Origin of the sequence: Psychroserpens mesophilus, assembly GCF_000826645.1 — a bacterium.
Lineage (GTDB): Bacteria > Bacteroidota > Bacteroidia > Flavobacteriales > Flavobacteriaceae > Psychroserpens > Psychroserpens mesophilus.
Map to the genome: position 1 here is coordinate 346,030 of NZ_JXJP01000008.1, position 115,343 is coordinate 461,372.

The 115,343-nt window shown below is 33.5% G+C and carries 109 protein-coding genes, 5 tRNA genes and 1 other RNA gene (2 of these 115 only partly in view); 44 read left to right on the forward strand and 71 right to left on the reverse strand.

Translation table 11 applies throughout. The features are described from left to right. Positions 1-2,504 carry the 5' portion of an Ig-like domain-containing protein gene (locus TD18_RS08885; protein ID WP_152611345.1) on the reverse strand. The gene continues 1,537 nt to the left of window position 1, outside the view, so 2,504 of the gene's 4,041 nt are visible here — the first part of the coding sequence; the start codon lies at positions 2,502-2,504; its stop codon lies off the left edge, out of view. A 486-nt stretch (positions 2,505-2,990) separates the two neighbouring features. Here TD18_RS08885 and TD18_RS08890 point away from each other — a divergent pair, with 486 nt between their 5' ends. After that, positions 2,991-4,580, forward strand: a complete 1,590-nt coding sequence (locus TD18_RS08890) for a peptide chain release factor 3 (protein WP_040251392.1) — start codon at positions 2,991-2,993, stop codon at positions 4,578-4,580. A 138-nt stretch (positions 4,581-4,718) separates the two neighbouring features. Further along, a complete protein-coding gene (locus TD18_RS08895) occupies positions 4,719-4,949 on the forward strand; it encodes a (4Fe-4S)-binding protein (RefSeq protein ID WP_040251395.1) in 231 nt (76 codons plus the stop codon). Positions 4,950-5,222: 273 nt separating this feature from the next. Here TD18_RS08895 and TD18_RS08900 read toward each other — a convergent pair whose 3' ends face one another. From TD18_RS08900 to TD18_RS09020, 25 genes are all read right to left on the reverse strand, one after another. Then, entirely contained in the window at positions 5,223-5,537 is a 315-nt protein-coding gene (locus TD18_RS08900) for a DUF3467 domain-containing protein (protein WP_040251397.1), read from the reverse strand. 146 nt (positions 5,538-5,683) lie between these two features. Further along, positions 5,684-9,985, reverse strand: a complete 4,302-nt coding sequence (gene rpoC / locus TD18_RS08905; RefSeq protein ID WP_040251983.1) for a DNA-directed RNA polymerase subunit beta' — start codon at positions 9,983-9,985, stop codon at positions 5,684-5,686. A 74-nt stretch (positions 9,986-10,059) separates the two neighbouring features. Beyond that, on the reverse strand, positions 10,060-13,872 hold the full coding sequence (gene rpoB, locus TD18_RS08910; RefSeq protein ID WP_040251399.1) for a DNA-directed RNA polymerase subunit beta: 3,813 nt from the start codon (positions 13,870-13,872) through the stop codon (positions 10,060-10,062). Between the two features lie 124 nt (positions 13,873-13,996). After that, the gene (rplL, locus tag TD18_RS08915) at positions 13,997-14,374 is read right to left on the reverse strand and encodes a 50S ribosomal protein L7/L12 (protein ID WP_040251401.1); all 378 of its coding nucleotides are present in this window, start codon (positions 14,372-14,374) and stop codon (positions 13,997-13,999) included. A gap of 58 nt (positions 14,375-14,432) precedes the next feature. After that, positions 14,433-14,954 (reverse strand): 50S ribosomal protein L10, encoded by a 522-nt coding sequence (rplJ, locus tag TD18_RS08920; protein ID WP_040251404.1) that lies wholly within the window; start codon positions 14,952-14,954, stop codon positions 14,433-14,435. Positions 14,955-14,974: 20 nt separating this feature from the next. Then, on the reverse strand, positions 14,975-15,664 hold the full coding sequence (gene rplA, locus TD18_RS08925) for a 50S ribosomal protein L1 (protein WP_040251407.1): 690 nt from the start codon (positions 15,662-15,664) through the stop codon (positions 14,975-14,977). An 11-nt stretch (positions 15,665-15,675) separates the two neighbouring features. Beyond that, positions 15,676-16,116: a 50S ribosomal protein L11 gene (rplK, locus tag TD18_RS08930; protein WP_040251409.1), complete on the reverse strand. Its 441-nt coding sequence runs from the start codon at positions 16,114-16,116 to the stop codon at positions 15,676-15,678. A 76-nt stretch (positions 16,117-16,192) separates the two neighbouring features. Beyond that, entirely contained in the window at positions 16,193-16,750 is a 558-nt protein-coding gene (gene nusG / locus TD18_RS08935; RefSeq protein WP_040251412.1) for a transcription termination/antitermination protein NusG, read from the reverse strand. Positions 16,751-16,772: 22 nt separating this feature from the next. After that, on the reverse strand, positions 16,773-16,964 hold the full coding sequence (gene secE, locus TD18_RS08940; RefSeq protein ID WP_040251416.1) for a preprotein translocase subunit SecE: 192 nt from the start codon (positions 16,962-16,964) through the stop codon (positions 16,773-16,775). A gap of 90 nt (positions 16,965-17,054) precedes the next feature. Further along, positions 17,055-17,127 (reverse strand) — tRNA-Trp (locus tag TD18_RS08945). A 63-nt stretch (positions 17,128-17,190) separates the two neighbouring features. Next, positions 17,191-18,378 carry an elongation factor Tu gene (gene tuf, locus TD18_RS08950; protein WP_040251419.1) on the reverse strand — a complete coding sequence of 396 codons (1,188 nt, stop codon included), beginning with the start codon at positions 18,376-18,378 and terminating at the stop codon, positions 17,191-17,193. Between the two features lie 60 nt (positions 18,379-18,438). Then, positions 18,439-18,510, reverse strand: a tRNA-Thr gene (locus TD18_RS08955). Positions 18,511-18,567: 57 nt separating this feature from the next. Next, positions 18,568-18,640, reverse strand: a tRNA-Gly gene (locus tag TD18_RS08960). Positions 18,641-18,675: 35 nt separating this feature from the next. Continuing rightward, positions 18,676-18,757 (reverse strand) — tRNA-Tyr (locus TD18_RS08965). Between the two features lie 54 nt (positions 18,758-18,811). Further along, positions 18,812-18,885, reverse strand: a tRNA-Thr gene (locus tag TD18_RS08970). A 101-nt stretch (positions 18,886-18,986) separates the two neighbouring features. Continuing rightward, positions 18,987-19,289, reverse strand: coding sequence for a ribosome hibernation-promoting factor, HPF/YfiA family (gene hpf / locus TD18_RS08975; protein ID WP_040251424.1), 303 nt, complete (start codon positions 19,287-19,289; stop codon positions 18,987-18,989). A 28-nt stretch (positions 19,290-19,317) separates the two neighbouring features. Next, entirely contained in the window at positions 19,318-20,208 is an 891-nt protein-coding gene (locus TD18_RS08980; RefSeq protein ID WP_040251426.1) for a tyrosine-type recombinase/integrase, read from the reverse strand. A 109-nt stretch (positions 20,209-20,317) separates the two neighbouring features. Next, positions 20,318-20,512 carry a 30S ribosomal protein S21 gene (gene rpsU / locus TD18_RS08985; protein ID WP_040251429.1) on the reverse strand — a complete coding sequence of 65 codons (195 nt, stop codon included), beginning with the start codon at positions 20,510-20,512 and terminating at the stop codon, positions 20,318-20,320. 111 nt (positions 20,513-20,623) lie between these two features. Next, a complete protein-coding gene (locus TD18_RS08990; RefSeq protein WP_040251434.1) occupies positions 20,624-22,051 on the reverse strand; it encodes a carboxypeptidase-like regulatory domain-containing protein in 1,428 nt (475 codons plus the stop codon). 16 nt (positions 22,052-22,067) lie between these two features. Beyond that, the gene (locus tag TD18_RS08995; protein ID WP_040251437.1) at positions 22,068-23,234 is read right to left on the reverse strand and encodes an acyl-CoA dehydrogenase family protein; all 1,167 of its coding nucleotides are present in this window, start codon (positions 23,232-23,234) and stop codon (positions 22,068-22,070) included. Between the two features lie 86 nt (positions 23,235-23,320). Next, positions 23,321-24,199, reverse strand: coding sequence for a ComEA family DNA-binding protein (locus TD18_RS09000; RefSeq protein WP_040251441.1), 879 nt, complete (start codon positions 24,197-24,199; stop codon positions 23,321-23,323). An 11-nt stretch (positions 24,200-24,210) separates the two neighbouring features. Next, entirely contained in the window at positions 24,211-25,833 is a 1,623-nt protein-coding gene (locus TD18_RS09005; RefSeq protein WP_040251443.1) for an alanine/glycine:cation symporter family protein, read from the reverse strand. Between the two features lie 97 nt (positions 25,834-25,930). Beyond that, entirely contained in the window at positions 25,931-26,950 is a 1,020-nt protein-coding gene (locus TD18_RS09010; RefSeq protein ID WP_040251446.1) for a potassium channel family protein, read from the reverse strand. A gap of 3 nt (positions 26,951-26,953) precedes the next feature. Continuing rightward, positions 26,954-27,181: a PspC domain-containing protein gene (locus TD18_RS09015; protein WP_040251450.1), complete on the reverse strand. Its 228-nt coding sequence runs from the start codon at positions 27,179-27,181 to the stop codon at positions 26,954-26,956. Between the two features lie 66 nt (positions 27,182-27,247). After that, the gene (locus TD18_RS09020; RefSeq protein WP_040251453.1) at positions 27,248-28,519 is read right to left on the reverse strand and encodes a DUF2851 family protein; all 1,272 of its coding nucleotides are present in this window, start codon (positions 28,517-28,519) and stop codon (positions 27,248-27,250) included. Between the two features lie 92 nt (positions 28,520-28,611). On the opposite strand from TD18_RS09020, the gene TD18_RS09025 reads away from it, so the two are divergent. Continuing rightward, a complete protein-coding gene (locus tag TD18_RS09025; RefSeq protein WP_241480660.1) occupies positions 28,612-29,136 on the forward strand; it encodes a CIA30 family protein in 525 nt (174 codons plus the stop codon). A gap of 50 nt (positions 29,137-29,186) precedes the next feature. Here the strand turns inward: TD18_RS09025 and TD18_RS09030 are convergent, their stop codons facing one another. Both TD18_RS09030 and TD18_RS09040 read right to left on the reverse strand, forming a co-directional pair. Continuing rightward, on the reverse strand, positions 29,187-30,167 hold the full coding sequence (locus TD18_RS09030; protein ID WP_040251455.1) for a PLP-dependent cysteine synthase family protein: 981 nt from the start codon (positions 30,165-30,167) through the stop codon (positions 29,187-29,189). A gap of 299 nt (positions 30,168-30,466) precedes the next feature. Then, entirely contained in the window at positions 30,467-31,705 is a 1,239-nt protein-coding gene (locus tag TD18_RS09040; protein ID WP_040251460.1) for an ABC transporter permease, read from the reverse strand. A gap of 9 nt (positions 31,706-31,714) precedes the next feature. On the opposite strand from TD18_RS09040, the gene TD18_RS09045 reads away from it, so the two are divergent. Then, complete coding sequence (locus TD18_RS09045) at positions 31,715-32,977, forward strand: exo-beta-N-acetylmuramidase NamZ family protein (protein ID WP_052461107.1); 1,263 nt, start codon at positions 31,715-31,717, stop codon at positions 32,975-32,977. Positions 32,978-32,985: 8 nt separating this feature from the next. Here the strand turns inward: TD18_RS09045 and TD18_RS09050 are convergent, their stop codons facing one another. The 5 genes from TD18_RS09050 to TD18_RS09070 all read right to left on the reverse strand — a co-directional run bounded on the left by TD18_RS09050 (position 32,986) and on the right by TD18_RS09070 (position 36,731). Continuing rightward, on the reverse strand, positions 32,986-33,381 hold the full coding sequence (locus TD18_RS09050; protein WP_040251466.1) for a hypothetical protein: 396 nt from the start codon (positions 33,379-33,381) through the stop codon (positions 32,986-32,988). A 159-nt stretch (positions 33,382-33,540) separates the two neighbouring features. Then, positions 33,541-34,218, reverse strand: coding sequence for a hypothetical protein (locus tag TD18_RS09055; protein WP_040251469.1), 678 nt, complete (start codon positions 34,216-34,218; stop codon positions 33,541-33,543). A 273-nt stretch (positions 34,219-34,491) separates the two neighbouring features. Then, positions 34,492-35,331 (reverse strand): sterol desaturase family protein, encoded by an 840-nt coding sequence (locus TD18_RS09060; RefSeq protein ID WP_040251472.1) that lies wholly within the window; start codon positions 35,329-35,331, stop codon positions 34,492-34,494. Positions 35,332-35,336: 5 nt separating this feature from the next. Next, positions 35,337-36,224 carry a hypothetical protein gene (locus TD18_RS09065; RefSeq protein WP_152611346.1) on the reverse strand — a complete coding sequence of 296 codons (888 nt, stop codon included), beginning with the start codon at positions 36,222-36,224 and terminating at the stop codon, positions 35,337-35,339. A 12-nt stretch (positions 36,225-36,236) separates the two neighbouring features. After that, positions 36,237-36,731 (reverse strand): YkgJ family cysteine cluster protein, encoded by a 495-nt coding sequence (locus TD18_RS09070; RefSeq protein WP_040251478.1) that lies wholly within the window; start codon positions 36,729-36,731, stop codon positions 36,237-36,239. A gap of 96 nt (positions 36,732-36,827) precedes the next feature. Here TD18_RS09070 and TD18_RS09075 point away from each other — a divergent pair, with 96 nt between their 5' ends. Continuing rightward, positions 36,828-37,526, forward strand: a complete 699-nt coding sequence (locus tag TD18_RS09075; RefSeq protein WP_040251481.1) for a class I SAM-dependent methyltransferase — start codon at positions 36,828-36,830, stop codon at positions 37,524-37,526. An 85-nt stretch (positions 37,527-37,611) separates the two neighbouring features. Here TD18_RS09075 and TD18_RS09080 read toward each other — a convergent pair whose 3' ends face one another. The 4 genes from TD18_RS09080 to TD18_RS09095 all read right to left on the reverse strand — a co-directional run bounded on the left by TD18_RS09080 (position 37,612) and on the right by TD18_RS09095 (position 46,045). Beyond that, entirely contained in the window at positions 37,612-39,231 is a 1,620-nt protein-coding gene (locus TD18_RS09080; RefSeq protein WP_040251482.1) for an amidohydrolase, read from the reverse strand. Positions 39,232-39,239: 8 nt separating this feature from the next. Then, positions 39,240-41,003 carry a T9SS type A sorting domain-containing protein gene (locus TD18_RS09085; protein WP_040251485.1) on the reverse strand — a complete coding sequence of 588 codons (1,764 nt, stop codon included), beginning with the start codon at positions 41,001-41,003 and terminating at the stop codon, positions 39,240-39,242. A gap of 208 nt (positions 41,004-41,211) precedes the next feature. Continuing rightward, entirely contained in the window at positions 41,212-42,930 is a 1,719-nt protein-coding gene (locus TD18_RS09090) for a TonB-dependent receptor domain-containing protein (RefSeq protein ID WP_040251488.1), read from the reverse strand. 91 nt (positions 42,931-43,021) lie between these two features. Then, a complete protein-coding gene (locus TD18_RS09095) occupies positions 43,022-46,045 on the reverse strand; it encodes a tetratricopeptide repeat protein (RefSeq protein WP_040251491.1) in 3,024 nt (1,007 codons plus the stop codon). 229 nt (positions 46,046-46,274) lie between these two features. Here TD18_RS09095 and TD18_RS09100 point away from each other — a divergent pair, with 229 nt between their 5' ends. Beyond that, positions 46,275-46,958, forward strand: a complete 684-nt coding sequence (locus TD18_RS09100; RefSeq protein WP_040251987.1) for a cell division ATP-binding protein FtsE — start codon at positions 46,275-46,277, stop codon at positions 46,956-46,958. Here the strand turns inward: TD18_RS09100 and TD18_RS09105 are convergent. Further along, entirely contained in the window at positions 46,955-48,577 is a 1,623-nt protein-coding gene (locus tag TD18_RS09105) for a right-handed parallel beta-helix repeat-containing protein (RefSeq protein ID WP_152611347.1), read from the reverse strand. The genes TD18_RS09100 and TD18_RS09105 overlap by 4 nt on opposite strands. Positions 48,578-48,685: 108 nt before the next feature. On the opposite strand from TD18_RS09105, the gene TD18_RS09110 reads away from it, so the two are divergent. Next, on the forward strand, positions 48,686-49,579 hold the full coding sequence (locus tag TD18_RS09110; protein WP_052461108.1) for a hypothetical protein: 894 nt from the start codon (positions 48,686-48,688) through the stop codon (positions 49,577-49,579). A gap of 64 nt (positions 49,580-49,643) precedes the next feature. Here the strand turns inward: TD18_RS09110 and TD18_RS09115 are convergent, their stop codons facing one another. After that, positions 49,644-50,471: a 2OG-Fe(II) oxygenase gene (locus TD18_RS09115; RefSeq protein ID WP_040251499.1), complete on the reverse strand. Its 828-nt coding sequence runs from the start codon at positions 50,469-50,471 to the stop codon at positions 49,644-49,646. 55 nt (positions 50,472-50,526) lie between these two features. On the opposite strand from TD18_RS09115, the gene TD18_RS09120 reads away from it, so the two are divergent. Together TD18_RS09120 and TD18_RS16685 are read left to right on the forward strand one after the other, a co-directional pair. Beyond that, on the forward strand, positions 50,527-51,420 hold the full coding sequence (locus tag TD18_RS09120) for a glycosyltransferase family 2 protein (RefSeq protein ID WP_160289461.1): 894 nt from the start codon (positions 50,527-50,529) through the stop codon (positions 51,418-51,420). Further along, positions 51,417-52,358 carry a glycosyltransferase family 2 protein gene (locus TD18_RS16685; RefSeq protein ID WP_052461109.1) on the forward strand — a complete coding sequence of 314 codons (942 nt, stop codon included), beginning with the start codon at positions 51,417-51,419 and terminating at the stop codon, positions 52,356-52,358. Before TD18_RS09120 ends, TD18_RS16685 begins: the two co-directional genes overlap by 4 nt. Here TD18_RS16685 and TD18_RS09130 read toward each other — a convergent pair. Both TD18_RS09130 and TD18_RS09135 read right to left on the reverse strand, forming a co-directional pair. After that, complete coding sequence (locus TD18_RS09130) at positions 52,341-52,736, reverse strand: sugar 3,4-ketoisomerase (RefSeq protein WP_040251506.1); 396 nt, start codon at positions 52,734-52,736, stop codon at positions 52,341-52,343. The genes TD18_RS16685 and TD18_RS09130 overlap by 18 nt on opposite strands. Before the next feature lie 11 nt (positions 52,737-52,747). Next, on the reverse strand, positions 52,748-53,566 hold the full coding sequence (locus TD18_RS09135; protein ID WP_040251508.1) for a glycosyltransferase family A protein: 819 nt from the start codon (positions 53,564-53,566) through the stop codon (positions 52,748-52,750). 57 nt (positions 53,567-53,623) lie between these two features. Between TD18_RS09135 and TD18_RS09140 the strand changes: the two genes are divergently transcribed. Next, positions 53,624-54,769, forward strand: a complete 1,146-nt coding sequence (locus TD18_RS09140; RefSeq protein WP_040251511.1) for a glycosyltransferase — start codon at positions 53,624-53,626, stop codon at positions 54,767-54,769. Here the strand turns inward: TD18_RS09140 and TD18_RS09145 are convergent. Beyond that, positions 54,766-55,596 carry a phytanoyl-CoA dioxygenase family protein gene (locus TD18_RS09145; protein WP_040251514.1) on the reverse strand — a complete coding sequence of 277 codons (831 nt, stop codon included), beginning with the start codon at positions 55,594-55,596 and terminating at the stop codon, positions 54,766-54,768. The two genes, TD18_RS09140 and TD18_RS09145, sit on opposite strands and share 4 nt — an antisense overlap. Before the next feature lie 149 nt (positions 55,597-55,745). On the opposite strand from TD18_RS09145, the gene TD18_RS09150 reads away from it, so the two are divergent. Continuing rightward, entirely contained in the window at positions 55,746-56,690 is a 945-nt protein-coding gene (locus TD18_RS09150) for a sulfotransferase family protein (protein ID WP_040251518.1), read from the forward strand. Beyond that, the gene (locus TD18_RS09155) at positions 56,687-57,943 is read left to right on the forward strand and encodes an O-antigen translocase (protein ID WP_040251521.1); all 1,257 of its coding nucleotides are present in this window, start codon (positions 56,687-56,689) and stop codon (positions 57,941-57,943) included. The genes TD18_RS09150 and TD18_RS09155 overlap by 4 nt, the downstream gene beginning before the upstream one ends. Positions 57,944-57,945: 2 nt before the next feature. Here TD18_RS09155 and TD18_RS09160 read toward each other — a convergent pair whose 3' ends face one another. From TD18_RS09160 to TD18_RS09170, 3 genes are read right to left on the reverse strand one after another with little or no spacing between them, the layout of a single operon-like run. After that, positions 57,946-59,247 (reverse strand): O-antigen translocase, encoded by a 1,302-nt coding sequence (locus TD18_RS09160; protein ID WP_040251524.1) that lies wholly within the window; start codon positions 59,245-59,247, stop codon positions 57,946-57,948. Further along, the gene (locus tag TD18_RS09165) at positions 59,248-60,351 is read right to left on the reverse strand and encodes a DegT/DnrJ/EryC1/StrS family aminotransferase (protein WP_040251527.1); all 1,104 of its coding nucleotides are present in this window, start codon (positions 60,349-60,351) and stop codon (positions 59,248-59,250) included. After that, positions 60,348-61,328, reverse strand: coding sequence for a hypothetical protein (locus tag TD18_RS09170; protein ID WP_040251528.1), 981 nt, complete (start codon positions 61,326-61,328; stop codon positions 60,348-60,350). Before TD18_RS09170 ends, TD18_RS09165 begins: the two co-directional genes overlap by 4 nt. 121 nt (positions 61,329-61,449) lie before the next feature. On the opposite strand from TD18_RS09170, the gene TD18_RS09175 reads away from it, so the two are divergent. Beyond that, on the forward strand, positions 61,450-62,772 hold the full coding sequence (locus tag TD18_RS09175; protein WP_160289462.1) for a hypothetical protein: 1,323 nt from the start codon (positions 61,450-61,452) through the stop codon (positions 62,770-62,772). 24 nt (positions 62,773-62,796) lie between these two features. Here TD18_RS09175 and TD18_RS09180 read toward each other — a convergent pair whose 3' ends face one another. Both TD18_RS09180 and typA read right to left on the reverse strand, forming a co-directional pair. Then, the gene (locus TD18_RS09180; RefSeq protein ID WP_040251533.1) at positions 62,797-63,516 is read right to left on the reverse strand and encodes a glycosyltransferase family 2 protein; all 720 of its coding nucleotides are present in this window, start codon (positions 63,514-63,516) and stop codon (positions 62,797-62,799) included. Positions 63,517-63,639: 123 nt separating this feature from the next. Beyond that, positions 63,640-65,439: a translational GTPase TypA gene (typA, locus tag TD18_RS09185; RefSeq protein ID WP_040251536.1), complete on the reverse strand. Its 1,800-nt coding sequence runs from the start codon at positions 65,437-65,439 to the stop codon at positions 63,640-63,642. A gap of 329 nt (positions 65,440-65,768) precedes the next feature. Here typA and TD18_RS17015 point away from each other — a divergent pair, with 329 nt between their 5' ends. From TD18_RS17015 to TD18_RS09200, 3 genes are all read left to right on the forward strand, one after another. Further along, positions 65,769-66,128 (forward strand): hypothetical protein, encoded by a 360-nt coding sequence (locus tag TD18_RS17015; RefSeq protein ID WP_084205889.1) that lies wholly within the window; start codon positions 65,769-65,771, stop codon positions 66,126-66,128. Between the two features lie 90 nt (positions 66,129-66,218). Beyond that, a complete protein-coding gene (kdsA, locus tag TD18_RS09195; protein ID WP_040251542.1) occupies positions 66,219-67,037 on the forward strand; it encodes a 3-deoxy-8-phosphooctulonate synthase in 819 nt (272 codons plus the stop codon). Positions 67,038-67,040: 3 nt separating this feature from the next. Continuing rightward, the gene (locus tag TD18_RS09200) at positions 67,041-67,514 is read left to right on the forward strand and encodes a GNAT family N-acetyltransferase (RefSeq protein WP_052461110.1); all 474 of its coding nucleotides are present in this window, start codon (positions 67,041-67,043) and stop codon (positions 67,512-67,514) included. A gap of 82 nt (positions 67,515-67,596) precedes the next feature. Here TD18_RS09200 and TD18_RS09205 read toward each other — a convergent pair whose 3' ends face one another. Then, complete coding sequence (locus TD18_RS09205) at positions 67,597-67,956, reverse strand: DUF1801 domain-containing protein (protein ID WP_040251993.1); 360 nt, start codon at positions 67,954-67,956, stop codon at positions 67,597-67,599. Between the two features lie 93 nt (positions 67,957-68,049). On the opposite strand from TD18_RS09205, the gene TD18_RS09210 reads away from it, so the two are divergent. Genes TD18_RS09210 through TD18_RS09245 form a run of 8 tightly spaced genes read left to right on the forward strand, consistent with a single transcriptional unit; the run spans position 68,050 to position 72,971 of the window. Continuing rightward, complete coding sequence (locus TD18_RS09210; RefSeq protein WP_040251545.1) at positions 68,050-68,658, forward strand: hypothetical protein; 609 nt, start codon at positions 68,050-68,052, stop codon at positions 68,656-68,658. A 49-nt stretch (positions 68,659-68,707) separates the two neighbouring features. After that, the gene (locus TD18_RS09215; protein ID WP_040251548.1) at positions 68,708-69,001 is read left to right on the forward strand and encodes a winged helix-turn-helix domain-containing protein; all 294 of its coding nucleotides are present in this window, start codon (positions 68,708-68,710) and stop codon (positions 68,999-69,001) included. 55 nt (positions 69,002-69,056) lie between these two features. Next, positions 69,057-70,454, forward strand: coding sequence for a DUF4153 domain-containing protein (locus tag TD18_RS09220; protein ID WP_084205890.1), 1,398 nt, complete (start codon positions 69,057-69,059; stop codon positions 70,452-70,454). Between the two features lie 2 nt (positions 70,455-70,456). Continuing rightward, entirely contained in the window at positions 70,457-70,846 is a 390-nt protein-coding gene (locus TD18_RS09225) for a hypothetical protein (protein ID WP_040251554.1), read from the forward strand. Then, positions 70,833-71,327, forward strand: coding sequence for a ubiquinone biosynthesis protein COQ4 (locus TD18_RS09230; RefSeq protein ID WP_241480661.1), 495 nt, complete (start codon positions 70,833-70,835; stop codon positions 71,325-71,327). Before TD18_RS09225 ends, TD18_RS09230 begins: the two co-directional genes overlap by 14 nt. After that, complete coding sequence (locus TD18_RS09235; RefSeq protein ID WP_040251558.1) at positions 71,324-71,953, forward strand: SanA/YdcF family protein; 630 nt, start codon at positions 71,324-71,326, stop codon at positions 71,951-71,953. The genes TD18_RS09230 and TD18_RS09235 overlap by 4 nt, the downstream gene beginning before the upstream one ends. Beyond that, positions 71,950-72,330, forward strand: a complete 381-nt coding sequence (locus TD18_RS09240) for a ribosomal maturation YjgA family protein (protein ID WP_040251560.1) — start codon at positions 71,950-71,952, stop codon at positions 72,328-72,330. The genes TD18_RS09235 and TD18_RS09240 overlap by 4 nt, the downstream gene beginning before the upstream one ends. Further along, positions 72,318-72,971, forward strand: a complete 654-nt coding sequence (locus TD18_RS09245; RefSeq protein ID WP_084205891.1) for a DUF1361 domain-containing protein — start codon at positions 72,318-72,320, stop codon at positions 72,969-72,971. The genes TD18_RS09240 and TD18_RS09245 overlap by 13 nt, the downstream gene beginning before the upstream one ends. A 57-nt stretch (positions 72,972-73,028) precedes the next feature. Here TD18_RS09245 and TD18_RS09250 read toward each other — a convergent pair whose 3' ends face one another. From TD18_RS09250 to TD18_RS09260, 3 genes are all read right to left on the reverse strand, one after another. Continuing rightward, positions 73,029-75,431, reverse strand: a complete 2,403-nt coding sequence (locus TD18_RS09250) for a hypothetical protein (protein ID WP_040251562.1) — start codon at positions 75,429-75,431, stop codon at positions 73,029-73,031. An 82-nt stretch (positions 75,432-75,513) separates the two neighbouring features. After that, positions 75,514-76,719 (reverse strand): NAD(P)-dependent oxidoreductase, encoded by a 1,206-nt coding sequence (locus tag TD18_RS09255; protein WP_040251564.1) that lies wholly within the window; start codon positions 76,717-76,719, stop codon positions 75,514-75,516. A 67-nt stretch (positions 76,720-76,786) separates the two neighbouring features. After that, on the reverse strand, positions 76,787-76,999 hold the full coding sequence (locus tag TD18_RS09260; RefSeq protein ID WP_040251565.1) for a hypervirulence associated TUDOR domain-containing protein: 213 nt from the start codon (positions 76,997-76,999) through the stop codon (positions 76,787-76,789). Between the two features lie 345 nt (positions 77,000-77,344). Between TD18_RS09260 and ssrA the strand changes: the two genes are divergently transcribed. After that, positions 77,345-77,740: a transfer-messenger RNA gene (gene ssrA, locus TD18_RS17020) on the forward strand. A gap of 48 nt (positions 77,741-77,788) precedes the next feature. On the opposite strand, the gene TD18_RS16690 is transcribed toward ssrA, so the two are convergent. Beyond that, positions 77,789-78,553, reverse strand: coding sequence for a hypothetical protein (locus TD18_RS16690; RefSeq protein WP_152611349.1), 765 nt, complete (start codon positions 78,551-78,553; stop codon positions 77,789-77,791). Between the two features lie 373 nt (positions 78,554-78,926). Here TD18_RS16690 and TD18_RS09270 point away from each other — a divergent pair, with 373 nt between their 5' ends. Beyond that, positions 78,927-80,012: a glycosyltransferase family 9 protein gene (locus tag TD18_RS09270; RefSeq protein WP_152611350.1), complete on the forward strand. Its 1,086-nt coding sequence runs from the start codon at positions 78,927-78,929 to the stop codon at positions 80,010-80,012. A 111-nt stretch (positions 80,013-80,123) separates the two neighbouring features. Here the strand turns inward: TD18_RS09270 and TD18_RS09275 are convergent, their stop codons facing one another. After that, complete coding sequence (locus TD18_RS09275; protein WP_040251567.1) at positions 80,124-82,193, reverse strand: T9SS type A sorting domain-containing protein; 2,070 nt, start codon at positions 82,191-82,193, stop codon at positions 80,124-80,126. A gap of 106 nt (positions 82,194-82,299) precedes the next feature. Further along, positions 82,300-84,612: a transglycosylase domain-containing protein gene (locus TD18_RS09280; protein WP_040251569.1), complete on the reverse strand. Its 2,313-nt coding sequence runs from the start codon at positions 84,610-84,612 to the stop codon at positions 82,300-82,302. A gap of 110 nt (positions 84,613-84,722) precedes the next feature. Here TD18_RS09280 and TD18_RS09285 point away from each other — a divergent pair, with 110 nt between their 5' ends. After that, entirely contained in the window at positions 84,723-84,965 is a 243-nt protein-coding gene (locus TD18_RS09285) for a DUF7672 family protein (RefSeq protein ID WP_040251573.1), read from the forward strand. 24 nt (positions 84,966-84,989) lie between these two features. Continuing rightward, on the forward strand, positions 84,990-85,718 hold the full coding sequence (locus TD18_RS09290) for a nitroreductase family protein (RefSeq protein WP_040251575.1): 729 nt from the start codon (positions 84,990-84,992) through the stop codon (positions 85,716-85,718). On the opposite strand, the gene TD18_RS09295 is transcribed toward TD18_RS09290, so the two are convergent. From TD18_RS09295 to TD18_RS17120, 5 genes are all read right to left on the reverse strand, one after another. Then, on the reverse strand, positions 85,719-88,121 hold the full coding sequence (locus TD18_RS09295; protein WP_084205892.1) for a protein-disulfide reductase DsbD family protein: 2,403 nt from the start codon (positions 88,119-88,121) through the stop codon (positions 85,719-85,721). Positions 88,122-88,267: 146 nt separating this feature from the next. Continuing rightward, a complete protein-coding gene (locus tag TD18_RS09300) occupies positions 88,268-88,666 on the reverse strand; it encodes a rhodanese-like domain-containing protein (protein ID WP_040251577.1) in 399 nt (132 codons plus the stop codon). Between the two features lie 11 nt (positions 88,667-88,677). Beyond that, positions 88,678-88,992 carry a rhodanese-like domain-containing protein gene (locus TD18_RS09305; RefSeq protein ID WP_040251578.1) on the reverse strand — a complete coding sequence of 105 codons (315 nt, stop codon included), beginning with the start codon at positions 88,990-88,992 and terminating at the stop codon, positions 88,678-88,680. A 120-nt stretch (positions 88,993-89,112) separates the two neighbouring features. Further along, positions 89,113-89,727, reverse strand: a complete 615-nt coding sequence (locus TD18_RS17115) for a thioredoxin family protein (protein ID WP_040251581.1) — start codon at positions 89,725-89,727, stop codon at positions 89,113-89,115. A 9-nt stretch (positions 89,728-89,736) separates the two neighbouring features. After that, positions 89,737-90,252, reverse strand: coding sequence for a TlpA family protein disulfide reductase (locus TD18_RS17120; protein ID WP_040251583.1), 516 nt, complete (start codon positions 90,250-90,252; stop codon positions 89,737-89,739). Positions 90,253-90,354: 102 nt separating this feature from the next. On the opposite strand from TD18_RS17120, the gene TD18_RS09320 reads away from it, so the two are divergent. From TD18_RS09320 to TD18_RS09390, 16 genes are all read left to right on the forward strand, one after another. Then, positions 90,355-90,810, forward strand: coding sequence for a MarR family winged helix-turn-helix transcriptional regulator (locus TD18_RS09320; RefSeq protein ID WP_040251584.1), 456 nt, complete (start codon positions 90,355-90,357; stop codon positions 90,808-90,810). 48 nt (positions 90,811-90,858) lie between these two features. After that, positions 90,859-91,491 carry an NAD(P)H-dependent oxidoreductase gene (locus tag TD18_RS09325; RefSeq protein ID WP_040251586.1) on the forward strand — a complete coding sequence of 211 codons (633 nt, stop codon included), beginning with the start codon at positions 90,859-90,861 and terminating at the stop codon, positions 91,489-91,491. Between the two features lie 13 nt (positions 91,492-91,504). After that, entirely contained in the window at positions 91,505-92,080 is a 576-nt protein-coding gene (locus TD18_RS09330; protein ID WP_040251588.1) for a YceI family protein, read from the forward strand. Positions 92,081-92,343: 263 nt separating this feature from the next. Continuing rightward, entirely contained in the window at positions 92,344-93,744 is a 1,401-nt protein-coding gene (locus TD18_RS09335) for an anthranilate synthase component I family protein (protein ID WP_040251590.1), read from the forward strand. 194 nt (positions 93,745-93,938) lie between these two features. Then, positions 93,939-94,505 (forward strand): anthranilate synthase component II, encoded by a 567-nt coding sequence (locus TD18_RS09340; protein WP_040251593.1) that lies wholly within the window; start codon positions 93,939-93,941, stop codon positions 94,503-94,505. Positions 94,506-94,585: 80 nt separating this feature from the next. Next, the gene (trpD, locus tag TD18_RS09345; RefSeq protein WP_040251597.1) at positions 94,586-95,578 is read left to right on the forward strand and encodes an anthranilate phosphoribosyltransferase; all 993 of its coding nucleotides are present in this window, start codon (positions 94,586-94,588) and stop codon (positions 95,576-95,578) included. A gap of 121 nt (positions 95,579-95,699) precedes the next feature. Beyond that, the gene (gene trpC / locus TD18_RS09350) at positions 95,700-96,485 is read left to right on the forward strand and encodes an indole-3-glycerol phosphate synthase TrpC (protein ID WP_040251600.1); all 786 of its coding nucleotides are present in this window, start codon (positions 95,700-95,702) and stop codon (positions 96,483-96,485) included. Further along, positions 96,482-97,204 carry a phosphoribosylanthranilate isomerase gene (locus tag TD18_RS09355; RefSeq protein WP_040251604.1) on the forward strand — a complete coding sequence of 241 codons (723 nt, stop codon included), beginning with the start codon at positions 96,482-96,484 and terminating at the stop codon, positions 97,202-97,204. The genes trpC and TD18_RS09355 overlap by 4 nt, the downstream gene beginning before the upstream one ends. Before the next feature lie 96 nt (positions 97,205-97,300). Continuing rightward, positions 97,301-98,488: a tryptophan synthase subunit beta gene (gene trpB, locus TD18_RS09360; protein WP_040251607.1), complete on the forward strand. Its 1,188-nt coding sequence runs from the start codon at positions 97,301-97,303 to the stop codon at positions 98,486-98,488. Between the two features lie 136 nt (positions 98,489-98,624). Further along, complete coding sequence (gene trpA, locus TD18_RS09365) at positions 98,625-99,389, forward strand: tryptophan synthase subunit alpha (protein ID WP_040251610.1); 765 nt, start codon at positions 98,625-98,627, stop codon at positions 99,387-99,389. 101 nt (positions 99,390-99,490) lie between these two features. After that, positions 99,491-99,634 carry a hypothetical protein gene (locus TD18_RS17330; protein ID WP_162483191.1) on the forward strand — a complete coding sequence of 48 codons (144 nt, stop codon included), beginning with the start codon at positions 99,491-99,493 and terminating at the stop codon, positions 99,632-99,634. A gap of 58 nt (positions 99,635-99,692) precedes the next feature. Next, positions 99,693-99,917, forward strand: coding sequence for a hypothetical protein (locus TD18_RS09370; protein WP_040251613.1), 225 nt, complete (start codon positions 99,693-99,695; stop codon positions 99,915-99,917). After that, the gene (locus TD18_RS09375) at positions 99,907-100,374 is read left to right on the forward strand and encodes a tRNA (cytidine(34)-2'-O)-methyltransferase (RefSeq protein WP_040251616.1); all 468 of its coding nucleotides are present in this window, start codon (positions 99,907-99,909) and stop codon (positions 100,372-100,374) included. Before TD18_RS09370 ends, TD18_RS09375 begins: the two co-directional genes overlap by 11 nt. Beyond that, positions 100,371-101,228, forward strand: coding sequence for a class I SAM-dependent methyltransferase (locus TD18_RS09380; RefSeq protein WP_040251619.1), 858 nt, complete (start codon positions 100,371-100,373; stop codon positions 101,226-101,228). Before TD18_RS09375 ends, TD18_RS09380 begins: the two co-directional genes overlap by 4 nt. 58 nt (positions 101,229-101,286) lie before the next feature. Next, positions 101,287-102,159, forward strand: coding sequence for an alpha/beta hydrolase (locus tag TD18_RS09385; protein ID WP_040251623.1), 873 nt, complete (start codon positions 101,287-101,289; stop codon positions 102,157-102,159). A gap of 13 nt (positions 102,160-102,172) precedes the next feature. Next, the gene (locus tag TD18_RS09390; protein ID WP_040251626.1) at positions 102,173-103,087 is read left to right on the forward strand and encodes a YitT family protein; all 915 of its coding nucleotides are present in this window, start codon (positions 102,173-102,175) and stop codon (positions 103,085-103,087) included. On the opposite strand, the gene TD18_RS09395 is transcribed toward TD18_RS09390, so the two are convergent. The 12 genes from TD18_RS09395 to TD18_RS09455 all read right to left on the reverse strand — a co-directional run. Further along, entirely contained in the window at positions 103,088-103,312 is a 225-nt protein-coding gene (locus TD18_RS09395; protein ID WP_040251629.1) for a VF530 family protein, read from the reverse strand. Then, on the reverse strand, positions 103,312-103,596 hold the full coding sequence (locus TD18_RS09400) for a DUF6500 family protein (RefSeq protein ID WP_241480662.1): 285 nt from the start codon (positions 103,594-103,596) through the stop codon (positions 103,312-103,314). The genes TD18_RS09395 and TD18_RS09400 overlap by 1 nt, the downstream gene beginning before the upstream one ends. Next, positions 103,529-104,818, reverse strand: a complete 1,290-nt coding sequence (locus TD18_RS09405) for a DEAD/DEAH box helicase (protein ID WP_040252006.1) — start codon at positions 104,816-104,818, stop codon at positions 103,529-103,531. The genes TD18_RS09400 and TD18_RS09405 overlap by 68 nt, the downstream gene beginning before the upstream one ends. 115 nt (positions 104,819-104,933) lie before the next feature. Then, a complete protein-coding gene (locus TD18_RS09410; protein ID WP_040251634.1) occupies positions 104,934-105,731 on the reverse strand; it encodes a hypothetical protein in 798 nt (265 codons plus the stop codon). Positions 105,732-105,743: 12 nt separating this feature from the next. Continuing rightward, on the reverse strand, positions 105,744-106,880 hold the full coding sequence (bshA, locus tag TD18_RS09415) for an N-acetyl-alpha-D-glucosaminyl L-malate synthase BshA (RefSeq protein WP_040251637.1): 1,137 nt from the start codon (positions 106,878-106,880) through the stop codon (positions 105,744-105,746). Positions 106,881-107,014: 134 nt separating this feature from the next. Continuing rightward, the gene (locus TD18_RS09420; RefSeq protein WP_040251640.1) at positions 107,015-109,972 is read right to left on the reverse strand and encodes a glycoside hydrolase family 3 N-terminal domain-containing protein; all 2,958 of its coding nucleotides are present in this window, start codon (positions 109,970-109,972) and stop codon (positions 107,015-107,017) included. A gap of 129 nt (positions 109,973-110,101) precedes the next feature. Next, positions 110,102-111,325, reverse strand: a complete 1,224-nt coding sequence (gene serB / locus TD18_RS09425; protein WP_040251642.1) for a phosphoserine phosphatase SerB — start codon at positions 111,323-111,325, stop codon at positions 110,102-110,104. Between the two features lie 18 nt (positions 111,326-111,343). Continuing rightward, positions 111,344-111,829 carry a hypothetical protein gene (locus TD18_RS09430; RefSeq protein WP_040251645.1) on the reverse strand — a complete coding sequence of 162 codons (486 nt, stop codon included), beginning with the start codon at positions 111,827-111,829 and terminating at the stop codon, positions 111,344-111,346. Between the two features lie 208 nt (positions 111,830-112,037). Then, a complete protein-coding gene (locus TD18_RS09440; RefSeq protein ID WP_040251652.1) occupies positions 112,038-112,829 on the reverse strand; it encodes a (Fe-S)-binding protein in 792 nt (263 codons plus the stop codon). A gap of 133 nt (positions 112,830-112,962) precedes the next feature. Beyond that, positions 112,963-114,276, reverse strand: coding sequence for a 4Fe-4S dicluster domain-containing protein (locus TD18_RS09445; protein WP_040251655.1), 1,314 nt, complete (start codon positions 114,274-114,276; stop codon positions 112,963-112,965). A gap of 8 nt (positions 114,277-114,284) precedes the next feature. Continuing rightward, a complete protein-coding gene (locus tag TD18_RS09450) occupies positions 114,285-115,238 on the reverse strand; it encodes an MlaD family protein (RefSeq protein WP_040251658.1) in 954 nt (317 codons plus the stop codon). Positions 115,239-115,292: 54 nt separating this feature from the next. Continuing rightward, positions 115,293-115,343, reverse strand: the final stretch of a protein-coding gene (locus TD18_RS09455) for an N-acetylmuramoyl-L-alanine amidase family protein (RefSeq protein WP_040251661.1). 1,071 nt of this gene lie beyond the right edge of the window; 51 of the gene's 1,122 nt are visible here — the last part of the coding sequence; its start codon lies off the right edge, out of view — the gene reads right to left on this strand; its stop codon occupies positions 115,293-115,295.

The following is a 115,343-nucleotide window of genomic DNA, read 5'->3' on the forward strand; positions in this document are numbered from 1 at the left end:
TGATCATTCAAATTACTAACACCATCCTTATCGTCATCACACTCTAAAGAAGTTACAAGTGGATTAATTGCGCTAACATCATTTTGCAGAGCTGAAAAACCTCCAACTAAAGGAATACCATTAGCGTCAACGACATCTCCTAAACTATCTTCATCATCCAAATCTGCCAAAGTAAAACCACCATCACCTTCAAGAGCATCAGCACATCCATCATTATCGCTATCTGCATCAAGAAAATCTGGAACTCCTCCGCCATCTGTGTCCTGACAAAGTTCTACAACTAGATTGTCTAATCTTAGATCATCAGAAACTCCTGGACCGTTAGAAAATGCTCTTATGCTTATTACAGAAGAACCCGTTGGAGAAACGAAGTAAACTGTTTGTGTAGAAAAAACATTGACACCGCCATTATCGGCTTGAATTTGTGCAGCCGTTTTACTATATAATACAGTTCCATCAACAGAAATTTCTAAAGTAGTATTAACTGCACTACTGGCATCTGCGCCATCCTGAAATGTAAATGCAGTTAAGACATTTTGATACACTGTTACAGTTTGTTCGAAAGTTGAATCGGAATCATCAGCAATAAATCTTGCAATTCCACCTCCTATTCCAGACCTAAACCAATCTAAATCACCAGATTCAGTCCAACCTGTAACCAGATTTGAATTAAAATCACCATTTATCAATGCATTTGATGCATTACATTCTACTGAATCTAAAAGACCATCATTATCATCATCTAAGTCACATCCATCAGGTACTGAATCTCCATCAGTATCTGCAAAATCATTAAAACCTTCACATATATCAGAAGCATTCAAGACTCCATCATTATCGCAATCGTTTGTTGGAAAATCTAGACAATTCCCAATAACTACAGATACATTTGCTGTATCACATATTGAATTATCAACATCTAAGCATATTGAATATTCAACAGTATAAATTCCGGGTGCACTATCAGCAGGAATATTAATTGTTCCATCTGTATTTATTGTCACACCTGTTAATCCATCATCATTACTGATACTGATATTATTATCTATGTTAGCATCTGTTGCTGGTGATCCATCTGCTAAATCCGTACCGTTTCCATTATTAGAAAACACGCTTGTTGTTGTTCCACCTGTAATTGGATTAAATGGCGTGCCACTAAAATCATCGTTTTCTGCTACTATGGTCGGTGTTGCCAACACTTCTATTGAAACATCTGCCGTTGTACAAATGGAATCATCTGGTGCATTCAAGCATATCTCATAGGTTACTGTATAACTACCTGGTGTACTAGCTGCTGGAATATCTATCGTACCATCTGAATTGATTGAAACACCTGTTAAACCATCATCATTAGTTATGCTAATATTGTCATTAATGTTTCCATCTGTTGCTGGTGATCCATCTGATAAATCTGTGCCGTTTCCGTTATCGCCAAACACACTTGCTGTCGTTCCTCCGGATGTGGCATCAATTGGCGTACCACTAAAATCATCATTTTCTGCTACTACAGTCGGAGCTAATACATCAACAGTTAAGGTAGCGATATTTGAAGTTGCTGGTTGAGGAAACCCATCAAGAACGTAGTCGTCTTGTACTGTATAATCTAGAGTAGCAATTCCTGTAAAACCTAGTATTGGATCAAATGTAACATCACCTGTAGCATCAACACTCCAAGTGCCATTAGCATTAGTAATCGAATTTTGAATACCAGGTGTTGATGGATCTAAATCAACTGTAGAGTCAACAATATTACCATCGAAATCAACATCTGTGGTGGTCACATTAAAGGTTGTACTTGTATTATATGGTGTGGTATCTGAATTGTTATCAGCTGCTGGGGCTGTATTTATAGCATTTAATGTTATGGACAACTGGATAGTCTCATAAACTATTCTAGACCCACCTCCTCTTGGTGTAGAATCGTTTCCAGGAAAAAAAGAAAAATTCATACTTGTAGCAGTTGCGGTAAATCGTATTGCTACTGTATTCCATTGATTCCGATCAGCAACATCTACAATAATAGTTTGTCTTGGATTTGCACCTATTTGATAATCGAAATCCTCAATAAATGTTCCTGCATAATAATCTGGTCCTTGTCCATCATTATTTGATATTGGCGCAAACCAGTATAAAATTAATTCATAAGTTCGACCAACAACCAAACCAGACATTGTTGTAATAACAGTTTCTTCAGTACTGTTTATATCTCTTAAAGATATCCAGTCTGCATGTCCATTTGGTGGCAAAGGTAAAACATCACCATTTGCAGGAAAATCCCAAGTAGCTCCACCTCCACCTACTCCGATAGCCGCAGCAACGGTTGAGCTAGACACATCTGGCGTTCCACCATTATCTGTCCAACCTGGAGGAGCACAGTTTTGACATGGACTTGTCCCATCTGTGGCAGAAATGGTTTGTGATAAAACATCTTGAAAAGAAAAAACTAAACAGACTACCATACATGTAATCATATTAGCAAAAGAGAATCGCGTAGAGATTTTCATAAAATCTTATATAAATTGTTTATTCTTAGTTTTATATAACACCTTAGATCGTCTACTTTAAAAACAAAAAAACCTTCCTTATACATATGAATGTATAAGACAGGCTGTCTATTGTAACTGTAGGTTCAAAATAAGTGCTATTAATCTGGTTCAAATGTAATAATTTTGTAAAAAAAATACTATCAATATTAACATTCATTTTATCGATTAAGTGTTGTGTTTAATCGATTAAAAGCAAATGTAAAGTATTTTTCTATAAATCAAAGCTTTTTTATGACTAAATTCTATTTTTGGATTAACATATGTTAATTGTTAATCATCACCAGTGTTTTCTATTATGGTTTATCACTTGATCATTAAACATATTCAATTTAATTGTCATACTATTTTGCATCTTTTAATTCCTCAATAACATCTACGATAAAATCTTATTTTGAGTTTTTAATAGTATAATAAAATTTATATTTGCACCTACTATAAATACATATGAGTTTTTTAAAAGAAATCAATAGACGTCGTACTTTCGGGATAATCTCCCATCCAGATGCAGGTAAAACAACATTAACTGAAAAACTCTTACTTTTTGGTGGAGCGATTCAAGAAGCAGGAGCAGTTAAGAGTAATAAGATAAAAAAAGGGGCCACCAGTGATTTTATGGAAATTGAACGCCAAAGAGGAATTTCTGTAGCCACCTCTGTTTTAGCATTTGAATATGATGGCATCAAAATTAACATTCTTGATACGCCTGGTCACAAGGATTTTGCAGAAGACACTTTCAGAACGTTGACAGCTGTTGATAGTGTCATTGTTGTTATTGATGTTGCAAAGGGAGTTGAAGAGCAAACTGAAAAACTTGTAGAAGTTTGTAGAATGCGTAACATACCTATGATTGTATTTATCAATAAGATGGATCGTGAAGGTAAAGATGCATTTGATTTACTTGATGAAATTGAGCAAAAGTTAGGCCTTACAGTTGTTCCACTTAGTTTTCCTATAGGAATGGGCTACGATTTTAAAGGCATATATAATATCTGGGAAAAAAATGTCAATTTATTTAGTGGTGATAGTCGTAAAGATATTGAAGATACCATTGAAATTGATAACTTATCATCTTCAGAATTAGATAAACTTGTTGGCGAAAAGGCAGCACAAACCCTTAGAGATGAAATAGAACTTGTTGACGGTATTTATCCGCAATTTGATAAAGCAGCGTATTTAAACGGAGAATTACAGCCTGTATTTTTTGGATCTGCACTCAACAATTTTGGTGTTCGAGAACTATTAGATTGCTTTGTTGAAATTGCTCCAAAACCAAGACCAAAGCAAAGTGAAGAGCGCTTAGTAAAACCTGATGAAGATAAGTTTTCTGGTTTTGTTTTTAAAATTCACGCTAATATGGATCCAAACCATAGAAACAGGTTAGCTTTTATAAAAATTGTTTCCGGTGAGTTTAAAAGAAATGCTCCTTATCTGCATGTAAGACATAACAAAAAAATGAAGTTTTCTAGTCCGAATGCTTTCTTTGCTGAAAAAAAGGAAATCGTAGATATCTCTTATCCTGGTGATATTGTAGGCCTTCAGGATACCGGAAACTTTAAAATTGGAGATACTTTAACTGAAGGTGAAACGCTAAACTATAAAGGTGTTCCAAGCTTTTCACCTGAGCATTTTAGATACATCAATAATGCTGATCCTTTAAAATCTAAACAGCTTAGTAAAGGTATTGACCAGTTAATGGATGAAGGTGTTGCTCAATTATTTACTCTAGAACTGAACGGTCGTAAAGTAATTGGAACTGTTGGAGCATTACAATATGAAGTTATTCAATACAGATTAGAACACGAATATGGTGCAAAGTGCACCTATGAAAATCTTAACGTACACAAAGCCTGCTGGGTTGAACCGAAAGATAAAAAGAGCGAGGAATTTAAAGAATTTAAGCGAGTTAAACAGCGCTATTTAGCTAAAGATAAAAGAGGGCAGCTTGTATTTTTAGCAGATTCTTCATTTTCTTTGCAAATGACGCAGCAGAAATATCCTAATATTATATTCCATTTAACTTCAGAATTTGATTAATTACCACGTCGTTCGTCGATAGTTAATTTCAAAATGTGTATTTCAACGATAAATAAATACATTTCATCGATTTTATTATTACTAAAACGTTATAGAGCATACATTTCTTTAAGATTAAACCCCAAAATTGATCTACTTATGAAAACTACACCACATGTTTTCAGTAATAATGATATTACTGTTACCTACAATCCTTGTCAATGTATAAACGCCGAGCGTTGTGCTAAAGAACTTTCAAATGTATTTCGTCAATCTGTTATTCCTTGGATAGATTTAGATGGAGAATCTACAGACAAAATCATTCAACAAGTAAAAAAATGTCCTTCTGGCGCGTTAAAATTTCATATTAACCAGAAAGAAGTCGCCTAATTAGATACTGAACCATAAAAAAATCCCTTTGACATTGTATCAAAGGGATTTTTTATTTGTTATTTCTAACCAGTTGGTCCAAAATTCAATGCAATAGGAGGTTGCTCAAGAAAGTATGTTGAGCACCGCTTAGAAATAGCATCAAATTATTAAACTCATTTAACTTCTATGCCTGACCTGTTGGTCCAAAATTCAATGGAATTGGAGGCTGGTCAAGAAAGTATGTTGAGCACCGCTTAGAAATAGCATCAAATTATTAAACTTATTTAACTTCTATGCCTGACCTGTTGGTCCAAAATTCAATGGAATTGGAGGCTGCTCATAATCTTTGATTTCACCATGAGCTTTTTCAAATCTATTTATGTTATCACCTAAAGCTTTCAACAAACGTTTAGCATGTTGAGGCGTTAAGATAACTCTAGATTTCACTTTACTTTTCGGAGTTCCTGGCATTATACTAACAAAATCAATTACAAATTCAGATACTGAATGATTAATGATTGCTAAGTTAGAATAAGTCCCTTCAGCAATTTTTTCATCTAATTCAATGTTAATGCCTGGTTTTTTATTTTTATTATCTTCTGCCATAGTTATCTCATTTATTTTTCCTTTTTATTGGAAATTGTTATTTATTTAATTGAAAAGCCTTCAAACAAATTAATGTGTGAAGGCCTTTATTTTATAGATTAGCTCTCGCTAAATCTGCGATTTCCTGCCTCCGCAGGAATACAAAATTAATTGTAGTTCATCTCTTCTTTAGCCTTCATCATTTCATTGAATTCTTCTTTAGAACCTACGATGATGTTATCAAATTTTCTAACACCAGTTCCAGCCGGAATTCTATGTCCAACGATTACATTCTCTTTTAAGCCTTCAAGATCATCAACCTTAGCATTTACAGCTGCTTCGTTAAGAACTTTAGTTGTTTCCTGGAAGGATGCTGCCGAAATAAATGATTTCGTTTGTAGTGACGCTCTCGTAATACCTTGAAGAATAGGTGTTGCAGTAGCAGGTTTTGCATCTCTAGCAACAGCCAATGCTTTATCCTCTCTACGTAGTATTGAGTTCTCATCTCTTAACTCTCTGGCAGTTAATATCTGACCAGGCTTTAAGGTTTCAGAATCTCCAGCATCTTCAACAACTTTCATTCCGAAAATCTTATCGTTTTCTTCAATAAAATCAGCTTTATGTGCTAATTGATCTTCCAAGAAAATAGTATCACCAGAATCGATAATTCTAACTTTACGCATCATTTGTCTAACAACAACTTCGAAGTGCTTATCATTAATTTTCACACCTTGCAAACGATATACTTCTTGTACTTCATTCACTAAGTATTGCTGAACAGCTGAAGGTCCTTTGATATTTAAAATGTCATTAGGAGTGATTGAACCATCAGATAATGGCATACCAGCTTTTACATAATCATTTTCCTGAACAAGAATCTGATTAGATAATTTCACTAGGTACTTCTTAATTTCACCTAATTTAGACTCAATGATAATCTCACGGTTACCTCTTTTGATTTTTCCGAATGACACAACACCATCAATCTCACTAACAACAGCAGGATTAGAAGGGTTACGAGCTTCGAATAATTCGGTTACACGAGGAAGACCACCAGTAATATCACCAGCTTTAGCTGATTTACGAGGAATCTTAACTAAGATTTTACCAACCTTAATTTTCTCTCCGTCATCAATCATTAAGTGAGCTCCAACAGGTAAGTTGTAAGAACGTATTGCTTCACCTTTAGCATCTTCAATATGAAGGGTAGGAATTAATTTCTTGTTTCTAGATTCAGAAATTACTTTCTCTTGGAAACCTGTTTGCTCATCAATTTCAACTTGATATGTAATACCTTGTTCAATATTTTCATATCTCACTTTACCAGCAAACTCAGAAATAATTACACCGTTATATGGATCCCACTGACAAATAACATCTCCAGCTTTAACTTTTTCACCTGGCTTCACATAAATAAATGAACCATAAGGAATGTTGTTTGTACTTAATGTGATTCCTGTTTTAGCATCAACTAATTTTAATTCAGAAGTTCTTGAGATGACAACGTCAACCTCTTTACCTTCGCTATCCTTAGTTTTAACAGTTTTTAAATCTTCAATTTCTGCAATACCATCAAACTTCACGGTTAATTTATTCTCTTCTGAAATGTTACCTGCAATACCACCTACGTGGAATGTACGAAGTGTAAGCTGTGTACCAGGTTCACCAATAGATTGTGCTGCCACAACACCAACGGCTTCTCCTCGTTGTACCATTTTACCAGTCGCTAAATTACGACCGTAACATTTAGAACAAATACCTTTTTTAGCTTCACAAGTTAATGCTGAACGTACTTCGACAGCATCTAATGGAGACTGACCAATACGCTTAGCAATATTATCATCAATATGCCCACCTGCTTCAACTAAAAGCTCTTCAGTAATTGGATCATACACATCGTTTAATGATGTACGTCCAACTATTCTAGCTTCGAGCGTTTCTATAATTTCTTCGTTTTTCTTTAACGGATTAACTTCAATTCCTCTTAATGTACCACAATCTTCACTGTAGATAATAACATCTTGAGACACATCAACCAAACGACGTGTTAAATAACCAGCATCTGCAGTTTTAAGTGCTGTATCGGCAAGACCTTTACGTGCACCGTGAGTAGAGATGAAGTATTCTAAAATTGAAAGTCCTTCCTTAAAGTTAGAAAGAATCGGGTTCTCAATAATTTCGCCACCACCAGCATTAGATTTTTTAGGTTTGGCCATTAATCCACGCATACCTGTTAACTGACGAATCTGTTCTTTAGATCCACGAGCTCCAGAATCAAGCATCATAAACACGGAGTTAAATCCTTGTTGATCCTCACGGATACGTTTCATAGATAACTCTGTTAATTCAGCATTCGTAGATGTCCAGATATCAATAACTTGGTTATAACGTTCGTTATTTGTTATTAATCCCATGTTATAGTTACCCATAATACCATCAACTAAACCGTTAGCTTTGTCGATCATACTTTGCTTTTCCGCAGGAATAATAATATCACCTAAACTAAATGATAATCCACCTTGGAAAGCGAATTTATATCCTTGTGTTTTAATCTCATCTAAGAAAGCTGCCGTTTCTGGGACACTTGTCTTTTTAAGAATACCATGAATAATATCTCTTAACGATTTCTTAGTCAATACCTCATTAATATATCCTGCTGCAGCTGGTACTTTTTCGTTGAAAAGTACACGACCTACAGTTGTTTCTATAATTTGAGTTGTCAACTCTCCTTCTTCATTAAAATCCTGAGTTCTTACTTTAATTCCAGCATTTAAATCTACTTTCTTTTCATTGTAAGCAATAGTTACTTCTTCTGGAGAATAGAATGTTAGACCTTCCCCTTTAACAGTATAATCTTTATCAGATTTTCTGTGCTTAGTCATATAATATAAACCAAGTACCATATCCTGAGAAGGAACTGTTACAGGAGAACCGTTTGCTGGGTTCAAGATATTATGTGATGCTAACATTAATAATTGTGCTTCCAAAATTGCTTCTGGACCTAACGGTAAATGCACAGCCATCTGATCACCATCAAAATCGGCATTAAATGCAGTACACACTAGAGGGTGTAACTGAATTGCTTTTCCTTCAATTAATTTTGGTTGAAAAGCTTGAATACCTAATCTGTGTAATGTAGGAGCACGGTTTAGTAATACTGGATGTCCTTTAAGAACATTCTCTAAGATATCCCAAACAACAGGCTCTTTTCTATCTATAATTTTCTTAGCAGATTTTACAGTTTTTACAATTCCTCTTTCAATCAATTTTCTGATGATAAAAGGTTTATATAATTCTGCTGCCATATTTTTAGGCAATCCACATTCGAATAATTTTAATTCTGGTCCAACAACAATTACAGAACGCGCAGAATAATCAACACGCTTACCAAGTAAGTTTTGACGGAAACGTCCTTGCTTACCTTTTAATGAATCTGATAATGATTTTAATGGTCTGTTAGAATCCGTTTTTACTGCTGAAGCTTTACGCGTGTTATCAAATAATGAATCTACAGATTCTTGTAACATACGTTTCTCATTACGAAGAATAACTTCAGGCGCTTTAATTTCAACTAAACGCTTTAAACGGTTGTTACGAATAATAACACGACGATATAAATCATTTAAATCTGATGTTGCAAAACGTCCACCATCTAAAGGCACTAATGGTCTTAATTCTGGCGGAATGATTGGAATAGCCTTCATGATCATCCATTCTGGCTTATTCTCTCTGTTTAAGTTTGAATCTCTAAACGCTTCAACAACCTGTAAACGTTTTAATGCTTCAGTTTTACGTTGTTTAGAGGTTTCAGTGTTTGCTTTATGACGCAACTCAAATGATAAATCATCTAAATCAATTCTAGCTAAAAGGTCGATTAAGCATTCCGCTCCCATTTTAGCAATAAATTTATTTGGATCAGTATCTTCTAAGTATTGATTTTCTTTCGGAAGTGTTTCAAGAATGTTTAAATATTCTTCTTCAGTTAAGAAATCCATTTTTTGTAATGGTTCACCTTCAGCATTCATTGCATCACCTGGTTGAATAACCACATAGCGCTCATAATAGATAATCATATCTAGACGCTTAGATGGTAAACCAAGTAAATATCCTATTTTATTTGGTAACGAACGGAAGTACCAGATATGAGCAACAGGCACAACAAGATTGATGTGTCCTACTCTATCACGACGTACTTTCTTTTCAGTTACTTCAACACCACAACGGTCACAAACGATACCTTTGTAGCGTATTCTTTTATATTTACCACAAGCACATTCAAAATCCTTTACAGGACCAAAAATACGCTCACAGAATAAACCATCACGTTCAGGTTTATGTGTTCGATAATTAATAGTTTCTGGTTTTAAAACTTCACCACGAGACGCTGCTAAAACAGATTCTGGAGATGCTAGACCAATAGAGATTTTACTAAATCTCTGAATTGTATTCTTATCTTGTCTTCTTGCCATTTCTTTATAGTATTCAGTGATCAATATTCAGCTAACAGTTAAGACTGCTAACTGAATACTGTAGACTGTTTTAATTATTCTTCTAATCTAATATCTAATCCTAATCCTTTCAATTCGTGCATAAGTACGTTGAAAGATTCAGGTAGTCCTGGTTCTGGCATTGGCTCTCCTTTTACGATAGCTTCGTAAGTTTTAGCTCTACCTATAACATCATCAGATTTAACTGTTAAGATTTCACGTAAAGTTGCTGAAGCTCCATAAGCCTCAAGTGCCCAAACTTCCATCTCTCCAAAACGCTGACCACCAAACTGTGCTTTACCACCAAGAGGTTGTTGCGTAATTAATGAGTATGGTCCAATGGAACGTGCATGCATTTTATCGTCAATCATGTGACCTAACTTAATCATATAAATCACACCTACAGTTGCTGGTTGATCAAAACGATCTCCTGTTCCACCGTCATATAAGTATGTATGACCAAATCTTGGCACACCAGCTTCGTCAGTAAACGCATTAATTTGATCTAGAGTTGCACCATCAAAAATAGGCGTTGCATAGGTACGTCCTAATTTTTGTCCAGCCCAACCAAGAACCGTTTCATAAATTTGTCCGATGTTCATTCGCGATGGTACACCTAACGGATTTAATACGATATCAACAGGTGTTCCATCCTCTAAGAATGGCATATCCTCCTGACGAACGATACGAGCTACAATACCTTTATTTCCGTGACGTCCTGCCATCTTATCACCAACTTTTAATTTACGTTTCTTAGCAACATAAACCTTAGCCAATTTGATAATACCTGCTGGTAATTCATCACCTACAGAAATTGTAAACTTCTCACGACGCAGTGATCCCTGAAGGTCATTTTCTTTAATCTTATAGTTGTGAATTAAATCTGCAACCAAAGAGTTTAAGTGGTCATCAGTAGTCCAAGTTCCTGAAGTTAAATGTGTATAATCATCAACAGCATTTAACATCTTAAGCGTATATTTCTTTCCTTTAGGAATGATTTCCTCACCTAAGTCATTGTAGATACCTTGAGCCGTTTTACCATTTACAAGAGCAAATAATTTTTCAACTAAAACAGCTTGTAAATCATCAAACTTCTTGTAGTAGATATTTTCTAATGCTTCAATATCTTCTTTATCTTTTGCTCTCTTACGCTTATCTTTAATTGCTCTTGAGAATAATTTCTTCTCAATAACAACACCATGTAATGAAGGCGACGCTTTTAAAGACGCATCTTTTACATCACCAGCTTTATCTCCAAAGATGGCACGTAATAATTTTTCTTCCGGAGTTGGATCAGATTCTCCTTTTGGTGTGATCTTACCAATAAGGATATCACCTGGCTTAATCTCTGCTCCGATTCTAATCATACCGTTTTCATCAAGGTCTTTAGTAGCCTCTTCTGAAACGTTAGGAATATCATTAGTTAATTCTTCGTTACCTAATTTGGTATCTCTAACTTCTAATGAATATTCATCAATATGAATAGATGTAAATATGTCGTCACGAACAACTTTTTCTGAAATTACAATCGCATCCTCAAAGTTGTAACCTTTCCATGGCATAAATGCCACTTTCATGTTACGACCCAAAGCTAATTCTCCATTTTCAGTAGCATAACCCTCACAAAGCACTTGTCCTTTTTTAACCTTGTCACCTTTCACAACGATTGGCTTTAGGTTAATAGACGTACCTTGGTTAGTTTTTCTAAACTTCACTAATGGATATGTTTTGGTATCACTATCAAAACTTACCATTGCAGCTTCTTCAGAACGCTCGTATTTTATAGTAATCTCGTTAGCATCAACGTACTCAACAGTTCCATTTCCTTCAGCATTAATCAATACTCTAGAATCTGAAGCCACCTGACGTTCAAGTCCTGTTCCTACGATTGGCGCTTGCGGACGTAATAAAGGTACAGCCTGACGCATCATGTTAGATCCCATTAAGGCACGGTTGGCATCATCATGCTCTAAGAACGGAATCAACGATGCCGAAATAGACGCAATTTGGTTTGGTGCCACATCTGTATAATGAATATCTTTTGGATCCATTACTGGGAAGTCACCTTCCATACGTGCAATAATTTTATCTTCAAGAATTTTTCCGTTATCATCAACACGAATATTCGCCTGAGCGATTAACATGTCTTCTTCTTCCTCAGCACTTAAATAGGTAGGTGCATTTTTGATATCTACGACTCCATTATCTGCTTTTCTGTAAGGTGTTTCAATGAATCCCATTGAATTCACTTTAGCATAAACAGATAACGATGAAATTAATCCAATGTTTGGTCCTTCAGGAGTTTCAATTGGACATAATCTTCCGTAGTGCGTGTAGTGAACATCACGAACCTCGAAACCTGCTCTTTCTCTAGATAAACCTCCAGGTCCTAAAGCTGATAAACGGCGTTTGTGCGTAATCTCTGCCAATGGATTGGTTTGATCCATGAACTGAGATAGCTGGTTTGTTCCGAAGAATGAATTAATAACTGAAGATAAGGTCTTCGCGTTAATTAAATCGATTGGAGTAAATACTTCATTATCACGAACATTCATACGCTCACGAATGGTACGGGCCATACGTGCTAAACCAACACCAAACTGAGACGATAATTGCTCTCCTACTGTACGTACACGACGGTTAGATAAGTGATCAATATCATCAATCTCTGCTTTAGAATTGATAAGTTCGATTAAATATTTAATAATCGTAATGATATCTTCTTTAGTAAGCACTTGCTTATCCATTCCGATATCTAACTGTAATTTTTTGTTCATTCTATAACGACCTACTTCACCTAAAGAGTAACGTTGATCAGAAAAGAATAATTTATCAATAATACCACGTGCTGTTTCCTCATCTGGCGGCTCAGCATTACGTAATTGACGATAGATATGCTCAACAGCTTCTTTTTCAGAATTTGTTGGATCTTTCTGTAATGTATTATGTATAATTGCGTAATCTCCTTGTTGAGCACTTTCTTTATGTAAAAGAACAGTTTTAACACCAGCTTCAAGGATTTCCTCAATATTATCTTTATCGATGATTGTGTCACGATCTAAAACAATTTCGTTACGTTCGATTGAGACTACTTCACCAGTGTCTTCATCTACGAAATCTTCATGCCATGTATTTAAAACACGAGCAGCTAGTTTACGACCAACAACTTTTTTAAGACCAGATTTTGATACTTTAACTTCTTCAGCAAGATCAAAAATCTCTAAAATATCTTTATCACGTTCAAAACCGATAGCTCTGAATAATGTTGTAACAGGTAACTTTTTCTTTCTGTCAATGTAAGCATACATTACCTGGTTAATATCTGTTGCAAATTCAATCCAAGATCCTTTAAAAGGAATTACTCTAGCAGAGTACAATTTTGTACCATTCGCGTGGAACGACTGGCTAAAGAATACACCTGGTGATCTATGTAATTGTGATACAACGACACGCTCTGCACCATTGATACAGAATGTTCCACTAGGCGTCATATAAGGAATTGTTCCTAAATATACATCTTGAACGATAGTTTCAAAGTCTTCATGCTCTGGATCTGTACAATACAGTTTTAAACGTGCTTTTAGTGGCACACTGTAAGTTAGTCCTCTTTCGATACATTCTTCAATTGAATAACGTGGTGGATCAATAAAATAATCCAAAAATTCTAATACGAATTGGTTACGTGTATCTGTAATAGGAAAATTTTCCATGAAGGTATTGTAGAGCCCTTCATTGCCTCTTTCTTCTGATTTTGTCTCTAACTGGAAAAAATCCTGAAAGGATTTAATTTGAATATCCAGGAAATCTGGGTATTCAGTTCTGTTTACTATGGAAGAGAAATTTAATCTTTCAGCTGTATTTGCTAACATCGATGAACGAGATTTTGATTAAAAAAAAATTTGTTTTTTTGCGTACGCTTTATATACACAAAAGGGTTTAGGTCATTCCGACTAATTCGAAAGACCTAAACCATAATTTGTAGGTTTGTTAAGCTTACTTAAGCTCAACCTCTGCTCCTGCTTCTTCTAATTGAGATTTTAGAGCTTCAGCTTCATCTTTAGCTACACCTTCTTTGATTGCACTTGGTGCTTCATCAACTAAACCTTTAGCTTCTTTTAATCCTAAACCAGTTAATTCTTTAACTAATTTTACAACAGCTAATTTAGAACCACCTGCTGCTTTAAGGATTACGTCGAATTCTGATTTTTCTTCAGCTGCGTCTCCACCTGCTGCAGCTCCACCTGCTGCTACTGCTACTGCAGCTGCTGCTGGTTCGATACCATATTCGTCTTTTAATATTGTAGCTAATTCATTAACTTCTTTTACTGTTAAATTAACTAATTGTTCTGCGAAATCTTTTAAATCTGCCATTTCTACCGTTTTTAATAATTTTTAATAATATAATTTGTTTAAGTGCGTACTTAATTGATTATCCTTCTTTTTCGGATAATGTTTTGATAATACCTGCTATTGTTCCACCACCTGATTTAAGTGCTGAAATAACATTCTTAGCTGGTGACTGTAATAATCCAATGATATCTCCAATCAACTCTTCTTTAGACTTGATATCAACGAGCATATCTAATTGATCATCTCCAAGATAAATAGCCTCTTCGATAAAAGCTCCTTTAAGCAATGGCTTATCAGATTTTTTACGGAAGGCTTTAATAACTTTAGCTGGAGCGTTACCAGTTTCAGAATACATCACAGATGTATTACCTTTTAAAACTGTAGGAAGGTCTCCGAAATCTCTGTCGGAAGCTTCCATAGCTTTAGTTAATAATGTATTTTTTACTACGCTTAATTGCACGTTTGCTTTAAAACAAGCGCGACGTAAGTCTGAAGTGTTACCTGCATTTAATCCTGAGATATCAGCAAGATAAATATTTGTATTATCTGCTAATTGAGCAGTTAACTCTTCAATTACTTGTGATTTTTCTTGTCTTGTCATAATAATAAAGATTTAACTACTTAACTTATTTTAGGATCAACAGCAATACTAGGACTCATTGTACTAGACATGAAGATACTCTTCATATATACACCTTTTGATGCCGTTGGTTTCAATTTATTCAAAGTGGTTAACAATTCCATTGCATTGTCCTGTAATTTATCAGCACTAAAAGACGCTTTACCTATAGGCGCATGTACAATTCCTGTTTTATCAACTTTAAAATCGATTTTACCAGCTTTAACTTCAGCTACTGCTTTAGCAACATCCATAGTTACTGTTCCTGTTTTTGGATTTGGCATTAAACCTCTTGGACCTAATACTCTACCTAAAGGACCTAATTTACCCATAATAGCAGGCATTGTAACGATAACGTCAACATCTGTCCAACCATTTTTGATTTTTTCAAGGTATTCATCAAGTCCGACGTAGTCAGCTCCAGCAGCTTTAGCTTCTTCCTCTTTATCAGGAGTAACCAATGCTAGAACTTTCATGTCTTTACCTGTTCCATGTGGAAGTGACACAACACCTCTAACCATTTGATTGGCTTTACGAGGATCTACACCTAATCTTACTGCTAAATCAACTGAAGCATCAAATTTTGTGTATGTGATTTCCTTTAATAATGCTGAAGCTTCTTGAAGAGAATACAATTTATTCTTTTCAACTTTAGCCATAGCTTCTTTTCTCTTTTTTGTTATTCTTGCCATTTCAAAAATTTTTAGTTAGGTGCTTCTCCACCTTTAACTGTGATTCCCATTGATCTTGCAGTACCAGCAACCATCTTCATAGCAGATCCGATTTCAAATGCATTTAAATCTTGCATTTTATCTTCTGCGATGGCTTTTACTTGATCCCAAGTTACTTTTGCAACTTTTTTTCTGTTCGGTTCTCCAGATCCTTTCTTTACTTTGGCCGCTTCTAATAATTGTACCGCTGCAGGAGGTGTTTTAATCACGAAATCAAAAGACTTGTCTTTGTAAACAGAAATAACAACTGGAAGAACTTTACCAGGTTTATCCTGAGTTCTAGCGTTGAATTGTTTACAAAATTCCATGATATTAACTCCAGCAGCACCTAAAGCGGGTCCAACCGGTGGCGACGGATTCGCTGCACCTCCCCGAACTTGTAATTTAACTACTTTACCTAATTCTTTTGCCATTTTACTTGTTTTAGTTTTGTATCTCTTTTATTATAATAGGAAGCTAAAAGATATACTATCTATATTGTAACAATTATTATACTTTTTCTACTTGCATATAACTTAATTCTAATGGTGTTTTTCTTCCGAAAATTTTAACCATAACTTCAAGTTTACGCTTTTCTTCATTAATTTTTTCGATGGTCCCATCAAATCCATTAAATGGTCCGTCAATAACTTTAACAGTTTCTCCGATTGTGAAAGGTATTGCCACATTCACATCTGCATCAACAGATAATTCATCGACCTTACCTAACATTCTATTAACTTCAGACTGTCTTAACGGAACAGGATCTCCTCCTTTGGTTTCCCCTAAAAAACCGATAACATTAGTTATTGATTTAATAATATGAGGAATCTCACCGCTTAAATTTGCCTGAATCATTATATAACCAGGAAAGTAAACACGTTCCTTATTTATTTTTTTTCCGTTACGGATTTGAATTACTTTTTCAGTAGGCACTAGTACCTGATCGATAAAATCTTCTAAACCTAATCTAGCGATTTCATTTTCTATGTAAGCTTTAATTTTATTTTCTTGACCACTTACAGCTCTAACTACGTACCATTTTTTATTTACACTTGTCTCAGACATCATTTTTTGCTTTTACAATTTGTTATATCAACTCAAAATATGCCTTGATAACCTTACTGAAAACAGTATCAACTCCCCAAATAGCTAATGAAAAAATTATGGAGAACACAGCAACTAAAATAGTTAAGCTTTGCGCCTCAGACCATGCTGGCCAAGTCACGTTGTTTTTTAATTCTTCAAAAGATTCTTTAATGTAATTTACAATTCCTGCCATTTGATTTTGTATTTGCACACTTCGACTTAACTCAGTGTAAACTTATTTAAGAGATTTTTTAATAAAAAACATCCCTGTTTTAACTCATTGCACGGGTTGAGAGACTCGAACTCCCGACACCTGGTTTTGGAGACCAGTGCTCTACCAACTGAGCTAAACCCGTAAATATAAATCAAGGCGTTCGCCTTTGACGAACACCTTAATTCATATTTATATAATAAATATTTTAGTCTAAAATCTCAGTAACCTGACCTGCACCTACTGTTCTACCACCTTCACGGATCGCAAAACGTAAACCTACGTTCATTGCAATTGGTTGAATTAATTCAACAGTAATAGTTAAGTTATCTCCAGGCATTACCATTTCAACTCCATCAGGAAGCGCAATGTTTCCAGTTACGTCAGTTGTACGAACGTAGAACTGAGGACGGTAGTTATTATGGAATGGAGTATGACGTCCACCTTCTTCTTTTTTAAGGATATAAACCTCAGCTTTAAATTTAGCGTGTGGTGTTACAGAACCTGGCTTAGTAATAACCATACCTCTTGAGATTTGAGTTTTCTCAATACCTCTTAATAAGATACCTGCGTTATCTCCAGCTTCACCTCTGTTAAGGATTTGACGGAACATTTCAATACCAGTAATAGTAGAAGTTAATTTCTCAGCTCCCATACCAATGATCTCAACTGGATCACCTGTGTTAGCAACACCAGTTTCGATACGACCTGTAGCAACAGTTCCACGACCAGTAATTGAGAAAACATCTTCAATTGGCATTAAGAAAGGCTTATCCATATCACGTACTGGCTCTTCAATCCAATTATCAACAGCTTCCATAAGCTCCATTACTGTATCTACCCACTTTTGCTCACCGTTAAGCGCACCTAAAGCAGAACCAGCAATTACAGGACCATTATCTCCATCATATTCGTAGAATGATAATAAATCTCTAATTTCCATTTCAACCAACTCTAACAACTCCTCATCATCAACCATATCCACTTTATTCATGAATACTACAATACGAGGAATTCCTACCTGACGTCCTAAAAGGATGTGCTCACGAGTTTGTGGCATCGGACCATCTGTAGCAGCTACAACTAAAATTGCACCATCCATTTGAGCAGCACCTGTAACCATGTTCTTTACGTAATCGGCGTGACCTGGACAGTCAACGTGAGCGTAGTGACGATTAGCAGTTGCGTATTCAACGTGTGATGTATTAATTGTAATACCTCTTTCTTTTTCTTCTGGAGCGTTATCAATTTGATCAAATGATCTTGCTTCTGATAAACCTGCATCAGCTAATACTTTAGTAATAGCAGCAGTTAAAGTTGTTTTACCGTGATCTACGTGTCCAATAGTACCTATGTTAAGGTGTGGTTTTGAACGATCGAAAGTTGCCTTTGCCATGTTTAATTTATTTAATCTTATTTATATTAGTGTTCAATTTAATTCTATACAACAAAAAAGAGCCAATGACGAGATTTGAACTCGTGACCTCTTCCTTACCAAGGAAACGCTCTACCCCTGAGCTACACCGGCGTAAAGTGTTTATTTCCTCATTTAATAATGAGATTCCTGCCTTCGCAGGAATTTTAGAGCGAGAGACCGGGTTCGAACCGGCGACATTCAGCTTGGAAGGCTGACGCTCTACCAACTGAGCTACTCTCGCATTTTTACAACTATATTACAAGTTGAAGGTATTTGTGGGGAGAGCAGGATTCGAACCTGCGAAGACGTAGTCAGCAGATTTACAGTCTGCCCTCGTTGGCCGCTTGAGTATCTCCCCAATTTTAAAGAACTTTGCTAAAACTAACACTTGTTGATTTTAGACTTTTTTAAGAGCCGATGGAGGGACTCGAACCCACGACCTGCTGATTACAAATCAGCTGCTCTAGCCAGCTGAGCTACATCGGCTTTTATATAACTTTTTTGCTATAAAAAAAGCCCGCTATTTCTAACGGACTGCAAATGTAAAGATTTATTTATTTATTCAAAACATTTTTTGAAAAATTTTACTACATATGTGCTCTTAATTTTTCTTTTCGCTTTTTTAATTGTCTTTCTAACGATGAAACTGCCATATCTGTCCCTTCTTCAAAAGTTTTACATTGTTTCTTTACAACGAAACTATCACCAGGTACATTTACTCTAGCTTCAAATATTTTATTTTCCTTATCACTTGTGTTTTCAACTTTCAAATAGACATCAGAATCAATAACCTTATCATAAAATAAATCTAACTTATTCATTCGTTTTTGAATAAAATCAATTAGCTTTTTGTCTGCGTTAAAATTTACGGATTGCGTGTTTACCTTCATATTCAATCAATTATTTGGTTAGACAATATTATTTTTTACTTCTTGGGTGCGCTTTGGCGTACACATTTTTTAATTCTGCTATACTATTATGTGTATAGACTTGTGTTGCTGCTAAACTAGAATGACCAAGAAGTTCTTTTACAGCATTTAAGTTTGCACCTTGGTTTAACAAATGAGTTGCAAATGAGTGCCTTAATATATGCGGACTCCGTTTCACCTTTGTAGATGCAATACTAAAGTAGTCATTTATAATTCTGTAAACAAGCGTTTCATAAATTTTAACCCCTTTTTTAGTTAAAAACAAATGCGATTCATCTTGAATACCATTTAACTCATTTCTGACATTAATATAGGATTTCAATGTATCAACTACAGATGGCAATAACGGAATAAATCGTTCCTTATTTCTTTTTCCTAAGACTTTTAAGTTTTTATTGGTAATATCTACATCTACCAGTTTAAGTTGAACGAGTTCTATTCGCCGAATTCCTGTAGCATAAAACAACTCAATAATTAAGCGATTCCTTAAACCTTCAAAATCTGTATCAAAATTTAATTCCTGAAGCACTGTTTTAATTTCTTCCTCTGAAAAAGGCACTTGAATCTTTTTACTTGTCTTTAATGCTTTGTGCTTGGTTAACGGATTGACTTCTATGTCTTCAATTTTTAGGAGAAACTTATAATACGTATTTAAAGACGATACTTTCCTGTTGATGCTTCGGTTAGAAATTCCAGTATCAACTAAATGCACGATCCAACTTCTTATTTGCTGATAGTTCACATTGGTAATAGAATTTGACTCAAATTCAGATGCAATAAAACCAGAAAAATCTTTAATATCTTTAATATAAGCCTTGAGTGTTAACTGCGAGTAGTTTTTTTCAAGTAGTAAATAATCTGTAAACGATTGTAAAGACATTGAAGCATTTTAGAATTAAATCTAAAATACAAAGTTTTAATTACAATACGATTTAGAAACAAAAAAATCCCATTATTATTAATGGGATTTTAAATTTTATAAAACACAATTAAATGCTTTCCTGATCTCTAAGACCTTGAACATATTGTGCTTTTTGTATTTGAGCTCTTCGTTCAACAGAAGGTTTTGTAAACTGCTTACGAGCATTCAATGCACGTTTCGTACCTGTTCTATCAAACTTTCGTTTGTAACGCTTTAACGCTCTATCTATATTTTCTCCTTCTTTAACTGGTATTTTTAACATAGTGTCTTAACCTCCTCTCTTTTAGAATTTTTAAGGCTGCAAATATAGGAATGAATTTAAAATTTCAAAATAAAAATCTTACTTTTTAATTGACAACTACTTTCCTAACTATTATTGCTTAAATAAGGATGCTCGTTTACTTAAATCTCTTATGAGTTGCTCATCCTCTTCGCTTTCTAATAAAATATTGTAGTTTTTCCAGAAGTTTTTGTCATAAGGCTTTGGCGCGAAGATATCTGAATCCCATTCGTTCTGTAATGCGTCTGCAATGACTTGATCATCTTCAATAATATCTGAAAACAAAATTTCCTGAATAGTATAATAAAAACGTTCTTCATTATAATACTTTGCTTTTTCCTCTTCAGATAGTTTTTCAGTAGTTTTTAAACCAACATTCACGAGCTTAGGGGTTTCATAATACATATAATTTGGATACATTTTATCATTGTACTCCATATACGTTATGACCAGCTTATGATTTGTTTGCGTACCAAAAAGTGTTTTGCTTCTGGTTTTTTGAGCATTTGAGGCTGCTACAAGTTCATATTCAATTTTTTTGATGGCATAATTATCCCAATAAATATACACCCAACCTTTGGCGTGATAGCCACCATTAAAAATCCCTTTGGTCTCAAGATCTACATAATCTTTACCTTCAGAAATTTGTATTTTATACAATTTGCGATCGTTATCTACCAGAACAGTATCCAATTTAAATTGATGCTTATCTAAAATATCTTCTCCAAATAAGGTCTTGGCTGCATTAGAATTTCGCACCAAATTTAGTTTTCCTTTAAACAAGTTTTCTAATCCGTTAACTCTGGTATCATTCCATTTGATAGCTTTCACCAAAGAAGACGTTTTAATAGTATCTCTGTTTAAGTTTTCTTCTTTCAGACCTTTATAGTTTTCATAATTCTTCAAATACGATGCATAGGAAAACAGACTATCTACGTCACGCAAATCATAACTTTTGCGAACCTGATCGACATTAATCTTTAAAAAATCTTTTGAAGGCACTGAATATCCTGAATCATATACAGTAATTGCACTTTCAATAAGCCATTTAAATTCTTTGGCATTTCGTTCTTTATGTCTTAGGAAGCCTTTTTGAATGTAAGCTGAATCCGGAAGATTTTCAGACAATCGCTCAATCGCTTTTAAAACAATATCATTTCCTGTTTTTGGGCGATTTTCAGCAATTAAAACAATCTCATCTAAGGCAGCAATGTCTTCTTCCAAATAGACTTCTTCAGAATTATCAAATTCATGTACCGGAAGCTTAAAACTTTTATAACCAATTGATGAAATAATGAGTGTATCTAAAGCTAATTCTTTTGGGACTTGCAACACAAATTTTCCATCTTCATTACTAACCGTTCCGATAGTTGTGTTTTTTATATAAATACTTGCACTTTCAATAGGCATTAAGGTACTAAAATCTACGATCTTGTTTTTCAGTTCCGTTTGAGAAAATGAAATCATACTAAATCCGCAGAAAACGTATAATAATAATTGTTTTATGGATGTAAGCTTCATATAAATCGCGGTTTAATTATGTTGCTGGTTTATAATCTTTCTTATCAATTACCATTTTAGCAATTATTTCTCTAAGGATCTCTGAAGTCCCTCCACCAATGGGTCCAAGTCTGCTATCGCGAAGCAATCTCGCTAAAGGATATTCTTCCATATAGCCATAACCTCCTAAAAACTGTAAACAATCATACATGACTTCATCAGACATTTTTGTGCACTGAAGTTTAGACATTGTTGCTTCTTTAACTACATACTCACCTTGATCTAATCTGCGAGCAACCGAGTAGTTAAACTCTTTACAGATTTCCATTTCGGTATAGCGATCTGCTATTTTATGACGAAGGGCTTGAAATTTATCAATAGTTCTTCCGAAGGCTTCTCGTTCACTCATATACTGTAAGGTATATTCTAAAGCAAATTCAGCTCTCGCATGCGCATTAATGCCCATAATGAGTCGCTCTAAGGCAAAATGCTGCATAATATATGGAAAACCCTTGTTCTCTTCTCCCATGAGATTTGAAGCAGGAATCACAACATTATCGAAAGCAATTTCTCCAGTATCTGATGCTCTCCAACCTAACTTATCTAATTTTGTGGCAGAAATTCCAGGTGTATCTCTATCCATTATAAAGATGCTGATTCCCTTATTTCCTAGCTCAGGATTGGTTTTGGCAGCCACTACCAGATAGTCACTATAAACACCGTTTGTAATAAAGGTTTTCGATCCATTTATCACATAGGAATCACCTTTTTTAACAGCAGTCGTTCTCATGCCTGCAACATCACTTCCTCCAAATGGTTCCGTAATACAAAGGCAACCTATTTTATCTCCAGTAATACTGGCAGTTAAGTATTTTTTCTTGATGGCATCATCACCTTCTTTATTGACATGCGTCATGGCTAAATAAGCATGAGCCCAAATTGCAGCTGCGAATCCACCTGAATTTACTTTTTGCAATTCTTCCAAAAGAATGACAGTGTAGAATAAATCCAGATCCATGCCTCCATACTCTTCAGGATATGCGATTCCAAAGAATCCCATTTCACCAAATTTCTTCCAAATGAATCGTTCAATATGTCCTGTTTTTTCCCATTTTTCGATGTGAGGAACGACTTCTTTTTGTAAAAAATCTTTTAAACTTTGTCTAAATAACTCATGTTCTTCAGTGAAGTACCTATTATTCATAATGCATTTTTTTTTATGTATTCAAGACATTTTGATTGTTCACAATCTAAAAGATTATTCTAATGTTTGCCTTAAAAATTTTTGTTTTAATCTAAGGTCAAATATAACTTAATTATCTCAATTTTTTTGACAGGAAAGTCTTTTACTTTTGTTAATTCATCGAAAGATTTGAAGCCATCTCTCAATGTTCTTTCTTCAATAATGTTGTGGGCTATTTCATAATCCACATGTTGAATGGTTACTAATTCTTCAATAGTTGCCGTATTCAATTTCAACTTAATAATTGGCTTTGCATTTTTAACCGTAAATTCATTTAGAGTACGTTCAATCACTTCAGAAGATAAACCATAGACATCCTGAAGCTGAACATCTGCAATAAATTGTCCGCCTAATTTAGTTCTGTAAGTAACAATACGCTCTGAAAGCTTTTCGCCAATACCATTTACTCTTTTAAGCTGCTCAGCTGTTGCGGTATTGAGGTTTAGCTTTTGATCATACGTTTTAGGTTTACTAGTTTTTGAATAAGAATAGTTTGCTTTTGGCTTAGGATTTGTTACCCAATCTGGAAACTTAAAATGCGGAGCTATTTGCGTTAGCAGCGAATCTGAAACTTGGGTAACACTTTGAAAATCTTTCACAGAATTGATCCATTTGTTTTGTTCTCTGAAGGCTAACAGTCTATCTATTTCTTCAGAACTCATTCCAAGGGTATAACCTTTGTAATCGGTTATAAAATTTGGATTAAAAGGATAGATTTTCGGCTTATTATCCTGAATCTTCAACCGTTTTAAAGAATCAACTTCAGCCTGAAACATTGCAAGATTATTTTGATTGATTTGTATCTCTTCCGGTGAAAAATCAACAAAAAAGTACACGCTTTGTAAAACAAGTATGAGTAATAATAATACAAAAATCCCACTTCGTTGTTGTTTAGTAAACGTGAAGTGGGATTTTAAATGGTTCATCTTATTTAATTTTATAAATGCTGATTTAAATCTTCTGCACCTTCATCAATAGCATCTTCTTTAACAGCTATAGCTTTGTAATATCTGTTTAATTCTTTTTTGATGATTGGAGATAATAAAATTACTCCAATGATATTAGGAACTACCATTGCAAAAATCATGGCATCAGAGAAATTAATTACTGCACCTAAACTTATTGAAGCGCCAACGACTACAAAAAACAAGAAAAGAATTTTATAGACTAAATCAGAAGTTTTTCCTTTTCCAAAAAGAAAAACCCAGCCTTGCATCCCGTAATACGACCATGAAATCATGGTAGAGAATGCAAATAGAATTACAGCGATTGTTAGAATAATTGAGAAGTGTGGAATTACGGAATCGAAAGCCTGAGCTGTAATTTCGACACCTTCTGTAATTTCCACGCCATATTCCATAAATGCACCATCAAAATTGGTAATTACAATTACTAAAGCTGTCATAGTACAAATAACTACAGTATCAACAAACGGTTCTAATAAAGCAACAATACCTTCACTTGCAGGATATTTTGTTCGCACTGCAGAGTGCGCAATGGCAGCTGAACCAACACCTGCTTCATTAGAAAATGCACCACGACGAATACCTTGAATCATCACTCCTACTAACCCACCAGCAATTCCTAAACCAGAAAAGGCGCCTTCAAATATTAAAGCAAAGGCATCGTCAATAAGTGTAAAGTTAGCACCTAAAATAACAAGAGCAGCAAGCACGTATATACCAGCCATGAATGGCACAACTTTCTCAGTTACTTTTGCGATACGTTTTATACCTCCAATGATTACGATAGCGACAAGAATGGCCATAACGATTCCAAAATACAAGCCAGCATTTCCACCTTCTAATTCAAATAGTTTCACAAATTGAGCTGCTGCCTGATTCGCCTGAAACATGTTTCCTCCACCAAAGGATCCACCAATTACAAAAATTGCAAAGAGGACTGCTAAAACTTTACCAAAGCCTCCCATTCCTTTTGACTTTAAGCCTTTAGTTAGATAATACATTGGACCACCATAAATGGTCCCATCTTCACCTACATCTCTATATTTTACACCCAATGTACACTCTGCAAATTTTGAAGCCATTCCTAAAAGTCCGGCAACAATCATCCAAAACGTAGCTCCTGGTCCACCAATAGAAAGTGCCACTGCTACTCCAGCTATATTACCTAAACCTACTGTAGCAGACAAGGCTGCGGTAAGCGCTTGAAAATGCGATACTTCACCATCTGCACCTTCATCCCTAATTGTTTCAATAATATCGCTACTTTCATTTGGCGTTTGATCACCATACAAAGTATCAGCTCCATGTTTTTCGATATCTTCATATTGACCTCTAACAACTCTAATTGCAGTTCTAAATCCAGTAAAATTTATAAATTTAAAATATATGGTAAAAAATAGTGCACCACCTACTAAGACTATGAGTACCCATGGAATTCTATAGTATTCAGAAAATGGAATTTCATAAAAAATCGCTTCAACAAACCATCCTGTGTATTTTGTAAACACTGCATCTATTTTTTCTGACGTAGTTTCTTGTGCGAATGTTAATAACGGAACTATGGTTGCAAAAAATGAAAGAAGAAATTTCTTCATATTGTGAATTATTTAAATTAGTTAGTTTTTATAAAGCTTACAAGATGCTAAAAAAAATTGATTTTATAAAGCATCCTTTGTTAAAATGAAATGTAATCTATTTGATATCATACAAGGAATTCAACTTTCGAATTTGTTCTGGACGCCCCAAAACAATTATCTTCGAACCTTCAATTAATTGCGTATCGGCTTCCGGATTGACGACATATTCGCCTTTTCCGTCTTTAAAACCTATGACAGTGCAACCTGTTTTTCTTCTGAGGTCTAAATCTTTTATCGTTTTAACTTCATTTGTATCATACAATTTGTCAACAATAACTTCTTCTATATTGATATTTCGCTCGCCAACGATTCCTAAATTATCTATAAATTCGACTAAATCTGGAATCACCACCAAAGAGGCCATGTGATCTCCACCTATTCTGTCGGGCAATATGACGTTATTTGCGCCTGCCAGTTTAAGTTTTTCATAAGAGGTTTCTTGCGAAGCTCTACTAATGATACTCATGTGTTTATTAATTTGTCTTGCAGATAATACCACAAACAAATTATCTGCATCGTTAGGTAATGCTGAAATAAGAGTGCTGGCACGTTCAATTCCGGCTTTTATCAAAGTATCATCTTCATTTGCATTACCAAACACAAAAGGAAGATCATCTTCTTGATATTTCTCAATAACCTCTTTATCTTTTTCTACTATTACAAAAGGCTTATTATAAGCAATTAGTTTTTTTGCTGCCTGTTTTCCATTACGTCCAAATCCACAAATAATAATATGATTATTGAAACTGTCAATTTTCTTTTGCATCTCTTTTTGTTTTAATTCTTCTAAATCATTTTTGCTTAATATGTATTCTGTTATTACTGTAATGGCATAACCTAAAATGATAACGCTTGCTAAAATTAAAAAAATGGTAAAGATCTTTGCATGATCATCTAGTGGTTGAACTTCTCCAAAACCAACAGTCGTTATTGTAATTACTGTCATGTACACAGAGTCAACCCACGAATAATTTGACATGATTTTAAATCCGATAACACCAATCGCCAATAGCAAGGTCAGTAAAAATACTGCTGTATAAATTTTAGTTCTAAAAAACTTTATTAATGGATTCATAGGTTACAAATCAAATACTGAAGATCGTTTGGTATAAATAATATCTTTTATTCTGATCCAAAACGCAAAGAACAAGTACAAGGCAAAGCCGAAACCGAGTGTCACAAAGGTGAGATACATAAATGAGGTTCTCACAACTTTAGCTCTAATTCCTAAACGATCTGCTATACGCTGACATACGTAATAACCTCGTTTTTGAAAATAATACAGCATTTGATAGAACAATTTCATTTCTTTATAGTTATAACAGACTCATTTTTTATTGCAATTTAGTCTTTAGTTTAAAAGATTAAAAGTTTATTTGTTTAAAATTGAATTTCCAATAGCACATTTTAAACATCGATGTTCATTGCAATAGTCTGTTTTTAATTGCAAAAGTGCCTGAGACTCCAAAGCAGATCTCGATATACTTTTTAACGCATTAAAACCTCTTACAACCGTATTTTTTTCAGAATTGATAGTTCTAATAAGCGCTATAAGTTGCTCATTAATAGTTTCTCCTTTGCGTTTGGCATAACAGAATTTAATCGGAATTACCGTATTAATCAAGAGTAAATCTATAAATGCTTTAGTGACTGCCTTTTCACTGGTTTTTGATTTTTTTTGAAAGGTATAATGCGAATTCCAATATTCAGATGCTGAAACTTTAAAGAGCTTATAAAAATCTTCTAAAGTTTCACTCAACATTAATTTAGAAAATAAATGCCGCTGTTGATGATACAATGAGGCTAATTGAGATAAACGTATTGTTGGAAAATTAAGTGGACGCAATCTAAAAAATTGCAACGGTACGACATATGTATTATCTAATTGAAATTTTTGCTTTAAAAATGCATAGTTTTCTTTTAGTTGCCGAAAATAATCATCCTCAACATCTCTATCTAATAATCCTGCTTGACCGAAAAACAAGGCTTCCAGTGATAAGAGTTTCGATTGTGATTTTCTAACAGCAGAATAATCTGTCATAGTGGCTAAACTAAAAAAAGCCTCAGCATTGACTTTAAGTCCGAAATTTTTTGTCAGCATTTTGAACAAAACTGCTTCCCAATCATGTTTTGAAGCTTTAAGTAGATCTTCAATTATTTTTGATTTTCGCTCTAAGCGTTCAATATACAAACGTTCGAGCCAATGGTCTAAAATAAAATCTTCAGTTTGAGCAAAATCAGATTCGCAATTAATCCATTTAGTGCTGTTAGTAAAGAGTTTCTGATAATTTTGAAAAACATTAGGATGAATCACTTCTTTTAATTCTAAAGTTGGAATGGTCGAATTATCCTTTCTAAAGATATATGTATCATGTTCATAAACGACATGTAAAATCACATTATCATAAGCTGGATCCTGTTCATGACGATGTGCAAACCAATCACTGGATTTGATATGAATTTCTACATTTCCTGCCCAAAGTTGTTCACCAATTTTAAGCTTGGCATTAAAAAAATCTGGTCCAGAATTATGGTTATGATGACCAACAGAAATTAACTCTAATACCTCGTGCTGAGTTGTTTTAAGATTGAGAACATCAAACTTTTTATACGTCCATACGTAATGTAGAAAATTTTCTCTCATACTATAAAAATAATAAAATACAGGAAAGCAACAAGGTTTAACGAAAATTTTGGACCTAAATTAAAAGCACCTTTGTATTTTAAAAGAAAAATATGAGTATTACATTATTAATTACACTTATAACACTTAGCAATATGATACTGTACGATTTTTCATTTAAAAATAATGCTTCTGATTGGTATATTTTGGATGATGTTGTCATGGGAGGACAATCTCAAGGACAATTTAAAATTAACGAAACTGGTCATGGTCAATTTTATGGCAACGTTTCCCTTGAAAATAATGGTGGCTTTTCTTCCGTACGTTATCAATTTGAAACCAAAGATGTTAGTGACTACTCTAAAATAAAACTACGAATCAAAGGTGATGGCAAAACCTATCAGTTTCGAATAAAAAAGAATCCTGGCGATAGTGCTTCTTATATTTATGAGTTTGAAACCAGCGATAAGTGGATGACTATTGAGATTCCTTTTTTAGACATGTATCCAGGTTTTCGAGGTCGAAAATTAACACAGCCTAATTTTGAAGGCGACTACATATCTGAAATTGCGTTTTTAATAGGCAATAAAAAACCACAAAACTTTAAGTTAATTATTGATAGTATCGAATTAAAATAAAACCACCTGAAGCTTCCTTCAGGTGGTTATTAAGTTTGGTCGGCTTACGGTTAATCAATGTAACCCATTTTTTTCATCCATTCGTTGTTGAACATTTTCCCAACATAACGACTACCATGATCGTGAAACAACACGACAACTACATCATCCTTTGTAAAATGCTCTTTAAGTTGCAAGACACCTTTAATAGCTGCTCCAGCTGAATTCCCTAAGAACATCCCTTCTTCTTTTGCCAGCAATTGCGTATAAACAGCAGCATCTTTATCGGTTACTTTTGTAAATCCGTCAATGATAGAAAAATCTACGTTTTCTGGAAGAATATCTTCTCCGATTCCTTCTGTGACGTAAGGGTAAATTTCCTTTTCGTCAAAAACTCCTGTTTCGTGGTATTTTTTGAAGACACTTCCGTAAGTATCAATTCCCCAAACTTTCACATTCGGATTTTGCTCTTTTAAATATTTACCAACACCTGAAATTGTTCCTCCAGTTCCTACACCAACGACAAAGTGCGTTATTTTCCCATCGGTTTGTTTCCAGATTTCAGGACCAGTACTTTCGTAATGTGCTTTTGCATTACTCGGATTATCATATTGATTTACATACCATGAGTTAGGTGTTTCTTCTCCTAAGCGTTTTGACACTGAATAATAACTACGAGGATCGTCTGGTTCAACATCTGTAGGACAAACCACAACCTCAGCGCCAACAGCACGAAGTATGTCCATTTTTTCTTTAGATTGCTTATCGCTAATCACAAAAATACATTTGTAACCTTTTACAATGGCTGCCAATGCTAATCCCATTCCTGTATTACCTGAAGTTCCTTCAATAATAGTTCCTCCTGGCTTTAAACGACCATCGGCTTCAGCATCTTCAATCATTTTTAAAGCCATTCGATCTTTAACTGAGTTACCAGGATTAAAAGTTTCGTATTTTGACAGTACCAAACATGGTAATTCGGCTGTGAGCTTATTTAACTTAACTAAAGGTGTATTACCAATGGTTTCTAATATATTTTCTGCGTAATCCATAAATTTTGTTTTGCGATGCAAATTTAAGTTTTTGGATTGAATACACGAATTTTTTAATTACATACAAATTACATCTAGCTAAATACATTGATATTCATTTTTTTCGCGATAAAAAACGAAACAAAAAAATCAAAACTGAAGATGCTTTAGTTACAAAAATCTTGATGTTTTGTTTAAAGTTGCGTTAGGGATTGAAGCGGCATCCTTTTTGTTTTGACTAGAAACTTTTGACTTTCTTCACAAGATGAAACTACAAAAAGATATAGCGGAAAGCGCGACCTGTTAAGGGAACGCCCAAATTATTCGAACCTGATGGCCTTAACAGGAGAAATTTTTGTGATGATAATAGACGGAATCATCAACATTAAAAAACAGGCTATAAAGGTACCTATGTTTAATAAAATAATGTAATCTAAGCCAATGTGAACCGGAATAATGGACACGTAATATTGTTCTGGATCGGGAAATTTGAGCACGCTGAATTGCTTTTGAATGAAAAGTAACATCAAGCCGATGAGATTTCCCCAGAATAAACCTAAACAGATTAAATAGGTTGCATTGTAAAGGAATACTTTTCTGATGCTCCAGTTCGAACTTCCTAGTGCTTTAAGGATTCCAATCATTTGCGTACGTTCTAAAATTAAAACCAGAAGTGCTGTAATCATATTGATTCCGGCAACGATAATCATAATCGCGATGATACCATAGGTGTTATTGTCGAAAATTTTAATCCATTCGAAAGTGGTATAATATTTTTCTTCAATGGTTTGTGTATTTGTATTTGAAGGCGTTGCTGCTCTAATCTTGGTATCCATTGCTTTGAGCTGACTGAAATCATCAATAAACACTTCAAAATTACCAACCTGATTACTGTCCCATTTATTTAAACGTTGCACATGGCGAAGATCTCCAATCATGAAGGTTTTATCAATATCCTGAAATCCGGAATTAAAAAACCCAACAATGTGAAATTGCCTAATAAAAGGAATGTCATCGATATTGTCCTTTGCAAACACCATTTGAAAGCTATCTCCAACTTTAAAATTTAATCGGTTTGCGAGATACGTTGAAATCAGAACCTCATTATTTAAATCACCTGTATAGTCTGGTAATCTTCCGTCAACTAAAAATGCTTTGAGATATGACCAATCGTAGTCATTACCGACACCTTTTAAAACAGTGCCTTCAAAATCGGTTTCTGTTCTAATGACTCCAAATTTAGTAGCAACAGCCTGAATATGTGCAACACCTTCAACAGATTTGAATATAGGATAAAATTCCTGTTCGGTCGATACGGGAAACACCGACTCATTAGAGTTATTACTATCGTAATTATTGATAGTTAAATGTCCGTTAAAAGCAACTACTTTTTCACGCACTTTTTTTTGAAGTCCTAAACCTGTAGCAATAGCAATAAGCATAACGATAATACCTATAGAAATAGCAGTGATTCCAATTTTTATTATTGGAGCCGAAACACTACTTTTATACGCTTTACTACCAATAATGCGTTTAGCTATAAAAAACTCGTAATTCAAAATTTAAATATGCGTTTATCGATGTTCAAAAATAGGGTTTTCCCAATAATTATTGTACTTGTTTTGGTGCTGATTTCCTGTGGAAATAAAACGAAGCAAGATTCAGCTCTAAATGCTGACAATACAAATCAAGTTCAGGATGAGAATATCACAAAAGCAGATGATCATATTATTGTTGGTGCTAATCAATTAGAGGACTATTTACCTTTACTGGATGGGAAACGCGTTGGAATTGTTGCGAATCAAACCAGTGTTATTTTTAAAACTACTCATAATAATTACTCACATTTAGTTGATTCATTAGTAGCTCTCAATATAGATGTCAAAAAAGTTTTTGCGCCTGAGCATGGTTTTCGAGGTACTGCAGATGCTGGCGAACTAGTAAAAGATGGCATTGACACTAAAACCAAACTCCCAATTGTATCGCTTTACGGAAAAAACAAAAAGCCCTCATCTGAACAATTATCAGGATTAGACCTCGTTATTTTTGATATTCAGGATGTTGGTGCTCGTTTTTACACCTACATTTCTTCTTTGCATTATGTGATGGAAGCTTGTGCAGAAGCAAACATTCCTGTAATTGTTTTAGACAGACCAAATCCAAACGGTCATTATATTGACGGACCAGTTTTAGAAATGAAACATAAAAGTTTTGTAGGCATGCATCCTATTCCTGTGGTTCACGGAATGACTATTGGTGAATATGCAAAAATGATTAATGGAGAACGCTGGCTTGAAAATGGTATTCAATGTGAGTTAACTGTTATTCCCGTCGAAAATTACAATCATAAAACACCTTACAGTTTACCTATTAAGCCATCTCCTAATTTACCAAATGATGTCGCTATTAATTTGTATCCTAGTTTGTGTTTTTTTGAAGGCACAAACGTTAGTGCAGGTCGAGGTACTACTGGTCAGTTTCAAGTGTATGGAAGTCCGTTTTTAGATAAAGACGATTATACGTTCAAGTTTATTCCACAACCAAATGAAGGTGCAAAATATCCAAAACATAAAGGCGAAATCTGTTATGGCGAAGATCTTAGAGATACAAAGCCTCTTGATAGACTGAATTTGGATTACGTAATTAGGGCTTATAACAATTCGGTGGGCAAACAAGAGTTTTTTAATGATTTCTTTACCACATTAGCTGGAACAACGCAATTGCAACAACAAATTGAAGCAGGTTTATCTGAAGAAGATATTAGAAAATCCTGGATGGATGGACTTTCAGAATTTAAACTCACCCGAAGTCAATATTTGATTTACGACTAATGCGTTATTTAGTCATTCTTTGATACGAGCTTATCCTCTTCCATTGCCAATAAAACGGAATCGTCTCTTAAAATTTTAACGACAAATACTATTCGCACTGGAGATTGTACTGCAACAAAAACGTGTTTTCCTTTACTTAATTTTTTTAAAGGAATTTTTACAGAGGTTTCCCTTACATTAAGGTCAACTTCCCGTTTATAATTCATATTAACCGCATACACTTTATTGATAATAGTTTTGCTTTCAAGCAAGAGCGTGTCTTTGGTTGCATTGAGTTTATGAGTCAAACCTTTGGCTCTGATATTGACATTTTTTTCTAAAACTGCAAAATGATTTTGAGCCTGAAGGCTGTAAAAAGGAAAAGTTACTAAAACAAAAAAGACTATAACATAAACTGTTTTCATATACAAACGCTGTTAACGTCAACGTTAATGAACTAATAGCTTAATTATAATCCCGAACCTTAAAACTAAAGTTCTTTTAATGTTTTAGCACAAAAAATCCCACGAAAGGCAAATAAAACCGAAGTATGGATGTTTTCCTACAAATTACAGACTCTAATTTTAGTCATTGTATGGTTTACCATTTGGTCTCAAATTGTTTCTTCTATAATCTGCACGAGTTTGTATGTTATCTCTATCTGGATCAGAAATATTATACGCTTTCGTAAAATGCTCCATTTCACTTTCAAGATCTAAGTCAGCACCTTTTGTGGCCACATTTAAATTTGTTGTTTCATAATCTAGTCCAACACCATCTATATCACTTACATCATTTATAAAGGATTCTGAGTCATCGAGAGCGATATCTTCTGATTCAATTTCAGAATCATTCATAGCTACAGCGTCTGATTCTATGCCTGCTAAAGGATCAAATGGTAATAGCCTATCAATTTGAAAAACAATAATTTTGTCTGCTTGATAAAACATGACTGTATAACTTCCAAGAGGAAGTTCGTCTAATGGTATCTTTGCACGCTTTACAGCGGGTTTGAAATCAAATACTTTTTCAGCTTGATCACTTATAAAACGAACTCTTTTAAATAGAAATTTGTTTTCTAAAAGCAGTGAGTCCTGAGTATTAGATAAGTCATGACTTAAATTATAAGCTAATGGATTAACATTTTTCCTAATCGTAGTATAGGTCTCTTGTGCAGACGCGCTACTATTAAAAAACAATGCAAATAATACGAGACCAATAAGGCCGTGAATTGGCATGCCAATTGTAGTAATCTTGTTCATGATTGGGGTCATTTAAAGGTTAACTAAAAACTAAAACCAATCTCTCAATGAGGGTTTTTCTCAACTAAGGGATTGCATGTAATTATACTCAAATGTATGTGTAGAAAAGTACCAACGATAAGAAGTTAGTTAAATACCAATAAAGAGTCGATGAATGAAAAAAAATGATAAAAAAAAGCGATGAACTACATGATTTTATGGAATTTACAAACAAATCCGAAGGTCGTAAATCCCTTAAAATGAGCACTTAATCGAAAATAAAACAACGTTATACTATTCAGAAGAATTTAAAGTTGTTGGTTTTCTGTATTTGTGAAATGGTTGTTTTAGAAGTGTTCCTATTTTTCCGTTAGCTTCTTCATTTGGAAAGGTATCTACACCATAAACGATTAAATTTGGGTCCAGTGTCATATACGTACCAAAGATTCGGTCCCAAATTGAAAAAATATTTCCGTAGTTACTATCTGTGTAAGGTAACATATAGTGATGATGCACTTTATGCATGTTTGGAGATACTATTACATAACTCATTACATCATCAACTCGTTTAGGCAATTTGATATTAGCATGACTAAACTGAGTCGCTATTAATGACAACGACTGATATAAAAATACAATAGCGATAGGAGTCCCAACGATAAAAACACCTGCGAGTGTAAATGCAAATCTGATTATACTCTCAAGTGGATGATGTCTGTTTGCTGTAGTGGTATCGACATGATGATCTGTATGATGCACCAAATGCACCATCCATAAGGGTTTTACTTTATGCTCCACATAATGTGCAAGATAAGCACCAATAAAGTCTAAAAATAAAACGCCAAGCAATATATAAGCCCAAAGTGGAAGGTTTGGTATCCAATTAATAATGCCAAACTCATGTTTAGTTACCCACCGAGCTGTTGCAAGTAACAAAAATGCTAATCCAAAATTTATTACAACTGTTGTTAATGTAAAAAAGATATTAGGTAGCGCATGTTTCCATTTTTTATATTTAAAATTAACTAATGGTAAGGAGCCTTCGAGTAACCAGAAAAAAGTTAATCCACCTACTAAAATCAAACTTCTATGAAGTGATGGAATGGTTTCGAAGTATGTAATGAGAGTTTCCAAACTGTTTAGTAATTATTCTTAACTATTAAATTAGTCATCTTCAAATTTACTAAAGAAACTTTACTTCTCCATGAACTTGCGTTAGTTTCATCTTTTAGAAGCAGATAAGAAGTAAAATATAAGAAGGCTTCGAAGGATTCATCTGAAGCATCACCTGCAGAATCATCAATTCGTCTTAACTGACGCAATACCTTTTTTGCCTTCCCTAACACCAAGTCTTGATAAATTTTTTGAAGTTGTATTTTTCGGTTTAAAACCGTTGAAGTTTCAGCTGAAGCTAAAGTTTCCGCCTCTTTTAAATAATAATTAGAAATTTTAATGATTTCTGGTCTAACCTGATCATTTACCAACACCGCAAAATCAATATATTTTGATGCCAAGCGATATGCTGTATTCCAATCTTTTTGCGTTTTATAATTGGTCAATTCTGCTTTTAAAAATGCAGTATTTAATGCATATTTAGAAATGAATTTTCCAATATCTAAATAGTCATAATACGTAAATGACGTGTTAATAATAGTTCCATTAATGTCCATTATTTTAATAGAATCATCATTGAACTTATCAATATACAGCTGATTTCGTTTTCCTTTTATATCCTTATACAGGGTTTCATAATTGGTTTCGCTAATAATTACTGGTACAAAATGTTTCCAGATAACCTCATTCAAACTTTCATTGCTGAACAAATCATCTACATAAGCGACGCCTTTGTCATCAGTAATTAACACAGGGTATTGACCATAAGACACATCTTCCCATATAACGAAAAGTAATTTATCTTGAACGAAAGCAAGGCTTTTGGCAACCTCTAAAGATGTCATCCACTCTTGAGATTGGCATACAAACAACGTATTAAAAACGAGCAGAACTGAAAGTACAACTTTTTTCATAGGCTTTTGATATTAAAGTTTAATCCGTTGTTTCATAGCTTCAACAATATTGTAAGCTGCTGGGCAAATAGCGGTGTTTTTTAATGTTAAGTTTGATATTTGCTGAAACTTTTTGCGATCTGTATGCGGAAATTCGCGACATGCTTTTGGTCGCACTTCGTAAATTGAGCAGTAATTATCAGCACCTAAAAATTCACAAGGCACAGATTGCAATACATAATCATTCTCTTCATCTAATCTTAAATAGGTATCGATAAATTGCTGCTGTTTCATTTTAAAGTGTTTCGCAATACGATCGATATCCTTTGCTGTAAACAATGGACCAGTAGTTTTACAGCAGTTTGCACAATCTAAACAGTCGGTTCGTTCAAATTCGGCTTCATGAAGGTCTTGCATTATATAATCTAACTGCTTAGGTGGCTTTTTTTTGAGCTTAACAAAGAAGGTTTTATTTTCCTTATGCCTATCTTTGGCGAGCTTGGGCAGATTATTTATAAAGTCTTGCATAATACAAAAATACTGAACTTGCCTTTCAAATTACATTGGTGGCAATACAATTAACAAAATTAAACAGATTCTGAATTACCTTCGGAAAGACCCTATATGAAAGATATATTCGGAAAAGCTTTACGCGATTATCACAACAATAATTATACCGAAGACCTCATCACCTCGACAAATATTTCAGATGATGATGTACTACCACTTCCCTATTTGTTTCGATCTTATTCGGAAATGCCTAAGTTGGAACAAAAAGCCTTACAGTTAGCCAAAGGAAATATTTTAGATGTCGGTTGTGGGTCAGGAAGCCATAGTTTATATCTGCAAAAGCAAGATTTTAACGTCAAAGCTATCGATATTTCTGAAGGCGCCGTTGAAGTATGTAAAAAAAGAGGGGTTCATCATGTAGAATTAAAAGCGCTTTTAGATGAAACGGAAACCTTCGATACCATTCTCCTTTTGATGAATGGTACTGGAATCTTTCAGGAACTATCTCTGGTTTCTACGTATTTAAACCATTTGAAAACTTTGTTAAAACCTAATGGACAAATTTTAATGGACTCTTCTGATATTCAATACATGTACGAAGATGAAGATGGCGGACTCTGGATTGATACGAATGCCAATTATTATGGTGAACTGGATTATTTCTTGAGTTATAAAGGTGAGGATGAAGACCCAATGAAATGGTTATATCTAGATTTTGAACGTTTACAAATCGCTTGTAAAAGCGTTGGCTTAACATGTGAGAAACTAATGGAAGGTGAACATTTTGATTACATGGCGAGGATATCAAAATAGTTTGTCATCGTTAAGGAGATACAACTGAAGAATCTTTAATTTAAAACAAAATAAGATTCTTCGCTTTGCTCTGAATGACATACAATTACTGTTTTTCTCCGTCAACAAAAGTTTTTTCCACTTTAATATTCGGGATTTCATTTTGATCGACTGTCATAATATCTTTATCTAACACAATAAAATCGGCAAATTTACCAGTTTCAATACTTCCTTTTTCGTTCTCTTCAAAGTTTGAATAGGCTGCCCAAATGGTCATTCCCTTTAAGGTTTCTTCTCTAGTCAACCCGTTTTCTTTCTGGAATCCACCTTCAGGATATTGTTCTAAATCTTGTCTAGCTACGGCAGCATAAAAGGTTAAAAACGGACTCACACGTTCTACAGGAAAATCGGTTCCTAAAGCCACTTTTCCGTAGGCATTTAATAAATCTTTAAATGCGTAAGCGCCTTTGATGCGTTCACTTCCTAATCGATCTTCAGCCCAATACATATCACTTGTTGCATGTGTTGGCTGAATGGATGGCATGACGTTTTTATACAACTCAAAATCTTCCTGAGAAACTACTTGTGCATGCTCTACTCGCCAGCGTCGATTTGGTTTTCCTTCGAGTACTTTATTGTAAGTTTGTAAAACCGTATGATTAGCAGAATCACCAATAGCATGGGTATTCATTTGATACTCTGAATTGGCAATGCGCTCTGCATTTTTATTAAACGTTTCTAAGTCGGTCACCAGCAATCCGAAATGGTCTGGTTTATCGCTATAAGGTGCTCGTAACATTGCTCCTCTTGAGCCCAACGCACCATCTGCATAAAATTTAAATGAACGCACATTTAATCTGTCGGTTTTAATAACACCTTTGTTTAAGTAATAATCAACATTTTGTTCAGTTCCAGAAGCCATTGCATACACGCGCATTTTTAAATCTCCAGTCTTATGTAAACTATCTATAATTTCAATTGCATACTGATCTAGTCCAGCATCATCAACGGTTGTTAAACCTAAATCAAAACAGAGGTCTTGCGCAACTAATAAAGCTTCTACTACATCTTCTCTTGTATATCCTGCTGGCCAATGTTTCCACACCGAATCTACTGCATTATCAACTAAAACTCCCGTAAGTTCTCCATTTTCAATCACGACTTCTCCTCCATCAACTTTGGTATTAATAGTGATACCTCCAAGATCTAAAGCGGCTTGATTACATAACGTAGCATGACCATCGATACGAGTTAAAGCAACAGGTGTCTTAGGAAATAATTTATCTAGCAATGTTTTATTGGGAAACGCTTTCTCTTCCCAATCGTTTTGATCCCAACCTCTTCCTACAATATAGTCTTGTTGTTTTTCATTTTGAAAATCTAAAACACGCTTTACGACGTCTTCAAAACTTTTCGTTCCAACTAAGTCAACATCTTGTTGGTCTAGACCTAATCCTAAAAAGTGACAATGTGCATCAATAAAACCTGGGACAACTGTTTTACCCTGAAGGTCAATTACATCTGCTGAAGTGTATTTAGATTGTATATCACTTGAAGTACCAACATCAACGAATTTCCCGGCTTTAACAGCAAAGGATTCGGCTTTACTAAAATCGTTATCGACAGTATACACGTTCGCATTAATGATGATAGAATCGACGTTTTGCTTTTCTTCTGAGCATGAGAAACAAATGATTAATAGAAGAAGGATGGTTAGTTTTTTCATTTATATTTTCATTTCTTGATTATTTCTATAGTTTCCATTCCAAACTCTGTTTTAATTTTTACAAAATAAACACCTTTAGAATATCCACTGAATTTGATTTCAGAGTGGAATCTATTATTTGCTATATCAATGGCTTCCAATTGCCTTCCATTGACATCATAAATTTTAATAGAATCGATTATATGTATGCTTTGAATAAATAAAACATCATTCACTGGGTTTGGATAAGTTGAAATAGCACTATCTTTTATTTCTCTTACCGAAAGGGAATTACACTCACTTTCGTCATTTACAAAATTTGAATTAACATCTATTTGCCAAAAATCTAAAATAACAGCGTCTTTATCGTCAACATAAATACATGTTAAATTTGAATTACTACTAGCATCAAAATCATTAATAAGATAATTAAAACCATTTCTTAAATCTAAACTCTCTAATAAATTATTACTACAATCAAGTTCATCTAAGGTTACTTGATTTGTTAAATCGAGATTTGTAATATAATTATTTGAACAATAAAAAAGATTTAAACCTATTTGCGCTGAAACATCAATTTCTGACAAATTATTATTGGAAACACCTAAATACGATAAATCAGGATTAGAAGATAAATCAATTTGATTAAAGTCATTATCAAAAATAGAAAGATTCCTCAGCGAATTATTATTTGAAAGATTAAGGCTACTTAAATCGTTACCACTACAATCTAAATTCTCTAAAAGTGTATTGCTGGTTACATCTAAATCACTGATTGAGTTATAACCTACAGCCAGTAACTCTAATTGAGTATTTAAACTTACATCTATATTACTTAATAAGTTAGAATTTATATACAAGAAAATTAAATTTAAATTATTTGAGACATCAATATCATTTATTTGATTTGAAGTTAGACTCACATAACTTAAGTCTAAATTATTAGTAATATCTATATCACTTAATTGATTTGAAGCCAAATCTAAAAAACTTAAATCTAGGTTATTGGTGAGGTCTAAAGCTCCTATTTGATTTGAATTGCAATTAAGACTTTCTAAGTCATTAAATCCAGTAACATTGAGATTAGTTATGGAGTTATAACCAATATTCAAAGCTCTTAAATTAGAGAAATACTCTATACCAGTTAAATCTGAAATGTTTTGTGAAGTCACCCTCAAATTTAATACTTGATAAGCTTCAGTAAATTGTATTTCGTTATCATTGTTTAAATCAACATCAGAATCATAAATTGAATCAAAATTTGTATCTACACAAAAGGTATTAAGTAGCGCGTTTTTAAAATTTACATCTGGAATATTTAAAATTTCTGGATACGTATTTAACAATGTTATGTTAACATCAGTTGGGCCATCAGGATTAGAAATTAAGAAATAATAGTAATTTCCGCCATATAAAACAATGTCTCTAGAAGTTGATAATGAACATGCATTATTACTTGAGAGCGACAAATCGGAGTCATTATTTAATACCGGAAAATCAGTTTCATAAACTAAAATAAATGAAGAACTACTTCCATTTGATAATTCTATTCTGATTTTCTCATTTTGTATTGGATTATATTCATAATACACTCTTGTGTAATCAGTACCAATATCACATGTTAACATATTTCCACCCGAAGCTGATGTAGCATTTTGAGTTTGCACATTAATATCGGAATATGGTAAACTAGTAATAATTGGTGCATTGTGAATATCATCGTTTGGAGGGATTTGCGAAAAAGCAAATGTTGAAATCAGTAAGAATAAAAATAAAAAGTAGCAATGTTTCATAACATGAATTATTAATTACTACAATAATATGAATAAAAAGTAGAAAGTAAAAAGTAGAAAGTATATGAAAAACAGTATACTAAATAAGATTTTAGTCGAAATTAGTATATAATCTTTTACACTTACGTCTTTAGGTAATAAAATCAAATATACTTGACTTAATCAAAATAATAGTATAAAAATCATAGTGTTGCTGCTTTTCAGAAATTTAAAAATTAAACTGATAGGTTGCTCCAGCTAAGAACTGAATACCTTGTACAGGATAATTTAACCAACGTTGGTAATCTTGGTTGGCAATATTATTGGCTTTAGCAAATACAGACAGTTGGTCATTAATTTTATAACCAGCATGGGCATTTACATCAAAGAAGCTATCTAGTGTTATCGTTTGTGGCGAACCAACTGGAAAGAAACTCTGCTCGATTGCAAACTGATCTTTTCGCTCACCTACAAAAAACAGATTTGCTCCAGCAAACCAATGCTCATCAATCTGGTAATCTAAAAATAACGATGCTTCAATATCTGGTAAATTCCAAGCTTCAGCTTCAGCTTCTGTATTGTAAGCGAAATACTCTGCTTTCATTGTTAATTTAAAGTTTCGGTTGATATCGACATTCAATTCACCTGCGATCGAAAATGTATCCACATCATCATAAACAACACCTAATGAATTTCCAAATTGATAATTCTTTTCTGCTGTTCCTAACAAAGCGTTAGATTTAAATAGAGCTCTGTTGTTGTCTGATACATAATGTCCGCTAATATTATAACTCAAACTATTTGATAACTTACCTTTAAGTCCGATAGACGCATTATAGATTTGATCGGTTGGCGCAATAAATAATGTTGGTGACACGAACGGATTCTCCTGAGCAAAGTCGTAGTAAGAATTTTGAATTAGTCCACCTGTAATACCTCCGTAAGCAATCATTAATTCATCAACTAGTCGATAACTCGCTGTGATGTTAGGATAAATAAAGAACTTACTTTCATTAGCTTCCGAATCGTTAAGATACACCAAATTCACACCTAAACTTACGGTTAAATCGTCTTGTTTCATCTGATAACTTGGTGCAATTCCGATATTGAAATTTCCGTAGTTTAACTCTTCATTTAAAAAATAACTTCGGTCAAACGAACCACTAATATAATCTATGGTCACTTCAGCATTAACAAGTTCATCACTTACAGGTATTTCAAATCCTGAAGTTAATATAAATCGATTTTCGCCGGAATCCTGATCATCACCAAAACGTCTGTACAACACACTTCCATTTTCAATAATAGCATCTTCAAAATTGATATGACCTCCCAAATTTGCCGTATAAAATGAATGATCTACATCAAAAACATCAATATCCTGATCTGGCAGTCCATACCAATTGTAAGACTGTAGTTTGAATCCACCTTCAACTTTCCATGATAAATCACTCAACTTCTGACTGTAATGTGCGTTCAATCCGGTTTCAGAGAAATTATTATCAAAATTTATTCCTTCAATATCTCCTGCTGAAGAATGATGACTAAAATAACCGCCAACGCGTTCGGTATTACTCAATGCATGATTAAGATACACTTCTCCCAAAATCGTGGTGTAAGTTCCAACACCTAAAGACGCGTAATTGTCGTATAATTTCACAGGTTTTTCTTTATCTACAGTCGCTGCTTTTCCTTTAGCAGGCGTAAAAGTTGAAGCTACAGGTATAGAAAAAATATTGTATGTAATCTCTTTCTTCTTAGCCGTTGTAGAATCATTTAAACTTGGCGTTTCTTTGATTTTAAAAGCATCAGAAATTTTAGGCGTATATGGTTTTACAACATTTACGGTTCCTGCATCGATTGAATCATTTTGCTGTTCTTGTGCAAAAGACAGAACGACGTTTAAGCTAAGGATGGTTAGAACTATATATTTGAAATTGCTTTTCATAAGTTATATTGTTTTGCTTCGACTAAGCTCAGCATGACATTTTTTAATATTAGAATTACCTGTTAAATAAATGGACTTCTTCTAAGGAATATTAGTTTTGATCCGTTTCAATTGAGGCATTTGTTTTTGCTTCTTCAGCTTTGATTGTGTTTAATTCGGTTTGCGCTTCAATAACAACATCATTAAATTCGGTGAAGTTAGAAATTACACTTTCCAGAATGTATGTCGCCTGAAAGGCATCACCTAAAGCATAAAAGTTTTTAGCCATCAGTACTAATCCTTTAGCACTATAATATTTATAACTGCTATAATCTTTTGCCAATTTCTGAATGACAACATTGGATGCTTCATGACTTCCTTCCTTATGTTTGAAATATGCATTGTAATATAAAGCCTCAGCAGCCAAGACACCATTAGCTATTTTTTCTACTTTAGCATAAGCATTTTTTGCTTTAACCTCATCTCCAGTTTTCATTGCTGAACGTGCTATGATAATTTGAGCATCACTTTTTACCTTAGTATCTAATTTGGAATTCAGTAATGTTTTGTCGGCATAACTTACAGCTTTATTATAATCTTCAATCTGATAATAGGCATTCATTAAATTGGATTGAGCGTACGTAATATTTTGAGGATAATCAGCTTCAGTTTCTAAACGTTTTAATAACGGAATCGCTTTATTCCAGTTAGAACTGTTGAGATGAATTTCTGATAACTTCACAATAGATTGCTCAGTAAATTCTCCTTTTTGCTTATCTACTACATATTGATAATGAGGCATCGCAGTTTCAGGCAATTGCTTTTTAGAATACAATTCGGCAATATAAAAATGAGATTTTAAGGCATGGATTCCATTCGGAAATTCATTCAAATACTTATTAAACTGACGAATAGCGCCATCAGTATTATTATCTAAATATTGTTTTTCTGCAGCTAGATACGCTGTATTATCAAGTTCAGCGTCAGTAACATCAACATAATCTAAAGTTCTTACCCAAGCTGCGTATTCGTCAACACGACCTAAATCGATATAAATTAGACGCGCTGTTGATACCGCTTGATTAGCTTCATCGGTCGATGGAAACTCTTTAGCTACTTTTTTAAATTTAGTTAATGCACGTTCATTATCGTTTGCATTATAATAGGATAATCCTTGACGCAATAAAGCTTTAGGAACAAAAACACTGGTCGCATACTCCGTATTAAGCCTGTCATACATCGACATGGCTTTATCAATTTCATTAGATTTCACATACGAATTAGCCAATTCATACATGGCATCATCTCGTAAAGCAGACTTCGGAAAATCTTTTATAAACGCATCTAATCCGTTAGTTTTGTTTGAAGTTTGTCCAACGTAACCATAACTCATTGCCTTCTGAAACGAGGCATAATCCGATTCAATTTCATTGATACCAATAGCTTTGTCGTAAGCAGCAATGGCATCCTGATAATTACTCGACACAAAATGACCATCACCAAGTCTCAGATATGCATCATTTAATCGTAATGCATCATCTTTATGTGCATTGATAAACTTCTGAAAGCTGGTCGTCGCATGATTGTAATTTTTGAGTTTAAAATAGGTGTACGCAATATTGTAATCGATGTTATGTATTTCATCCACTTGAGACGCTTCATTTTGCTGCATAAATTGTTTGAATCCAATTAATGCATTATCAAAATTATTTAAGTGGTAATCCGTTTCAGCTTTCCAAAATGTAGCCCTTGCAGTAAAAACCGGATCTTTAGCTTCTTTGACTGATTCATCAAACAGATTTTTAGCCTCGTTATAGTCACCGTCATTATAGACCTCAACACCTCTGTAAAATGCGACTTTTTGATAAGCCACACGATTCTCAAAACTTTTTTTGTTTTTCAAAAGCTTGATGGCTTCTTTGTAGTTTTTCGAAGTGATGTAAGAATCAATTAGCAAGGTTTCTAATTCCTCTTTATAACCAGAGTCTGGATAGGAATCTAAATAGCTAGTCAGTACTTGCGGAACCGATTGGTACGGATTTCCAATTTCGTAACTAATCTTCGCATAATTTAACCATGCATCTTCCTCAATTTGCAGGTCATAATCCATTTGCGATGCGTTTCGGAATGCATTTAAAGCTTCCTGCTTTTTATTTAAATTGATATAACTCTCACCCAAATGGTAATACGCATTTTGCGCAACAGCATTATTTCCACCGATAATTTTATTGAATTCTGAAATGGCATTTTCAAAATCATTCTGTTTGTAATAAGCATAACCCAATTGGTAATAGTCAGTATTATTCCAGCGACCACGTTTGCCCTTATAGTTTTTTAGGTAAGGAATAGCTTCTGCATATTGTTCAAGATTAAAATAACTCTCACCAATAATTTTTGATAATTCTGATTTTTCTTGCGGACTACTTTTATCAATTTGCTCTTTGGCTAACGCAATAGCTTTTTCGAACTTACCGAGTTTAAAGTTTAAATCGGCTTGGTAATATGATAGTTTTTCTTTGTATTTGTCATTATCACTTACCTGATCGAAAAATTCATTGGCTGTATTGTAATCGTCTCCTTCATAAGCCATAAAACCAATGTAGTATTTGGCCTGAGAGCCATATTCTTTTGAATTAACAACACGATTTAAAAACTTGTTTGCGCCTGATTCATCTCCAGTAGAATACAAAGTATATCCGTAATTAAAGTTGAATTTATCCCGATCTGAACGCGCTATACTGTTTTCATCAACTTTATCATACCATTTTCTGGCATAAGCGTATTTTCCATTAGCAAAATAATAATCGGCTACATCTAAAAACGCCGTATTACGTTTAGTACTTGTAGGATAATTATCAACAAACTCCTGAATTAAATCATCAGCATTTTTCTGATTGAGTCGTACAGCACAATTTGCAATGTAGTAGGCGCAGTCGGATTCTAAAGTTTCATTTGGCGCATCACTTTTAATGGCTTCAAACATAGATTGAGCTGCTTGATATTGCTTGTTATTAAAAAGCGTGAGTGCTTTTTGATAGTCTACTAAATCACTTGTATAAGTGGCAGATTGCTGTGCTTGCAAATAAAAACTACACAAGAAAAAAGTAAGCAAAATACTTAGTTTTCTGAAAGTCATTAGGTTCGATTTTTAATTGATGTCAAAAATAATTTATCTGCTATCTATAACGCAATAATCGTGCTATAATTATACACAGACTTATTAAAAAGATAACATAATCAAGATTGTGTTACATTTAATCTTTAGGAAAGGAGACATCCATTTGAAATTGGGTTTTGAAAAATTGGAATTTGATTCTTTTTTGTAATACATTTACAAACAATCTCAAATGATATTAAAAAAATACATGTCTGAAACTGTTTTACAACTCCAAAACGCTTCTATTTTTCAAGGTGATAACATGGTATTATCTGATGTTAATATTGAAATGAAAAAAGGTGACTTTGTCTATCTTATAGGTAAAACAGGAAGTGGTAAGAGTAGTTTTATGAAAACACTTTATGGTGATTTACAGCTTACCAAAGGCGAAGGTCATATCGTGGATTATAATTTAAGAACTCTTAAAGAAAAAGACATTCCGTTTTTAAGACGAAAATTAGGTATCGTTTTTCAGGATTTTAAACTATTACCAGATCGTACCATTAATAGTAATTTAGAATTTGTACTCAAAGCTACTGGCTGGAAAGATAAAACCAAAATTAAAGAGCGTATTGAAGCTGTTCTTGATAAAGTCGCAATGAAAACCAAAGGGTTTAAATTTCCACATGAGTTATCTGGAGGAGAACAACAACGAATCGCCATTGCCAGAGCCTTATTAAATGAGCCTGAACTTATTCTAGCTGACGAGCCAACAGGAAACCTCGATCCACAAACCAGTATTGAAGTGATGGAAGTTTTAAGGGACATCAATAAAAATGGCAATACTATTTTAATGGCAACTCACGATTATGCCTTACTTCTTAAATATCCGAGTAAAACTTTAAAATGTGACGACAATAAAGTGTTTGAAGTTGTACAGCGTAAAAGTTAAAATCCTAACCATTTAAAAAAACGTTCAATTAGATTTTGCTTATCATCTATAATCTGAACTGTTCGTTGATTTTCAAATTCAATTACAAATACACCAAAATTAGAAAGTGTTTTTTTTGCTTCAGAATTATGAAGCGGTTTTTCAAATTTGGTTAACTGCATTGGGAATGTAACTTTATTATCTTGTGCAAGCACACCTTTTTTGAGAACGACCTCACTGTTTTCTACATCGTAAATTGTGTAAGCCATTTGTGAGTTAATGCCATATTCTGAAAAATCAACAGTAACGTTATTGCCTTCAGCATTAAAAAGCGCTATATGAAACTTGTTGTTGTTCTGATTATGCCTTGCCACAGATAATACATTCTCTAAATCAAAATCTGAAAGCTCACTAAGACTACTATCACGATCTAAATTGAATTTACTTTGCCATGAATCTAAAGCATAATCTTCAACTCTCGGAACACGAAACGGTTTTTTAAGCGAACTGTAAATCCTGTTTGAGTTGAACTCCCATTCAGGAAAATAATCAGATACTGATGGTCCAACCTGAACAATTCCTGTATGGATTTTATTGTTTGTAAAACGTAATGATTTCGCCTGTAAAATTCGGAGTCCGTTATAACCTCCAATGATGATATTACCATCTACAACCACATTTTCAATTGGTGCTTTTGCAATAAAACCCAGGGTTAACGATGGTGCGTCACCATAGATATTGCCATTGGGCTGACGTGAATTATGATAAAATATATTATTTAAAATTGAAATATCTTTAGCGACATTAATTCCGTTTTTATCATTGGATGCTACAATAACATTATCATAAAAACGTCCAGCAGGAGAACCACTATTAAAAACTATATTACCTTCAAGAGCGATATTTTTGACCACTTGTTGAGTCGCTCGTTTTCCAGCAGACCATACTTCAATACCTTTGTAATAATTATTAAATAGGATGTTATTTTTGATGAGCCTAACCTCTTCACTCTTATTTTGAACATAAATACCTTCACCGCGTCCTTTACCATCTTTGGCTATAAATCCGTTATTATAAATGATACAATTTTCGATAGAAGAACCAGCACTATGTTTCCATGAGCCAATTCCGAGTGCTGGATTATTGTAAATTTTAAGATTGTAAAATCTACAATTCTCTCCTCTTAAATGTGCAATTCCACCACAGGCTTGAAAATCGGCATCATTTTCATCTCTAGAAAATTCGCCCATCCAGGTAACTTCGAAATTTTTATAAATGACTTGTTTACCGATAACCTCTAAAACTGCCGATCTTGAAGAAGACACATTACCATTCAAAATAACCTTATCATTTTTATATCCTGAAACCGTAATAAATTGATCAGGTTCTACACTTTCTAAAGCGGACACAAAACGACCATTATAAACACCTTCATGTAACCAAATGGTATCTCCAGACTTAACGACTTTAGAATTTAGACGTAATGCCGTTTGTAAATCCCAAGGATTAGCCATAGAACCTGTTCCACTTTGAGTCCCTGGAGTTTCGACATGATCTTTTGGGAACACATGAAATTCTTGTTGTGCATAACCAATCAAGCTAATACAAATACTAAATACGATTGATAAAAAATGTTTCATGAATTTATATTGACAATTGTTGTACCAAACTTAAGAATACAATAAACAACAGCGTTTAATTCTTAAATTAAAATATTGTTTTAGCTTTGGATAAATTTAAAACAAATTATGAGTTTTTTATTAAAACGATTGTCTCAAAAAAATAGCTGGAACAAAGTTTTTAAGCAACGACTTACTGAACCGTTTCATCTCAATATAATTGCCGTATTTGTTTTCATTTTTGGTTCTTTCCGGAAGAAAGTTGCTTACGATTTAGTGATTCGTCCACAACATGCTTTCGGACTCTTGAATGCTGCTGACCAAGCCAAATTAAGAGGTTTTAATGATGTCACTGTTCTTGAATTTGGTGTTGCAAATGGAGCTGGTTTAATGAATTTAATTGCTGTTGCTGAAAAGGTCACTAAAGAAACGGGTGTGAACATTCATATTTACGGATTTGATACTGGCGAAGGCATGCCAGAACCTTTAGATTACAGAGACCATCCTGAATATTACAATACTGGAGATTTTCCAATGAATAAAGCCTTGCTCGAGGAAAAAATAAAAGGCAAAGCTACAATTATATATGGCTCAATAAAGGAAAAAATAGATGAATTCAAATCGACCATTTCTGAAAAAGCACCAATTGGTTTTGTTGCTATCGATGTAGATTACTATAGTTCTACCAAAGATGTTCTTGACTTATTTAAAGCTAAAGCTACGACCTTTTTACCTTTAACTTACGTGTATATGGATGATATTTTCATGCCACATCACAACGAAAAATGTGGCGAATTACTGGCTGTTTCAGAATTTAATCAAGCGCAATCAATGCGACAGTTAAGCTATCATAGGTTTTTTGAAAACCAACGTATTTTTAAAAATGCAAATTGGGTAAAACAACTGTATTATTTTCATGTTTTAGACCATCCCTATCGTTCAGAATTAAAACGAGATCGAAAAACCTATGTTTTAGATAATCCGTATTTAAAATTTGAAGGGAATAAAAAGCAATTTGATTAAATGTTGTTAAGTTAAAAGTTGAAATCAAATTATGAGACCTTTCGACTACACTCAAGGTGACATACTAATCGTCTTTTTTATATACATGAGGGTTTTTACGAATTCCTTTCTTAAACACTTTCCTTACCATCATTCTTAAACTTGCATCCAGATCTAAAATAATATTGGTGAAGGTCTCGTCTGGTCGACCTCTAAATTTGGTCACATGAAACCTATCTGAATCTTTAAGAGGTTGATCACTAAAATAATAATTAGAAATACAGCATCTACTTCTATCAACCATAACCTTATTCACAGAATGCCAAGATGTGTCATGAGTTGCCATAACTGCTAATCTGTTAAACTTACTCTCAATAACAACTGGATCTTTTTTAGGACCATCAGGCCAGACTTCTAAGTGACCACCGTTTTCAGTTTTCCAGTCTGGAGTAACATAATACAGTAAGTTTAAAACTCTCCAGCGTTCACGTTCAGCATCATGAGAATTATCTAAATGCGGATTCAAAAAGTTATGATAGGCCATTTGTGACAGTCCGCCAGCATATAAAGATTCATCGGCATACAATGAGTCAATATCACAGATATCACCAATTAAATTTACAATTTTCGGATCTTGAAATGCATAAAGCACGCTTTCTAACAGCGCATTGTGTTTATCCATTTGAGCTGACACGTACTTGTATTCACGAATACTTTTCAAGCATCGCATTTCTGTTGTTTTTGGAAAGACCTCAAAACATTGTTTCGCGAGCTGTTCTGGAAGTAAATCATCGATATAAAAAAAGCCTATTTGATGTTTTGAGGCCTGATAAGCAGACTTCAATTCGGCTTGTTTTTCTTTAATTTTATTATAAATGAGTTCTGAAATGTCTTTTGTTTTAGAACTATCCATGTTTGTCTTTTTTAAGTACTGCAATTTAACGCTTTTAATTCTTATTTTAGCAGTCATGATTTCTGTATTAATTCCAGTTTATAATTACAATGTTGTAACACTAGTAACAACTATTCATACGCAACTGCAATTGTGTAATATCCCTTTTGAAATTATATGTCTGGATGATGCTTCATCTTCTGAAATAGCAGGCAAAAATTATAACATATCACATTTAGAATTCACTAATTATATTCCAAGCAAGGTAAATCTTGGTCGAACCAAGGCAAGACAATTCTTAGCAAAAAAGGCTAACTATAACTGGCTAATATTTATGGATGCTGATGTGATTCCAAAATCGGAATTTTTTATTAGTAATTATTTAAAGTTTATTGATTCTGATTACGACGCTATTTATGGTGGATTTGCTTATCATGAGAAAGCTCCAGCATCAAACTATATGTTACGTTGGACCTACGGAAAAACCCATGAACAAATTGCAGCTACAGACCGAAATAAGCGACCATATAAAGTTATTATTTCAGCAAATTTTATGATTAAAAAATCGATATTTATCGATATAAATTCACAAATAGAGCAGAAAGGTTATGGTTTTGACAATTTTTTCGCAGCCTTAATGAAGATGAAAAAGGTAAAGGTGTTTCACATAGATAATGAAGTTTACCACTTAGGAATTGAAACCAGCAAGGCATATCTGAATAAAAAAGAAAAAGCAGCCGAAACCTTATTATTTCTTCATAAAAACAACAGAATAGATAACCATCAAAATGACTTACTCAACCTTTTTATAACATTGAAACACTATAAGGCAAATGTTATATTTTCAATGGTATATAAACGTTTTAAAAACCCTTTACAGAAGAATTTATGCAGTAATCATCCTTCGATGAAATTGTTACAACTGTATCGTATTAGTTATATGTGTTATATTGATTTAAATCAAAAATGAAACCATACTTCTCCATAATCATTCCTTTGTACAACAAGGAAAAACATATCAAAGACACGCTAAATAGCGTTTGGTCTCAGAGTTTTTCAGATTTTGAAGTGATTGTGGTAAATGATGGTTCTACAGATGGCAGTTTAGAGGAAGTAAAATCCATTAACGATAAACGTTTACAGATATTCAACATAGAAAATCAAGGTGTATCTTACGCAAGAAATTATGGGATTTCAAAAGCAAATACTGATTTAATAGCGTTTTTAGATGGCGATGATCTCTGGTTGAACCATCACTTGAAAGATCTCAAGGATTTGCACGAACTATTTCCTGATTGTGGTATGTATTGCAAAGCTTATAATAAAAAATATGGCACTATTTTGATGCCTTCAATATTCAAAAATATTCCGGAGAAATCACCTTGGAAAGGCGTTGTTGAAGATTATTTTTACTCAAGTCAAATAAGTAGTATTGCTTGGACTTCAGCAGTGATGATTCCGAAATCGACTTTTGAAACCATTGGTAAGTTTAATACAGCATATAACTCTGGTGAAGACACTGATTTATGGATTAGAATTGCATTACAATTTCCAATCGCATTTAGCAATACAGTGAGTGCTATTCATAATTTAAGTTCAGAAAACAAGATAACACACTTGAAGTTGTCATCTGTAAACCATTTGGACCTAAATGCATTTCAGGATCGTGAAAAAAATAATGAAAATTTAAAAAAGTATTTAGATCTCAATCGTTATTCTGTAGCAATTCAACATAAATTAGAAAATAATCCTTCGGAAGCAAAAACCATTTACAAACATATTAATCCAGAGAATTTAACTGCTCTACAAAAAAAATTATATAGCTTGCCTAGTTTTGCAATTCGTCAAATATTGAAATCCAGAAATTTCCTGAGACGGTTGAATCTTGATTTAAGACTGTTTCGATGATAAAAAGGTGTCGTAATCTCTTATATATTCATTTTCATCGTATTTAGTTGATGCCAGAACCAGACAGACTGCTCCAGAAGAAAAGTTTTCAATTTCTCGCCATACACCTGTAGGAATATACAATCCTATATTTGGTTTATTGAGCAAATAACGTTCGTTTTTACTTCCATTATTCACTACAACTTCAAAACTACCACTTAAAGCTAATATTAACGATTGTTGTTCTTTATGTGCATGACCTCCACGATACGCATCACTAGGAACATCGAATAAATAATACACACGTGCAATCTTGAAAGGAATACAATCGCCTTCGATAACAGCTAAACTTCCTCTTACATCATGTACTTTAGGTATGTGAATTAATTTAACATCCATGTATCTTAAATCTAATCTATTAAATCATTTCGTTTTAAACGTTTATATGCGCTAATACCATTAAAACCAGTAATAATTTTTGGAATAATCTCTTTTGAAGATATATAGTCATTTCTAATCAAAAAGAATACATATTTAAACACCCAAAGATAACTCAAATAACCATAAAATCTAAAATGCAAGGCAGCTCTCGCAAAAATTGCTTCGTCACTTCCCATACGTCTTCCTGAACTTTCGTCAGGATGCATTACAATAGTTTGAGATACGTGAATCATAGTCATGCCTTTATCATAGGCATTTCGTAAAAATACATATTCTGTTTCACCTTTAAATACTGAACCCACTCCAAAATACAGATTAAAATAGATGTTGTTCTCTCGAAAGACTTTCCTATTGAACGTAATTACCCAAGTATAAATCTTTTTGAGTGATTTTTTATTATGAATGCCCTCTGGGTGATAATCTGTGTAATGTTTACCTAATTCATCAACAGCTTCAAATGAAATCATATCAGCATGTGGGTTTTTCCTATAAGCTTCAACTATATTATGCTTTAAATCAGGTTGATATACGATATCATCATCAGACATTAAACAAATATCTTTTGATGCATTTTTTATGGCTAAATTCCGACTTGCTGGAGATCCTCTTTCAAATGAATTAATGATTTTAATATTTGCTTTATCAGATACTAACAGTTTATCTTCTGTGGTTTGATTCACAATGCATATGTCGAAGTCATCCATATTATTATTAATAAACATTGCATGCAAGAACGCTAAATCCTGCTTGAACATTGTAGATATTAAAATTTCAATACGTAATGACATTACTAATTAAAAGGCTATGTGATAGGAATTCTTATTTTTGCTAAAAGTAACATTTTTATGCGAGTATTATTAATTGGTGAGTATAGTGGACATCACAACGCTGTTAAAGAAGGACTTGTGAAACTAGGACATGACGTGTTACTCGTAGGTAATGGTGATGGGTTTAAAAACTATCCTGTTGACATAAATATTAACCATTCCTTTCACAATAAGGTTTTAAAGAAGTTTAAAGTAGCTTTTTACAAACTAACTTCAATAGATTTAGGCTCACTAGAAGTCTATTATAAAGCCTTGTTTCATTTAAAAAAGTTTAAGGGATTTGATATTGTTCAACTAATGAATGAATCAGCCTTAGGTATTGATCCAAATTTTCAAATTAAGTTTTTAAAAAGAATAATTAAGCACAATAAAAAGCTAGTATTAATCTCAAGTGGTATCGATTATCAGTGTATGTCTTATATGATGGAAGGGAAATTTAGATATAGCATTATGAGTCCGTATCTAGAAGATCAGTCGTTATTTGAAACCTACCAGTTTCAATTGCAATATTTAAATGAGAAATTTACTAAACTTCACAATTTCATTTATGACCATTGTTATGGTGTTATAGCTTCAGATATGGATTATCACATACCATTATTGGGACATGAAAAATATTTGGGCTTAGCTCCAAACCCAATAAATACTGATAGAATTCAATATATTCCTTTGAAAATAAATGAAAAAATAAAAATTTTTCACGGTGTAAACAGATCTGCAATGCATAAAAAAGGGAATCATTTTTTCATTGAAGCTCTAAACATTATTGAAGACAAATATGCAGATAAAGTAGACATTATAACGACCTATAGTATTCCCTACTCCGAATACATAAAACGTTATGAAGATTGTCACATTTTACTAGACCAAGTATATGCTTACGACCAAGGATTTAACGCGCTTGAAGCTATGGCAAAAGGTAAAGTGGTTTTTACGGGAGCAGAACAAGAATGGTTAGAGTATTATAATTTGAAAGCAGATACCGTTGCGATTAACGCGTTGCCTGACGCCAAAAAAATTGCTGAAAAATTAGAGTGGCTAATTCTCAATCCCGATTACATTTATAAGATTTCACAAAATGCTAGAGCTTTTGTAGAGCGAGAGCACCACTATATTAAAGCCACGAAAGATTATATAAAAAAATGGAATGTTGAACATAACTAAACCCTAGGAAATCTCAATTCTAAAGATATGCGTGTGATATCTTCATTTTGATTTACAGCAGCTCCGTGAATTAGAAAAGGAGAAAAAATAAGAGCTTGACCATAGTCAACCTTTGGTCTTATCATTTTTATAACGCCATCATTGGTTTCTAGAATACAGGGAACATAGTATACATTACCATTAATTTTAGCGCCTTTACTTTCAGTTCTTAAAATTTGATCTTCAGGAATTAAATGACTTCCAGGCAATACTGGTAATGACGACTTATTATTACAGCCTACTATGGGTATCCAGACGTTGATAATGTCTTCCCAATAACTCAAATACCCATCACGATGAGGTGGATTAATATCTAAGCTGTTTGGCCTACTGATTCGAATTTGTATATGTGTTTTTTTAAGTTCTTCAACCCAAGACGTCAATTTATAACCCAGAATATTACCGAATTTCTCCACTATTAAGTCTATATCAAAATCAAAATCGGAATTTTCAAGGTTTCGGGTGACATCAATAACCTTATTGTGAAGACTATCAGAAGTAATAACCTCATGATATTTATCTAAAGTAAATGTGTCTTCATCAAATTGAATATTATTTAATTTAAAAGCATTAATAATATTTTTTTTTAGAGATGCTTTAAGATTTAAAAACTGATGGTACTCAAAGGCTTCTACGACACCATAACCTTCTTGTTTCCAAGGCATTTTTGATATTACATTATCCTGCGCCTTAAATAACAACTCGTTTTTACCCCAAAAAAAATTTCCTTCAACGTTAAACCTGAATGGCTGGCTATCGATAATTAATTCACATGATTTTTTGCTCATATTTATTCCTCAATATGTACGAATAGCCAAATTTAATAAAATAAAGAGTGTTTATTTTAATAGCTTAGCACAATAAAATAAAAATAAGAGAGATTTAAATCTTAAAACCACTAAACCATTATTATCTTGTGTTTTATATTTAATTTGAAATGAGTATTCAAATACCAAATACATCCAAGTTTCCTAATCTATTTATTCCTGGTGCTGCAAAATCTGGCACGAGCACGCTACATGATTTATTAAATCAGCATCCTGAAATATGCATGTCATCATTAAAGGAGCCTTACTATTTGATAAATGATAATTTTGAAGATAATATTGAAAAATATATTGCCAAGTACAAAACCCTATTCAAGAATAAACCTGAGGCATTATACAAAGGGGATTCAAGCACATCTTACATGCTCTTTCCTAATTTTATTGAAAGAGTAAAGTTTAATGTTGTAAACGATGTGAAATTCATATTTATTTTAAGAAATCCGATAGATAGAATTTATTCTCACTATTGGTATTTGAAAGGTCTTGGAAGTGAGTCTTTAGATTTTAAAACAGCAATTAAAAAAGACAAAGATATCGAACCCGATATGTCCAAAAAATTACCTGAGGGAAAATTCAAAAATTACTTTCAATATGGTCTATACGGCAAATGGTTAGAAAAATTTTACACTAATTTTGATACCAGTCAAATAAAAATTATTTTGTTTGAAGATTTAAAAGAAAATCCTTTAAAAATTACTAATGAATGCTTTTCGTTTTTAGGATTAGAACCTCTACATCAATTAAATGAAATCAAATCAAACCCAACTGTAATATTGAAATACCCGAAACTACATCAATCCATCTTACGCTTTACTCAAGGGAGTATCACATCTATGAAACCACTTTATAGATTAGTTCCAAGGCATTTGAAAAATTATATTAAAAAACACAGTTCAAATGTCATAATTAAAGTCACTAAAACATCACAATCTTATCCACCTTTATCCCAATCAGAGAGAACATGGGTTAAAGATTTATATGAAAACGATTTTATCCTTTTAAAATCAATAACCAATAACAACTTTAAACCTTGGAAAGACTTTAACGAGCTATGAGTTTATTAAAAACAACATTCTTTTCAAGTATTAGTACTGCCGTATCACTTGTGTGCAAACTGGTAACCAATAAAGTTATAGCTGTATACTTAGGCACTAACGGTATGTTTTTACTGGGTCAACTCAAAGATCTAATTAATATTGGGCAAATCTCTGGAAGTTTAGGAACTGGCAATGGCATAATAAAATATGTTGCTTCCTACAAAGAAGATCCTAAAAAATTATCATCCTTTTTAGCCACAGGCCTTAAACTTCATATCTATTTCTCACTTTTAGTTTGCATTTTAACCTTTATTTTTAAAGACGCGTTATCTAAGTATTTGTTTAATGACATCAAGTTTTCAAATGCTATCGCTATTTTAGCGTTATCTTTCATCACACTGGCATTACACAGTTTTTTTATGGCTATTTTTAATGGCTTAAAAAAAATCAAAACCTACATTACCATAAATATAATTGCTACAGTTCTTGCTTCGGCATTGGTAATCGTTCTCGTTTTAAAATTTGAATTATTAGGTGCTTTTTATGCCTTAGTTTTAAGTCAATTTCTAGGATTTATAATCTCTATTCTTTTCATAAGAAAGCTTCAACTTTTATCGCTTAAAAACATGTCATTTAAAGTTGATAAAACACATTTTAAAAACTTAACAAAATTTTCCTATATGGCAATTGCTGCGCCAATTTGTATGATTGGTGCAACCCTATTTATTCGTTTTTTTTTAAATGATGAATTAGGTTCAATTTACGCAGGATCATGGGAAGGCATGTGGCGAATTTCGGCCATCTACATCATGTTTTTAACCACAACATTTAAGTTCTATTTATTACCAACCTTTTCAGAAATTTCAGGTAATAAATTAAAGAAAGAAGTCTTTAAGGTTTGGACCTTAAGCATTCCAACCATAATTATTATTACGCTAACGGTTTACTTTTTAAAAGATTTTATAATCCCATTATTATTCAGTAAAGAATTTATGCTCATAAACACCATTCTTTTATTTCATCTCTTAGGTGATGCCATTAAAATAAATTCATGGGTTTTGGGTAATATATTAATTGCGAAAGCGAATACTAAAGTGTTTATTGTTTTCCAAATTGGCTGGGCTATTATCTTTTGTACTTTGTCTGTACTCTTTGTTAGAATTCAAGGATTTGTAGGTGTATCTATGGCGTATTTTCTGACCTATGTTTTACATTTTATTGCCATGAATATTTACTTCAGAAAACTACTCTGGACAAAAAATAATTTATAGTATTAAGAATGTTCGTCAGTGATAACTCCAAAAAGGGAATTACTAAACACCAACAGCACAATAAGAAAATGCATTAAATAACTAAAAAAGTGTCCCATAACAGCTCCTTCAATTCCAAAGATTTCAATTAAATATACACTTGTTAAGTAAAGCATTATCACTAAAAAGATTTCAATAATAATAAACTGCGCAAACATCTTTTTAGCCAGAAACTGATAAGCTATTACAATGGCTAATACTTTGATGAAATCACCTAATAATTGCCATAAAAATAACTGTTCAACAGGTTGAAATTCTTCTGAAAAAATCAGACTTACTACAAAAGGTCTCAATAAATAGATCAGTAATAATCCAAAACCAAATATTGGCATGACTGATTTGTAAAAACTAAACACTTCTTTTCTAAATTCTTTTTTACTATCAATCTCACTAAGTCTTGGAATGATATACAATGTTAAAATAGACATAATGAACATGAGGTAATAATCTGAAATACGATTCATTGCTTCCCAATATCCTGCTTGCTTAATCCCAAGTTCTTCAATAATAAAATTACGAATCAGTATTGAAGTTAACGGTAACGCAATAGCAGTTACTAAAGCCATTATCGCATAAGGCGCGAATGTTCTTAACACATTTAAACTCACATGAGATATTTTGATGTGAGTCATCAAATTTCTTCTGTTAATAATACCAACCAACGTAATTAAAAACAGTAAGGAAGGTGCAATAACAGCAGCGACTAAAGCACCATCGATATTATCGATATAAATAAGATACAAAGTGACAGCAAGCCCAAGAATCTGACCAATAATGTTAATGATCAATAACATTTTAAAATTTGAAAAACCATTCATTATGCCGAAACAGAACATATTTAAAGCATAAAAAGGCAGTGCTAGAGCCAAAACCCGAATAACATACGCGTAGTTATAGTTTTCAGAAAATAAAAAATCATTGATCAATTCAGCATTGTAATAACACAGAAAAGACATTAAAATGGTTGAAAAGAACCCTAGATAGTAAGTTGTAGATATTGTTTTACTAAGTTCTAAAGCATCGTCCTTACATTTCGCTACAGTTTTAACAAAACCATTATAAAAACCAAGAATGGCAAATGATTGTATGGCACTTAAAAAATTTCTTAAATTACCTATAAGCGCCATACCTTCTACGCCAATAAAAATCGCGATGGCCTTAGACGTTAGGATTCCTGCTAGTATTTTGGTTGCAATTGTAGCCGAATTAAGATGTGCTACCTTAAACAGCACATTGGTGTTAATGTACTTGATAAGTTTTTTCAATTAATACTGATTTAAGGCATTAATAATAGTTTGAACATCTTCATTTGTCATTACTGGACTTATAGGAATACTCACCACAGTCTCATGAATAGAATCAGTTACAGGCAAATGTAATGATTTATATATGGATAGAGCCTTCTGCTTATGTGGAGCAATTGGATAGTGAATCAAATAACCAATGTGTTGACTATCTAAATATGTTGTAAACGCAAATCTGTCTTGTACACGTACTACAAATACATGAAACACATGATTTTCAGAATTATCATATTCAGGAAGCTCAATTTTATTATTTAAAATTTCATTTAAGTATGTTTTGGCAATTGCACGTCTAATCTTATTATCTTCATCAAGATGTCTAAGCTTAATATTCAAAAAAACAGCTTGCAATTCGTCTAATCGACTATTTATTCCCAACGTATCATTGACATACTTTTTAGAACTACCATAATTTCGTAGTAATCTAATTTTTTCAGCTAATTCTGTATTGTTGGTTGTTACTGCTCCTGCATCTCCCAGTGCACCTAAATTTTTTGATGGATAAAAACTGAATCCTGCTGCATCACCTAAATTTCCTGCTTTTCTCCCTTCGGAAGTTGCTACTGCGCCATGCGCTTGAGCAGCATCTTCAACAACTAGAAGATGATGAGTTTTAGCAATAGAATTGATACGTTTCATATCTGCTAACTGCCCGTAAAGATGAACCACTAAAATGCCTTTCACTTGCGGCGTTATCTGTTTTTCAATTTCTGAAGGCGAAATATTAAATGTAGCTGCATCTGGTTCAACAAACACAGGCCTCAAACCAGCATTAATAACAGACAAGATACTTGCTATATAGGTGTTTGCAGGCACTAAAATCTCGTCATTCAGCTGCAATTTACCCAATTCTATATAGGATTTAAAAATGAGAGTAAGTGCATCTAAACCATTAGCAACACCTATACAATGTGTTGTCCCACAATACGAAGCAAAATTAGTTTCAAAAGAAGAAACTTCGCTTCCAAGAATATAATGTCCAGAATTTAAAAAGGACTTAAATTTAGAATTAAATTCATCTTCAAATCTAGCATTTACTTTATGTACATCTAAAAAAGGAATCATATCCAAACGTCATTTAAACGGTTATAGTTTTCAGTATTAACATTATAAAAATCATGACTTATCACTCTGGCGCCAAAGCTCTCTTTCCACTTTAACAAACCACGATTGATATGTTGTCCTTGGTTTTCATTAGAGATACCAAAGCTTAGATAACGTTTGTTTTTAAAAAAAGTATGAACCAATGCATCAAAAATAGCGTCTAATCCTGCAAATTCCTTTTTAGAATTTATCGTTGAAATGTATTGGGCATGTGCCACCTGCTCTGTTTCAAAAACAGTAACACCTGCAATAATATCATTTTGATAATAGGCATTAAATTGTCTAATATTGTTTGGGAATTTTGTTTTCAATTCAGTTATTTCAGCTACTGAATGCACTGGTAGTGCTTCATGCTGCTCCTGAAGATTAGGAATTAAAATTTCATTAAAAAAAGAATCCAATTGCATAGATTCTCTGACTTCAATGTGATTTAATCTGGCCTTTTTTAGATTGCGTATTCGGTTAGAAGATTTAATTTTCAGTGGGTTTAACATATCGATAACGGCAGAAACATCTCTTCTAATTATTTCCGCCTTTGTTTTAAACATTAAATAATCAATTTCATCACCAGGTAGTTTATGGTATATTTTTGGTAATAGTTTTAACTCTAAATTTGAGAACCCTTTTCCATTTAAAAACTTTAAAAGTGTTTCGAAGGCACTTAAAACATGTTCAAATTTGCAGTCTTTGCTCAATACTAAACCTCCATAACTTAAACCTTGATGAGAACAGATTTTATTACCATTCTTGTTTGCTGGCATTACAGCAAAAAGTTTGTTTGTGTTAAAAATCATTAAAGAATAATCTTCAAATCGATCTTGATGATATTCCATAAAATCTCTTTGAAATAAGAATGTAGCATTTTTAGAAGTTGCTACAAATTCGTCCCATTGCTGTTTAAGTTCGGGTTGGTATATTTTAATTATAAAATTCTGCAAAGCTAAAGTTCTATCTTAGAGATAACAGTATCATTTAAAACGTACAAATTACAATATTTTCGGATGTTAAAGTTTGTTTTAGATTCAATTATTTATATTTGAATCACTCAAAAATAAGCTTTTGAAATCAAAACGAATATTTAAAGAACGTAATCTATTACTAATTGTTTATAGCCTTATTTTTTTGTTATTAATATTCCAAAAAGCCATATACTCTCCAGACACTTATAGTTATTTAAACGCTATGCCTTACAGGCACTTAGGCTATGTGATTTTTGTGAAACTATTTTCATTGGTTTTTGGAGAATACTTTAATTTTGCTGTTGTCGTTTTTCAATCTCTATTTTGCTTAACAGGCATTCATTTCTTTTTCAAAAAAGTTTCTGTACTTCTACAATTAACTATAGTACTGAAATGCCTGACATTAATTATCTTATTTTTCCCGCTTTTTGAGCCACTTTCAGTAGCAAACAATGTTTGTCCAGAAGGCATTAGTTATCCGTTATACCTGTTATTTGTAACTTTAAATCTGGAGTTTTTATTTAATGACAATTCGAAAATCCTCAAATACATCTTTGTATGTTTCCTTGCGCTTGTATTTACCAGAGGGCAGTTTATGTTTTCGAGTTTAATTTTTGCTTTTGTTTATGTCGTAAAACATAAAAACCATATATTGAAGTCTGGCCATCCTTCCAAACTACTATTTCTTATGGCCATGCCAATCGTGGTAGTTTTAGGAGAAATGAGTTATCACAAGCTAAAAGACGGTATTTTTATGACCACACCATTTGGCTTCGTGAATACCTCTACATCTGCATTTTATGTATCAAACAGCAATGATAAAAACCTGATTTTAAATACAGATGATAGAGCTTTATTTGAATCTTGCTATAATTCGCTTGCTGAACAAAACTTATTATTATCTCAAAATAAAGCTAAAAATTATAAAAATCAGTATCTGCACTATCAAAAAAAATTGACAGCCATTTGCAACAGAACAATTCATGAATCAGGAAAAGATTATTATCTGAAAAAAAATTCTTCGATTTCTGAAAAGACGAAGTATCTCCATGCCAAAGCATTTTATGATACCGAGAAAACTTGTAAAAACTTAACTTTTATACTTATAACCCAAAATTTCAATAAATGGATTCAGCTTTATGCTGCAAATGTTTTACATGGATTTCATTATTGGTTGATATTTATAGTCGTCGTTTTTTCTTTCCTTTTTAGTAGTGTTAAACTCCTGTTTTCTTACAAAAAAACACATTCGTTATTATTCATTTTCTCGAGTCTTTCAATATTGAATGCTATGATAAGTGCTCTTTTTACCTATTCAATACCAAGGCTCTTATTTTATAATTACGCCTTAATTTTCTTATGTTTTGTAATTTTGATAGTCTTAGCAAAACAAGAGCTTAAAAGGAGAACAATAAAATCGTGAAGATTGTAACTCGCTTTTTTTTAATTAGTTTGAAATACTATATTTTAGAATGCAATATATAGCTCTAAATCCATCTCGCCAGCCGATTTTTTTTCCTTCCTCATACGTTCGACCATAATATGAAATGCCAACTTCATAAATTCGGATCTTAGGTATTTTTGATATTTTCATTGTCACCTCTGGCTCAAATCCGAATCTACTTTCTTTAAGCTTGATATCTTGAATGATGTTGGTCTTGAACAATTTATAACATGTTTCCATATCTGTAAGATTTAAGTTTGACAACATGTTTGAAAGTGATGTTAAAAATTTATTACCTATGGTGTGCCAGAAAAATAGGACTCTATGAGGTTGACTTCCCATAAAACGGGATCCATACACCACATCTGCAAAACCATCATAAATTGGTTTTAAAAGTCTATTATATTCTTCCGGATCATATTCTAAATCTGCGTCTTGTATGATTAAACATTCTCCACTAGCATGAGAAATACCTGTATGTATTGCAGCACCTTTTCCTTTGTTTTTCGTGTGTTCAAAATACCGTATATCTAACTCTGAATTTACTTCAATATATGAAAGTATATGTTTCTTTGTATCATCAGTGCTAAAGTCATTTATAACAATAATTTCCTTAGCTATACCATTTATAAGTTCAACTTTTTTTATCTTATTCAAAATCAAATGAATTGTTTCGGATTCATTATAAGCTGGTATTATAATAGATAGCTTTGAAATTTCCATAAAATTTAGTCTAAATTAAGGTACGAAAAGTAACACTTTTGAAATGAACTAATAAATCTTTTAAATAAAAAAGAGGAATTTAAAATTTTAAATTCCTCTTCACTAAATGCAATATTGATTTTATTATATACTCTTATTACGCTTACGTTCAACTTCTGTCAAATATATTTTACGTAATCGTAAATAATTAGGTGTCACTTCGACATATTCATCTTTTTGAATATATTCGAGAGCTTCTTCTAAAGAGAATTTAATAGCAGGTACGATTTTCGCTTTATCATCAGCTCCTGAACTACGTACGTTACTTAATTTTTTAGTTTTTGTGACGTTAACTGCCATATCATCACCACGAGAGTTTTCACCAATCACCTGTCCTTCATAAATATCCTCACCTGGATCTACAAAAAACTTACCTCGATCTTGCAATTTATCAATTGAGTAAGGAATTGCCTGACCTTTTTCCATAGACACTAGAGATCCGTTTTGACGTTCAGGAATACCACCTTTTAAAGGTTGGTATTCTTTAAATCGATGTGCCATAATTGCTTCACCAGCAGTAGCTGTTAATAATTGATTACGTAAACCAATGATTCCTCTTGAAGGTACAATAAACTGACAAACCATACGCTCACCTTTAGCTTCCATACTTAGCATTTCACCTTTACGCATCGTTACCATTTCAATAGCTTTACCCGAAACCGTTTCTGGTAAATCAATGGTCATTTCTTCAACAGGCTCACATTTTACACCATCAATTTCTTTAATGATTACTTGAGGCTGACCAATTTGTAATTCATAACCTTCACGACGCATCGTTTCGATTAAAACCGATAAGTGTAAAACACCACGACCAAAGACCATAAATTTATCTGCACTGTCGGTTTCTTCAACTCGAAGCGCTAAGTTTTTTTCTAGTTCTTTAGTTAAACGGTCTTTAATATGCCTAGATGTAACAAATTTCCCATCTTTTCCGAAGAAAGGCGAATCGTTAATTGTAAATAACATGCTCATCGTTGGTTCATCAATCGCTATGGTTTTTAAACCCTCAGGAGTTTCCCAATCGGCCACTGTATCACCAATTTCAAAACCTTCTAATCCAACAATCGCACAAATATCACCTGTTTGAACTTCATCAACCTTCTTTCTTCCTAGTCCTTCAAAAACGTGAAGTTCTTTAATTTTAGATTTAACAATGCTCTTATCGCGTTTAACTAAAGAAATATTTTGCCCAACTTTCAACTCACCACGTGTTAAACGTCCAATCGCAATACGACCAGTAAATGATGAAAAATCAAGAGATGTAATCAACATTTGTGTGGTTCCTTTTTCAATTTTTGGTGCAGGAATATGTTCAATAACCATATCTAAAAGTGGCTCGATATTTTCTGTTTCATTTTGCCAATCGTCACTCATCCAGTTATTCTTAGCTGAACCATATACCGTTGGAAAATCTAACTGCCACTCTTCTGCTCCAAGTTCAAACATCAAATCAAAGACCTTTTCATGAACTTCATCAGGAGTACAATTTTCTTTATCTACCTTATTAATAACCACACATGGCTTCAACCCTAAATCGATTGCTTTTTGGAGTACAAAACGGGTTTGAGGCATAGGCCCTTCAAAGGCGTCAACTAATAACAAAACACCATCTGCCATATTTAATACACGTTCAACTTCACCTCCAAAATCGGCGTGACCAGGTGTATCTATAATATTGATTTTAGTGTCTTTATAGATTACTGAAACGTTTTTAGACGTAATTGTTATTCCTCTTTCACGTTCTAAATCGTTGTTATCGAGAATTAAATCTCCAGTATTTTCGTTTTCACGAAACAACTGACAATGGTACATGATTTTGTCAACCAAGGTGGTTTTTCCATGATCGACGTGTGCAATAATTGCAATGTTTTTGATATTAGCCATAATGATGCCTTATTTTAAGCGTGCAAAGGTACGTTAAATTACTGTTTAAAAGATAATTCATTTCAATAATTTAATAAACACTGAATATGACTCACTTTTTACTGATATACATTAGGCTGCATTTTAATCTATGACGCTGACTTCACCAGTTTAATCTCTGTAAATTAGTTAATTAAATGTTATAATTATGGCAACATATAATTTCAGTTCGTAATTTACGTTCTGTAATTGATTAATAGTAAATAGCCACTTCAACCAGCCATATTTTGTGCGATTTACGCAGGTATGTCCGTATGCAGACCTGATAACAAATAACACATTTTTAGCACATGAAACTCATTCAGAAATATTCAAAATTTGTCCCTTACCTCTATTTTATTGCAGTAATTTCGTACTGGTTCACTGAGGTTAACAGAAATTCGGGAATCACTGCATACCCTATACTTTTATTTGGAATTCCATTTATTTGGCAACTCGTAAAGCCCAGTAAACGACTTAATTTTTCATTAGGAATTACATTTGTTTGCATTTCTTCATATCTTATTTTGGCATATGTATCTGATCTTTTAAACATCATAACCTTATCTACTACCACAAAACAATTCATCATTTACGGAGGATTATTTGTAGTTGCAAATTTTGTGATGGCCTTATGGATGATTCGTAACAGTATGAAGCGTACATTTTAATTCCAGCTTTAATAAAACCTCAGAATTTAATTCGATAGATTAAGCGTTATATTTTCGTAACTTTGCGCTTTAATTTGAAACTTAAATTCAATGAATCTTCAAGACGTTCCAAAACTAAAGCATACCAATTCAAACAATTTCTTTTTATTATGTGGACCATGCGCCATTGAAAGTGAAGATATGGCAATGCGTATAGCTGAAAAGGTTGTAAGCATTACTGATGGTTTAAACATTCCTTATGTATTTAAAGGAAGTTTTAAAAAAGCCAATCGTAGTCGAATTGACAGTTTTACTGGAATTGGTGATGAAAAAGCCTTGAAAATTCTTAAAAAAGTTTCTGAAACATTTGACATTCCAACAGTGACTGATATCCATGAAGTATCTGATGCTACAATGGCTGCAGAATATGTTGATGTTTTGCAAATTCCAGCATTCTTAGTGCGCCAAACGGATTTAGTCGTTGCTGCTGCGCAAACTGGCAAAGTGGTAAACTTAAAGAAAGGGCAATTTATGAGTCCAGAATCGATGAAACATGCGGTTCAAAAAGTAAAAGACTCTGGAAATAATATGGCTTGGATTACTGATCGAGGGACTATGTTTGGTTATCAAGATATGATCGTCGATTTTAGAGGCATTCCAACAATGCGTGAATACGCGCCTACCGTTTTAGATGTAACGCATTCATTACAGCAGCCTAATCAAAGTATTGGTGTTACTGGTGGACGACCAGATATGATTGAAACCATTGCAAGAGCAGGAGTTGTTAATAATGTAGATGGTTTGTTTATTGAAACACACTTCGATCCTGCAAATGCGAAAAGTGATGGAGCTAATATGCTACATTTAGATAATCTGGAAAAATTATTAACCAATCTAGTAGCCATTAGAAAAACAGTCAATAGCTTATAAATTATGATTGAAGACATCGATTTTAGAGAAGCTACACAAGATGATTTACCAGAAATAACTGCCATTTACAGAGATACAATTCGAGCAGTAAACTCTAAAGACTATTCTGAAAAGCAGGTCGAAGCCTGGTCTAAAGGCGCAGATGACATAAAAAAGTGGCAAGATCGCATTAAAAAATTCTATTTTTTAGTGGCTGAAGTTGACAATCAAATCGTAGGATTCTCCTATTTAAAAAATGGATTTTACTTAGAAAACATGTTCGTTCACAAAGATTTTCAACGCCAAACCATCGGTTCAAAATTGTTACGCATTATGGAATCTCAGGTGTCTATGAATGGTCATGATGTTATAAAATCTGATATCAGTACGACTGCTCTTGATTTCTTTGATTCTCATTTTTATGATGTTGAAAAGAAACAGAAAACATCTTTTAAAGGAAAGGTTTTTGATACTTACACTGTATTTAAAGAACTATAAAGTTGTTTAGTTGTTAGTTGTGGCGTTGGCTTCAAATTGAATTCTTCTAAAACTAAACATCTGGATTCTCATTGGTATTTTTTTACTTCAGAAACGATTTATTTTTGTGTTCTTCCACTTCCTTTAAGATACTGATAAACAGGTTGTCGTCTATATCTTCAAGATGTTTGTAACGCATTGATTTGACCACTTTTCTTTTTTCAGAAACCATGTGTTCAATGTATTTTGTTAAATGTGCCGAATGCCAAAACCCAACATCAACATAATCTTTACTTTGATTCAAATAGCATATTGGTCGCGAATTGACATAATAACACGGAATTCGCCATTTATACTTTAATTCAGCATCAGGAAACGTATGTTCTATTAAGATTTGCAAGTGTAACAATATGGACTTGAAAGGCTCAGTTTGTTTAAGTATATAGGCTTCAGCTGGATTCACAGGACTCAAATTTCATGATTTTCAAAATTAACAATTATTTAGTAGCAATTATTGAAATAATTTTTTTTACTTTGTATTTCAAAGTACTTTTATATGGAATCGAAAAACTATTTAGACGATCTCAATGAAATCAAAACCTTGATGAACAAATCATCTCGTTTTATTTCACTTAGTGGACTATCAGGAATTCTGGCAGGAATTTACGCACTTATAGGAGCATCAATTGCTTATTATCTCGTATCTAATTCGGTTAGAGGGTATCTCATTTTAGATGGTGCCATATTTAAAATTTGTTTTGCCATTTTATTAGCTGTTGCTTGTCTTAGTGCAGTCACTGGTATTTATTTAACCACAAAAAAAGCTAAACAGAATAATGAGAAAATATGGGATAGTTCTTCAAAACGATTATTAATCAATTTTCTTATACCTTTAATAACTGGTGGAATTTATATTCTCATCATTTTAAACCAAGAACGTTATGGACATACCGCTGCGTTAATGCTTATTTTTTATGGATTAGCCCTTATAAATGCTTCAAAATACAGTTTGGGAGATATTCGATATTTAGGTTTTACCGAACTAATTTTAGGTTTAATTTGTGCCATGATGCCGAGTTACGGATTTTGGTTTTGGGTTGTTGGTTTTGGTTTTATGCACATCATTTATGGTACGTGGATGCATTTTAAATACGATATGAAGTAACTATTTAATAGATGAAATTCGTTTTACAAACAATCTTTAAACCGTCATTTTGAGTATTATAAATAATATAAATAAAGTTTTTGATCATCGAATCCGTTTAGGAATCATGTCTGTGCTTATGGTGAATGAATATGCCGATTTTAATACGCTCAAAGAATTGCTTGGAGCCACAGATGGAAATTTAGCCAGCCATACCAAAGCACTTGAAAAAGCAGAATATATTAGTGTTGAAAAACAATTTATAGGAAGAAAACCAAACACTCGCTACGCTACCACTAAATTAGGTAAAGCCGAATTTCAAAAACATATTGAAGCACTAGAAAAATTAATTAACAAACAATAAACTCTTTTTTTTATACGTTTACTTTGAAATACAAAGTACTTTAAATGTTTAAATCATGAAGCACATCCTAATCATTATCGCGTCGGTCTTATTCAGCATTCTCTTTTATGAGAAATCTATTGGATTAAACCTATTGTTGTTTTCAATGATGACCATCATCCTATTGGCTTTTAATAATTCTGAACAATTTAAAAGCAAAAGAATCATCCTGTATTGCATAACTTACCTCACAACTGCTGTCTTTGTATTTATTCAAGATTCGAGTTTGTCTATCATTGCAAATGTTGTTGCCTTCTTCACCTTAGTTGGTGCGATTTCAAGTGATAAAACATCGATTTACATTAATTGGATCAACGGATTATTTTCTTCTATCGCTGGATTTTTCTTTAGAAAGATTGAAGGAAACAAAAACAAGAAAGAGCAACTTCTTAATAAAGACACCGACTTTCTTCATTTAGTAAAACTCATTGGTATCCCTTTGGTTTTCATTACTGTCTTTGTGCTTCTTTATAAAAATGGGAATCCGATGTTTAATGATTTGGTTAATAAAATTAATTTTAATTTCATCAACTTTCAATGGTTATTATTTACAGTTTTAGGTTACTATCTTTTCAGTAATCTTTCGCAACCAGTTCGTATTGAACCTGCGACTTCAAAAGACAGAAGCATCAAAAACGATCTTTATAAAACCGAATCATTTTCCGAAGAAAAACTAAAAAAAGAAAAGCAGCTAGGTACAACACTTTTAGGTTTATTAAATCTTCTTATTATTCTATTTATAGTCACTGATATTATTTCTTTAACCACAATTGACAACTCAGCAGCTCCTGCTATGTCTGCTCAAGTTCATAATGGCATCAACACACTTATTGCTTCAATCATCATCGCCATTGTTATTATTCTCTACTTTTTTAAAGGCAATCTTAATTTTTATGCTGAAAATAAAGCACTTAAAAATCTTACATATTTATGGATTCTTCTGAATATGGTGCTCATCACTTTAATCGTCATTAAAAACCAGAATTATATTACGTCGTTCGGATTGACCTACAAACGTATTGGCGTGCATGTTTATATTTTTCTAACACTCATCGGACTCGTGACGACTTTTTTAAAGGTGATGAAAATCAAGAATATGGTATTTCTTTTCAGAATCAATACAAGTATTGCCTTTGTAACACTTATCGCATTCAGTACGATTAACTGGGATTACTACATCACAACATACAATCTCAACAATGCAAATTCTTACGACTTGAATTATCTCATAGGTTTATCTGAAAGCAATGCCATTCAGTTAAAACGTCACAGTCTGAACACAACATTAGATTCAAAAAGTTATAGCAGAATAGACAACAAATACGCGAACTATATAAAACATATTGAGCACAAAACCTGGCAAGAAAAGTCATTTAGAGATTTTAATATCACCGAAGAAGAAAAATCCTTGTAGCCATGAACTTACCTCTCAATCTTGCAAAATCTTCGTTACTGGCATTAGTAATCTTTTGGACCATTATTTGCGCTAAAGAAGGATTAGATCATGATTTATTTTTAGTTATGCTCTTGTCGTTTATTCCGATTTTTTTAGTTGTTACTATCGTCATTATTGGCACTATTTGTCCGATTTACTGGATAGCAAAAAAAGAACATATAAATAATACACAACTATTCAAAACCTATTTCCCGTACTATGCTATACTGGCTTTTTTAATTTGTGCATTCGGAATCATCGTCAGTGATTTTGATATCTATCTCACAGCCTTTTTTGTATCCGCTTTTATAACATCGAGTCAATCCTGGGTTTGGTTCGCTAATGAAAAATCAGATCATGAAACAGCTTAGAAAACAACTGATAGAATTCTTATTCGAGCACTCGCAACGCATTTACACCAGTCTATTTAAACATCATAATCCTTGGGGAATTTCAAGGAAGGAACTACTCTCCTATCCGCAACATACCTTTGGAAAACACCTAGGTGAATTCCTCGAGAAAAACAATTTTGAACTCATCGCTAAAGTTGAGCGTCATGATGCTTACCATACTTTAACTGGTTTTGGGACAAAAGTAGAAGATGAAATTGCGCTTCAATGCTTGTGTTATGGCAACGGTAAACGCAGTTTATATCTGTATGGAGCAATGATTTTAGGCATTATTATTTTACCTGATTATTTCAACTATTATTACCAATCTTACACAATAGGAAAGAAGGCAAATCCGTTTCATCATTTTGATTACAAACTATTACTTCATGTTGATATTGATGATTTTAGAACCACAATTTTTTCAGAAGAACAACGCAACATCCTAATCTTGAATTCATGAAAAAACTAAAAATATTATTACTACTTACTGCCTTTATGTTGTTTGGATTAGTCCTGACGAATGAATTGATGAGTTTTCAGGCAAGACACTATATTTATGATACAACTGAAGCCATTCCGAAGAATAAAGTCGGACTTATTCTAGGTGCTGGGAAATATACTCAAAGTGGACACATCAATTCGTATTACCAATTTCGTCTTGATGCTGCTGTTGAGCTTTATAAAGCCGGAAAAATTGAGTTCATCTTAATCAGTGGAGACAATGGCAGAACAACTTACGATGAACCTACGACTTTTAAAACCGATTTAATTGCCAGAGGTATTCCTGAAAATAAAATATTTCTGGATTATGCTGGCTTCCGAACATTAGATTCTGTTGTCAGATCTAAAGAAATTTTTGGTCAGGACTCCATAACGATTATCTCTCAGCAATTTCATAATGAACGTGCCATATATCTAGCTAAAAATTATGGCATCAATGCCATAGCCTATAACGCCAAAGACAGTTATAATCATCAAAGATCTAAAACCAGGTTCAGAGAATATTTTGCAAGAGCAAAAGCCTCAATTGATGTGATATGTAATGTAGAACCAAAGTTTTTAGGCAAAAAAATAGAAATCAAATGACCATCAAATTCAATCCGTCCTTTTTTGTTTCAAGTCTGTTGCTGCTATTAGTAGAAATTTGCATAGCAGTATTTTTAACCGAAGGTTTTATTCGTCATACCTTCGGAGATTTTCTGGTGGTCATTTTGATGTATTGCTGCATTAGAACTTTTATTCTAGCTAACCCAATTTATATCGCTATTGGAGTATTGGCTTTTGCTTTTACCATTGAATTTTTGCAGCTGTTTAATCTTTTAGACCATTTACAGTTGAGGCAACACAAAATGGCAAACATAATTCTTGGCAGCACGTTTCATGTATCTGACCTTATCGCTTACACCTTTGGCACGATTACCATTTTAGCTATGGATTTAAAAACAACATTATGGACACCTTAAAAACACTCATTCTTAATCGGTTTAGAGTATTATCGTTACTTACAGTTTCGATGGTTTTGAGTCTAGTACTTTTAATGATTAGAGTGAAATTACATCAATCGTTTTATTTGCTTTTTTTAGTATGGAATTTGTTTCTGGCTGTTATTCCATTTGCAATTACAACCACTTTGATTAGTACATCAAAACCGAGTAAAATTCAGTTTCTACTTTCATTTGGAGTCTGGTTGCTTTTTCTACCAAATGCACCTTACATCATTACCGATTTATTGCATTTACGAAGTTCACAACAGTATTTGATGTGGCTAGATGTGCTGGTGATTGTCTCGTTTGCCTTTAACGGATTGATTTTATTTATGCTCTCACTTTCAGATATGGAAAAACTACTGAAGCTCTATTTAAAACCCAAAGTTGTATTGACGCTCCTACTTACTATTTTTGGACTCACAGCTTTTGGAGTGTATCTCGGACGCTTTTTAAGATACAATTCATGGGAAATCATGAACAATCCTATGGCACTCTTTTCAGACATTATAAATATCATAATTCAGCCAAATATTGAAGCGTGGATTTTCACATTAACCTTTGGAGCTTTTCTGGCTATAACCTATTGGGTTTTAAAAGCATTTTCAAAATCCTATTAAACAGAAAAGGAAAGCCAATTAGCTTTCCTTTCCTTTTATAACCTATATTTTAATTTATTAATTACTTGCAGGATCACTTGGATCTGTACCATTGGCCATTTCATCTCCATTAGAAACAGTATCACCATCGCAGTCAAGAGCATTCCACTCTGCCGTTGGAGTTGAGAAATTACAATTTAAACTAAAATCACATTCATCTAAAGGAGCTGGATCACATTCATTAACTGAAATATCACCATCACAATTCGCATTATACCAATCATTAGTTACATTATTGAAATTAAAAAAATCAGGATTATAATCACACACATTAAATGGATCTGTGCCATCAATCGCTTCTTGACTATCTAAAACCGAATCACCATCACTATCTAAAGTATCTGGAAAACTACTTGGATCATTAGGATCTGTACCAGCCTGTGCTTCAACACAATCGTTAAAACCATCATCATCACTATCTGCATCATTAGGATCTGTAATGTTTCCGTTAGGATTACATTGGGAACTGTCTGGAAACTCATCTACACCTGTAAGCTCTTCACAATCGGTTAAACCGTCTTGATCAGAATCTATATATTGCTGAAAAAAATAAAGTTCAGCAATATCTGATTGGTTAGATAATGTATTTGTTGCTTTTACAAAAACTGAAGTTGTTGTTCCATCATCTATAAACGGATTAGGTAGCGGATTTACATCTGCCAAAGCATCGGCTTCAGTCAAGTAAAATGAATAGGTATTATTTATTAAACCTGAATAAGATTGCGCTACGATAACATCAAAATCGTATTCTATATTTGGAATACATCCTGTTCCAGTTGCTTCGGCCAAATAGATTAATACATCTAACTCATCTAAGTAATCTGGTGTTTGGTCACCATCACTATCATCATTTGCTGGATTACCATCATTATCACGATCTTCGTCTGCAGTATTCACACCATCATCATCATCATCTTCATCCAAATAATTTGGAATACCATCGCTATCAGTATCGTCGTTATCTAAATTATTATCGTTATTTAAATCTTCATCAATATCTAAAATACCATCGTTGTCAGAATCGGTTAAATCCACACATGACATTTGAGAACCTAAATCTGTAGTCGGCACAGTAAAGTTCCCCATAGTTACATCTGTAGTTTGGTTTCCTAATAAATCGATTACTAAAGCTGAATACGCAGTATTGTCACCACAATAATCAATCGTTAAATCTAAAAATCCATTAGCGATAGGAATGATATGTGTTGAATCGTTATAAAACAATTGCATATAACCATTAGTCATTGGGTTTCCTGTGCAATCATTAAATGCACCAGTAAAATTAGTTACCAATTCATCAGCAACAGATACTTGTATTGTAATATTTGAATCAGAAGAAAATGGACCAATCGTTGTTGTGAAATTGGTTCCAATACATCCATAATCTGGCACTTCCAATGTTAATTCATCATCAGCTGGAACTAAACCGCATTCAACACCTTCAGCATTAGTATAACCATAAGTTCCTGTAGAACCCAAAGCAGGTGAGTACAAATTTAAAGCAGTATATGGAAGCTCATTACCATTAGAGTCTGTTAACGTTATACAAAGCGTTATAGCAGGATATTGAAAATCCCAATTCCAAAACGAAAAATGAGAGACATTTCCAACATATTTATTCCCTTGAAGCGTAGCCTGACCTTCTTCTTTCCAATACCCATTTTCTTCATCAAAAAACCAAAGCGGAATCGTTGAAGGCGTACTGTTTACATTTAAAGGAACAGGAACAGAGATTTCTGCAGTACTTCCATCAGCAAGGTTTAATTCATCTCCTGAAGCACTTCGCAACTCAACCGCAATCATACCATAAGTTTCTAAAACTCTTGGGTCGCCATTTGTATTTTCAGCAAATAGCATTCCAGGCATTTGCAATTCCATATTACTATCATCGGGATTTAAATGCTTTAAAGTTACATTCACCACACCTGAATAGCTCACACCTTGACCGTTTACAAAATTTCCATCAAATATAACTTGCGTTCCATTTGGTAAATCTACTGTACTCGATTCGCCGGAGTTGATAGAAGCTGTAGTATCTAAATCTAACAGCATTATGGTTACCTGATTAATTCCTTCGGAAGGCACCACTGCTCTGGAACCATCAATAAAGCCATCTTTAGTAGCTTTGATATAGGCAAATTTCTCAAATACAGAAGCGTCAAGAATTGAAAATATACCATTGGTATCTGTTGTTGTAAATGCACCACCAACAGAGACCATCACTCCTGAAACAGGGTTGTTGTCTTCATTAACTACTTGACCTATGAAACGTGCATTAAATGGGTTTCCAAAATTTTCAGAAAAATTTGATGGTTCTTCTTGTTGCTGAATTGGTTTGTCTGTATTCCAGTTATCATCTTCTGAACAAGACGATATCATAAGAACAAGTGAAACAAATACAAAACTTTTAAAAATGTTCATAGTCTTAAGTTGTTGGTTATGAATGGTAGATGCAAACTTTTGCAAAAGGTTGCTTGTTAAATGTAAGAAAAATTAATTTTAATTAACCGAAGTCAACATATTCTTGCAAATAACTGAAGCGCTCCGTTAATTTACCATCTGCAGTAGTAATTTTCGCGCGTTTTAAAATACCACGTTCGTCACCATTAAAAAAAGCTGGAATCACGTGCTCTAAAAACATATCACCAAACCCTTCGCTTGCATCTTTTGGCAATTCACAAGGCAAATTATCGACTGCCATTACTGTAATAGCTTCATCGGCATCAAAAGCCACTTCGGTTTCTGTATGTGGATTATAACCATAAAATGGATCTGCAATGGTCGACGGACGAATCGTACTCGCTACTGGGCCATCAATATCACAAGAAATATCGGCTACCAAATTGATTCTAAAATCGGGATGCTTTGCGTCTTCTCTTGTAAATAAATAAGGTGCGTTATTACCATAAAAATGTCCTGCAATAAAGTAATCGGTTTCTTTAGCATACGGCATAAAGTTACTTTCGTATCCTGTGGGATCCTTATAAAATTCCCATTTATCGCCTACAATGCCATCGATTCGTTTATTGTATTCCATGACATCTGCCATGACATAGACAGGTTCAGAAAATTGAGAGGTTAAGTATAAAGCATCGCTTACCTGTTTTATGTTTAGGTGATCTAGAATTTCTTTTGCTCCCATGGCAACTTTTCCTGTACCTGTGAGTAGTATTTTAATATTTGGTAATGTGATTTTGTCAAGTTCGGCTTTAACCTCATGTAAATCGGCAAGGGTTTCCACTTTAGGTAAATTAAATAATTTATCTCTAAGACCCAATCCTCTAAAACCATTATAAGCACCGACAAGTCCAGCATAGCGACCAAAACCAATTAGCCGAGCGCCACTTTTTTTGACAATCGTTTCATGGTCATACATTTCAATGTGCTTGTTGAGCATATCCACCAAAAGCTTTCTATTGTATGGCTGTTTTTTAATGGTATGTGAAAAGTAGAAATATTTTTTATTAGGAATTAAATACTCTAATGGCACTTCTTTAACACCAATCATGACATCGCAATCTGACACATCATCGGTTACAGTAAAGCCATGTTTACGATAAGCTTCATCTGAAAACACACGAATATCTGAAGACTCTACTACAAATTCGGCTTGAGGAAACTGAGCTCTGGCTTCAGCCAATTTTTCTGGTGAAAATACCACACGACGATCTGGTGGATTTTTACGTTCTTTGATAATTGCGAATTTCATCTGTGATAATTTTTCACGAAAATAAGCTGATTTTGTGGCTTAAACAAACACGCCACGAATTAAATAATTAATCGGTACGCTCCACTTCATTTTCACTTTTTAAAACATAATCGCCATCGTCTTGTTTGATATACAGCGCCTTATTTCCTGGCTCGCCTTTTCTCGTAACATCGCTTCCTTTAATGGTTTTAGTTACAGTTTTAGTATAGGTTTCCTGAACTTTTCCAATGGCAGTTCCATTTCCCCATTTCCATTTCACTTTGGTTCCTTCGGTTATCATAATATATCTTTTACTTAAAAATAAGACATCGCACTGACAAATTTTCTTAAAAACATTATAAAATAGACTTGGTATGGCTTTTGAGTTACTATTTTTAGTAATTTCGCACGCCTTGAGACTTTATATCATGTTTCTTGGCAGAGTGCGTTAAGGATTGAAGCGACATCCTTTTTGTTTTATAAAACCTGAGGATGGTATTCAAGGTAATATAACAAAAAGATACAGCGGAAAGCCTGACGTTTTGCGATCCTGCAAGGTTTTTTTTATAACCTTGTAGGTATGAGTAAAAGGTAACGCCCAACCTACCTTGAAATTTTGGTTGGCAAAAAACAAAATTACTAAAATGGGGTCGACTGGTTTTGACAGCGAGACTCATTAAACGGTAAGCACGTCGTGTAATGACATTGAAACACGTAAAAGGCTAGGTCAACTTTTTAAACGGCGAGAATAACTACGCTTTAGCTGCGTAATCTGAATTATAGTAAGATTGTGCTAGTTCCTACTAGGTAGGAAGGCTAAATGTCTCCAGAAAGCCTTGGTTAATGGCGTTCTTATTAGAGGCATCGTAAATATTAACTTAGATTAGGTAGTGCTTTGATACCTTTTCGAGATTGAGAAGCTAAGTTGTAAGTAGGCTGTCTTTTGCCAGCTTACAATCGAAAAAACAAGGAAAGACTAAACGTGTAGAAAGCTCTTTAATAGCTTGTTTGGACGAGAGTTCGATTCTCTCCGACTCCACAAAAAAACCACTCTTCACAGAGTGGTTTTTTTATTGAGAGCTATGTTAGACTAATCGCCACTCAAGAATTTATTGTATTCCCAGATTTCATCCCATTGATTATCAAATGTATCATCTATGGTATCTAAAAATGTTTCCCATTGATCTTCGCCAAATAATTTTCCGTGTGCATCTTTAAAACTTGGACTGTCCTCAAAAGATTTCCAATCTTTAAAGAAGCGTACAGTTGCGACATGGCGTCCTAAATCACCTTGTAGAAATTGATTGTAATATAATCCCCAAGGATTTACGCCAGACATTGACTTGAACGTTTCACTTGCTTGTTGGTAAACATTATTCATGGTGTAATCATGGGTATCGGAAACTTCAAAATATCTAATAAACATGATAGGATAGATATTATCTGGACCTAACATACTTGTGTTCGATTTTTTATCATCCTGACTCCAATACTCTATCGTATGTATTTCTTTTACATAAGGCATAACATTGTCTCTCCAGTCTGCATCATGACCACCTTTTCCAGGACGACCATCATTATGTTTAAACATCATCGATCCCATTTGCCAGATCATTTTACCAGCATTTGGTCCTGAAACAATATTGTAAACAGTCGCCTTATAAGGTCCTTCCTTATGATAGGTTTCATTGTGTTTACGCATGTTTTCACCTAAAATTTTAAGTTTGGTATAATCTGGAGTGAACATCATGTTTTCCCACATTGCGTAATCTTCAGATTCTTGAGCATTTACAGATGTATAAAATGTAAACACCATTGCTAGCATCATTACAGATGCAAAAGTTTTTTTCAACATAATAATTGTTTTTGTTGGTTAGTAATACTCTTTTTTAAGAGCTCATTTTTAATTAATAGCATATAATAAATGAAGCATTTTACTTGCATTTAAGATTGAGATCAGATTTGAGGCTGGTTTAAAAGTAGATGACTTAAACTCTAAATACAACCAGCTTAGGACGAATGCACCTAAAAAGTGTTCAGAGCCTTGATTATATTTATCGAAGTAATTAAATAACGTAACCTAATTGATAATAACACATTTCACGACATACGTTTCCCGAAATTCTAGGTTTTCGTCAAATTCAAGAAAAAAAAATACGATATTGCAAATCTGATGAGCAGAACTGTTTATTAACCTTTAAATTGATGTTACGATTAAAATTTAGTTTATGACGTTTTCAAAAGACAATAAGGACTCTGAAAAGAAAGTCTCTTTTTCAATACGAGTGAATGATTTTAGAAGGAAAGTCATGTATGGGCTTACTAAAAACATTGGTAAATCAAATATGAAAAAGGCTTTGGCCAGAAAATCTCAGGTTGAAATAAAAAAAATCTTAATCATTAGACCTAATCATAGATTGGGAAATTTATTACTAACTACTCCATTAATTCAAGAGCTTATTGATACATTCCCAAATTCTCAAATAGATATTTTAGTTAAAGGAAATCTGGCTCCTATCTTATATGAAAATTTCACCAATATTACGGATTACATTGTATTACCCAGAAAACCCTTTAAAGAATTAATAACGTATGCCAAAGTCTGGCTAAGTGTAAAATTTAAAACCTACGATTTAGTCATAAATGCAGTAAAGGATTCCTCATCGGGTAAACTGCTAACAGGCTTTGCTAATGCTAAGCTCAAAGTTTTTGACGATATAGACGATGATTATGAGCTAAAAGTACCTGACAGTTTTCACATCGCTAAAAATCCGGTGTATGCATTACGAGTTTATCTTTCAAAATTAGGTTATCCAAAAAATGAGCGACCAATCCCATTATTGGACATGAAATTAGATTCAAATGAAATTGCAGCAGGTAGGGATATCTTAAATAATTTAGTTAAAAACAACGCTAAAACCATTTGCATTTACACCTTTGCTACGGGTTTTAAGTGTCATTCAAAAGAATGGTGGAAGGCATTTTATAGTCAACTAAAAACATCCTTTAGCGATTATAATATTATTGAAGTGCTCCCTATTGAAAACATCTCTCAAATCGATTTTCAGGCTACTTCATACTACAGTAAAGACCTGCGTGAAATGGCTTCAGTTATAGAAAATACGGCTTTATTTATTGGTGCAGATTGTGGTGTCATGCATTTAGCAGCTGCCACTAAAACACCTGTTATCGGATTATTTTCTCAGGGAAAAATTGAAAAATATAAACCTTATGGTAATAGCAATGTGGCTATTGACACCAGTAAAAGAAGTATTGAAGATTGTATTAAAGAAGTAGAAACTATTTTAAACTAGACAAATCAAGATTTATCTTTCTTCTTCAGAAATGAAAAAATATCTTTTTGTAACTGAATTTAATTAAACAAAAAAGTGCATCCAAAAAATAGATGCACCTACAATATTTGTTTATTTAATAATTACCTTTTGTGATAGTTGTTTTGAACCGTTTGAAATGTTAACTACATATATTCCACCGCTTAAACCGGAGACATCCACTCGATTGTTAAGAATTGTAGCATCAAGTATTATTGATAAAACTTTTCTGCCTTGAATATCGTAAAGATTTAATATTGTTGCATCTGATATTTGTCCACTAACCACTAATTCCTTAGAGCTGTTTAAAGCGAAAATATTTAATACCTCTGAGTTATTGCTTATGGTTGACAAAGCATCTTCTGTTGTTCTCAGAAAGAAACGTCCCGTTCCTGATAAAGCTGTTGCAGGTGTAATTACATAATCTCCAGTGTTTAATAATGTTGACGTGTTAGCAACGTCGTCATCTAAATACACATTTACTGAAGCTGGTAAACTCGAATCAATAATAGCAAATGTAATTTGTTCGCCTTGACTGGCATTTACACCTAAAGGAATAGACACATTTGATAAATCTGATGGATTTAAGGTTTGTAATCCAATTGGCTTTCCTGTATTATCCTGCACTAAGTGGGAATAAATACTAAATTCTGGTGCAGTAGCTCCCCAAAGTGCAGCATCATAGCCTTTATCTAAACCTTCACTTGAATTCTCATTAAAATAAAACTCTGTGTTGTAATTATTAAAACTAGAACTTAAACCAAGTTTCAAATAAATCAATTCAGCGTTTCTTCCAGCAATAAAATCATCACTAGCGCCATTTGTTTGCATACTAGGTGTAAATTCCAAATCATAAGCTCCAACATTACTAGCCTTCGCGGCTACAAAAAATCCTTGTCCAGGAGCCATTAAAGGTGTAGTTGAAACATTAGATAAATTAATAATATTATAACCATTTCCATTATATGCGTATATCGCAGCAGATTGATCTACAAATAAATCAAGATTCAAAACACCTGTATCCACAGGATGGTTTAAAAAACTTTGAATGTCTAAATATGAAGGATAAGGGTTGCCTATTAAATTCCACTCTGTATATTGTGAACCACTATCAACAATATTTACACTTACTGGTGTTTGAGCAACTGTACCAGAAAATGCTAATATTTCACCTGTATTTGTTGCAACTCTATAACCCGTACCGCTAGTTAAAATGGCACTTGAATTCAAATCATAATTCTCGAAGTCTCCAGTAGTTTTATCAAAGGGAGCAAAAGCATAAACTGTTGGAGCACCTGCATTACTCAATAAAGCTGTGGCATTAACAGGATCTATAAAACTTGCCCAAGTTTGTCCTGATAGTGGTGGAGAAATTAAATCGTTACCAAGTATATTTGAGTTCACAAATCGTTGGTAAATTACATTACCAGTTATACTAGCTGAGACATTTGGCACTAGGCTTGCAAAACTTGTTGATATTGAGTTTAAAGTAATCTGTGAAGCTGTTAACCCAGCATCAATCGTTAATGAAGCACCAGCTTCAATGGTTACAGTATTTGCCGTTGTAAGCGTATTAAAAATCGCATTTCCATCTGCTATTACGATATCATCACTTGCAGTTGCTAGTCCACTTGGATTACTTGGTGTCCAAGATCCACTAGTGAAGGTATAAGTAACAGGACCTGCAGAACCACCTATTCCTGTGATAACTATATCATCTAACACCATTTGAAAAGGAATAAAATCGGAAAACCTAAGTGTTATCACGTCAATATTTAAAAAAGATCCTGGAGGATCAATTTCATACATAATAGTTTCTGGTCCACTAGCATTAGTAAAGGTTGAATAGGCCAAAACATTGGTGTTAGAAGCTACATCTAGATAATATATTTCAACTTGTAATGCACTAGGACTATTAACTACAAATTCAACTTCTATTGAGTCAAAAGGAGTAGAATCAAATGCTGGACTTATAACTTCAGCAACACCATTGTAGGCATCAACCACTAATTCTTCATTTTGTACACTATAGAAAGCATCAATTGAAAAATCCCAAAAAGGTGGCAATGAAGAAAAAGGGTCATCAAAAGATTCATCAAAAATTTGTCCGTGACTTACAGCAGATATAATTAGGGTAACAAAAAAGAGTAGTTTAGTTTTCATAGAATAAATTTATGGTTAGAAACATTCTAAGATACTTGTAATATTTTTCTTAACAAAATTTGTGCTAAATTTCTTATAACAAATCTATTAGCACATTCAAAAGTCACTATTCATTTTTCTTTTCTTTCTTTTTTAAAAACGAAAAAATCCCTTTCTTCTTTTTCTTTTTATCTTTAGAATCAGCTTCAAACTCACGCTCCTTTTTATCTTTGGTAAAGAGTCGTTTTAGGAATCCGTCACGCTTTTCTGGTTCGCAATCTAAAGCTGCTAAAACCTCATCTGATGGTGTTTCAAACTTAGCCTTAGTCAACGTATCAAATTTAGAATCTGAATTGAGTTGCTTTAAAAATAAAGCCACTGTAGGCAAAGCCGAATGTGCGCCTTGTCCTATAGACGTATTACTAAATCCGATACGATGGTCATCATTGCCAACCCAAGATGCCATGACTAAATCTGGACTAACACCTACAAACCAACCGTCTTTATTATTTTGTGTTGTTCCCGTTTTTCCAGCGATATCGTTAGTTAGTCCATACGTACTTCGCATGCGTTTTGCTGTACCTGAATTAATTGTCGATTTCATCATCTCAATCATTGTTTGTCTAGTCTTTTCAGAAAAGGCTTCAGTGCCAATATATCGATTGGATTGTTCGAAAATAATGTTTCCGGATTTATCTTCAATTTTAGTGATGTAAAACGGTTTAGACACATGACCTTCATTAGCAAAACTGGTATAAGCTCCCACCAATTCTAACATTGAAAATTGCGCAGTTCCTAAAGCCAATGATGGTACGTTTGGTAAATCTGATTGAATTCCCATACGTTTCGCTTGATCGATAACAGCATCTATTCCAACATCCTCAAGCACTTTGACTGCAATCGTATTTACAGATTCACTTAATGCTTTTTCAAATGAAAAATTAAGATGCCGATCAACTTCTTCCTTACTTCCATTGGTTGGCGTCCAATCTTTTTGGTTTGTATAAGTAACTTCTTTAACAGGATAATAGGTACAAGCATCTATACCATTTTCCAGGGCAGCTGTATAAACAATTGGTTTAAATGTAGAACCCACTTGTCGCTTTGAATCTGAAACATGATCAAATTTAAAGCGTTCAAAATTTATACCACCAACATAAGCTTTCACTGCTCCATTTTTAGGATTGACCGCTACAAATCCTGTATTTAAAAATTTCATAGTATGTGTTAAACTATCAATAATTGAAGCATCTGCAACGATATCACCTTCCCATGAAAACAAACTCATTTTAGTTTTTACGCTTAATGAGTCCATAATCTCTTTATCGCTACGTTTTTGTTTTTTCAACTGCTTGTATAGTGGCAACTCTTTAATTCGCTTTTCAATTAGTGAGGTATTAGAAATCCATGGCGCTTTATTACCGTAAGATTTCTCTAACTGAGACTGCAAAGATGCTAAATGCTTTTGCATCGCACTTTCTGCATAGCGTTGCATATCAATATCTAAAGTGGTATGAATTTTCAATCCGTCTTTGTATAAATTATAACTCTCATCGTTAGCTTGAGCCAAACTATCTAAAATCACTTTTACATCCAGTCGCACTTTTTCTCTAAAGTAAGCTGCTGTACCTTCAGCATGATTGAATTTCCTATAGGCTACAACTAAAGGTTGTTCACTTGTTTCAGTTCTTAACTCTTTTGAAATGTATTCGTATTTTTCCATTTGCTGCAATACAACATCGCGTCTTAACTGACTTCGTTCAGGAAATAATCTTGGGTTATAGCTATGAGGTGCTTTTAACGTTCCAACTAAAGTAGCAGATTGCGATACATCTAAATCTTTAGCAGACGTACTAAAAAAACGTTGTGAAGCACTTTCAATTCCGAAGACATTTTCACTGAAAGCCACTGTATTCAAATACATGACTATGATATCTTCTTTGGAATACAAATCTTCAAATCGACTGGCAAGAATCATTTCTTTAGTCTTATTTACTGGCATTGAAAACCAGCCATAGTTACATCTTCCATAGATGTTTTTCGCTAGTTGCTGACTGATAGTACTTCCTCCTCCTGAAGAGTTATCTTGCATTAATATAGATTTGAAAAACACTCGAAAGAGACTTGTATAATCAATACCATTATGCTCATAAAATCTAACATCTTCAGTCGCAATTAAAGCATTTACTAAATGCTTCGGAAGGTCATCATACGCAACAATCTGTCTGTCAAAAATGAAGTATTTGCCTAAAAGTTCTTGATTCGCATCCAGCAAGATACTGGCTTCGGCCTGCTTAATATTTAAAATATCATCTTTAGACGCCAACTTGCCCCAAAGTCCGATATAGACTGAAAGCCAAAACAGAACAATCAATGCAATACCGCTGAAAGACAATTTTAGCAACCATTTTAACCATGGTTTTTGAAGTTTAATGCGCATAAAAAAAGGTTAGTTGTTATATATACGAACGAAAAAAAAGATTCGATGTTTTAATGTGTATATATTTTCCTGATTTTTTTATTATCTTGGAATATAAGTAAATAAACTTCATGGTAAAACTCTACATCATAGGAATTTTCATACTCCTCATTGCTATAATTGCCAATGGTATTATTGCGAGTATCGGACTTAAATCCTGGTATGATTTTATTAATTTACTTAATAATGATGGCTCAAAAGCTTTTAGCAAACTTCAAGTTTTAGATTATTTATGGTTGTTTTTGGGTTACCCATTAGTCTTAGGATGTGGTTACCTAATTGGCTTGAAGTGCTATAACTGGTTTTTCTCCTAGCATATAATTACGTACTTTACATTCATGGAAAAAACAGTATCAGAAGCAATCGCTTATAGGAGATCAACACGAGTTTATAAAGATGAATCTATTGATACCGAAAAAGTAAAGCAATGTTTACATAATGCATCATTAGCACCAACCAGTAGTAACTTACAGTTATGGGAGTTTTATCATATCACTTCAAAAGATATTTTAAAAAAATTAGCAAAGGCTTGTTTTAATCAGAATGCTGCAAAAACTGCTCAGCAATTGGTTGTTGTTGTGACCAGAAAAGATTTATGGCGAAATCGCGCTCAGGCAAATATCAATTTTCTCAACAAAGCATTTGACAAACCCGATTTAGAACCTCGACTGGTCAAACGAAAAAAGCAAGCAACCGATTATTACAACAAACTAATACCGACAATCTATTCAGACTTTTTAGGAATTCTGGGATTTATAAAATACTGGACATTTCAAATTGTTGGATTATTCAGACCTATTTACAGACAAACCAGACAAAGTGATATGCGTATTGTTGCTCATAAAAGTGCTGGACTTGCTGCTCAAAATTTTATGATTAGCATGGCTGCAATTGGCTATGACACTTGCCCAATGGAAGGTAGTGATACATTAAGAGTAAAACAAATTTTAAACCTACCTAGAGGAGCTGAAATAAACATGATTATAGGTTGTGGGATTCGGGATGAGAATGGTATTTACGGACCACGTTTTCGTGTGCCTTTCGAAGAAGTTTATTTTGAAAGATAATTACTTTTCAAAATTCCCAATCCCTTCAGATAACCAATCATAATACTCATCAGCATTTGGAGTGTAACCTACCGGATCAATCAAATTTTCTTCGTTATGATCCATTAACACATAGAAAGGCTGTGTATTGGTCTTATACTTTATGGTTTGCAATTCACTCCATTTTTGACCGATATATCTGAGTTTTTTTCCAGGTTTCAATTTAGAATCTGCGATGTCATCTTCAGACAACTTTCGTTTATCATCAACATATAATGAAATAAGTACGATGTCATTTTTCAAGGTATTTAAAACTCTATCTTTTACCCAAACATTTTGTTCCATCTTACGACAGTTCACACAAGCCCAACCTGTAAAATCAATCATGACAGGTTTTCCTACTTGCTTAGCATAAGCCAAACCTTTATCATAGTCATTAAAAGCAAGAATATCATGTGGTGCCAATAAATGAGCTCCATCAGGTAAATCGGCATGACTACTGGCAAAACCTCCTCCTTTTGAGTTTCCAACGCCATATGGTGATTCACTATAATCTAATGGTGGAGGAAATGCACTAATTAAATTTAAAGGTGCTCCCCAAAGTCCGGGAATCATATAGACTGTAAATGACAAAGTCAATAAACCTAATAACAAGCGTCCAACAGAAATATGTTTTAATGGTGAATCATGTGGCAATTGAATTTTTCCAAATAGATATAATGACAACGCTCCAAAGATGGCAATCCAAATCGCAATAAATACTTCACGTTCTAAGAAGTGTAATTGCAACACCAAATCGGCTTGCGATAAAAATTTAAAAGCAAGAGCCAATTCTAAAAATCCTAATACTACTTTAACTGTATTTAACCAGCCACCTGATTTAGGTAATGAATTTAACCATCCAGGAAAGGCTGCAAACAATGCGAATGGTAATGCTATAGCTGTTGAAAACCCTAACATTCCAATCACAGGAGCGACACCTCCTTTAGAGGCAGCTTCAACTAAAATCGTTCCTACAATTGGTCCTGTACATGAAAATGATACTATGGCAAGAGCCAAAGCCATAAAAAAGATACCTATTAAACCACCTCTATCTGCTTGACGGTCAGCTTTATTTGCCCAAGAATTAGGTAGTACAATTTCAAAAGCACCTAAGAAAGAAATTGCAAAAACTACCAATAGTATGAAGAAAATAATATTGAACCACACATTGGTTGCCAGAGCATTCAACGCGTCAGCACCAAAAATCGCTGTAATTATCGTTCCTAACAGGACATAAATAATAATAATCGATAAGCCATAAATAATAGCATTGCGAATTCCTTTAGCTTTAGACTGACTTTGTTTAATAAAAAAACTTACAGTCATAGGAATCATTGGAAATACACAAGGTGTCAATAAGGCTATAAATCCTGAAAAGAATGCCACTATAAATATCGACCACAACCCTCTGGATTCTCCTTCATCTTCTTGAGGAGGTGATGTTGCTCCTTGCTTTGCTTCTGCACTTTTAGTTAAATCGAAGTTTAAATCGACATAACTTGGCGTTAAACATTTTTCATCATCGCAAGCCATGAAACCAACTTCACCAGTTATAGAAGACATATCGCTTTTACTTAATTTTATATGTTGTCTGAATTCAGCAGAAGTTTTAAAGAACTTAATCTTCATATTAAAGACTTTGTCTTCGACTTCCTTTCCTTCCTCTTCAGATGTTTTTCCAACTAATTCAACACCATCAGGTACGTTATATATGAATTCTGTAGGAATTGGTCCGTCTTCAGGAACCTTTTGCGAGTACAATTTCCAGCCTTTATCTATAGTTGATTTTGAAACCAGAATATATTCAGTATCTGAAATCTTTTCAACAGCAGTTGTCCACTTTACGGGTTCTAGAATTTGAGATACCTCATCTATAGCTCCCATTTGAAATGGGCTATCGTTTTCAGAATCAGCATCTACTTTAATAGCTGATGCCAAATTGAAATTTAAATCTACAAACTGCGGTGGCAAACATTTGCTGTCATCACAAACCATAAATTCAACTTCACCATCAACTATAGATAATTCTTTGTTTAATACTTTTATGCGTTGCCTAAATTCAGCTTTATTTTCAAAAAACTTAATTTTCATTTGAAAAACCGGATCATCAACTGTATGACCTTCTTCTTCCGACGTGACACCTAAAGTTTCAAAATTTGAATTTAAAGTATATGAAAAAGTTGTTGGAATAGGTCCATCTTCAGGAACGTTTTGAGAATATAAATGCCATCCTTTATCAATGGTAGCTGATGCTATTAAATCGTATTCGGTATCTGAAATTTTTTCTACTGAAGCCTTCCATATTACAGGCTCAAACACCTGAGCTTTAACGATATTAGAACATACGATAAAACTACAAAGTATTAATATTAGGTTTTTCATTAGTAATAATTAGGTGTTGAAAGGAGCTAATTTAAAAAAAACCTAGGGATTAATAGAGCGTATTAAGTGATGATTAACAAATATCAATCTTCTCAACATAAAAAAACCGAACATTATGCTCGGTTTATTTATTCAATATTGACTTATTAATTGAAAGTTTCAATTTCAAATCCTTCAAATTTCCATTTTGTAATACCTCCTTCTAGGTCATAAATTTTTACAAATCCAGCTTTTTTAAGTTTTTCAGAACACTTTGCACTGCGACCACCAGACTTACAATATAGAATAACAGGCTTTGTTTTATCTAATTTCGTGATATCTTCATCAAACGTTGGTGAGTTAAAGTCGATATTTTGAGAATTATCAATAAAACCATTTTTGTATTCTTCTGGAGTTCTAACATCTACAATTTGCACATCATCTAATTCTAAAAGTGTTTGCATTTCTTCTGGAGAAATAACTTTAATTTCAGATTGGGTTTCATTTGCACAATTGGTAAGTGATAAGGCAAATAAAAGACTTAAAAAGATTGTGATTTTTTTCATTTTTGATTGATTTATAAAGAGGACACTTCACCTTGCCATTCATTGAAGCCTCCTAATAGGTTGTATGTTTTATTAAAACCGAGTTGATTCATCACTGCACATGCTTGTCCGCTTCTTGCTCCTGCTTTACAATAGATAAAATAGCTCTTTGTTTTATCGAGTTGCTGAACCTCATCAATAAAACCTTGTCCTTTAAAAATATCTATATGAATTGCATTAGGAATAATTCCTTGAGCAACTTCTTCTGGTGTTCTAACGTCTAAAACTAAAGCATTATTATCTGCTTCTAGTTTCGCCTTCCACTCTTGCTGTGTTAAATCTGCCATAATAATTATATAAAATAGTAAGTATCAAAAATCATGCAAATTTAACGTTTCCTTGTGATAAAGACGAAAAAAAATCCGAAGTGTTACACTTCGGATTGTTAAAATGATATATTTTATAACTTATACTTTAATTGAACAGCCTATAGCTCTGGTTTGGGTTTCTTTAATTTCTTTACCTGAAAGTAAGGCATCTACGGCATCTTCAACGTATGTTGTATTTACAGCACTCGCATCTTGGTAATTATCATCAATAGCTCCAATGTATTTCACAATATTACCTTTATTTGTTTTCTGAAGAATATAAACATGAGGTGTTTTAGTGGCACCATACTGCGGATAAATTTTCTGACCTTCATCCATTAAGTAAGGGAAAGTAAATCCTTTAGCTTTAGCTCGAGCTTTCATAGCTTCCATATTATCTCCAGGTTTAACATCAGTATTATTTGGCATAATAGCCACTACTGGGTAACCTTGATCTGCATACTTTTTATTTAAAGCCTCAATGCGATCTTCATAGGCTACGGCATACGGACACGTATTACATGTGAATATAACAATAAACCCTTTAGCAGCTTTAAAATCGGATAAGGAAACAGTCTTACCATCAATGTTTTCAAGTTCAAAATCTGTAGCGACATCACCAATATGATAGCCATGGCCTCCACCAAAAAAGGTAAAAGACGACAAAATAGCAATAGTGAATAATGCAAAAAATGTTTTTAATGTGATTTTCATGTGTTTTTATTATTTAAGAAATTGTTTGACTTCGGTTTCTAATTCGTCATAATTAAATGACTTTTCGTAAAATTTACGTTCATTTTTATTAAAAATAATGGTTGCTGGAATTGCCCCTGTCCAACTTTCATCTACTTTAGGAATCCAGGTGTTAGAATCTACATCGTTTAAAGCAACTACTTTAGATTGTAAATTATTCTTTTCAATATAAGGCTTAAGTTTGCTTTCGTATTTACTCGGAAAATCTAAACTGACTAAAATGACTTCAACTTCATTTGCATATGCCTTATTCAGCTTTTCAAAATATGGTAATTCTTTTACACATGGCGCGCACCAAGTGGCCCAAAAATTAATCACATAGGTTTTATCATCAGTGGTACTTAAAAATTTCTCAAGCCCATTAAAGTCATAAATATCCAGTGTAAATGCAGTGGATTGAGCCTGATTTATTTCTTTCACGGCATCGTTCTTCTCGTCTTTACATGAGAACAGCGACAATAAAACAAAAATTGCGACATACTTCATGTTATAAAGTTATTAATCCTACTATCGCAATGTAAAACTTTAACAAAATATTAAATAAACAATTCAAATTTCGCATTACATTTGTATATACAATTGTTGTACATGAAAGAATTAGAACAACTATTACAAACAAAATCTGAGATTCCGTTAGCCAGAAAAACATTGTTGAACATATTTTATACAAGTATGTTATTTAAAGATGTGCTATCTAATACTCTAAAACCTTTCGACATTTCTGTAGAACAATTCAACGTTCTAAGAATTTTAAGAGGTCAACATCCTAATGCGCTCAATTTGCAAGACATTCAAGAACGAATGATTAGTAAAATGAGCAATACAACACGACTCGTCGACAAATTAATATTGAAAACATATGTAGAACGTTTTACATGTGAAAAAAACAGAAGAAAAGTTGAAATTTTTATTACTGAAGAAGGCTTAAAACTACTTAGCCAATTAGATCCAATAATTAACAAAACAGAGGAAGATTTAATTAATGTTCTATCTCATAATGAATTAGAAACCATTAATAATCTAATAAACAAACTTAGAAGCTAATTTTTCACATCCACCAATCCATTTATAATAATAACCTTTAAATAAACTATGAATACATTGATAGAAAAATTAAAATGGCGTTATGCCACCAAACTATTTGACCGTTCAAAAACTATAAGTTCTGAAGATTTAGAAACTTTGAAAAATGCAATGCAATTGACTGCATCGTCTTATGGTCTGCAACCTTATGAAATTCTAATTATAGACAATAAAGATTTGCGTAGCAAACTTAGAGCTGCCTCTTGGAATCAACCACAAATTGAAGATGCTTCACATATGGTTGTTATTGCTAATATGACCGATTTTGGCGACGAATTAGTAGATAACTACATTGATAATGTAGCTGAAACACGAGGAATGAGTAAAGAAGATTTGAAAGATTATGCACAAATGATGAAATCATCGCTTAAACCATTAACTCAAGAGCAAAAAGCTAGTTGGACTTCAAATCAAGCCTACATTGTGCTTGGTAATTTATTAGCAGCAGCAGCAGAATTAAAAATTGACGCTTGTCCGATGGAAGGCTTTAGCAATGAAGACTACAACACGCTATTAGATCTGAATTCAAAAAAACTTAACGCAGCTGTAGTTATTACTTTAGGCTACCGATCTGATGACGACAAAACACAACATTACAAAAAAGTTAGAACACCTGAAAATAAATTATTTACAACTATATAAACAAAAACAAACAATGAAAAACAACATTTTAAAAACCGGATTTGTCATGATTTTAGCCATGACTATTGCTTCTTTCACAACAGTAGCAGAAAAAAGCGTGAACGTAAAAGACAGTAACATAAGCTGGAAAGGCTACAAAGTAACAGGCTCTCACGAAGGCACTATCACGTTATCAAAAGGAATATTAATGTTCGATGACAACAATAACCTGACAGGTGGGAATTTTACCATGGATATGAGTTCAATTACTGTAACCGACTTAAAAGCTGGTGAAGGAAAAGAAAAATTAGAAGGACACCTAAAGTCTGATGACTTTTTCGGAGTAAACAACCACAAACAAGCCACTTTTTCTATTAATAAAGTTGATGGCAAAAATGGAACATACCGAGTGTATGGCGATTTAACGATTAAAGGAATCACGAAGCCAGCAACTTTTCAAATGATTGTAAAGGACAATATGGCTTCAGCTAGTTTTAAAATTGACAGAACTAAATATGATATTAGATATGGTTCTGCAAGTTTCTTTGACGATTTAAAAGACAAAGCCATTTACGACGAATTTGATCTAAATGTAAACCTAAAGTTTTAACCCTATAACTTGATTAATAGCACATTTAGAACTAAAGATTCCCATTCATTTGGGAATCTTTTTTTTATTTTATAGGAATAAATTTGAATTGTAATAATTCATTTCTATCTTTGAACTTTATAATTATTATGAACATAAATTTAAATCATACTTGGTGGTGGAATTCTCGAAAAGCAATCTTCGTGAACTAATCCTATCGTATATTTAAAACAAAATATCAAAAAGGCTTGTCATTCACGACAAGCCTTTTTTAATTTAAAAAAATGAAAACATTCAGCCTTTATACACATTACAAGAAAATTTTAGCAGACACCATTACGCCTGTCAGTATCTATCTTAAAATTAGAGATAAATATCCAAATAGTATATTGTTAGAAAGTAGTGACTATCATGCTAATGACAATAGTTTTTCTTACATCTGTTTTAATCCAATAGCTTCTATCAAGGTCAACGATGATACCATCGAACAACACTATCCTGATGGAAGCACCAAAAAGAATTACACTGAAAAAGTTTCTGTAACCGACGAGATTCATAAATTCACAAAGCGTTTTAAAGTGAATTCTGATGAAGATTTCAAATTCATAAACAATGGTATATTTGGTTATACAGCTTATGATGCCGTAAAATATTTTGAAGATATTGAGATTAGCAAAAAGCCAAATTCTTTAGAAATTCCTGACATTTATTACGCAGTGTATCAAAATATAATTGCCATCAATCATTTTAAAAATGAGGCCTATATTTTTGCTCACTGCTTTGAAACTGAAAATAATATCGAAGAGATTCTTCAATTAATTAATTCTAAAAACTTTGCTTCTTATACTTTTAAAACAAACTCTAATATTAGTTCTAATCTTACAGATGCTGATTATAAAGATCAAGTTGATTTAGCAAAAAAACACTGTGCTCGAGGTGATGTCTTCCAATTGGTGTTATCAAAAAAATTCTCACAAGGTTTTAAAGGAGATGAATTTAATGTGTATCGCGCTTTACGAAGTATTAATCCGTCACCTTACCTTTTCTATTTTGATTATGGTGATTTTAAAATCTTCGGAAGTTCTCCTGAAGCGCAACTTGTAGTGAATAAAGGACTAGCCGAAATTCACCCAATCGCTGGTACGTTTAAAAGAACTGGAAATGACGAAGAAGATCAAATGCTGGCCAAAAAATTAGCGCAAGATGATAAAGAAAATGCAGAACATGTCATGTTAGTTGACTTAGCTAGAAACGACTTAAGCAGACATGGCAGTCAGGTTAAAGTAGAAACCTACAGAGAGGCACAATTTTTTTCTCACGTGATTCACCTTGTTAGTAAAGTCACAGGAAAAGTTCATAACGACACTCCTACGATGCATGTCGTTGCCGACACATTTCCTGCTGGAACCTTAAGCGGAGCTCCAAAACACAAAGCCATGCAACTCATAGAAAAATATGAGAAGACCAATAGAGCTTTCTATGGAGGCGCAATAGGATTTATGGATTTCGATGGCAATTACAATCATGCCATTATGATACGAACATTTATGAGTAAAAATCACAAATTGCACTGGCAGGCTGGTGCAGGATTAGTGTCAAAATCCAATCCAGAACATGAATTACAAGAAGTGTATAATAAATTAGGTGCTTTAACAAAAGCGATTGAAATGGCTGAAGATATTTAAATTTATGGCGTTACCACAAGGGTCAGGCTTTCAAGGCTCGCTATCAAAGATGAGCTCAAACAAACCTTTCAATCCTTAACGCAAAGCAGAACAAAACAGAAGACTTTGAGTAAAGAATATAGAAAAAACAAATGTCATTCCGCACTTGATGCGGAATCCAACATAAATTAAAACACCTGCTTTCGCAGGCATAAATTATGAAAGTATTAGTAATAGACAACTACGACAGCTTCACTTACAATTTAGTCCATTATTTAGAGGATTTAAACTGCGAAGTAACTGTAAAACGAAACGACAAACTAAGCCTTGAGGAAGTCGATGCTTTTCAAAAAATTGTACTCTCTCCTGGACCAGGAATTCCTGATGAAGCCGGACTTTTAAAAGCCATCATCAAACGGTATGCACCAACCAAAAGTATTTTAGGTGTTTGTCTTGGCCAACAAGCTATTGGAGAAGTTTTTGGAGGTTCACTCGTTAATCTTGAAGAGGTATTTCATGGCGTAGCAACACCTGTTGAAATTACGGTAGATGATGAACCTTTATTCAAAAACATGGATAAAACCATTAGCGTTGGTCGCTACCATTCATGGGTTGTTGACGCAAATTTACCAGAAGTATTAGAAGCTACGTCTTTCGATAATAACGGACAAGTCATGTCGTTAAGACATCGGTTTTACGATGTGAAAGGTGTGCAATACCATCCTGAATCGGTATTGACACCAAACGGAAAACAAATTTTAGAAAATTGGGTGAATAGCTAACACTATAATTCCGCACTTGATGCGGATCTATTAAAAATGAAGTTAAATTAAAAAGATTTCTGCCTTCACAGAAATAGAATATGAAACAAATACTCAACAGATTAATAAACCAAGAAAGCATCTCAAGTGAAGAAGCAAAACGTGTCCTGGTTGATATTTCAGATGGCAAATTCAATCAAAGCCAAATTGCTTCGTTCTTAACCATTTTCATGATGAGAAGTATCACTTTAGAAGAACTGCAAGGCTTTCGAGATGCGTTGTTAGAACTTTGCATTCCTGTAGATTTATCAGATTTTAATGCTATTGATTTATGTGGAACAGGAGGCGACGGAAAAGACACCTTTAATATTTCAACATTAGCATCTTTCGTAACTGCAGGAGCAGGAATTAAAGTCGCAAAACATGGTAATTATGGCGTTTCCTCTTCATCAGGTTCATCCAATGTTATGGAAGCTTTGGGCGTAAAATTTACGAATGATGTAGATAAATTAAAACAAACCATTGATAAAGCTGGCATTTGTGTCATGCACGCACCTTTATTTCATCCTGCCATGAAAAACGTTGCGCCTATCAGAAAAGAATTAGGGGTCAAAACTTTTTTCAACATGTTGGGTCCAATGGTGAATCCATCATTCCCTAAAAATCAAATGGTTGGTGTGTTTAATCTAGAATTACAGCGCATTTATGGTTACCTCTATCAAAACACAGATAAAAATTACAGTATTGTACACGCCTTAGATGGTTATGATGAAATTTCGCTCACAGGAAATACAAAAATCATTTCCAATACTACGGAAACCATGCTAAATCCGTCAGACCTCAACGTTCGTCAAATTGAGCAATCACAAATATTTGGTGGTTCAACAATTGATGAAGCAGCAAAAATTTTCAAAACTATTATAGATGGTAAAGGAACTGAAGCACAAAACAATGTGGTTTGTGCCAATGCAGGATTAGCGATTGCAACAGTAAATACGATTTCGCATCAAGACGGATTTCAATTAGCTAAAGAAAGTCTTGAAAGTGGAAAAGCCAAAGTAAGCTTAGAGAAATTAATTGAATTAAGTAAATAAGGAACGTCATGCTGAACTCGTTTATTCATAATTATCTATTTTAAATTAAGGTATTCGTGAATCTTTGATTACAGCATCACACAAAAAATGAGAACCTGAAACAAGTTCAGGTTGACGACAAATGAACATATTAGATAAAATAGTAAATGACAAACGCGTTGAAGTTAATCTTCGGAAACAACTCATTCCTGTGGAACAATTGGAGCAATCGGTTTTGTTTGAACGTCAAACGGTTTCGCTAGCAAAAAGATTACGTGAAAGCAATACAGGAATTATCGCTGAACACAAACGTCGCTCACCATCAAAGCAAGTTATCAATCATAATTTGAATGTATTTGATGTTGCTAAAGGTTATGAGAATGCAGGAGTTTGTGGTATGTCTATTCTTACTGATGGAAAATATTTCGGTGGAAGCTTAGACGATTTATTAACAGCGCGTTCAAGTTGCAAGTTACCTTTGCTACGAAAAGAGTTTATAATAGATGACTATCAAATCCTGGAAGCCAAAGCTTTTGGAGCTGATGCAATTTTGTTAATAGCAGCCATTCTAACTAGGGATGAGATTAAACAATTTTCAGAGTTTGCCAAGCAATTACATTTAGATGTATTACTTGAAGTTCATAATGAAAAAGAATTGCATAAATCGATAATGCCAAGTATAGATATGCTAGGTGTCAATAATAGAAATCTGAAAACATTTGAAGTCAGTTTAGATACGAGCAAGCAATTAAGCGAATTGATTCCAAACGATTTTGTAAAAGTTTCAGAAAGTGGCATTAGCAATAGTGAAGCCATCAACATATTACAACCTTATGGTTATAAAGGGTTTTTAATTGGTGAAAATTTCATGAAAACTGTTAATCCAGGAGAAAGTGCTTCTCAATTTATAAAAGACTTACTATCATGAAACTGAAAGTCTGCGGAATGAAATATAAAGACAATATCATTGAAGTCGCAAAGCTACAACCTGATTATTTAGGCTTTATATTCTATGAAAAATCAAGTCGTTATTTTGAAGGAATCATTCCAGATGTGCCAAAATCTATAAAAAAAGTTGGTGTGTTCGTAAATGCTTCAATTGAGTACATTTTAGAAAAAATCATAACTCACAACTTGCAACTGGTTCAACTCCATGGTAATGAAGCTCCTGAGTATTGTAATAAACTTCGAGTTCGTCATTCCGAATTTATTTCGGAATCTCATCATGAGATTCTGAATCAAGTTCAGAATAACACAGAAAAAAAACCTATCAAACCTAATACCATAGAGATCATTAAAGTATTTAGCATCAAAGATGATTTTGATTTTTCAAAATTAGAACCTTACGAAGGCGTTTGTGACTACTTTTTATTTGACACCAATGGCAAACTTCCAGGTGGAAATGGATTGACATTTAACTGGGACGTTTTTAATGATTATACATCTACCAAACCTTTCTTCTTAAGTGGAGGCATTGGTTTGGATGAAATTGAAAATTTAAAAGGATTTAAAAATGTAGTTGCTTCAAAATACTGCCATACCATTGATGTGAACAGTAAATTTGAAATTGAAGCTGGATTAAAAAATATTGAAACATTAGAAGAATTTAAAAAGCAGTTAGCAAAAATGGATAAGAATGAAATTTAAAATTAGCCAAAACTCATGTCCTAAATCTATTCGTAGAATTGAAACTTGAAATGCAAAAATAATGAGATGCTTCGACTGCGCTCAGAATGACAACATATGAAAAAGACTTACAACATCAACAAGAAAGGCTACTATGGCGAATTTGGAGGTGCATACATTCCAGAAATGCTTTATCCAAACGTAGAAGAATTACGACAAAACTATTTAAAGATAATGGCTGAACCTTCATTTAAAGAAGAATTTGACCACTTATTAAAAGACTATGTTGGTCGTCCTTCTCCACTCTATTTTGCAAAACGATTGAGTGAAAAATACAACACAAAAATCTATCTCAAACGTGAGGATTTAAATCATACTGGAGCACATAAAGTCAATAACACCATCGGACAAATTTTAATGGCACAACGATTAGGTAAAACCAGAATCATTGCCGAAACTGGAGCTGGTCAACATGGTGTGGCGACAGCGACTGTTTGTGCATTAATGGGATTAAAGTGTATTGTATATATGGGAGAAATTGATATCGCTCGTCAAGCACCTAATGTAGCTCGTATGAAAATGTTAGGTGCAGAAGTTCGTCCAGCTTTATCAGGAAGTCGAACGCTTAAAGATGCTACTAATGAAGCCATTCGTGATTGGATCAATAATCCGGTAGACACCCATTACATCATAGGTAGCGTGGTTGGCCCTCATCCTTATCCTGATATGGTTGCTCGTTTTCAAGCGATCGTTTCAGAAGAAATTCAATGGCAACTTAAAGATAAAGAAGGTACAACAAAACCAGATTATGTGATTGCTTGTGTTGGTGGCGGAAGCAATGCTGCAGGTGCATTTTATCATTATCTCGACGATACAGATGTAAAACTCATTGCTGTTGAAGCTGCCGGTAAAGGCATTCATTCTGGTGAAAGTGCTGCTACTTCCGTGTTAGGAAAAGAAGGTATCATTCACGGAAGCAAAACCTTACTGATGCAAACTAATGACGGACAAATTACTGAGCCGTATTCTATTTCTGCTGGTTTAGATTATCCTGGTGTTGGTCCAATGCATGCCCATTTGTACACTTCTGGTCGTGCAGAATTTATCTCGATTACAGATGATGAAGCGATGACTGCTGGTTTAGAACTTAGTCAATTGGAAGGGATTATACCTGCCATCGAAACATCGCATTCACTGGCCATTTTCAATCAGAAAAAATTTAAAGAAAATGATATCGTAGTCATCAATTTATCTGGTCGTGGTGATAAAGATTTACAAAACTATATCGATTATTTTAAATTGTAGAATTATGGCGTTACCACAAGGGTCAGGCTTTCAAGGCTCGCTATCGAAGATGAGCTCAAACAAACCTTTCAATCCTTAACGCAAAACACAAATAATGTGACCCTGAAACAAGTTCAGGTTGACGACAAGGATAAGTATGAACAGAATACAACAAAAACTAAAAGAAGACAAAAAACTGCTGTCCATATATTTTTCAGCAGGATATCCTAATTTAAATGATACGGTTTCTATCATTCAAAATCTCGAAAAAAGTGGCGTCGATATGATAGAAATCGGATTGCCTTTTAGTGATCCTTTAGCCGATGGGCCAACCATTCAGGCAAGTTCTACGCAAGCTCTAAAAAATGGAATGACTACCGAAATTCTTTTTAATCAGTTAAAAGACATTCGTAAATCGGTTTCTATACCATTGATCATTATGGGCTATTTTAATCCGATTCTACAATATGGCGTTGAAGCATTTTGTAAAACATGTCAGGAGATAGGTATCGACGGACTCATAATTCCGGATTTACCAGTTGATGTTTACAACGAACAATACAAAGCGACCTTTGAAAAACACGGATTAATCAATGTGTTTTTAATTACGCCTCAAACCTCAGTTGATCGTATTAACTTTATTGATTCTATTTCCAACGGTTTTATATATATGGTAAGTTCTGCTAGTGTTACTGGTAGTAATTCAGGATTTGGAGATGAGCAAACAGCATATTTTAAACGCATTTCAGATATGCATCTTAAAAACCCTCAAATTGTTGGCTTTGGGATTTCAAACAATGAAACGTTTACTCAAGCCACACAACATGCAAAAGGTGCCATTATAGGTAGCGCTTTTATTAAACACTTATCACAATTTGGTGTTTCCAAAATTTCAGACTTTGTAAATACTATTTTAAGATAGTTTAACAAGCTAAGGTTTAGTATTAACAGGTTCTTGTGACATAAGCTATACAGTTTTTATTATATTCTATTGAATCAATAAAACAATAATAAATTATGGGAATGATAAAAGATAGAAAGAAATTTAACACCACAGTGGAACAAACAAATCCTACAAATCCAAAAGGATATTCTAAAAATGAAACAAACGATTTTGATATCGAAAAAAAGACAATAAAGAAACAGCAAAATAAAACTATTAGCTAATTGCCAAATTAAACCATTTTCTCAAGCCTATTCATTACTTTTGAATAGGTTTTTATTTATGAATTTACTCAACAACTTTAAACTTATTGTCGTCTTGTGCTTAACATTAGGCTTAGCACCATTTTTTCCAGAGCCTCATGTTTGGGGAAAATTAAAATGGATTGCTGGAGGCGCAACCGGAATGCAACTAATGGATTGGTTTGATGCTCTATTTCACGGTTTCCCATGGTTATTACTTATTCGTATAATTGTTATAAAATTCTTCAGTAAAAATGGCGCTTAATATCGTTCTGTTTGAACCAGAAATTCCTAATAATACTGGTAATATTGGCCGACTAGCTCTGGCTTCAGGATCTAAGCTTCATTTAGTAAAACCCTTTGGTTTCGAATTAAGTGATCGTAGATTAAAACGTGCAGGATTGGATTATTGGCAGTATTTAGATGTTGCCATGTACGATTCGGTTGAAGAGTTTTTCAGCATTCACCATGATAAAACATTTGCATTTTTCTCAAGTCATGGACGCAAATCGCACTGGGAGATTCCATTTGAAAAAAATTTGTTTCTTATCTTCGGAAAAGAATCGGTTGGATTATCTAAAGACATAATTGAAAGAAATAAAAATCAACTTTATAAAATTCCTTTGCTTAGTAATCATGTTAGAAGCCTGAATCTAGCAAATGCTGTAGGTATAGTTGTTTACGAAGGCTTACGACAACTTAATAATGAACAGTTTTTATGAACAAAGAATCTTTAAGGAAATTTTGGTATAGTTTATCGCCTAAATACCGCTTTACAATAAGACGGTTGTATTATTTTCCAGCTGATTTACGAGATAAAATTCAAGGTAAGCGTCATAAATATGTACCACCTAGAGGTTCAATCTATACAGGATCTCCAGCTAATGCTGAAGCTTACATAGATCAAGGCAGACGTCAACTCCAACTATTAAAGCAACACATCAATTTAAAACCAGATGATGCGATTTTAGATATTGGCAGTGGTATCGGTAGAACTGCAATTGCGTTAACCGAATATTTAAAACCACAAGGTAGTTATACAGGTTTTGATGTCGTTAAGCTTGGTGTGGATTGGTGTAATTCAAAAATTGGTAAAGACCATCCTAACTTTCAATTTGAGTACATTCCACTATTCAATGATTTATATAATACATCAGATTTAAAAGCTGAAGAATTTGTGTTTCCTTACAATGAAGACGCTTTTGATAAAGTATTTTCTTTTTCAGTATTCACGCATATGCAAATTGATGAAATACAGAATTATTTTAAAGAAACATACAGAGTTCTTCGCAAAGATGGCCTCGCCTTTTCAACATTTTTTCTATATGATGATCACAACGAAAATTATATCAGTACAGACAATAAATTCAAATTTCCAATTAAAAAAAATGGTTTTCGCTTAATGAATGATGATGTAAAATCTGGAAATATAGCTATACATAAAGCAACCTTAAAAGCTATGCTAGCTAAAGAAAATCTTGAAGCTGTAACTATTATTGATGGCTTCTGGAAAAACAAAAGCAACTATTCAAAAATGGCTAGTTATCAAGATGTAGTTGTTTTTAGAAAGATCTAACTTTCTTATATCAAAAGTCTTACTTTATTCAATATCTTTAAGAAATAACAATTAAAATATGAGAAACTTAGTATTAATAGTATTAGTGGTTACTTCATTTGCTACTGCTCAAAGTAAAGTTATTGAAAGCTTAACGATGACTAGTAAATTACTTAATACTCAAATTAAATATTCAGTGTATTTACCCGAAAATTATGAGAAATCTAATCAAAATTTTCCAGTTGTTTATTTGTTGAATGGCCTATTTGGAAACGAGACTGATTGGATTAAACAAGGGGATTTAAAACAAATCACAGATAGTCTTATTAAACGTGATGAAATAATTCCAATGGTCATCATTATGCCTGATGGTGACGATCGGCTTTACATGAACAAAGAAGACGAAACATATCCTTACGAAGACATGATTATTACAGAATTTATACCTTTTGTTGAGCAGAAATACCGAATTAAAAGTGAAAAGAAATTTAGAGCTATTAGTGGGTTATCCATGGGAGGCGCTGGAAGTCTGAGATTGGCTCTAAAATATGATTCATTGTTTGGAGCTTGTGCAGGTTTCAGTTCAGGCATCTCAACTGAAGAGGAAATTTTATCAGAAGATCAAGAAAGCTTTGATAGCTATTTTGGAAGAATTTCACCCTCTGCCATTGGCTCAAAAGGGAATGACAGGCTAACTCCTGCTGTTAAGGCGTATGATGTACTTCGTCTTGTAAATTCTAAAGATCCAGACCGACTTAAAACAGTTCATATCTACTTCGATTGTGGTGATGATGATTTTTTAACCATTGGAAATTCGCAATTACATATCGACTTAACAAAAAAAGCAATTCCGCATGAGTTTCGTATGAGAGATGGAAATCATGATTGGGAGTTTTGGCGAGAATCGCTACCATCAGGATTACTATTTATAAGCCAAACTATGCTCAATTAATAAAATATAACTTATGCTTTCAAAACGAAAAAGAATCTATAAATCCCTCTCAGAATACTTTCAAATATTCTTAGGCATAGTGCTAGCCAGTATTGGCTTAAATGCCTTTTTACTCCCAAATGGCTTTATGGATGGAGGTGTCACAGGTGTAGCCCTACTTATTAAAGCTTTTGTAGATATCAGCCTGTCATACCTATTAGTACTATTTAGTATTCCTTTTTTAATCTTAGGATACTTCACGGTTTCTAAACGCATTATTTTAAAATCCATTTTGAGTATTTTAGGATTAGCACTATTTATACATTTTGAAAATTTTGAAACGATTACCGAAGACAAACTTCTCATATCCATATTTGGAGGTTTGTTCTTAGGTTCTGGGATTGGAATCGCAATAAGAAACGGTTCTGTATTAGATGGTTCAGAAATTTTAGGTGTATTTATTAATGATCGTTTTGGGATTAGTATTGGCAAGGTTATTTTAGTTTTTAACGTCATTCTTTTTGGTATTACAGCCTTTTTATTATCTGTAGAAGTTGCGCTCTATTCTATACTTACTTATATCGTTACAGCTAAAGTCACCGATTTAATTATTGAAGGCTTTGAAGATTTTATTGGTATCACCATTGTATCCAAAGAATATGAAACAATTAAACTTGCCATTTTAAAAGAACTTGGTGCAGGAATGACTATTTACAAAGGAAAAAAAGGATTTGGCAGCAGAGGTGAATTTCAAGATTTCGATATTATACATACGATTATTAATCGTATTGATATAAAAAAAATGTATAGAATCGTTGCAGATATAGATGAAGATGCGTTTATCGTTGAGTTTGATGTAAACAGCGTTAAAGGTGGCGTTTTACGTCGTTACCTAAACAAAAAGAAAGGAAAAAAATTAGCTGATTTTATTGAAGAACACAACTTATAATTACTTCATGTTTTTCAAATAATTTAAATACATCTGCTCTACCTTTTGACGTGCCCAAGGTGTTCTTCTTAAAAATTTTAAACTTGATTTCACAGAAGGATTATCGTTAAAACAACGAATATTGATCTGATGACCCATATATTCCCAACCATAATGCGCTTGTAAATCGGTTACAATTTGCTCTAGTTTTATGCCATGCAAAGGATTGTTCTTCTGAGTTTCCATTATAAATGTTCCACCAGTTTTTTAATCTTAACTGCTTTTTCAAAATGATTTAATTGTTGTATTTTAATCCACCAAGTGGCAGCTTCCATCAATAATTCTGGATTGTCATTTTTGTTTTTAAAAAAAGCATAAAATGAAATTCCAACAGATGTTCCTTTCTGAGCGATTTTAGTATCACAAACATGTAAGATTTTAGATTTTAAAACAGGAGTCATTCTAATGTCGTCTATCGTTACGCCTTGAAGTGTTGCTTTTATTTCGATTAGAGTTTTTTCTATTTTCACCTGAATTTTTAGTTCCAGATGTTCCAGACTTACGGGAATTTCGAGGTTGTTTGTTCTGACCAGGTCTAATGGGTTCTGTTGAAGCATTTGGATCTGGCTCAAAACCTTCCAAAATTTCTACTTCAATTTTTTGACCGATTAACTTTTCAATATCGCGTAAAAAAGTAGTTTCATCTGCACTCACTAAAGAGATTGCTTGTCCGTTTGCTCCAGCTCTTCCTGTTCTTCCAATACGATGTACATAATCTTCAGAAATATTAGGCAATTCAAAATTCACAACATGAGGCAACAATGGAATATCCAAACCACGAGCGGCAATATCTGTTGCAACCAATACTTTTACACTTCCATTTTTAAAACCAGCCAAAGCTTTAGTTCTTGCGCCTTGACTTTTATTACCATGAATAGCAGCAGCTGTAATTCCAGCGCTTATCATTTTTTTACAAAGTTTATTTGCGCCATGCTTTGTTCGAGTAAATACAAGAACCTGCTTCCAGTGACCATCAGAAATAAGCTTAATAATTAAATCTGTTTTCTTTCCTTTAGCAACGCGATACACTTTTTGAGAAATCGCTTCGACAGTCGTATTTTCAGGAGTTGCCTCTACCTGAACTGGATTATTTAAAATACCATTAGCCAGCTTTCTAATATCCTTTGAAAAAGTTGCAGAAAACATCAAATTCTGACGTTTTTCGGGCATCAATTTCATAATACGCTCAATATCTCTTAAAAAACCCATATCTAACATACGATCGGCTTCATCAAGCACAAAGATCTCAACCCGTTTAATTGATAAAAGGTTTTGGTTATGTAAATCTAATAATCGACCTGGTGTCGCAATTAGTACATCAACACCTTGTCGTAATCTAGCGACTTGCGGTTTTTGATTGACACCTCCAAATATTACCATACTGCTAATATTCAAAAACTCGCTGTAATCCTTCACACTTTCATGAACCTGTGCTGCAAGTTCACGTGTAGGTGTTAAGATTAATGCCCGAATAGGTCTGAATTTCTCCTTAGGATTTTCAGATAAATATTGCAAAATTGGCAAGGTAAAACCAGCTGTTTTCCCAGTTCCTGTTTGTGCAGAAGCCAATACATCGCGACCTTCTAATACTGGAGGAATTGCTTTTTGCTGAATTGGACTTGGAGTTTCGTATCCTTTTTTGCTAATTGCTTTTAACAAGGCATCAGATAAGCCTAAAGATTGAAATGACATAAATAATAATTGTAAGGCCAATAATTGGCATTTAAGATGAAGATATCTACATTATTTAAACATCATCTCTGTTATTTTAAGCAAATGTAATGCTAATTTATTCGATACCTAGATTTTAGTTGCTTTTAAACTCTTTTAACTTTATGAAAGGATTTGTTTTTCGATTTATAAATCCGTGAATGAGACTACTAACGATTAAAATTCCAGCAGCCATAAAAGCAATACTTTTAATAATAACTTCTCCGTTTTTATTAGCAATACCAATTGCAATTAGTGCCCAGGCACCAACCATAGCAAACTCTCGCATATTGCGATTCCAAGTGACTACCAGATTAACAAGCGTTGCAATAGCTATCATTATGATGGTCCAAGTTACCGAAGATAAGCCAAAACCATTCCAATCAATCTTCACCAAATACGCTGAAACATTTGCTATACTCGCAACAGTTACCCAACCACTGTAAATCACAAATGGCCACCATATAAAGGCAATGACTGAAATTGGAGCATCCCATAGTTCCATCTTGTTATTCCAAACTATTTTAAGTAACGATATTAGCAACAAAAAAATAAATATGCACGACAAACCGGTGTAACCATAAATCCAACTAAAAACCCAAGCAGAGTTAGCAATACACGACAAAACAAACCACCAACCCGTTTTGATTACAAATTCGTCATCTCTTACTTTCAGAAATAAACTTCTACCTTGATATACAGCAAACCCAAAGAGCATCAAATAGATTAATCCCCAAATTGCAAAAGCATATCCTGCTGGTGTAAATAAAGTTCTCAATCCACCAGACACTTCACCAATAGTCGTATTGTTTATAGTACCTGTATTTGATAAATAATTTATAAATACAGTAGCGACCAATGCTAATACATTAGAAATTTGAAGTATCTTTTTCATAAATAGCACATGTTAAAGCACTAAGCATTTACGCAAAGTATCTTCATAAATTTTTTCATATTGTGGAACAATGGCATGAATATCAAATCGCTTAGACGCTTCTTTAGCATTGGCTTTAAATTGAGATAATCGTTTAATATCACTTAAAATATGAATGGCATTTTTTGACATGTCTTCGATATCGTTGACTGGACTTAAATATCCTGAAACACCATTGGTATTTACTTCAGGAATTCCTCCTGTATCACTTGAAATTACTGGCACTCCAGATGCCATAGCCTCTAAAGCAGCCAGACCAAAACTCTCTGTTAATGATGGTAATAAAAACAAATCGCTAAAGCAAAGAATTTTATCTATTTCGTTACTATTTCCGAAGAATATTACTTTATCACTTATGCCTAATTCAGCACACAATTGTTCAGCAGGTTCTCGTTCAGGACCTTCACCAACCATCATTAATTTCGCTGGCATTTCCTTTTGAATGTTATTAAACACCTTAATCACATCAGGAATCTGTTTCACCTTTCTAAAATTGCTAATATGTGTAATAATTTTTTCCTCATCAGTGGCCATCATTCCGCGTTGACAATCAGTAAAATGATTTTCATGCTTACCTAGATCGATAAAGTTTGGAACCACATCGATGTCATTTCTAATATCAAACAAACGCAAGGTATCTTCTTTCAAACTCTGAGATACCGAAGTTACTGCGTCAGATTTATTAATACTGAATGTTACTGCTGTCTTATAAAATGGATGGCTTCCAACTAAGGTAATATCTGTTCCGTGAAGTGTGGTTACAATCGGGATATAAATACCTTCCTCCTGTAACATTTTTTTTGCCATATACGCAGCGTAGGCATGAGGTATTGCATAATGAACATGTAAAATTTCGATGTCGTGAAGTTTTACCATATCGACTAACTTGCTCGATAAAGCTAATTCATAAGGTTGGTATAAAAACAAAGCATATTCAGGAACAGTTACTTCGTGATAATGCACATTATTACTCAATAACTCCAATCGTACTGGTTGACTGTAGGTAATAAAATGAATTTCATGTCCGCGTTTTGATAATTCCAATCCTAATTCTGTGGCAACTACACCACTACCTCCAAATGTTGGGTAACATACAATTCCTATTCTCATTAAAATGGTTTTATAGATTAGGTCTTAATAATTTTCAGAACCTAACAACTAGTATTTATAAGATGTATGTAAATATAAAGATTAATACTGCTTAACGTGAAGTCTTTAACATTTTGAAAGGTATTTGAATACTATTACTCTATGATAGCGTCATAGATAGCCTCTTGAATATTTGTTCTGATATTCTCTCTTAGCAATAGATTTTTACCAGCTTTTGGATAGGTTCTGTTTGCAAGAAAAATATAAACAATTTCTTCTTCAGGATCTGCCCAAGCGTAAGTTCCTGTAAATCCAGAATGTCCAAAACTTGTCATAGATAAGCATCCACATGTTGGTCCTTCATCACCTAACTGAGGTTTATCAAAACCAATACCTCGTCTATTATCACTCTCACAATAGTAACAGGTATTAAACTTATCTAATGTTTCAGTTTTAAAATAACGTTTTCCACCATAATAACCTTTTTGTAAATACAGCTGCATAAGTTTAGCGACATCATTGGCATTACTAAAAATACCTGCATGTCCACCTACGCCATTTTGCATGGCTGCTCCCATATCATGAACATAACCTTGTATTTCTTGATAGCGATAATAATCATCAATTTCGGTAGGTATAATATTAATATTACTAAACTTAACTGAAGGGTTATAAGTGGTATAATTTGCACCTAACGATTGGTAAAAATGATCCTGAACCAATTCATCCAGACCTTTATTGTAATACTTCTCAATATATTTTTTCAAAATGTAATATGGCATATCACTATAGCGATAACGCAATCTGGATAACAGGTCACTGTCTTTAATTATTTTTTGAATAGAATCTGGATAATCTTGTCTCAGGTATAAATTTTCAGCGACTTTGATATTAAATTTAGAACTGAATTTGGTTCGGTAATATTTTGGGTCTGGTTTTTTTGTAACCGAATCTAAAGTGGCAACATAAAATGGTATCCATGGTTTTAGTCTCGCATAATGCGATAACATTTGTTTAATTGTCACGTTCTTTTTATTAGAAGACATATATTCCGGAAGCATTTTAGATAACTTCGTATCTAAAGACACAGCCCCTTTTTCCTCAAGTTCCATAACTAAAGGCAGTGTTGCCAATATTTTTGTTAATGAAGCCACATCATACACATCGTCAAACTTAACGTTCTGCTCTTTACTGTACGTATGATGACCAAAATTCTTGTTGTAAATCACTTTCCCTTTTCGTGCTATTAGCAGTTGAATGCCTGGTGTCATTTTATTATCTACAGCATATTGTGCAATTGAATCCACTCGCTTTAAAAGTTCTGAACTCATTCCAACGCGTTCAGGTAAACCATAACTTAGAGAATTAAGTGCATTGTAAGTAAAGCCATCATTAACCTTAAAGTATTCGCCAGTTGAAACAGGTAGTTTTGCTTTTACCGGAATCGCACCAAAAATAGCCTGCGCAGATTTTTGCTGAGCAATCTCACTATTTTGATAACTCATGACTATTCCTTCTATATTTTCTACTGTTTTCAAGTCGATAAGCGCATAAGGTCTTGTAAACACATCGAGAATTACTGTATTTGTTCGAGCAATTTCATAGAGCCAAACCAATTCTTTGTCTGTAAACTCATAATCTTTCCAAGGATTATCATTAGATCGATGCAACCCAATAATTACTGTATTATAATTTTGAAGTTTGGTAATCATTTCGTCTAGCTTTTCGGCTTCGATTCGATGTACCTTAGTATATTTTTTTAATTCGTTATAAAATGTTGAACCATCATCATCTCCAAACTGGACATAGGCAATTTTTTTGGTCTGAAGGTTACGCAATGGCAAGACTTCAGATTTATTTCTAACCAGAGTAATGGCATTTTCTAACAATTCTTCATAAAGCAAATCATCTTTAAGACGATTAAGGTCTTCAACCAAAGTTGATGTTCCAATTGGCATATAATTATGAAGTCCGACTTTATATTTTGCCATCAATATTTTCTTAACTGAATGTGACAAACGCTCTTCACTCATGACATCATTTGTGTAAGCAGTAACAAACTTTTGAATTGCTTGTTCCGGATTTACAGACATCAGCATTACATCATTTCCAGCTAAAAATGCCATTAAATCAATGTCACCATCTTTAGTCATATTAGTAGCGCTGTTTCCATCAATTCCCTTTTCGATATAATCAGCTACGCCTTTCATCTCTAAAGCATCAGTAAAAATTAACCCTTTAAACTGAAGTGAATCTTTCAAAATATCTGTTACAACGTGTTTTGACAAAGATGAAGGGAAACCGTTTCTAGGTTCTAAACCAGGCACATTTAAATGCGCCACCATAACACTACTCAATCCTTTTTTTATAAGTTTCTTGTAAGGATATAACTCGACAGAATCAATTCGCTTTTCATCAAAATTAATGGTAGGCAAGGTTTTATGCGAATCACTTTCGGTATCTCCATGACCAGGAAAATGTTTGGCGTTCGCCAATACACCAGCATCTTGCATTCCTTTCATGAATGCCAGAGCTTTTTCAGTAACGTTATCCCGATCTTCACCAAACGAACGGTTTCCGATAATTGGATTTTTCGGATTTGTATTGATATCTACAACCGGCGCAAAATTAAAATGAACACCAATACGTTTACATTGTTCACCAATATGATAGCCAGTTCTTTCAATAAGTGCATTATCACGAATGGCTCCAAGCGTCATATTCCATGGAAACGCATACGTAGAATCTAATCGCATACTTAAACCCCATTCTGCATCCATTCCAATTAATAATGGTGTTTTTGAAATAGCCTGATACAAATTATTGAGTTTAGCCTGTCGTACAGGACCTCCTTTTGAATAAATTAGTCCTCCAATATGATTATCTCTTATAAGGTTAACTATTTTATTTTCGGTAGCTTTATCCTGATTAGAAAATACTTGAACCATAAATAGTTGCCCGATTTTTTCTTCTAAGGACATTGTGTTATAAAGACTATCAACCCATTTTTTTTGAGCTTGAATATCTTTAGCAGCCAAAGGATGGTCTGCATCTTGAGAGATAACAGTATTTGAAAAAACAATAAAGGTGATGAGGGACAATATATATCGCATAAATCTTTTCTACATTTTAAGTCTAATACACATAACTAAAAACTATGCCAAAATAGTATTTTTAAGAGGAAGAATAAAGACTTTAAGATAGATTTATAAAGAAGGTTGTAAACAAAGTGGTGGTGAATACTATTCGATTAAATCGATATGTCTATCGTGATAACCTAATAAATATAGCACTCCATCCAGCCCAATACTGGATATAGAACTTTGAGCATTATCCTTTACCGTAGGCTTGGCATGAAAGGCTATACCCAAACCAGCTAGATTTAGCATTGGCAAATCGTTTGCGCCATCACCTACGGCAATGGTCTGACTAATATCGATGCCCTCTTTTATGGCAATTTCTTTAAGATATTCTGCTTTTTTATTGCCATCAACTATGTCTCCCAAATAGCCACCAGTTAAAACACCATCTTTGATTTCTAACTGATTGGCATAAACATAGTCCATACCTAATTCTTTTTTAAGATACTCACCAAAATAAGTGAATCCTCCAGAAAGAATAGCCGTTTTAAATCCGTAACTTCTTAAGGTATCAATTAATCGTTTAGCACCTTTAGTAATTGGCAAATTAACAGCAACATCATGAAGCACCTCTTCACTTAAGCCTTTAAGCAGTTTCATTCGTTTAATAAAACTCTCATTAAAATCTATTTCTCCTTGCATGGCAGATTCTGTAATGGCCTTTACTTCTGGTCCAACTCCAGCAAGTTCTGCTAACTTATCAATAACTTCAGTTTGAATGAGAGTAGAATCCATATCAAAACAAACTAGACGTCTATTTCTTCTGTAAATATTGTCTTCCTGAAAAGCAATATCAACATCTAACTCTTTTGAAATTTGCATAAATTTTTCAGTAAAATCGGCTTTACAATCAATTTTTCCTCTAATAGATAATTGAATAGATGCTCGAGGATACTCTTCTTCTTTAACCAGAGAAGTTCTACCTGTTAATCGCTTGATAGCGTCAATATTTAAGTTTTTATCTGAAATCACTTTTGTGACTCGAGAGATTTGTTCAGCAGATAATTTTTCTCCTAAAATGGTGATGATGTAACGATCTTTACCTTGCAATTGAACCCATTTCTCATAGTCTTCCAGAGAAATCGGTGTAAATTTAGCAGTAACGTCGAGCTCATAGGTTTTAAATAGCAGGTCTTTTAACACTGCATCTGAATCATGGCCTACACCAATTTCAAATAAAAAACCTAAAGACAAGGTATCGTGAATATTAGCTTGCCCTATATCTAAGACTTTAGCTCCATATTGGGACAAGACACTTGTTAAGCTAGAGGTTAATCCAGGTTTATCTTGTCCGGATATGTTCATCAGAAAAATATCTTTGGTCATATTAAATTGTATCTTAATTTATTTTAAGAATCTACTATGCCAGCTCTCACTAGCAGGAACTTCCCAATTTTCATTAAATTCTGCAATATTGTTGACCATATTATTAAAGACTATCGTGTTTTTTGAAACCGCTTTATCTTTTGCCATTTTTTTAAAATCTAGGAGCGTTTTGTAAGCAATGTAATCGCCTTGTTTGTAAGACACATTCATCTTATCCATAAGATCTACATTGTATTCCTTTTCTAATTGCTGAATAAAATGCACCGAAGCATCTATGCTGCAACCCGTTGCTTTATTTAAATTCTGATTTAAAGCAATAATTATAAAGCGTTTGTATTTAATTGTAAATCCGGATTGTAAATCACTTCCATGAGCAGTCCAGTTTTCAATAAAGGTTTTCAGTTTGTCTTCAATTTCAGAAATTTCCTGATCTGAAAATGAACGGTTAGCTTGATAAATCCAAATTCTAGATTCTTCAGGTAATGTGTTGAAATCAACTAACATAGTATGTTGTTATTTTTGATGTTTTTTAAAATTTCTGTAGGTTAGAAAACCATACATAATTGTAGCAAAAACGTAGTAAAATAATAGTCTCTGCCAAGAGAATCCTCGTCCTAAAAAGTAGTCTATAATAAGAACGATAGCGCAAAAAATGAGACCTCCAACTAAAGCTGCTATAATAACACGTTTTTTATTTACACCTGCCATTAGTTTATAAATCTTGAGCGTTGGCAATTAACTCAGCAATATCCATGACTGCAATCTCACCTTCTTTTTCTTTATTTTTAACACCATCGGTCATCATGGTATTGCAAAAAGGGCAACCAGCAGCAATAATTTCTGGTTTGGTTTCTAGAGCTTGTTCTGTTCTTTCAATGTTGACTTCTTTATTTCCAGGTTCAGCATCTTTAAACATCTGCGCTCCTCCTGCTCCACAACACAACCCTCTGGATTTACAGGATTTCATTTCGACTAATTCGGCATCTAATTTTCTGATTAATTCACGAGGTGCTTCGTAAACATTATTAGCTCGACCTAAATAACATGGATCATGAAATGTAATACGTTTACCTTTAAATTGTCCACCTTCAATGGTTAATCTACCATCATTGAGTAAGTCTTTTAAAAATTGTGTATGGTGCACAACCTTATAATTTCCACCAAGTCCAGGATATTCATTTTTAATGGTATTGAAGCAGTGCGGACAAGCAGTCACAATTGATTTTACTTCATATGCGTTTAGCACTTCAATGTTAGTTACTGCTTGCATTTGAAATAAAAACTCATTACCTGCTCGTTTAGCTGGATCACCAGTACAACTTTCTTCGGTACCCAAAACTGCAAATTCAACATTTGCTTTGTTTAATAATCTTACGAACGCTTTGGTAATTTTTTTAGCTCTATCGTCAAAACTTCCTGCACATCCAACCCAGAATAACACTTCTGGTTGTTTACCAGCTGCCATAAATTCTGCCATGGTTGGCACTTTTAATACTTCGCTCATTCTTATAAGTTCTAAAGTTGCGTTAGGGATTGTAGCGACATCCTTTTTGCCATTAAAAGCAAAAAGATATAGCGGAAAGCCCGACCCTCTGAAGCTTTTTTAAGCGAAAGAGGGTAACGCCCAAATTATTTATTTATTCATTTTTCCAATTCAAACGATCCATTTGGTTGTAAGGCCAAGGTGCTCCATTGTTTTCGATATTGGTCATCATATTATTGAGTTCCATTGGTGCAGCACTTTGCTCCATTACCAAATACTGACGCATTTGCATGATGATATTTAAAGGATCTATACTTACAGGACACGCTTCAACACAAGCATTACAACTTGTGCAAGCCCATAATTCTTCATTAGTAATATAGTCCCCTAATAATTGCTTTCCATCCTCTTTAAACTCGCCTTTGTTAGCATCAATATTTTTACCAACTTCTTCCAAGCGATCACGAGTATCCATCATGATTTTTCGAGGCGATAATTTTTTACCTGTTTGATTTGCAGGACACTCACTCGTGCATCGACCACATTCAGTGCACGTATAGGCATTCAATAAATTTACCCAACTTAAATCTTGAACATCACTAGCTCCAAATTTTGCAGGCATTGCAGCATCTTCGCCTTCTGGAGGTGCAGCAAACGGATCGACATTGGGATCCATCATCATTTTCACTTCTTTAGTAACCGCTTCTAAATTGTCAAACTGACCTTTAGGTGTTAGTTTTCCGTAATATGTATTCGGAAATGCCAGTAAAATATGTAGATGTTTTGAAAAATAGAGATAATTCAAAAACACTAAGATTCCAATAATATGCAGCCACCATGCAGATCGTTCAATAAGATGAATTGTACCTTCAGAAAAACCATGAAACCAAGGTGCGATAAACTGGCTAATAACATTTCCTGAATTTAAAGCCTGAAACTCAAGATCTGTTGCATTCATGATTAAAAACAAACACATTAGAACCACTTCAAAATACAGAATGATATTACCATCACTTTTTGGCCAACCTTTCATTTCAGCACTTAAAAAGCGTTTCAACTTAATCACATTTCGACGTAACCAAAATACGACTACAGCAATTAAAACAAGGACTGCTAACACTTCAAAAGAACCTATTAAAAAACCATAGACTGCATTAGGAAGAATATGCAATCCGATGCGATGCGTCCCGATTAAACCATCAATAATAATTTCAAGAACTTCAATATTGATAATTACGAAGCCAACATAAACTATTACATGCAGGAATCCAGCAATTGGGCGCTTAACCATTTTACTTTGCCCAAGAGCAATCATGCTCATATTTTTCCAGCGTTGTGGCTTGTCGTCTGAAACATCAAGATCACGACCTAATTTAATGTTTCTAAAGAGTTTTTTTACGTTTCTTGAAAAGTAACCAATACCAATGATAAGAATTACGGCAAATATTATGTTTGGTACATATTCCATATTGAAATCTAATTATTAAGTTCTTCTTCTGTTGGTGGTTCGTATGGAATTTCTTTTTTAGACAAGATACGTCTGTAGCGTGCAGGATGCAACTTGATATCTCTTATTAATTCTTCCATCTCTTTAGATGCTGCCTCTAAATTATCATATAAACCTTCTTCTTTTAAGAGTTTGCCAATACTGCCTTCACCATTATTTATGCTCGACATAATAGCATCAAAGTTTTTTATAGCAGACTGCAAATCTTTCATAGTTGCAGCAAAGTTAGCATTTGATAAAGAATCTGAGAGTTTGGCAAAATTCTCAGATGTGGTTTCAAAGTTAGAAACTGTCGCTGTTAAACTTTCTTTATTTGTATCAACTAGTCTATTCAAAGACATAGATGTTTGTTTAAAAGATTTGATGGTTGCATTTAATTCAGCAATACCTTCTTTAATATTTCCTTTAGTGTCAGTATCGAGAACGTCATTTAAATTGGTAAGTAGAGCATCAGTATTTTCCATTACAGCTTCAATTTTCTCTTGTAAAGGAGTTAAACGCTGATTAACAAGCTCAGTGAGACCAGCCTTAACCGTAGTATCAAGATAACTCCCAGTTTTGGCATTTTCTGCATTATCAAACGCAGGAATTATGGCTACTGCTTTTCCTCCAATTAATCCTAAATCATACAATTCAGCTTTGCTATTTTTCGAAAATTGGAAACTGTTATCGATCAATAAAGTTACCAATAATTGCCCTGAGCCATCACCTTTGAAAGTAATATCTTTCACTTTACCAACATTCATTCCATTGATAGTGACAGGAGTTGAAGGAGCCAGACCCTCTACGTTATCATAAAGTGCATAATACGTTCTTGAGGAATCTAAAATGTTTTCACCTTTGAGATAATTGAATAAGAAAATGAATAATAGAATGCCAGATATGACTAATACTGCTGTTTTTACTTCTCTTGAAATTTTCAATGCGTCTTATATTTGGTTATAACAAACTTAGCAATAAATATATAAAGAATGTTTCTAATTTGAGCTTGTTTTTAGTGCCTCTGACAGTTTAATCTGCTTATCATC

Coding starts and splice junctions, on each gene's coding strand:
- TD18_RS08890 (WP_040251392.1), top strand. CDS start 2,991: ATGAGTTTTTTAAAAGAAATCAATAGACGTCGTACTTTCGGGATAATC.
- TD18_RS08895 (WP_040251395.1), top strand. CDS start 4,719: ATGAAAACTACACCACATGTTTTCAGTAATAATGATATTACTGTTACC.
- TD18_RS08900 (WP_040251397.1), bottom strand. CDS start 5,537: ATGGCAGAAGATAATAAAAATAAAAAACCAGGCATTAACATTGAATTA.
- rpoC (WP_040251983.1), bottom strand. CDS start 9,985: ATGGCAAGAAGACAAGATAAGAATACAATTCAGAGATTTAGTAAAATC.
- rpoB (WP_040251399.1), bottom strand. CDS start 13,872: ATGTTAGCAAATACAGCTGAAAGATTAAATTTCTCTTCCATAGTAAAC.
- rplL (WP_040251401.1), bottom strand. CDS start 14,374: ATGGCAGATTTAAAAGATTTCGCAGAACAATTAGTTAATTTAACAGTA.
- rplJ (WP_040251404.1), bottom strand. CDS start 14,954: ATGACAAGACAAGAAAAATCACAAGTAATTGAAGAGTTAACTGCTCAA.
- rplA (WP_040251407.1), bottom strand. CDS start 15,664: ATGGCAAGAATAACAAAAAAGAGAAAAGAAGCTATGGCTAAAGTTGAA.
- rplK (WP_040251409.1), bottom strand. CDS start 16,116: ATGGCAAAAGAATTAGGTAAAGTAGTTAAATTACAAGTTCGGGGAGGT.
- nusG (WP_040251412.1), bottom strand. CDS start 16,750: ATGTCTGAGACAAGTGTAAATAAAAAATGGTACGTAGTTAGAGCTGTA.
- secE (WP_040251416.1), bottom strand. CDS start 16,964: ATGGCAGGAATTGTAAATTACATTAAAGAATCTTTTGAAGAATTAAAA.
- tuf (WP_040251419.1), bottom strand. CDS start 18,378: ATGGCAAAGGCAACTTTCGATCGTTCAAAACCACACCTTAACATAGGT.
- hpf (WP_040251424.1), bottom strand. CDS start 19,289: ATGAAGGTAAACACGCAATCCGTAAATTTTAACGCAGACAAAAAGCTA.
- TD18_RS08980 (WP_040251426.1), bottom strand. CDS start 20,208: ATGTCTTTACAATCGTTTACAGATTATTTACTACTTGAAAAAAACTAC.
- rpsU (WP_040251429.1), bottom strand. CDS start 20,512: ATGTTAAAAATACCAGTTAAAGAAGGAGAAAATATAGATAGAGCGTTA.
- TD18_RS08990 (WP_040251434.1), bottom strand. CDS start 22,051: ATGAAGCTTACATCCATAAAACAATTATTATTATACGTTTTCTGCGGA.
- TD18_RS08995 (WP_040251437.1), bottom strand. CDS start 23,234: ATGAATAATAGGTACTTCACTGAAGAACATGAGTTATTTAGACAAAGT.
- TD18_RS09000 (WP_040251441.1), bottom strand. CDS start 24,199: ATGAACCATTTAAAATCCCACTTCACGTTTACTAAACAACAACGAAGT.
- TD18_RS09005 (WP_040251443.1), bottom strand. CDS start 25,833: ATGAAGAAATTTCTTCTTTCATTTTTTGCAACCATAGTTCCGTTATTA.
- TD18_RS09010 (WP_040251446.1), bottom strand. CDS start 26,950: ATGAATCCATTAATAAAGTTTTTTAGAACTAAAATTTATACAGCAGTA.
- TD18_RS09015 (WP_040251450.1), bottom strand. CDS start 27,181: ATGAAATTGTTCTATCAAATGCTGTATTATTTTCAAAAACGAGGTTAT.
- TD18_RS09020 (WP_040251453.1), bottom strand. CDS start 28,519: ATGAGAGAAAATTTTCTACATTACGTATGGACGTATAAAAAGTTTGAT.
- TD18_RS09025 (WP_241480660.1), top strand. CDS start 28,612: ATGAGTATTACATTATTAATTACACTTATAACACTTAGCAATATGATA.
- TD18_RS09030 (WP_040251455.1), bottom strand. CDS start 30,167: ATGGATTACGCAGAAAATATATTAGAAACCATTGGTAATACACCTTTA.
- TD18_RS09045 (WP_052461107.1), top strand. CDS start 31,715: ATGCGTTTATCGATGTTCAAAAATAGGGTTTTCCCAATAATTATTGTA.
- TD18_RS09050 (WP_040251466.1), bottom strand. CDS start 33,381: ATGAAAACAGTTTATGTTATAGTCTTTTTTGTTTTAGTAACTTTTCCT.
- TD18_RS09055 (WP_040251469.1), bottom strand. CDS start 34,218: ATGAACAAGATTACTACAATTGGCATGCCAATTCACGGCCTTATTGGT.
- TD18_RS09065 (WP_152611346.1), bottom strand. CDS start 36,224: ATGAAAAAAGTTGTACTTTCAGTTCTGCTCGTTTTTAATACGTTGTTT.
- TD18_RS09070 (WP_040251478.1), bottom strand. CDS start 36,731: ATGCAAGACTTTATAAATAATCTGCCCAAGCTCGCCAAAGATAGGCAT.
- TD18_RS09075 (WP_040251481.1), top strand. CDS start 36,828: ATGAAAGATATATTCGGAAAAGCTTTACGCGATTATCACAACAATAAT.
- TD18_RS09080 (WP_040251482.1), bottom strand. CDS start 39,231: ATGAAAAAACTAACCATCCTTCTTCTATTAATCATTTGTTTCTCATGC.
- TD18_RS09085 (WP_040251485.1), bottom strand. CDS start 41,003: ATGAAACATTGCTACTTTTTATTTTTATTCTTACTGATTTCAACATTT.
- TD18_RS09090 (WP_040251488.1), bottom strand. CDS start 42,930: ATGAAAAGCAATTTCAAATATATAGTTCTAACCATCCTTAGCTTAAAC.
- TD18_RS09095 (WP_040251491.1), bottom strand. CDS start 46,045: ATGACTTTCAGAAAACTAAGTATTTTGCTTACTTTTTTCTTGTGTAGT.
- TD18_RS09100 (WP_040251987.1), top strand. CDS start 46,275: ATGTCTGAAACTGTTTTACAACTCCAAAACGCTTCTATTTTTCAAGGT.
- TD18_RS09105 (WP_152611347.1), bottom strand. CDS start 48,577: ATGAAACATTTTTTATCAATCGTATTTAGTATTTGTATTAGCTTGATT.
- TD18_RS09110 (WP_052461108.1), top strand. CDS start 48,686: ATGAGTTTTTTATTAAAACGATTGTCTCAAAAAAATAGCTGGAACAAA.
- TD18_RS09115 (WP_040251499.1), bottom strand. CDS start 50,471: ATGGATAGTTCTAAAACAAAAGACATTTCAGAACTCATTTATAATAAA.
- TD18_RS09120 (WP_160289461.1), top strand. CDS start 50,527: ATGATTTCTGTATTAATTCCAGTTTATAATTACAATGTTGTAACACTA.
- TD18_RS16685 (WP_052461109.1), top strand. CDS start 51,417: ATGAAACCATACTTCTCCATAATCATTCCTTTGTACAACAAGGAAAAA.
- TD18_RS09130 (WP_040251506.1), bottom strand. CDS start 52,736: ATGGATGTTAAATTAATTCACATACCTAAAGTACATGATGTAAGAGGA.
- TD18_RS09135 (WP_040251508.1), bottom strand. CDS start 53,566: ATGTCATTACGTATTGAAATTTTAATATCTACAATGTTCAAGCAGGAT.
- TD18_RS09140 (WP_040251511.1), top strand. CDS start 53,624: ATGCGAGTATTATTAATTGGTGAGTATAGTGGACATCACAACGCTGTT.
- TD18_RS09145 (WP_040251514.1), bottom strand. CDS start 55,596: ATGAGCAAAAAATCATGTGAATTAATTATCGATAGCCAGCCATTCAGG.
- TD18_RS09150 (WP_040251518.1), top strand. CDS start 55,746: ATGAGTATTCAAATACCAAATACATCCAAGTTTCCTAATCTATTTATT.
- TD18_RS09155 (WP_040251521.1), top strand. CDS start 56,687: ATGAGTTTATTAAAAACAACATTCTTTTCAAGTATTAGTACTGCCGTA.
- TD18_RS09165 (WP_040251527.1), bottom strand. CDS start 60,351: ATGATTCCTTTTTTAGATGTACATAAAGTAAATGCTAGATTTGAAGAT.
- TD18_RS09180 (WP_040251533.1), bottom strand. CDS start 63,516: ATGGAAATTTCAAAGCTATCTATTATAATACCAGCTTATAATGAATCC.
- typA (WP_040251536.1), bottom strand. CDS start 65,439: ATGGCTAATATCAAAAACATTGCAATTATTGCACACGTCGATCATGGA.
- TD18_RS17015 (WP_084205889.1), top strand. CDS start 65,769: ATGAAACTCATTCAGAAATATTCAAAATTTGTCCCTTACCTCTATTTT.
- kdsA (WP_040251542.1), top strand. CDS start 66,219: ATGAATCTTCAAGACGTTCCAAAACTAAAGCATACCAATTCAAACAAT.
- TD18_RS09200 (WP_052461110.1), top strand. CDS start 67,041: ATGATTGAAGACATCGATTTTAGAGAAGCTACACAAGATGATTTACCA.
- TD18_RS09210 (WP_040251545.1), top strand. CDS start 68,050: ATGGAATCGAAAAACTATTTAGACGATCTCAATGAAATCAAAACCTTG.
- TD18_RS09220 (WP_084205890.1), top strand. CDS start 69,057: ATGAAGCACATCCTAATCATTATCGCGTCGGTCTTATTCAGCATTCTC.
- TD18_RS09225 (WP_040251554.1), top strand. CDS start 70,457: ATGAACTTACCTCTCAATCTTGCAAAATCTTCGTTACTGGCATTAGTA.
- TD18_RS09230 (WP_241480661.1), top strand. CDS start 70,833: ATGAAACAGCTTAGAAAACAACTGATAGAATTCTTATTCGAGCACTCG.
- TD18_RS09235 (WP_040251558.1), top strand. CDS start 71,324: ATGAAAAAACTAAAAATATTATTACTACTTACTGCCTTTATGTTGTTT.
- TD18_RS09240 (WP_040251560.1), top strand. CDS start 71,950: ATGACCATCAAATTCAATCCGTCCTTTTTTGTTTCAAGTCTGTTGCTG.
- TD18_RS09245 (WP_084205891.1), top strand. CDS start 72,318: ATGGACACCTTAAAAACACTCATTCTTAATCGGTTTAGAGTATTATCG.
- TD18_RS09250 (WP_040251562.1), bottom strand. CDS start 75,431: ATGAACATTTTTAAAAGTTTTGTATTTGTTTCACTTGTTCTTATGATA.
- TD18_RS09255 (WP_040251564.1), bottom strand. CDS start 76,719: ATGAAATTCGCAATTATCAAAGAACGTAAAAATCCACCAGATCGTCGT.
- TD18_RS09260 (WP_040251565.1), bottom strand. CDS start 76,999: ATGATAACCGAAGGAACCAAAGTGAAATGGAAATGGGGAAATGGAACT.
- TD18_RS16690 (WP_152611349.1), bottom strand. CDS start 78,553: ATGTTGAAAAAAACTTTTGCATCTGTAATGATGCTAGCAATGGTGTTT.
- TD18_RS09270 (WP_152611350.1), top strand. CDS start 78,927: ATGACGTTTTCAAAAGACAATAAGGACTCTGAAAAGAAAGTCTCTTTT.
- TD18_RS09275 (WP_040251567.1), bottom strand. CDS start 82,193: ATGAAAACTAAACTACTCTTTTTTGTTACCCTAATTATATCTGCTGTA.
- TD18_RS09280 (WP_040251569.1), bottom strand. CDS start 84,612: ATGCGCATTAAACTTCAAAAACCATGGTTAAAATGGTTGCTAAAATTG.
- TD18_RS09285 (WP_040251573.1), top strand. CDS start 84,723: ATGGTAAAACTCTACATCATAGGAATTTTCATACTCCTCATTGCTATA.
- TD18_RS09290 (WP_040251575.1), top strand. CDS start 84,990: ATGGAAAAAACAGTATCAGAAGCAATCGCTTATAGGAGATCAACACGA.
- TD18_RS09295 (WP_084205892.1), bottom strand. CDS start 88,121: ATGAAAAACCTAATATTAATACTTTGTAGTTTTATCGTATGTTCTAAT.
- TD18_RS09300 (WP_040251577.1), bottom strand. CDS start 88,666: ATGAAAAAAATCACAATCTTTTTAAGTCTTTTATTTGCCTTATCACTT.
- TD18_RS09305 (WP_040251578.1), bottom strand. CDS start 88,992: ATGGCAGATTTAACACAGCAAGAGTGGAAGGCGAAACTAGAAGCAGAT.
- TD18_RS17115 (WP_040251581.1), bottom strand. CDS start 89,727: ATGAAAATCACATTAAAAACATTTTTTGCATTATTCACTATTGCTATT.
- TD18_RS17120 (WP_040251583.1), bottom strand. CDS start 90,252: ATGAAGTATGTCGCAATTTTTGTTTTATTGTCGCTGTTCTCATGTAAA.
- TD18_RS09320 (WP_040251584.1), top strand. CDS start 90,355: ATGAAAGAATTAGAACAACTATTACAAACAAAATCTGAGATTCCGTTA.
- TD18_RS09325 (WP_040251586.1), top strand. CDS start 90,859: ATGAATACATTGATAGAAAAATTAAAATGGCGTTATGCCACCAAACTA.
- TD18_RS09330 (WP_040251588.1), top strand. CDS start 91,505: ATGAAAAACAACATTTTAAAAACCGGATTTGTCATGATTTTAGCCATG.
- TD18_RS09335 (WP_040251590.1), top strand. CDS start 92,344: ATGAAAACATTCAGCCTTTATACACATTACAAGAAAATTTTAGCAGAC.
- trpD (WP_040251597.1), top strand. CDS start 94,586: ATGAAACAAATACTCAACAGATTAATAAACCAAGAAAGCATCTCAAGT.
- trpC (WP_040251600.1), top strand. CDS start 95,700: ATGAACATATTAGATAAAATAGTAAATGACAAACGCGTTGAAGTTAAT.
- TD18_RS09355 (WP_040251604.1), top strand. CDS start 96,482: ATGAAACTGAAAGTCTGCGGAATGAAATATAAAGACAATATCATTGAA.
- trpB (WP_040251607.1), top strand. CDS start 97,301: ATGAAAAAGACTTACAACATCAACAAGAAAGGCTACTATGGCGAATTT.
- trpA (WP_040251610.1), top strand. CDS start 98,625: ATGAACAGAATACAACAAAAACTAAAAGAAGACAAAAAACTGCTGTCC.
- TD18_RS17330 (WP_162483191.1), top strand. CDS start 99,491: ATGATAAAAGATAGAAAGAAATTTAACACCACAGTGGAACAAACAAAT.
- TD18_RS09370 (WP_040251613.1), top strand. CDS start 99,693: ATGAATTTACTCAACAACTTTAAACTTATTGTCGTCTTGTGCTTAACA.
- TD18_RS09375 (WP_040251616.1), top strand. CDS start 99,907: ATGGCGCTTAATATCGTTCTGTTTGAACCAGAAATTCCTAATAATACT.
- TD18_RS09380 (WP_040251619.1), top strand. CDS start 100,371: ATGAACAAAGAATCTTTAAGGAAATTTTGGTATAGTTTATCGCCTAAA.
- TD18_RS09385 (WP_040251623.1), top strand. CDS start 101,287: ATGAGAAACTTAGTATTAATAGTATTAGTGGTTACTTCATTTGCTACT.
- TD18_RS09390 (WP_040251626.1), top strand. CDS start 102,173: ATGCTTTCAAAACGAAAAAGAATCTATAAATCCCTCTCAGAATACTTT.
- TD18_RS09395 (WP_040251629.1), bottom strand. CDS start 103,312: ATGGAAACTCAGAAGAACAATCCTTTGCATGGCATAAAACTAGAGCAA.
- TD18_RS09405 (WP_040252006.1), bottom strand. CDS start 104,818: ATGTCATTTCAATCTTTAGGCTTATCTGATGCCTTGTTAAAAGCAATT.
- TD18_RS09410 (WP_040251634.1), bottom strand. CDS start 105,731: ATGAAAAAGATACTTCAAATTTCTAATGTATTAGCATTGGTCGCTACT.
- bshA (WP_040251637.1), bottom strand. CDS start 106,880: ATGAGAATAGGAATTGTATGTTACCCAACATTTGGAGGTAGTGGTGTA.
- TD18_RS09420 (WP_040251640.1), bottom strand. CDS start 109,972: ATGCGATATATATTGTCCCTCATCACCTTTATTGTTTTTTCAAATACT.
- serB (WP_040251642.1), bottom strand. CDS start 111,325: ATGACCAAAGATATTTTTCTGATGAACATATCCGGACAAGATAAACCT.
- TD18_RS09430 (WP_040251645.1), bottom strand. CDS start 111,829: ATGTTAGTTGATTTCAACACATTACCTGAAGAATCTAGAATTTGGATT.
- TD18_RS09440 (WP_040251652.1), bottom strand. CDS start 112,829: ATGAGCGAAGTATTAAAAGTGCCAACCATGGCAGAATTTATGGCAGCT.
- TD18_RS09445 (WP_040251655.1), bottom strand. CDS start 114,276: ATGGAATATGTACCAAACATAATATTTGCCGTAATTCTTATCATTGGT.